Origin of the sequence: Pseudomonas sp. W4I3 (assembly GCF_030816195.1) — a bacterium.
Classification (GTDB): domain Bacteria; phylum Pseudomonadota; class Gammaproteobacteria; order Pseudomonadales; family Pseudomonadaceae; genus Aquipseudomonas.
In genome coordinates, this window is record NZ_JAUSXS010000001.1 from 2,762,078 (window position 1) to 2,873,885 (window position 111,808).

Sequence of the window (111,808 nt, forward strand, 5' to 3'; positions counted from 1 at the left end):
GCGAAGCGCGGGCAGCGAGGCAGACCTGAGTGTAGGTGAGTTGCAACATGGTATGGCTCCAAATGATGGGGGGAGCTTACTAGAGCTGCGCGGGTAGATTCAATCAGTAATTTCTATTGCGCCGAGGGACTTACGGCTATGGGGTGAGTATGGATATGCTGACCCCTCCAGCCACAAAGATTGCCAGGACGCGACCATGACTGCCTTGACCCTTGCTGCGGCGCAAAGCCTTTCCATTGCAGGCGATGTACCGGCCAATATCGCGCGGCATCGGGTGTTCATGCAGGCTGCGGCCGCACAGGGCGTGCAATTGCTGGTGTTTCCAGAGCTGTCACTGACCGGCTATGAGCCTGCGCTGGCAGCCGACTTGGCCATTGCCCCTGAATCGCCAGTGCTGACCCCGTTACGTGAGATGGCGCGCAAGCTGCGGTTGACGGCGGTGGTGGGTATGCCTGTGCGCTTGGCGCCAAAGGCGGACGTAATGATTGGCGCCTTGGTGCTCGGGGCTGACGGCTCATTGGCGGTCTACACCAAGCAGCATCTGCATCCGGGCGAAGAAGTTGCGTTTGCAGCGGGGCAGGGCGGTGCAGTGCTTGAATTAGGGAGTGATCGTATTGCGCTGGCCGTCTGCGCTGACTTTTCCCATGCCAGCCATCCGCGTCAAGCTGCGCTGGCAGGCGCCAATATCTACGCCGCCGGGGTATTGATCAGCGAGAGTGGCTACGCAACGGACAGCGCGTTGCTCCAGCAGTACGCGGTCGAGCATCAGCTTCTGGTATTGATGGCGAACCACGGTGGCCCTTCGGGTGGCTGGGTCTGTGCTGGCCGCAGCGCGATATGGGCCGACGATGGCCGTTTGCTTGTGGCGGTACCCGGCGTCGGCGAAGCGCTGGCGATTGCCCGTCGCGATGGCGAGCGCTGGGTTGGGCACGTGGTGACTGTGTAAATGACCTTTCACCTACGCGCTGCGACGGACCAGGACCTGCCATTTGCACGAACCCTGACCCACCGGGCGATGGACCGCTATTACGTGCAAAACCGCTTGCTGTGGTCCAACGACGGTTTCGATATGGCCTGGGCGAGTCGGGAAAACTGGCTCATTTGCCATGACGACGAAGTGGCCGGCTTTATCAGCCTGAGTCGTGACAGTCACGCGCTCTACATCCGCGAGCTGCACATGCTCGAGGCCTTCCGCGGGCTCGGCGCGGGCAGTTGGGTGCTGGAGCAGATGGCACTCAAGGCGCAAGCTCAGGGCCTGTTGCGTTTGACAGTGTTCAAGGCTAACCCGGCCAAAAGCCTTTATCAGCGCAGCGGGTTCAGCGTTGTCGGAGAAGAGGACGGGTTCTGGCGGATGGAGCGCGTCTGCCGCGGCTCAAGCTAAAACATGCACGGGGTCCTAATTAGCGCATACTGGCTCAGGAGCCGACTTCCTGATCGTTGCTCTGGCCATCCGCCTCCGCAAGGATGATCCCCTCTTTCATGCCCAGAAGGACCGCTACCTTATGGGCCTCCCCACGCCGTCCCTTTTTGCGCCCAGCGAGCACTTGATAGGTGGTTGCCGGATCGACGCCATGTTCACGGGCGAACGCTTGAACGGACTTTCCTTGGTGTTCCAGCCAGGCCTTGGCTTGTGCGGCAGTACGGATTCCGGGCATAGTTCAAAACCGTTCAATTTCGTTTAACGAAGAGATGAGTGTGTCACCTCTTGGGGTGTGCCAAATAGGATCATACATCCAAATGAGTGGAATCGGTTCGCGTTTAAGGCAAGAAAGAGAGCGACTTGGCCTGTCGCAAAAAGTTTTTGGTGAAATCGGAGGCGTTGAAGCAAACGCACAAGGCAAATATGAAAGCGGCGGGCGGGCACCCAAGGCCGACTACCTGTCTCGCGTGGCCGAGAGAGGCGTGGACATTCTGTACGTATTGACCGGGACTGCCACGCCGATTCAACTGGAGAATCTGAGCCAGCTTGAAGAGAAAGTGCTGGTTGACTACCGGGCGATGCTCAAGGAGGACCAGGACGCAATCCGCCGCCTGACCTCGACATTGGCCGAGCATTCCCTTTCTCACAACGGAAAAACCAAACCGCAGTCGCAGGATTCCTGACCTTCTGCCCAGCAAATCCGGCCGTCCGACGTCTGATGGCCGCGTGCCGAGCGCTCAAACTCCACATATATGACGCTTGCGGCTAGGTCTGCACCGAGGTTTTTTGCTAAGGTGTCCGGCAACCTATAAGACCATATCGCGAGGTGTCTGCTTGATTAGGGTGCTAGTAGTCGATGACCATGATCTCGTTCGTACAGGCATTACACGAATGCTGGCTGACATCGACGGCCTGCAAGTAGTCGGCCAGGCCGAGTCTGGGGAGGAGTCGCTGATCAAGGCCCGGGAGTTGAAGCCCGATGTGGTGTTGATGGACGTCAAGATGCCGGGGATCGGTGGCCTGGGCGCCACGACCAAATTATTGCGCAGCCATCCGGATATCAAGGTTGTGGTGGTGACGGTGTGCGAGGAAGATCCCTTTCCTACCCGTCTGCTGCAGGCGGGCGCCGCGGGTTACCTCACCAAAGGCGCCGGCCTGGCGGAAATGGTGCAAGCCATTCGCCTGGTATTTGCCGGCCAGCGCTATATCAGCCCGCAGATTGCCCAGCAGTTGGCCATCAAATCCTTCCAGCCCACCAGCGACTCGCCGTTTGACGCGCTGTCGGAGCGGGAAATCCAGATTGCCTTGATGATCGTGGGGTGCCAGAAGGTGCAGTCGATCTCCGACAAGCTGTGCCTGTCACCCAAGACCGTCAACACCTACCGCTATCGCATCTTCGAGAAGCTCGCCATCAGCAGTGATGTTGAATTGACCCTGCTCGCGGTGCGCCACGGCATGGTGGACGCCAGCGCCTGACATGACCACACCGTTCGATCCAAGTGCCTTTCTCTCGACCTGCAGCGGCCGCCCCGGCGTATACCGCATGTTCGACAGCGAGGCGCGCCTGCTTTACGTGGGCAAGGCCAAGAACCTGAAAAACCGTCTGGCGAGCTATTTTCGCAAGAGTGGTCTCGCGCCGAAAACCGCCGCCTTGGTCGCGCGTATCGCCCAGGTCGAAACCACCATTACCGCCAATGAAACGGAAGCGCTGCTGCTTGAGCAAACGCTGATCAAGGAATGGCGGCCCCCCTATAACATCCTGCTGCGTGACGATAAATCCTACCCTTACGTATTTTTATCGGACGGCGACTTCCCGCGGCTGAGCATTCACCGTGGCGCGAAGAAGCAAAAGGGCAAGTATTTCGGGCCTTACCCCAGCGCTGGCGCCATTCGTGAGAGCTTGAGCCTGCTGCAGAAGACGTTCTTTGTGCGTCAGTGTGAAGACAGCTTCTACAGGAACCGTACGCGGCCGTGCCTGCAGTACCAGATCAAGCGCTGCAAGGCCCCGTGCGTGGGCCTGGTCGAGCCGGCAGAGTACGCCGAGGATGTGCGCCACTCGGTGATGTTCCTTGAGGGGCGCAGCAACGCGCTGACCGATGAACTGTCCGGGGCCATGGAGCAGGCGGCCAGTACCCTGGATTTCGAGAAGGCTGCCGAACTGCGCGACCAGATATCGCTGCTGCGCCGCGTCCAGGACCAGCAAAGCATGGAAGGCGGCACCGGCGACGTCGATGTCATCGCGGCATTCGTCAACCCGGGTGGCGCCTGTGTGCACCTGATCAGCGTGCGTGGCGGGCGGGTGCTGGGCAGCAAGAACTTCTTCCCGCAGACCGGTATCGATGAGGACGTCTCTGAAGTGATGGCCGCGTTCCTCGGCCAATATTATGTGAGCAGCCCTGAGCGCGACCTGCCGTCGGAGCTTATCGTCAACGTGGTCCACGAGGACTTCCCGACCCTGATCGAGGCCATCCACGAACTGCGCGGCCGTGAGCTGGACATCAGCCACCGCGTCCGCGGTACCCGCGCCCGCTGGCAACAACTGGCCGTGACCAACGCCGAACAGGCCCTGGGCGCGCGGCTGGCCAATCGACAGCACGTTGCCGCGCGCTTTGAAGCCCTGGCCGAGGTCCTCAACCTGGACGAGCCGCCCCAGCGCCTGGAATGCTACGACATCAGCCACTCCAGCGGCGAAGCCACCGTGGCCTCCTGCGTGGTGTTCGGCCCTGAAGGCCCGATCAAGGCCGACTACCGGCGTTATAACATTGAAGGCGTGACTGCCGGCGATGACTACGCCGCCATGCACCAGGCCCTCACGCGGCGTTTCAGCAAATTGAAGGACGGGGAGGGCAAGCTGCCCGATATTCTGTTGGTGGACGGTGGCAAGGGTCAGTTGTCCATGGCCCGCGACGTGCTCAACGAACTGGCCGTGCCCGACCTGATCCTGCTTGGCGTGGCCAAGGGCGCCACGCGGAAGGCCGGGTTCGAGACGTTGTACTTGAATGATGCTGCCCACGAGTTCACCTTGAAGGGCGACTCGCCGGCACTGCACCTGATCCAGCAGATTCGCGACGAAGCCCACCGCTTCGCCATTACCGGCCACCGTGCACGACGTGGCAAAACCCGTCGAACCTCAACCCTGGAAGGGGTGGCAGGGGTCGGCCCGACGCGGCGTCGCGACTTGCTTAAACATTTTGGTGGCTTGCAGGAGCTCTCCCGTGCCAGCATTGACGAAATAGCCAAAGCACCCGGTATCAGTAAAAAGCTCGCTGAATTGATTTATGCCAATCTGCACAGCGAATAGAATGCCTTCTCACCTCGTAGCCAGTTGTGCCGATGAATATCCCTAATCTGATCACCGTTCTACGCGTCCTGCTTATCCCGATTTTTATCCTGCTGTTCTATTTGCCGTATGAATGGAGCTATGCCGCGTCCAGTTCAGTATTCGCCTTCGCCGCCGCCACCGACTGGCTCGACGGCTACCTGGCGCGACGCCTGGAGCAAAGCACTCCGTTCGGCGCGTTCCTCGACCCGGTGGCCGACAAACTCATGGTCGCCGTGGCCCTGGTGCTGTTGGTGCAGGAACACGGCAACCTGTGGCTGACTTTGCCGGCCGCCGTGATCATCGGTCGCGAGATCGTCGTCTCGGCTTTGCGCGAATGGATGGCCGAAATCGGCGCCCGCGCCCACGTCGCCGTGTCGAACATGGGCAAATGGAAAACCGCCGCGCAAATGCTCGCGCTGGTCATCCTGCTGGCCAACCCCTCGGACTTCTCGTTCTGGGTGCTCACCGGCTACGCTTTACTGCTCATCGCCGCGGGCCTGACGCTATGGTCCATGCTGCAATACCTGCGCGCCGCCTGGCCCCACTTGCGCACCACGGTGGAAAAGAAATAAAACTTTTTTGAATCAAGGGGTTGACGGGTGCCAAGGATTCTATAGAATGCGCATCACCAAGCGGGAATAGCTCAGTTGGTAGAGCACGACCTTGCCAAGGTCGGGGTCGCGAGTTCGAGTCTCGTTTCCCGCTCCAAATATAGATCTGCAAACATCCACTGGATTCTGGAGATCATCGAAATAGACGCTTAGGCGTCTTTTTTCGTTTCTGCGGAAAATCACTGGAGTCCAGGGTGATCTGGTACGTTTAAGTATCGTTTTAGGTACTGTCTAACGGACAGACTCTAATCTGCGTTGTTGCTGGATTCTCCCAGGTCGCCAGAAAGCATCGGCAGCTGACTCTCTAACAGAGAGCTCACCATGCCTCTCTCAAATATGGCAATTCGGCGCGCCCGACCTGCCGATAAAAACTACACCATCGGCGATTTCACGGCTTGTCCTGATTGGTGACGGCTGCTGGCAAAAACGATGGGTGTTCCGTTTTTACTGGGCTGGCTGGCAAACCAACATGTCCCTTGGCAACTACCCAGCGGTCAGCTTGAATCTACCGGCCATCCTCTGCGTCATTGAGCAGCGCCAAGCTTTCACCATGGCTGAAAATGCCGCATCTGGTTCAACCAACTTTTTCGTTATGCCCTGCTGAAAGTCGATGGTATGGAACTCAATCCTATGAAAACCGAACTGACGGAAGAAAAGTTGCGGCAGGCGCTGTTCGGCATGTCTGAGCCCGTTGTACCTGATGCAAAAGGAGGTGCCTGATGGCTCTGACAGATAGAGCGATCAAGCAAGCTGAATCGCTCCGGGTCCCGTAGACACCTCTTTGCCTTATTCGTGAGTCCAACAATAAGGGTTGTCAGTAGCGAATCATCACCGACTTCAGCTCCGTGTAATCATCGATGAAGGCACTGCCGAACTCCCGGCCTATCCCCGAGGACTTGTTGCCGCCAAAAGGCACCGCCGGGTCCAGCATCGTGTGCATGTTCACCCACACCGTGCCGGCCTCGATAGCGGGCACCATGCGCAAGGCTTTGCTGAGGTCGTTGGTCCACAGGCTGGCGCTCAAGCCGTAGGGTGTGTTGTTCATCAAGGTCAGCAGTTCTTCTTCGCTGTCGTACGGGAAGAACGTGGCAATAGGGCCGAAGGTCTCTTCGTTGAGCAGGGTGTCGTTGACGCTGTTGGCGAGGATGATCGTCGGCTCGACGTAACAGCCAGGACGGTCGATCAGGTTGCCACCGTGAATGATGGTGTTGTTTTCGGCGCGGGCCTTGGCGAAGAACTCGCCGAGTTTGAGTTGGTGCTGGCGGTTGGTGACCGGGCCGAATTCGGTTCGCTCATCCAGGGGCGAGCCGATGTTCAGGGTGCTCAGGCGCTTGGCCAGTTTGTCCATGACTGTTTCGATCTGCGAACGATGCACAAAGAAGCGTTCGGCCGCGGCGCAGATCTGCCCGGAATGCAAAAAGCCCGCTTCGATGATGCCGTTGACGGCCTTGTCCAGGTCCACGTCGCGCAGAAACCCGGCCGAGTTTTTTCCGCCAAGCTCAAGAGTGGTCCGGGTCAGCCCGGCGCCCATGGCGCTCCGGCCCACCGCAATCCCGGTCGGCACGGAGCCTGTGAACGACACCTTGTCGGTGCCGGGGTGTTCGATCAGGCCTTTACCTACGCTGCCGCCGCCGGTCAATACGTTCAACGCACCGGCGGGGAGGCCGGCGTCAATCGCCAGTTCGGCGATGCGCAGAATGGTCAGCGGCGTGAACTCACTGGGCTTGATGATGATGCTGCAACCGGTCACCAGTGCCGAAGCGAGTTTCCAGATGGCGATCATGGTCGAAAAATTCCACGGTACGATGCCAACCACCACCCCGACTGGCTCGCGCAGGGTGAACGCGGTGTAGCGCTCGCCGGCGAATGATGGCAGCGACGGAGTGATAGTCTGGCCGCTGATCTTGGTGGCCCAGCCGGCGTAGTAGCGCAGGAAGTGGGCGGCTTGGTCGACTTCGAAAGCACGGGAAATCTGGATGATCTTGCCCGACTGACAGGTTTCGATCTGTGCCAGTTCTTCGCGGTGTTGCTCCAGCAGGTCGGCCAGCTTGAGCAGTACGTTGCCGCGCACCGCCGGTGCGACCTGCGACCACTGCTTGAAGCCTCGGCTCGCCGACGCCACAGCCGCGTCAATGTCGGCCGGGTTGGCGTCGACGACGTCGGCGATGATTTGGCCGGTCGCCGGGTTGATCACCTCCAACCGGTGGTTGGAATGGCTCTCGACGTAGCCACCGTCAATGAACAACGTGTGGGCTCGACGCAGGAAGGTTTCAACTTGGGGCAGCAGTGGAGTATCGCTCATGGAATTTTCCTGGTGGCAGACTTTGAAAAGCCCGAGGTTAATCCCAGTGGCCGGAACGGGCTTGACTGTGGCTGCCGAGTGGCATGTCTGTGCCTGCCAACGCCTGCGCACGACGAATCAGCCTGAGCGGTTGAAAAGTACAATCTTGACTCTGGAAGGTGCATGTCCTGCCAGGAAGGCTCGCTCCATACTGGTCCTGCATTCGGCGCTACGCCTCGTTTTTTGGCAGTGCCCGGACATCCAATAATAAGCAGGGCCATCCATGAAAAAGCCAAACCCGCTCCTTGAAGACCTCAAGTCCATCCTGCCGACCATCGCTGCAAATGCCTTCGTGGCCGAGCAGGACCGCAAGGTGCCCGCCGAGAATATTGCGCTGCTCAAAAGCATCGGCATGCACCGTGTGTTTCAGCCGAAAGTGTTCGGCGGCATGGAATTGTCGCTGCCGCAGTTTGCCGACTGCATCGCGTTGCTCGCCGGGGCCTGCGCCAGCACGGCCTGGGCCATGAGCCTGTTGTGTACACATAGCCATCAATTGGCACTGTTCTCGGCCCAACTCCAGCAGGAGGTCTGGGGTACTGACCCGGATGCTACTGCGAGCAGCAGCATCGCGCCGTTCGGGCGCACCGAGGAAGCAGAGGGCGGCGTGTTGTTCAGCGGTGAAATGGGCTGGAGCAGCGGCTGTGATCACGCCGAGTGGGCCATCGTGGGTTTCCGCCGCAGCAATGCTCAGGGCCCCCAGGATTACTGCTTCGCGGTGCTGCCGCGCAGCGACTACCAGATTCGCGATGACTGGTTTGCCGCCGGCATGAAAGGCAGCGGCACCAAGACCTTGATCATCGACAAGGCCTGGGTGCCGGAGCACCGCATCCAGAAAGCCAAGGACATGATGGAAGGCAAGTCCGCAGGCTTCGGGCTGTACCCCGACAGCAAGATTTTCTATTCACCGTATCGGCCTTACTTTGCCAGTGGCTTTTCCACCGTCAGCCTGGGCGTCGCCGAGCGAATGCTCGCGGTGTTTCGCGAAAAAACCAAGACCCGCGTTCGCGCCTATACCGGGGCGGCGGTCGGTGCCGCGACCCCGGCGTTGATGCGCCTGGCCGAGTCGACTCACCAAGTTGCCGCCGCGCGCGCCTTCCTCGAAAAAACCTGGGACGAACACGCCCAACACAGTGAACAGCAGCGTTACCCAAGCCGCGAAACCCTGGCGTTCTGGCGCACCAACCAGGCCTACGCAACCAAAATGTGCATCCAGGCGGTGGACCGTCTGTTCGAAGCCGCCGGCGGCAATGCCTGGTTTGAGCACAACGAGATGCAGCGCTTGTTCCGCGACTCGCACATGACCGGCGCCCATGCCTATACCGACTACGACGTCTGTGCACAGATCCTCGGCCGCGAGTTGATGGGGCTGGAGCCCGATCCGAGCATGATCTGAACGCGCTTTTGAAAACAACAATCAGGGCTGCGCTTGACGCAACCCGGGAGTCTTGCATGTCTGAATCGACCTTCGACCCACGCGCCTTTCGCCGGGCCCTGGGCAACTTTGCCACGGGCGTAACCGTGGTCACCGCCGCCGACGCCTCCGGCCGCAAGGTGGGCGTTACCGCCAACAGCTTCAACTCGGTGTCCCTGGACCCACCGCTGGTGCTGTGGAGCATCGACAAACGCTCCAGCAGCCACGGGGTATTCGAGGAGGCCAGCCACTTCGCGGTCAACGTGCTGGCGGCGGACCAGATTGAGCTCTCGAACAATTTTGCCCGGCCCAATGACGACCGCTTCGCCGGGATCGCCTATGAACCGGGGGAGGGCGGGGCGCCGGTGTTCGCCGATTGTTCGGCACGTTTTCACTGTGAAAAATACATGCAGGTGGACGGCGGCGATCACTGGATCATGATCGGCAAGGTGGTGGCCTTCGACGATTTCGGTCGCTTGCCGCTGCTTTACCATCAGGGCGCCTACTCCATGGTCCTGCCCCATACGCGCATGACCAAGCGTGCCGAAAGCCAACCGCCGAGCAGCCACTTCCAGGGGCGCTTGAGCCATAACCTGTATTACCTGATGACCCAGGCGGTACGCGCCTACCAGTCCAGCTACCAGCCCCGGCAACTGTCCACCGGCCTGCGCACCAACGAGGCGCGGATGCTGATGGTGTTGGAGAGCGACGCCTGCCTCAGCGCCAGCGACTTGCTGCGGGAAGTGGCGATGCCGGTGCGGGAAATTGATGACGCCGTGGCCAACCTCAAGCGCAAGGGGCTGGTCGACGACGATGAACACGGCGTGCGCCTGACCGCTGCGGGTATTGAACAGACCGAGGATCTTTGGGCCATTGCCCGGGAACAGCAGGATAAGGTGTTCGCCGCGTTCAGCCAGGATCAGATCGAAACCTTCAAAACGGTGTTGAAGCAACTGATCAGCCACTGCTGATTGCTCAAAATCCGATGCCGGCAACCGGCATCGGATTTTTTTTGCGTCACGCTCAGCGGACTTCGGCCAACTTATCAATCAAGCGCAGCTGAAATGCCGCCAGCGCCGCTCTCGGTTGCTGCAACCGCACAAACTCCAGCATGGGGTCGCCGACTGAGTCCTGACACTCACCAATGCTTCAATGGTCGCCAACCCGCAAAACGGTACATAGGCTTCGCAATAGGCTGCACCCACCCGCCCACCGACAAGGTCAAGGCGTGCAACCCGGCGCTGTGCCAGAGGCTGAGTTCGTCGAAGAAAAATGCACTTTTCCGGCTCATCGTTTTTCCATTTTCTTGGGGTAAAGGGTCCGTCAGGCACTCGGGCGGCTGCTCAGCATCAACACGCTCGTACAGGCAATCACGCTCGGTTTGCGATCAGATCCGGGGGGTTCGACTCGATCAGAGAGGTGCAGATCTGCGAGCTGCTGCACTGCACCATGACCGAAGGCTGCCGGCACATCACCGTGGTCAACGGTGACGTGCAGGCCCCCCCCAGTCACATGCGGACGTTCAATCAGTTCCGTCGGACGGAGCTGCATTGCGCAGCTCCTGAAGCCGGTCAGAAGGGCACGGCCACGGTCAACTGGCTGTAGAGGTTGGTGCCGTTGCCACCCATCTGGTTACCGCCGGTGTCGGCATCCTTCTTGGGGTGGTAAATGCCCACCAGCGGGCTGATGATCAGGTGGCTGTTGACCGCCCATTCGGCGTACAGGTCCAGCTCCCGGGCGTCGAGGTTCAGCGCATCGTTTTTGCGCAGGGAATTGAAGTCGAAGTACAGCGCACCGACCGTCAGGTTCTGCAGGGGTGTCGCCTTGAGACCGACGTGATGGATGCCGGTATTGCTGTTGAACGGGCCGGCATAGTTGGAGGCGACTTCACCCTGGAACCAGGTGCCGTAGCCGGTGCTGAGCCCGGTGAACAGCGGGTCCCATTGTTGCGAGTAGCGCGTGTAGCGGTAGGTCACTTTTGGCGACCAACTGACATCGGCGAAGGTGTAGCCGGCCTCGGCGTACCAAGCTTTTTCCGGCCCCGCGTCCTTGTCTTGCCAGGCGTATTCGAAGGCGAAGCTGGCGTTGTCGACGCCGGCGCTGCCTTCACCGCGCAGGCTGTAAGTGTCCAGGCCCTCACGCTGTTTCTGGAAGTCGCTGGCCCACTGGTCGGTGACGTTCATGCCGTGGACCCAGGTCAAGCCCAGCGTGCCGGCGGCGGCCGTGTAGTCGAGGGTGCCCGCCGCCAGTTCGGTTTCAGCCTGGGCACGGTTGTCCGACTTGAGCCACAGCACCGAACCGTGCAGGCCCTCTTGCCCACCCAGGCGCAGCACCGCAGTGCGGTCGAAGGCGTGGCGCGCCGCCAAGTAATAGGCGCCGCCACGGTTCAGCGCGCCGTCAGCCGGACCTTTACCCAGGTTGGGGCCGTCGTCGTTGATCAGGAAACCCCGGCCGATCTTGACCACCTGGCGCCCGACGGAAAAATCCACACCGTCCTTGCCCAGCGCCGGGAACAGGTCGGCTGAGCGCCATCCCAGGTAGGCGTCTTCGATTTTGGTGGTACGTTCGCTGCCATCGGTGTTGCCCGCCGCGTCGCCGTCGCCCCAGGTGCCGGAGCTGACCCAATTGAGCGCGCCATACGCGGTGCCGTGTCCCGCCAGGCCCTGGTCGCCGCTCACCCCGTACTTGATGAACCCTTCGCGCCAAGTCGAGCCGCCCGCTGTGCCGTCGTAGTTGTGACGGCTGTTGAACAGGCCGTAGACCGCCAGGAAGTCCGCATTGAGGTGAGTGTCCTCGTCGGCATACAGCTCATAGGCCTGGGCCGATGAATGGCCGATCAATAGCGCGATACCCAGGCCGACGGCCAAGGACAGCGTGCGTGGTTTCAGTGTGTGCTCCATTGTTATATTCCCCAGCATGGTTAGGTCGAGGGCGCATTAAGATGACCGCAGGAGGGGGAAGTCTTTCACCTGCGTGCCACGCAATTGATCCTGCCCGCCAAGCCAAAGGCCTTGGCAGGCAGCAACAAAAGCCACGGCAGACATGGGCAAGACGATCAGCGTCTGGGAGGCGCACAGTGATTTTGCGCACGATGCCGTTTCGATCAAGGACTGGCTGGGGAGGGCTTTATCGCCGGCTCCTTGTACGGCTCGATGCATCCACTCAGAAATCCGCTTTCGAGGATCCGTACCATGTCGATCAATGACCGGCTCACACAGCATTTGAAACGGGGCAGCGTCGGATTTCCGACCGCGCTGGCCAGCACCATTGGCCTGATCATGGCCAGCCCGGTAATTCTCACCGCAACCATGGGCTTCGGTATCGGCGGCAGCGCCTTCGCGGTGGCCATGCTGATTGCGGTGGTGATGATGCTGGCCCAGGCGACCACCTTCGCCGAGGCCGCCTCGATCCTGCCGACCACCGGCTCGGTCTATGACTACATCAATTGCGGCATGGGCCGTTTTTTTGCGATCACCGGCACGTTGTCGGCGTACCTGATCGTGCATGTGTTCGCCGGCACCGCCGAGACGATTCTGTCCGGGGTCATGGCCCTGGTGAACTTCGAACACCTCAATACCCTGGCGGAGTCTGCCGGCGGTTCCTGGTTGCTGGGGGTGGGGTTCGTCGTAGTGTTCGGTATTCTCAATGCCTTTGGCGTCAGCGCCTTCGGCAGGGCCGAGATCATCCTGACCTTCGGCATGTGGACCACGCTGATGGTGTTCGGTGTGCTCGGCCTGATCGCCGCACCGGCAGTGCAACTGGAAGGCTGGTTCGGCGAGTCGCTGGTGGGCACCGACCTGATCACCATCCTGTCGCTGGTGGGCATGGCCATGTTCATGTTCGTCGGTTGCGAGTTCGTCACGCCGTTGGCCCCAGACCTGCGCAACTCGGCCAAGGTCATGCCCAAGGCCATGATTTTCGGCCTGTTGAGCGTGGCGACCTGCATGTTCATCTACGGCGCGGCGATGAAGCGCCAGGTGGAAAACGTGGTGCTGGATGCCGCCACCGGCGTGCACCTGCTCGACACGCCCATGGCAATCCCACGCTTTGCCCAGCAGGTCATGGGGGATATTGGCCCGCTATGGCTGGGGATCGGTTTCCTGTTCGCCGGTGCCGCCACTATCAATACGCTGATGGCAGGCGTGCCGAGGATTCTCTACGGCATGGCGGTGGACGGCGCGTTGCCCAAGGTCTTCACGTATTTGCACCCGCGCTTCAAGACGCCGCTGCTGTGCATCCTGGTGGCGATGCTGATTCCGTGTCTGTACGCCCTGTGGTTGGGCGGCAACACCGACAACATCATGCCCCTGGTGCTGGCGGCGGTGTGCGCGTGGAGTTTCTCTTATTTGCTGGTGACGCTGTCGGTGGTGATCCTGCGCATTCGTCGTCCGGATCTGCCACGGGCCTATCGCTCGCCGTTCTTTCCGTTGCCGCAGATTCTTTCCAGCGTCGGCATCTTGCTGGGCATGTGGTTCATTACCCCGCCGGGCATGAACCCAGCGGACATTTATGTGCCGTTCGGAGTAATGCTCGGGATCACGGCTTCATACGCGCTGTTCTGGACACTGATGGTACAGAAGGTCAATCCATTCAAGCCGGCTTCGGTAGAAGAAGTGCTGGCCAAGGAGTTTTCCCATGAGCCTGGCAACCCTCACAACCGTTATCTGGAACAGGCTGCAAAAGCTGTCTGAGCTGTTCAGCGCCCAACGGGCCCCAGCCGGTTACCGGCCCGGGGTCACGCTTGAGTACGTGCGGCGCAACCTCGGGCTGGCGAGTTTCACCTCGACGGGGCCAGCTCAGGCAACGTTTTGTCTGGAGGACATTTTCCTTCAGGTCGATGTTGCCGAGCGCACCGAAGCGCAATTGCTGATGCACCTGGTCATGACCGAATTCATGTTCACGGTGCCCGCCTCAGAGCAGGGCAGTGCGCGCTTTGAACTGCACCACAGCGGGTCGATTAGACGCTCGGGGCTGGCCTGCCGGCAACGGACAGGCGCTCCGGTTTTGCTGGCCAGGCTCCAGGCAGCCCTGAACGACGACCCCGGCCTGCATCAAGCGTTGATGGGGCTGGACTTCAAGCGCCTGCACCTCGATTTGAGCGGGCAGCAATGGCACGTACGGCTTGAACACATGGGCGGCAGCGAGGTGGTCAACCGCATGCCGGCGTTTCGGCGCTACATCCCCTTGAGCGGCGCGCAGCGTGCTGGGCTGTTGACGGTGCTGGCGGGTTTGCAGCGGGTATTGGGCGCGGTCTGAGTTGAGGAATTGGCATCAATAGTGCTTCTACAGCCGGTATCACGGACTTGTTGCGCGCATATAGATAACATGTTAACTATTAGCCAACAAAAACAAGAAACCATTGTGGAGATGCCATGAGCACCTATCAGTCTGCGCACTATGGGTTGGAAACCTGGACTCGGGATCTGCGAGCGGCCTGCGGCCATTTCGACACGGAACTGGCCTTCAACCGATCACTGTTCATCGGTGAGGTTTCCAAGCACTCCCGGGGCGGCCTGTCCCTGGCCAACCTGCGGACCAATGCCGGCCTGATCAAACGCGAGCGGCCCAATGCCGATCACGACATGGACCAGCATTGTTTCCTCGTCAGCCAGCGCAGCGGCTATTGTCAGATCACCCAGAACGGCCAGGTCATTCAATTGGCCCCCGGCGATATGTTGCTGATGGATTCCACAGGTTCGATCGAGATAAGCCCGTTTGGCCTTATCGAACATGCCTCTTTGTCACTTTCGCGCAATGAAGTCTGCAAGCAGCTGGGCAGCGCCTCGAAAACCTTCGGCAAGATCTCTTCGAGCAAGGCCTGTGGGCGCATGCTCCACGTGTTGATGGACCAGTTGTGCCGCGAGGGCCTGGAGGGGCAGGATTCGATTGAAGAGGCCGAGGCGCTGCAAGCGGCGTTTGTTTCCTTGCTCGGTTCCGCCTTTGAACTGCATGACGCCCCAGGCGACAGCAGCGCATCCTTGCAGGGCAGTAACCTGCGCAGTTATGTGCAGAAAGTCATCGACGAGTCCCTGACCCAACCCGGTCTTAGCCCGGTGGGTCTGGCCAGCCGCTTGAACATCTCGGTGCGGCATTTGTACCGTTTGTTTGAAGAGCAGGACGACAGCGTCTGTCGCTACATCCAGCGTGCGCGGCTCAAACGCAGCGCGGACGACCTAACCAACCCCTTTCTCAAGAGCGAGTCGATCACCTCGATTGCCTACAAGTGGGGCTTCACCGATTCCGCGCACTTCAGCCGCTCGTTCAAGAAGCAATTCGAGCTGTCGCCCAAGGATTTTCGTTCCACTCATCTGCAGCAAGCGGTCGGTGCGGCGTAGGGTATCCATCGATCAATGAAACCGCTCACGCTGTCGGCCCATAACATTTGCGCAGTCGCGGTCGAACACTTTGCCGCCCACGGCTACGACGCCTCGTCGCTGAACGAAATCGCGGTCGGGGCGGGTATGCGCAAGGCGTCGCTGTATGCGCATTTTGTCAGCAAGAACGCGCTGTTTCAGACGGTCTTCGAGATTGCTCTGGCCCATGAGCATCAGTACATCGCGCAGTGCTTCAAGGAAGAAGTCGCCCACACCGGCGTGCCAGGGCAATTACACCTTGAGCGGCTGAGCGGGCGCTATGAAGGATCGGCGCACCTGCGCTTCCTATTGCGCACGGCGTACTTTCCGCCGACGGAAATTCGCAGCGTCATTACCACAGGATTTGAGGGTTACCTGGCCTGCATTCGCCAAGACTTTCAGCGCGCCGCGCAAGGGCGGTACAGGACGTTACGACCTGAGGCGCTTGAAGTGTCCGGCGACGCCTACCTGGGCATCGTCGACAGCTTGCATGTGGAGCTGATCTATTCGACGCCCCAGGGTTACGTCAAACGGCTTGCGGCTTTGTCGCGGGTATTCAGTGATTCACTGTCGCTGCTTGAAGGAGCCGAGCGCTATTTAGCTGATACACCACGATCGACATGTGGGAGGGGGCTTGCCCGCGATAGCGGTGTACCAGTCGCTAAAAATGCTGACTGATACGCTGCCATCGGGGGCAAGCTCCCTACCACAGTTGACCCGGTTTACATCCCGACAGAACTCATTTCACCTCAGGCAACGTCGAGCCGCCGTCCACCACAATGGTCTGCCCGGTGATGTAGGTCGCCAGGTCGGAGGCCAGAAACAGCATTGCCCCGGCAATATCCTGAGCGGCGCCCAGCCGTCCCAGCGGCACGCGGCTGGCGATGTCGGCATTGACCTGGTTGTCGCCCAGGTTCTCCATGGCTGGCGTGGCAATCATCCCTGGCTCGACGCCGTTGACGCGCACCTGGTAAGTCGCCAGCTCCAGTGCAGCATTGCGGATAAAACCATTGACTCCGGCTTTGGACGCCGCGTAATGGCTGAGTCCCGCATAGGCGACCCGTGGCCCGGTGACCGATGAGGTGACCAGCACGCAGCCGCCACCCTGGCGTTGAAACATCGGCAAGGCGGCCTGGGTCAGCCAGAACAGGGCTGAGAGATTCACCGCCAGCGTGCGTTCCAGAATGGCCGGGGTGATCTGCACGAACGGTGTCAGCGGAAAGTAACCGGCGTTGTGCACCAGAATATCCAGGCGGCCCCCATCCTGCTCTATGTGCTTGATGCCTTCGAACACCGCAGTCGCGTCGGCCAGGTCGAGCGCGATGGCCTCGACTTGGCAGCCTCGCGCACGCAGGCCTTCGGCCAATGCCTGGGCTTGTGCCAGGCGCAGGTCTGCGATCATTACGCGGGCGCCACGCCAGGCGAATGCCTCGACGATGGCCTGGCCGATGCCCTGGGCGCCGCCGGTGACCAGCACGGTTTTGCCGCTGAAATCAAAGTCTTCAGGCATGTACACGCTCCATATGGACGTAAGCCAATGTGGGCACATCGACAATGCTCGAACCGCCATCGGCGACCACGCTGGCACCGGTGATGATCGAGGCATCCGGGCTGGCCAGAAAGCGGCACACCTTGGCGATTTCTTCGGCGCTGGCGGGGCGCCGCAACGGGACGTCGGCGCACACGCGGGCATAGGCTTGCTGCAGGGTGTCGCCATGGAAGCTCATCAGTGGCTGCATTTCCTCGTCGGCCATCGGCGTGGTAACCCACCCTGGGCACACCGCGTTCACCCGCACGCCGCGTGGGCCGTAATCGCGCGCCAGTGAACGGTTGAGCCCGAGCAACGCATGCTTGGCGGTGGTGTAGCCACACACGTCGGGGCCGGCGGCCAGCGAGGCAATGGAGCCGAGCAGTACGATATTGCCAGCGCTTTCGATCAGTAACGGCAGGCAGGCGCGAGCGCTGTAGAACGCGCTGTCCAGATTGCTGCGCAAGGCCGCCTCCCAGGTTTGTGGGCTGGTCTGGGTGGCGCTGCCCACGCCATGCCCGCCGGCGCAGGCCAGCAGCACATCGAGGCGGCCGTAGCGCTGACCAATCTGCGCAACGAAACCCTCCCAGGTGGCCGCGCAGGCCGCATCACCGACCAGCACCAGGCCGCCGGTGTCCCGCGCAACCTGCTCCAGCGGCTCGCGGCGACGGCCGATCAGCACCACGTTGGCCCCTTCGGCGGCGTACATCCGCGCGCAAGCGGCACCGATGCCCGTTCCGGCACCGGTGATGACAACGGTGCGTGGATCAGGCATCGGGATACTCCGTGCGGTTGAGCACTTGGCAGTAGGAGCTGACCGGAAAGTTCGACAGCTCATCGAAGGACGCACCGGCATAGCCGAAGATCTTGCCGTCGCTGCGGTGTTGTTGCAGGTCGATCAGGACCAGGCCCAGGGTGGGGATGATCTTTTCTCGCCAGACGAACAGGTACAGCTGATCGGCGATCTTGTAGTAGTGGCAGCGATCGGTATCGCACAGGCCTTGCTCCACGCCCTTGAGGCATTGCCAGGCATAGAACTGATCGTTCAGGTAGATATGCTCGTAGACTTCGCTGGGGCTGTAGCGATACAGATTGCGCAGGCCGGTCAGTTCCTGGGTGGGCGCGTGCGGGCATTGGCCGGCCTGCCAGTCTTGATCCAGGCTGCCGTGCAGGAAGTCCACTTCCACCGAAGTCAGGGCCTTGCCGGCCAGGGCGCGACTGTAGAGGCCTTGCTCGGTTTGTTCGCGGTCCGGCATGCGCCCGATCACGGCGGTGAACGACGACGTGGTGGTGTCCAGCACCAGGCTGATCGACCAGGCCTGGCCGGCTTCATGCTTGATGAAGTCCACCAGGTACAGGCCCGGGCGTACCGAGGTGGCGCGGTAGGCGGCCGAGCCGCTGGAGTGACCGTCGGCGGCGTGCCAGTGCAACTGCTCGGTGTCGAAGCGATGCTCGATCTGCCATCCGTTGGCGAAGTGCAGGGTGAAGGCCTTGCCGTTGAGGTCGGCGAGGTTGGGCAGGATAAACGCGTCGGGGGCAAAACCGTCGGCGAGGGCGCCTACGGTGATCCAGTCGGATGTAGTGGTCATTGCATGGCTCCGGTTGAGGGAATGGACACCCGGATCATGCGGTTGGCAACCTGGCTCGCCTATCAACCAAAGGGTTGAGGCAGCTTAAAGAAACAGCGCGGCGACCAGTTCGGTGCGGCTGCTCACACCGGTTTTGCGAAACAGGTGGATCAGGTGAGTCTTGATGGTGGGCAGGCCGACATCCAGCTCCAGGGCCAGTTGTTTGTTGCTCGCGCCCTGACGTAATAACCAGGCAATCTGGCGCTCTTTGGGCGTGAGACTGGCCAGTGCATCGTCGCAGGGCTGCATATTGGCCACAGCCATTTGCAGCAATGCCTGCAAGGCATTGAGCTGAGCCAGTTGGTCGATGGTGAATACCCCTTGCTCCGCCGTGCGCAGCAAGGAGATGGCCGCCTGGGGCTGGTCGGCACGATGGGCGACGATCTCCACCACATCGACCACGCCATAACGCTGCAGGAAGTCTTGATAGCGGCGGCTGTCACGCAGCGGCTGGCGGGCCATGGCGAAACCCAGCGGCACCACCGTCAGCCCGCTGGAGAGGCAATTGCGCGGTTGCAAGGGGTCGAATTGGCGGTAATTGTCCAGGTAGTCGCGGTGCATCTCACCGCTCATGCCTTGCAGCCTGAAGTCACGGGCTTGCAGTTGGCGGTCGACACAATAGAACGCTGCCTGGCTGGCGGGCACCAGATGAGTGAAAGCCTGCAGGCAATGGCCGGCGACTTCCTGAGCGGGGATGGCGTGCATGGTCAGTCACCTGCGCCGGAACAAACGCTGCCGGCCGAAGCCGGCAGAGAGGAGCGATCAGACTACCGCGAAATAGTGCTTCACAAAACTCTCGCTTACCACCTCCCACAGCACCGGTGTGTCCTTGGTCACGAACCAGCTGTCGCCGGCTTTGTAGCGGGTGCTCTGGCCAGTGCTTTCGTCGGTTAGCACCACTTCACCGGTGACCACCGTGGCGTGTTCGGCGAACGGGTAGACCATCCGGAACTTGCCTTGGGTGGTGCCGAAATAGGCGCTGCTGACGGCGTCGGTCGGTGCGCCGAAGGTCATTTTGCCGAAGGCTTTGACTTCACCTTCGAGGATCTCGGAGCCAAGGTCGGCAACGGTGCCCCACGCATCGAGGTCCGATAATTGGATGTCTTTCTTAAGGGGGGTAACGGGCATGGCAGTTCTCCTGTGAATGAAACAGCGGGACTCAACGGCGACCGTTGAAGTAGCCCGAAAGTTGATGAAGGCTTTTGCCGGCCGTGAGCAGCAGCGGGCGGATATGGTCCTTGCCCAGGATCTGCGCATGCTTGACCGCGCTGATCAGGTCGTAGCGCGACGAGCCTTCGCTCATGCCTTCGGCTAATACCTTGCAAATGATGTGGCTGGGCGTGACCCCGAAGCCCGCGTAGCCCTGCACATAAAAGGCATTCGGGCGCCCGCTGAGCGTGCCGATCTGCGGGAACAGGTTGGCGCCGGTCGCCATCGGTCCGCCCCACGCCAGGTCGATCTTCACGTCCTTGAGGTAGGGGAAAATCTTCAGCATCAGGTTGCGGTTCCAGGCTTTGAGGTCCAGCGGGATGTGCTCGACGAAAGGCGTGGCGGCACCGAACAGCAAGCGATTTTCGTTGGTGACCCGGTAGTAGTCGATCACCGGGCGAATATCGCTGTAGGCGCCGCGAATCGGGCTGATGCGGTTGATCATCTCGTCCGACAACGGTTCGGTCATCAACTGGAAGGCATAGGTATTGATGGTGGTCTTGTGCAGCTCCGGTTCCAGCTTGTTGAGAAAACTGTCGCAGGCCCACAGCAACTTGGAGGCTTTGACCGAGCCCCGGCCGGTGCGCACGGTGATGCGTTCGCCATAACTGACTTCCAGGGCCGGGCTGTGCTCAAAGATGCGCACACCGTGGCCGGCCAGGGCCTTCGCTTCGCCCAGCAGCAGGTTCAGCGAGTGCACGTGCCCGCCGCCCATGTGCAGCAGCGCGCTGGTATAGGCGTCGGAACCAATGATTTGCTTGACCTCGGACCCCGCCATAAAGCGGATTTCGTCCTTGGTGTTGATCGACTTGAAGTCCTTTTCCCAGGCGCGCAGGGTTTTTTCCTGGCGGGCGTTGAAGCCCATGTAGCCGTAGCCGTGGCAGAAGTCGGCATCGATCGAGTACTTGGCGATGCGATCCTTGATGATGCCCGCGCCCAGCTCGCTGATTTCAAAGATCTGGCGCAGGCCCTCATCGCCGACTTGTTGCTTGATCTTTTCCAGGTCATGGCCGATCCCCGCCATGATTTGCCCGCCGTTGCGGCCCGTGCCGCCGAAACCCAGGTAGCGCGCTTCGAGCACCACAATGTTGGTGATGCCTTTTTCGGCGAGTTCCAGTGCGGTGTTGATGCCGGAGAAACCGCCGCCAATCACCACCACATCGGCTTCCACGTCCTGTTCGAGGGTGGGGAAGCTGAGGTTGTATTTCTTGGTCGCCGAGTAGTAGGTAGGCGTTTCGATATTGATCATGGCGCAGCCTGGAAAAGTGAAGGGAAACTCACTGCAGAGCCGACAAGAAGCTCTGTGCCTGTTGGGGTGTATTAAGTGCCTTCCGAGCGGTAGGTGTCTTGATTCTGTGTGCCGCCGCTCTTGACCGTGGCTGCCAATAATCAACCCTGAATCCGGCCACGCGGTGAAGCCGCACACGGGGAACACGTGCCAATGCTAGAATGTTGTTAATCTGTTAACCAATTGCGACGCCGCCACCCATGTCCAAACCGCGCCAATCCCTGACCCTCACTTTGCTCCATGCGCGTGAAGCCGCCATGGGGTTTTTTCGTCCTTCGCTCAATCAACACGGGTTGACCGAGCAGCAATGGCGGGTCATTCGGATCTTGAGCCAGCACGATGAGCTTGAGATCAACCGCCTGGCCGAGCTGGCGTGCATCCTCAAGCCGAGCATGACCGGGGTGCTGGTGCGCATGGAAGCGGCGGGGATGGTTGAACGGCGCAAGGCGCAACAGGATCAACGCCGCGTGCTGGTGCGGCTGGCCGAGAAGGGGCAGGCCTGTTTCGACTCGATGAGCCAGAGCATGGAAGCCAATTACCAGCGCTTGCAGGCGGGGTTTGGCGAAGAGAAGTTGCAGACGTTGCTGACCTTGCTCAACGAGCTGAAAACCCTCAAGCGCTGAACCGAGGCCTGCTGCAATGCTGGTCAGTGTAGGAGCGAGCTTGCTCGCGAAGAACCTGAGAGCGCCGCCTCAAACCAGACACGCTGCGTTTTCGTTAACGATCTTCGCGAGCAAGCTCGCTCCTACAGTGAATCACTGTCGCTTAACTAACTGGCATTGGGGCAGGCTCCCTCTCTACAGATCACTTTTCGTTCGCACTACTTAATAGATAGCGCCGGCCGCGCTGGCAGGCGCCGGTGAATCCTTGAAGGCCGCCGCCAGGCTTTGCAGTCCGCGCATCAGCACGGTGGTGTCCACGCCCACCGCCACGAACGCCGCGCCCAGTTCGATGTAGCGCCGTGCCAGTGCCTGGTCGGCGCTGAGAATGCCGGCGGCTTTTCCGGCGTTGCGGATGCGCGCAATAGCGTCTTCGATTGCTGCCTGCACCTCAGGGTGGCCGGGGTTGCCGCGATGGCCCATCGACGCGCTCAGATCCGCCGGCCCGATAAACACCCCGTCGACGCCTTCCACCGCCGCAATCGCATCCAGGTTGGCCAGGCCCTCGCGGTTTTCGATCTGCACCAGCAGGCACATCTGCTCATCGGCGTGGTCAAGGTACCCGGCAATGCTGTTCCAGCGTGAAGCCCTGGCCAGCGCACTGCCGACACCACGCACGCCCTTGGGCGGATAGTGGACGGCTTTCACCAGCGCCCGCGCCTGTTCCGCGCTTTCGACCATGGGCACCAGCAAGGTCTGTACGCCAATGTCGAGCACTTGCTTGATCAACGCGTTATCGCCGATCACCGGGCGAATGACCGGATGGCTGGGGTAGGGCGCCACCGCCTGGAGCTGGCCGAGCATGCCGCGCAGGTCATTGGGCGCATGTTCGCCGTCGATCAGCAGCCAATCGAAACCGGCATTGGCGGCCAGTTCCGCGCAATAGGCATCGGCCAGGCCCAGCCACAGGCCGATCTGGGCTTCACCGCTGTGCAGGCGACGTTTGAAGGTGTTGATAGGCATGTCCATGAGCACTCTCCCGTTAAACGAATCGGCAGCCAATCGACCCCAACATGTCATAGTCGACATGGAAGGTATCGCCAGGGTTGGCCGCCACCGGGCGGGTGAAGGAGCCACCCAGAATGATTTGCCCGGGTTGGAGGGTGACGTCATAGGCGGCCAGTTTATTGGCGAGCCAGGCCACGCCCTTGGCCGGGTGATTGAGCACGGCGGCGGAGACACCGGACTCTTCGATCACGCCATTGCGGTAGAGCACCGCCGGCACCTTGCGCAAGTCGATCTCGGTAGGGCGCACGGCCCGCCCGCCCATCACCACGCCGGCGTTGGCGGCGTTGTCGGAGATGGTGTCGAACACCTTGCGGGTCGCCTTGGTGTGCGGGTCGACCTGCTGGATGCGCGCATCGATGATCTCCAGCGCCGGGATCACCCATTCGGTGGCGTCGAGCACATTGAACACTGTCACGTTCGGGCCTTTCAGCGGTTTGCCCAGGATAAATGCCAGCTCCACCTCGACGCGCGGCACGATAAAGCGCTCGAAGGGGATGTCGGTGCCTTCATCGAAGAACATATCGTCCAGCAACGCGCCGTAATCCGGCTCGGTGATGTTGGACGAGACCTGCATGGCCCGGGAGGTCAGGCCGATCTTGTGGCCGACCAGCTTGCGCCCGTCCTTGATTTTTTGCGCGACCCAGGCGCGCTGGATGGCATAGGCGTCCTCGAGGGTGATCGCCGGGTGATCGAGGGAAAACTGACGCACCTGCTCGCGTGAACGTTCGGCCTGGTCGAGGCGCGCGGCGGCTTGCAAAATGAGCGATTGATCAAGCATGGCAAGAGTCTCTTATTGAGGGTTGACGATGGCCGCTCGGGTGCGCAGCACCAGCAAGCCACCAAAAGCAATGAGCAGCGCCAGGACGTACAGGGCCAGGCTGGCGCTCTGGGTGGTGTCGCGCATCCAGCCGATCAGGTAGGGCGCGAAGAATGAGGCAATGCTGCCGAACGAACTGATCAGGGCAATCCCGGCGGCTTGGGTGCTGTTGGACAGGAACGCTGGGGGCAGTTGCCAGAACATCGGCAACGCCGCGCTGGCGCCCATGCCGGCGAGAATCAAACCGCCCAGCACCACGGCCGGGTTGGCGGGGGCGAGCCCGGCGATGGCAATGCCGGCGGCCGACATCAGCAAGGGCACGCACAGGTGCCAGCGGCGTTCTCGCTGGCGGTCGGATGAACGCCCACAGCCGATCATGAAAAAACACCCGGCCAGGTACGGCACCGCACTGAGCAAGCCGACCTTGCCGTCGCTGCCGATGCCGGCGCCGTGGATCAGCGTCGGCATCCAGAACGCCAAGGTGTTGACCGCCAGCATCACCGCGAAGTACACGGCCACCAGCAGCCACACCTGCAGGTTGCTGAGAATGGCGGAGAACGAGGTGATTGATTTTCGGTGTTCTTCCCGGTGCAGTTGCTCGCGCAGTTGTTGCTTCTGTTCCGGCGTCAGCCACTTGACCGTCTCGAAGCTGTCCGGCAAGCACTTGAGCACCACCAGCCCGAGCAGAATCACCGGGGCGCCTTCGATGACGAACATCCATTGCCAGCCGCGCAGGCCGCCCAGGTCGTGAAAGTGCTCAAGGATGCCGCCGGAAAGCGGACCGCCGATCACCCCGGCCATCGGCACCGCGATTGCAAACAAGGCGGTGACCTGCGCGCGGCGACCGGCCGGGTACCAGCGGTTCAGAAACACCAGGATGCCCGGGAAGAAACCGGCCTCGGCCACCCCCAGCAAAAAGCGCAACACGTAGAAGCCCATGGCGCTGTCGATCAGGAACATGCAGGTCGACAGCACGCCCCACACCCCCATCAGCGTGGCAATCCAACGCCTCGGGCCCACTCGGTCCAGGGCCATGTTGCTGGGCACGCCGAACAGCGCGTAGGCCACGAAGAACAGGCCGGCGCCGAAGCCATAGACGGTGTCGCTGAAGTTCAAGTCCGCGCTCATCTGCATCTTGGCGAAGCCGATGTTGATGCGGTCGAGATGGGCGAAGAGGTAGCACATCAGCAACAACGGCATCAGCCGCCAGGTGATGGTGCTGTGAGTGCGGTCGCGTGCGACCTGGCCGAGGTTGTCGGCGGTATTGGCTGTGCTCATGGTTTATACTTTTTGTCTGAGAGGCCGAGGGTGTGAACGGGCAGGGCGCTTTAACCGACCTGAGCCTTGAGGAACGCGTGCACGTTGTTCTGCTTGAAGTTGAGTTGCTCGTGCAGTTCGATCATTTCAAACGACAAGGCCAGCAGGCGCTGGGCCTGAAGCTCGGCGAAGTGCTGGGTGACGACCTCGAACAGGCGCTCGGCGACTTGCTGGCGTGTCGCCAAATCGCGCCCATGGCCGACCTTCAACGTCATATGCACGAAAGCGTAGTCATGCTTGCCGTCGGCCATGCGCCAGGTGTCCAGGCGCACGCCACGGCTGCGAATGCCGCCCAGGGGAAACACGCCGCTGTCGCCCAGGCTGGTGTGGACTTTTTCAAACAGGCCCGGCAGGTCCGCCTGCTGTTCAATGTTGTCGGTGTATTCAGCGATGAAGTGGGGCATGGGAGCCTCCTGCGTCGGTAGCTTTCCAGCGGCAAGCTTCAAGCTGCAAGGTGTATGCGATCGGCGTGCAGCTTGTAGCTCGAAGCTTTTGGCTGTGGTTATTCAAACTGGGAAAATAGCGTTGATCTGCCCGGTACCCGAGCTGCCGAAGGGCGCGGTGATGATCTCGGCCGGCTTGTCGTAGTCCGGCCCGCCGAGCAAACCGAGAAGCATGGCGGTGTCGTGCATCTTGCCCTCGCCAAAGCAATGCTCGGCGTAGTCCGGGAGCATGGCGCAGAACTCTTTCCAGCGGCCCTGGCGCCACATTTCCACCACATGCAGGTCGACCTGTTTGTCGAATTCGCGCGTCCAGTTATGGATATTGGCTTCGGCATTGCGGTCATCGGAGAAGCGGTGCGACAGCGACCCCGAGGCCAGCACCACAACTTTGCGGTCGCTCTTCTCGATGGCCCGGCGCACGGCGGCGCCGAAGGTGAAGCTGTCTTGCAGGCGATGCCAGGCACACCAGGCGGCAATCGACACCACGTTGAATTTCTGCTCGTCCGGGACGCCCATATGCATGTAGCGCATCGGTACCAGAGTGCCGTATTCCAGCTCCAGGCTCGGGATGTTGTGGGCCAGGGTGCGCACGTCGGCGGCGTTGGCCTCGGCGGCGATCAGCTCGCCCAGCTCCGGGCAGCCGGGGTATTCGTACGCCATGTTCTTGATGAAGTGCGGCAGTTCGTTACTGGTGTAGATACCTTTGAAGTGCTCGCCGCTGTTGACGTGATAGGCACTGTTGACCAGCCAGTGCACGTCGAATACCACGGCGGTATCGGCGCCCAGCTCGCGGGCGCGCCGACCGATTTCCTTGTGCCCGGCAATCGCCGCTTCGCGGCAGCCGTGGTGCTTGCCCGGCAATTCCGACAGGTACATCGAGGGAACGTGGCAGACCTTTGCTGCCAGAACTACTTCGCCCATGATCATTCTCCTGAGTATTGATTGTTGTGTAGGAGCGTTGTTATATCCGGGTTACACACCCCAGCGCGGGATGTGGTGACTGCCCATGGAAATGCACACGTTCTTGATCTCGGCGAACACCTCGAAGCTGTACTGGCCGCCTTCACGGCCGGTGCCGGAGCCCTTCACCCCGCCGAACGGCTGACGCAAGTCACGCACGTTCTGGCTGTTGATGAACACCATGCCCGCTTCGATGCCATAGGCCAGACGATGCGCCTTGCCGATGTCCTGGGTCCAGATGTAAGACGCCAGGCCGTACTCGGTGGCGTTAGCCAGTTGCAGGGCTTCGGCTTCGTCCTTGAACGGAATCAGGCACACCACGGGGCCGAAGATCTCTTCCTGGGCGATACGCATGTTGTTGTTTACGTCAGCGAACACTGTGGGCTGGATGAACTGGCCTTTGCTCAGATGCGCCGCCAGGTTGGCCGGGCGCTCCAGGCCACCGGCGAGGAGGGTGGCGCCTTCTTCGAGGCCGATCTTGATGTAGCCGGTGACCTTGTCGTAGTGGGCCTGGGTGATCATCGAGCCGACCTGGGTTTTCGGGTCTTGCGGGTCACCGACGATCAGGCGTTTGGTGCGCGCGGCGAACTCGGCGACGAACTGCGGGTACACGCTTTCCTGGATAAAGATCCGGCTGCCGGCGGTGCAGCGCTCGCCGTTGAGCGAGAAGATGGTGAACAGCGCGGCGTCGAGGGCACGTTCCAGGTCGGCGTCTTCGAAGATCAGCACCGGCGACTTGCCGCCCAGCTCCATGGAGTACTTTTTCAGCCCGGCGGTCTGCATGATTTTCTTGCCGGTGGCGGTGCCGCCGGTGAATGAAATCGCGCGTACATCGGGGTGGCGCACCAGGGCGTCACCGGCGGTCGCGCCATAACCCTGGATGACGTTGAGCACGCCTTTTGGAATGCCTGCCTCCACCGCCAGGCGCCCTAGTTCATTGGCGGTCAGCGGCGACAGTTCGGACATTTTCAGCACGGCGGTATTGCCCAGGGCCAGGCACGGTGCGGTCTTCCAGGTGGCCGTCATGAATGGCACGTTCCACGGCGAGACCAACGCGCAGACACCCACCGGCTGGTACAGGGTGTAGTTGAGCATCTGGTCATCGACCGGGTAGCTGTGGCCGTCCATGTGCGTGCACACTTCAGCGAAAAAGTCGAAGTTGTGCGAAGCCCGTGGGATCAACACGTTTTTGGTCTGGTGAATCGGCAGGCCGGTGTCGAGGGTTTCCAGTTCGGCCAGGTGCGGCACGTTCTGTTCGATCAGTTCACCCAGCTTGCGCATCAAGCGCGCTCGTTCCTTGGCCGGGGTGCCGGCCCATTTCGGGAAGGCTTCCTTGGCAGCGGCCACGGCTTGCGCGACTTCCTCGGCACCGCCGCTGGCTACTTCGCCGATGGCTTCGCCGGTGGCCGGGTTGTAGTTGACGAACACGTCTTTGCTTTCGACCTCACGGCCGTTGATCCAATGTTTGATCATGCTGCTCAAGCCTCTTTACGGGCGCTGAAGAACGCCGCTTCGCTGACAATTCGGTTAACCAGGCGGCCTACGCCTTCGACTTCCACAATCACTTCATCACCGGGCACTACGTCGGCCAGGCCTTCGGGCGTGCCGGTGGCGATCATGTCGCCGGGTTGCAAGGTCATGAAGCTGGACAGGTATTCGATCAGGTAGGGAATGTCGAAAATCATGTCCTTGGTGCTGCCTTCCTGGCGCAGCTCGCCGTTGATCCAAGTGCGCAGTTTCAGGTTGCCTGGGTCCGGCACGTCGGCTACATCGACGATCCACGGGCCGACAGGCGTGGTGGCGTCGCGGTTTTTCACGCGCAGGTTGGGCCGGTAGTAGTTTTCCAGGTAGTCGCGAATGGCGTAGTCGTTGCACACGGTGTAGCCCGCGAGGTAATCCAGAGCATCTTCGCGCTTGACGTTGCGCGCCGCCTTGCCGATGACGGCCACCAACTCGCACTCGTAGTGCATGTAGGCGACGTTATCCGGGCGCCAGGTCATCTGGTTGTGGCCGGTGTACGTGCCTACGGACTTGATGAAGGCCAGCGATTCGGTTGGCGGCTTGAAAGCCAGCTCAGCGGCGTGGTCGGCATAGTTCAGGCCGAGGGCGAACATGCTGCCGGTCGCCGGTGGCAGCCATTGCACCTGGTCTTCGGCCAGCAGGCGGCCGTCAGCCAGGCGTACGGCGTTTTCAGCTTCGACCTGTACCGAATGGACTTCACCTTCAAAGCGAATACGGGCGTGTTTCATGAGAGCTCCTCTGCCTTGATGTGATTGACCAGGCGGCCCAGGCCGCTGATCTCGACCTCCACGGTGTCGCCGGGCTGCACATCCACCCGGCCTTCGGGAGTGCCGGTGATCAGCACATCGCCTGCGTGCAGGGTCATGAATTCGCTGATCTCGGCGATCAGCAATGGAATGTTGCGCACGAAGTTGGCCGTGGTGTTTTGCTGGCGAATCTCGCCGTTGACGTACAGCGTGATCGCGAGATTGTGCGGGTTCGGGACCTGCGCTGCGGGTATCAGCTCGGGCCCGATGGCGCAGAAACCATCGCGGCACTTGGCTTTGACGGCGGGGCGGTAGTAGCTGTCTTCCGGTAGGCTGAACTCATTGACGAGGGTGTAGCCAGCCACGTAATCGAGGGCTTCGGTCGGGCTGACGCGGCTGGCGCTCTTGCCCATCACCACCCCCAATGCCGGCCCAGGTTGCAAGCGCTCGCCCTGGCCTGGATGCACCACTTCGGCGCCGTGCTGGTTGCGCGTGTTGGGCGTCTTGATAAACAGCACCGGTTTGACCGGCGGTTTCTGGTACGGCGGCTGTTCGAACTCGCCGAGGCGCTGCTTGAGCAGCCCCTGATAGTTCAGCGCGACACCGAAAACGGTGCCAGTCGCGACGTTATGCAAGGCGCGGCTCATGCTTTCTCCTGGCAGAGCCGTGGGGGCCCCGCATTTAGTTAATGTGTTAACAGTTATAATTAAGATGTTAACTATCGTCAAGCATGGCAGACTGTTTGCGCGGTGGTTGCGCCGCCCAGATCGGTGCAGGATGAGAGCGGCTGCACTGCAGCGATCACAATAAAAACGAGTAGCGTGCGATGAGCGACCGTCAACCCATCCCGAACATCAACATTGGTCAGGTGTACGACCAGCGCTACAGCGACGCCGAAGTCCACTACGACAAACTGGCGAACCTGGCGGATTTCTTTGGGCGCAACATGCCCGTTCACCGGCATGACCGGTTCTTCCAGGTTCACTACGTAAAAAGCGGCACCGTGCGCGTGTACCTGGACGACCAGCAATACGTCGAATCCGGGCCGATGTTCTTCCTCACGCCACCGACGGTCCCGCACTCGTTTGTGACCGAGGCCGACAGTGACGGACACGTGCTGACGGTGCGTCAGCAACTGGTGTGGCAACTGATCGAAGCCGACGCCAGCCTGGCACCGGCCGGTGCGCAATTGCCGGCCGCATGTGTCGCCCTGGCGCAGTTGGAGCCGCAATACGCGGGGGATATCCGCCGGTTGGATTATTTGTTCGAGGAACTGAGCGAAGAAGTGAAAGCCCAGCGTTCCGGGCGCAGTGCGGCCTTGGACAGCCTAACGCGGTTGATCATGATCAGCCTGTTGCGGCTGTGCTCCCACTCGTTGAAAGCCACGCCCGCCCGCCACGAAGACTTGAAAATCTTCCACCGCTTCAATGAGCTGATCGAAGTGCACTACCAGCAACACTGGCCGTTGTCGCGGTATGCCCAAGGTATAGGGGTGACTGAAGCACGGCTCAATGATGTGTGCCGACGCATTGCCGACCTGCCGTCCAAGCGCTTGATCCTGGAGCGCCTGATGCAGGAAGCCAAGCGCCTGCTGCTGTTTACCGGCAGCTCGGCCAACGAGATCTGCTATCAGTTGGGGTTCAAGGACCCGGCCTATTTCAGTCGTTTTTTCCAGCGTTACGCACAGCTCACTCCGGGGGAGTACCGCCAGCGCCAATCGGGGTTGCGTTGAGTCAGGCATAGGGGCTTCGCGCCTTGGTCTTGTTGATCTTGTAGGGATCATCATGCGCATCGCCGCAGTGCGACAGAATGGCTTTTACGCGGAACCGATTGTACTTTTCACAGCGCCGACGCCGCTTGCAGCCGCTGGCCGGCGACACTAAGCTGCCGACTCGCCCATTCAAGTGGTGCCGTCATGGCCAACCCCAGACCTTCGCTGACACTGACCCTGCTGCAAGCCCGTGAAGCCGCAATGGCTTTCTTCCGTCCGGCCCTGAACAAGCATGAACTGACCGAGCAACAGTGGCGGGTCATTCGGATCCTGCGCCAGCAGGGCGAACTCGAAAGCCATCAGCTCGCCCAGCAGGCCTGCATCCTCAAGCCGAGCATGACCGGTGTGTTGACGCGCCTTGAGCGCGACGGCCTCGTGCGCCGGCAGAAGTCCAGCCAGGATCAACGCCGGGTGTTCGTGTGCCTCACCGAGCGCGGCCAGCAATGCTTCGTCTCCATGAGCGAGGGCATGGAAAGCAGTTACCGGAAAATCGAAGAGCAGTTTGGCGCCGAGAAGATGGAGCAGTTGCTTGGCTTGCTCAACGAGCTGAAAAAAATCAAGCCTTGACCAGGCAAGAAATTAATTAACATGTAAATATTTTTGCCCGCGTTCGGACTGGAACTTGCGTGCTACAAGATCAATCTCCCGACGTGTGCAGCACCTCAATCCATAACGCACCTTTTCCCGACGCCGCTTCGCCGACACGTTTCAAGGCGCCGTTATGGCTAACGGCGTAAGTGCCGACTTTGTCGCTTTTCTCACCCGTCACCAGCAACCAGCGACCGTTGGGTGAAAACGCAATATTGCGTGGCTGCTGCTCTTGCACGGGATAGTTCGCAAGAAAGCTCAAGCCGCCTGTTGAAGGGTCAACCGCGAAGGCCGACACCGAGCTGGTGGTACGTTCGGTCATCAACAGTAGCTTGCCATCGGGCGAGATCCGCAGGTCGGCCGCCCAGATACGGGGTGTGGGGTCGTCCTTCAAGTCGTTGTTACGTGCATCACGCACTTCACCGTGAGCCAGTTTCAAACGCTCAGGAATACCGTTGGAAACGGCAATCTGAGTCAATGCGCCGGTGTTGGCATTGATTGAAAACGCGGTGACCGTGCCACTCATTTCACCCACCACATACAGGTACTTGCCGTCCGGGGAGAAGGCCAGGTGCCGAGGCCCGGTATTGTCCTGGACTTGGATGTAGCCGCTGCCGATGGGGGTCAGCGCGCCGGTGTCGGCATCAAGGCGATATTGCAGCACCCGGTCCACGCCAAGATTGCCCGCGTAGGCAAAACGGTTGCTCGGGTCGGTACGAATCGAATGGGCATGCAGGCCTGTTTTGTAGCTCAGGATGCTGGCGGAAGGCGTATAGGCCTTGTCGATGGCCTGAACGCTGAGGGTGTCGGCACCGTAGGATGCACCGAGCAGGTAGTGTCCTTTTCTGTCGGTAGACAGGTAAGCCATGCTTTCTGCCAGTGGCGCTTTGGATTGCAGCGTCAGATGCCCGCTTGTGGGGTCGATGCTGTATCCCAGAACCTGAAACGGTTTGACCCGCAAGGCGGCAAACAACACTTTACCGTCAGGGGTGATGGCCATAGGGTTGACTTGATCACCGGCGTTGACCTGTTCAATCAGACGCAGCGCGCCGGTGTCCTGATCAAGATGATACTGGGAAATCAGACCGTCTCCCGGGCTCGAGATATAGGCAAACGTGGCGGCGTTGGCTTGCAGGCTGAGGCCGTAGGTAACGGCAGCTACCAAAAGGAGAGGGGTTCGCACAGGTGATTCCTTATTTTTATGATTGTGGTCTGTCATCCTATGACTGCGCTGGATGGACATCAATCATTGTTTTGCTCAGCTCGGAACCTTACGCCGTGTATCAGGCACCGTGTTTGCCCGACTTTTTCCCCGTTTGTGGCCGTTCAACCCGTCCGATGTCATCGCGTCCCGGTGCTGAAACATTTCTAAATACACTCATTTAAGAATTGTTGTACGACGTCGTATCTACCGTGTTCGACTGCGCAGGTTCTCACAAAAAAAATAAACGGAGATACCCTCTATGACGAGCATTCGTTCCGTCGAAGGCCAGGTTGCGGCGCCCACGGACAATCGATTTGTCCGAATACTTAAACTGCTGGGCCCCGGAATTATTGCTGTACTGTCGTGGCTGGGCGCTGGTGACTTGATCACGTCCTCCGTGGCCGGTGCCAATTACGGTTACGCAATGATGTGGGTGCTGGCGGTCTCGCTGCTCTTGAGATACCTGATCGTAAACATCATCGCTCGCTTCCAGTTATGCAATAACCAAGGCATGACCATCCTGCAGGGCTATGCGCAACTCAACCCCTTTTTCGCCTGGTTCATGCTCGTTTACGCCCTGTTGATGGGGCACTTGATGAACGCCTACATGATCAAAGGGGCAGGTGAGTCGCTGGCGATGCTGTTTAAAAGCGACCAGCCATTGCTGTGTTCATTGGCGGTGGTGCTCGCGGTGTGGCTGCTGGTGGGGCGTAATATTTATTCGATGATCGAAGGGGTGATGAAGGTGCTGTTGGCGATCATGACCCTGGCCTTCATCGCCTTGGCCGTGATGTCCGGTCCCGATGTTGTCGGTATCGTCAAAGGCACCATCGGCTTTAGCATCCCGCCGGATGAAGGCGTGCATGGCGCGCTGCTGGTGGCGGTATCGGTTATCGGCGCGGTCGCAGGCTCCATCGCCAACTTCGTGCATCCGTATGTCATGCGTCAAAAAGGCTGGGTCGGGCCGCAGCACAAGCGGGTTCAACGCAACGATCTGCTGTTTGCAGTGTTCGTCGGGATCGTCATCAACCTGGCCATCTGGATCGTCGGCGCGGAAATCCTGCGACCCAATGGCATCGAGGTGAAGACCTTGGGCGATTTGGGCAAGGCGTTGGAAATTTTCTTCGGGCCGGTGGGTTGGTATGTGTTCTTCATCGGCGTATTCGCCACATTGTTTGCCAGCATTTCCGGCAAGACCACCGCGTTCCCGATGCTGATTACCGATGCCTTCCAACACGTTCGTCCTGAGCGGCGCGAAAAGTACGGCAAGGAGTTCCATCATGACCCGATGCACAAATGGTTCATGCTGTTCATCCTGGTGACGCCGTTGATCTGGTCGCTGCCAGGCATGCCGGATTTCGTGACCCTGACCATTGGTGTCAGCGCGTTGAACATTATTGGCTTGCCGGTCATTTCCCTGGGCCTGCTGATCATGTCCAACCAGAAGTCGCTGCTGGACAAGCAATACCGCAATAACCTGTTTGAAAACATCGCGCTGCTGTTTGCTACAGGCCTCGCGCTGTGGGTCGCCTTCCAGTTGGGCGTCGATCTGTTTACCTGACAACGAGCCACCGAGGGAGCGCAATGTGCCCTCGGTGGTCAATCCAGGTACCCGTCGCCACGGGGGCCGCGCTATGCCGGCATTGGGCCGCGCTCAAGATAAGTACCCAGTGCAATAAACGTCTTCACGGCTTTGAAACCCTCCAGGCGATGTAGCGCGCCTAGCATGCTTTCCAGTTCCGCGGAGTCTTCAGACTTTACGAAAGACCTAACACTGCGAGAGTACCCAAACGAGGTTATCGTCACTCATCCACTGCCAGCCTAGACTCCACGCACGTTCTTCACTCGACTATTGAGAGTCAAACCATGCGCTTACGAGATCTAGGCATTGCAATTGGCACAGGCAAACCAGGCCCATTCAACGCCATCACTGATGTGCCCGGTGTGCGTGTCGGCCATCACACCCTCAATGCCGAAAGCGCTGACGGATCGATGCATACCGGCGTGACCGTTATCGAGCCGCGTCCGGTAGCGGCGCATTTGGCCCCGTGTTTTGCCGGCGTTCACGTGCTCAACGGCAACGGTGACGCCACCGGCCTGGAATGGATTCGCGAAGCCGGTTTGCTGACCACGCCAATTGCCTACACCAACACCCACAGCGTCGGCGTGGTACGCGATGCGCTGGTGGCCGCCGAGCGGGAGATGGGTCGACAGCACACCTACTGGTGCATGCCGGTGGTGCTGGAAACCTACGACGGTATTTTGAGCGATATCTGGGATCAGCATGTTACGGCCGAGCATGTGCACGCCGCGCTGGCCGACGCGCGTAGCGGTCCGGTGCAGGAGGGTTGTGTGGGCGGCGGTAACGGCATGATCTGTCATGAGTTCAAGGGCGGAATTGGCACCTCCTCTCGGGTACTGAGCGCAGCAGAGGGCGGCTGGACCGTCGGCGCGCTGGTGCAGGCCAACTATGGCGTACGCAGCGCACTGCGCGTGGCGGGTTACCCGGTTGGCAGCGTCTTGCAAGAGACACCTTCGCCTTATGACGGCCCGGTTAACGTCGGTGTACCCGGCATGGGTTCCATCGTGATCACCATCGCCACCGACGCGCCCTTGCTGCCCCATCAGTGCACACGCCTGGCGCAGCGCGCGAGCATCGGCCTGGCGCGGGTGGGTGGCGGCACCGAGGACGACAGCGGCGACATATTCATCGCCTTCTCGGTGGGCAATACGGGCTTGCCGGTTGCCAACCTCGGTCAGCCTGGCCCGCCGACGACGGCATTGCAGATGATCAACAACGACTACATCTCCGCGTTATTCGGGGCCGCCGCGGACGCCGTCGAAGAGGCGATTCTCAACGCGTTGCTGGCCGCCAACGACCTGCAGGGCCGTGGCCGCCAAGCGCTGGCGCTCAAGCCCGAACAGTTGCTGGCGGCGATGGCGAAGGTGGGTTGGACGGCACCGGCTCACTCCTGCGCCTGAAGGAACAGCAGAAACAGTTCGGATTGGGATTTGATCCCCAGTTTGTTGTACAGGTGCCGACGATGCACTTTGACGGTTTCGGCAGAGATCGCCAACTTGCGCGCGATCTCTTTATTCGAACAGCCACTGAGCATCAACTGCGCCACCTCGGCTTCACGGGCCGATAGCGCCGAGCTGATCTGCAGCGTCGCAGACGGCAGGCGCTCTTGCCAGTCCGTCGCGGGCTGCGCGGGTGGCGTGCTGCTGGATGCCTGTTCGAACATGCAACGCTGGCGCATCAGGCCGGTCACCCAAGGCTGGATCAGCCGCAGCAGCGCAAGCTGCTCCTGGCTGAAGCGGCAGCGGCTGCCCAGCGACAGGCTCAAGGTGCGCTCGGGGTCGAGTTGCACATTGATATGAACCTCATCGGCGACCACGTTCAGGCGAAAGTAGCGCTGGAAATAATCGGTCTGCTCAAAGCATTCGGGTGCGACGTCGTCCAGTTGGAACAGTCCGCTTTTGGGCGATTCGCGATTGGCCAGGTAAAACGGATCGAGCAGGTAAAGCCCCTTGAGGTAGTCCTGGAACAGCGAATCGATGCCGCCTTCGTCGGCTGGCGATTCAGCCAGTACCTGTGGCCTGCCGGGATTGAAGATCAGCACCACCCAGCTGTCCACGGGCACATAGCGGCCGAGCAAACGCGTCATGGAGACCCAGAAGTGCGGCCGGTCCAACTGGTCGATCAGCCGGCCGACTGCGTCGTGCCAGGCCACGTCCTGCAAGGTCAGGTTGGTTTCACTACCCATTGCGGGGTACCCCATTGAAGTGATTTTTTCGCACTGCGCCGCGCCCCATACTCATTTGCACGCCCGAGTGGATTCGGGCCCCAACGTTGCCCAAGGACCTGCCATGAACATCGAACTCCTGCAGCTAGCCGGCCGCGATGGCGACACTGCTTATAACCTGGGACGCACCCTGGAGGCCATCGCCAACTGCAGCGCCGACACCGACCTGCTGGTATTCCCGGAAACCCATTTGATGGGCTTCGTCGGGGGTGAACAGTTGGCCAACGTCGCCGAGCCTCTGGACGGCCCGACGCTACAAGCCGTACAGCGAGCAGTGCGCCAGCGCGGTGTGTCGGTGGTCATCGGCCTGGTCGAAAGTGCCGCCGGCGTCTACCACAACACCTCGGTCTTGATCACACCCGACGGCATCGCTTTGCAGTATCGCAAAACTCATTTGTGGCCCTCCGAGCGCTCGGACATCACGCCTGGCGATCGTTTGGTCACCACGCTGTGGAAAGGCGTGCGTGTCGGCCTTCTGATCTGCTACGACATCGAGCTGCCGGAAACGGCACGCGCCCTTGCCCAGTTGGGTGCTGAACTGATCATTGTCACCAACGGCAACATGGATCCCTATGGCCCTGTGCATCGCACCGCGATCATGGCCAGGGCCCAGGAAAACCAGCTGTTCACCGTGATGGTCAATCGCGTGGGGCAGGGCGATGACGGCCTGGTATTTGCCGGCGGCAGTGCGGTGATCACGCCACTTGGCCAGGTGCTGTACGAAGCCGGGCGTGAAGAGGCACGGCACAAGGTCAGCCTGGATTTCGCGCAAATCAGGGCTGCCCGCAGCGACTATCACTACCTCAATGACCGTCGACTGTGGCTGCAAGGGGAGGTCGCCGAACACCCGGATGGTCGTCGCGAGCTGCTGATTGGCTAAGTACGTTTTTACCCTCCATAACAATAATCAGCCGATACGCAGGTGCCGGCCCAGGAGTTCGTGATGATCGCTATTCGATGCAAGCAATGGGGGCTGGCTGCCGTCTTCAGCGGCGCAGTGGCTTGCGCCCAGGCGGCGGAGCCCAAGGTCAATATCTATAACTGGTATGACTTCATTGCGCCCACCACGCTCAAGGCGTTCCAGGCGCAAACCGGCATTCAATCGGCCTACGACGTGTTCGATAACAGCGAGGTTATGCAGAGCAAACTCATGGCCGGGCGCAGCGGCTATGACGTTGTGGTCGCCACCGGCGACCTGCTGCCGAACCTGATCAAGTCCGGCGTGCTCAAGGAACTGGATCGCTCGCAACTGCCGAACCTGTCCCATCTCGACCCGGACATCCTGGCCAAGGTGCGCAACAACGACCCCGGTAATCGCTTCGCTGTGCCCTATTTGTGGGGCACCACCGGCATCGGCTATGACGTGGACAAGATCAAGACGATCCTCGGTAACGACGCGCCGCTAGATTCCTGGGATCTGATATTCAACGAAGACAACCTGGCCAAGCTTGGCGATTGCGGAGTGGCGATGCTGGATGCGCCGGGTGAGATTATACCGATCGCCTTGCATTACCTGGGCTTGCCTTATAACAGCCAGAACCCGGACGACTATGCCAAGGCCCAGGCGCTGTTGTTGAAACTGCGCCCGCATGTGCGCTACTTCGATTCATCGCGCTTTATCACCGATCTGGCGAACGGTGACATCTGCGCCGTCGTCGGCTGGGCAGGCGGTGTGATGGACGCACGCAAAGCGGCTGAGGCCGCCGGCAATGGCCGCCAGATTCAGTACAGCATTCCCAAGGAGGGCGCGCCGATCTGGGTGGAAAGCCTGGTACTGCTCAACGATGCACCCAACCCGGCACAGGGCCTGGCGTTCATCGACTACATGCTGCGCCCGGCGGTGATCGCCGAGTCGTCCAACTACCTCAGTTATGCCAACGCCAACAAGGATGCGACAAAACTGGTCGATGAAAAGGTGCGCGATAACCCCGGGGTTTATCCGTCGAAAGCCGTGCTGGATACGCTGTTTGCGCTGGAGCCGTTGCCCTTGAAACTGGAGCGCGTGCGTACGCGGGTGTGGAGCAAGGTCAAGAGTGGGACTTGATTGAACGGTGCCTATTCAGCGCGCCATGAACGCACGCAACTGGCCACATCCCTGTAGCCAGTTGCGCAGGTGGGTCAATGCGCGTTGTTCAAGAGCGCTCTCAAACAACGGCGCAATGGAGCGGCCTTACTTGAGCGTCACATCCAGCATCGGCGGAATGAACCCGTAGTCATATTCGGCGACCACGAATGTCTGCTGCCCTTTGATCTTGATGCCGACGGTCGGTGCCTCGGTGCCGCCGATGCGCATCTGTTTACCGTCTTCGCCGGCAGGTACGCTGTCGATGAAGGAGGTCACCAGGCCGTTGGGCATCACGCAGTGCGAGTAGGTCTGGAAGGGCTGGGAAGAGGGGTTGCCCAGCACCAGGCCAGAACCGTTCAGCGGCACGTAAGGGCCGAACAGCGAGTCCGCGACGAAACCGTAGACCCCGTCGGGCCCGGTGACGCCGTCGGCGTAGGTGAAGGTGTGGCTGATGGTGAACAGGTAATACTTGCCGTCCTGGAACACGAAGTGCGGGCGTTCGGTCTGGTCGTTGACGCCTACCGCGGTGAGCAGCGGCGGCAGCATTTCCCAGTCGTCGCCGTCTTCGTCACGGGCCACGGCGATGCCGACGCAGGCGGTCTGGTAGCGCGAGTTGCCGACGTCTTCATGACCCGGCGGCACGTCGCCGATTTCTGCTTTGCCCACCTTGTGCGAGCCGCGCTCGCCGGCCACGTTGCCCTCGAACAGCATGTACAGCTTGCCGTCTTTGGGGTCGCGGAACGGCCACGGATCGCGGAAGCCCCAGAAGGCGTTCTGCGCTTCGGTCTGGTACATCTTGCCGTCGGCCTCGAACAGCGGCTTGACCTTCTCGAAGCCCACCAGGCTGACGCCATGCTCGGTGGTCACCACGCGGCCACGCACCTTGACGATGGTCGCGCCGGGTGTGACGGCGGTGTAGTACAGGTCGATTTCACCTTGCTCGTTCAACAGGATCGGCGTGCCGGCCCATTCGCGCGCGGTCGGCGAAACGCCCTCAGCCATGACCCGGCCGCCGAGTTTCCAGTCCTTGCCGGTGCGGGAGAACCAGTAGTACATCTTTGCCCGACCGTGGCGGTCATTCCAGTCGCGGGTGATGTCGTAGTTACCGTTCTGATCGAGGTATTGCGGGTCGTTCGGGTGACGATCCGCGGTCAGGGTGAAGATCACCGACCAGCCGTCGACGGAGGTGATATTGCCGTCGAGGTCACGCAGCGGCATGGTGTCCCAGATAAACACTTTATCGCTCAGCACCGGGAAGTCGGCGCTGACCAGTGGCTGGGTCGTGGTGGGATCGTCCGCGTGCACTTTCAGCGCATCGGCGCGGGTCCACAGGCTGGGTTGATGGGGTGCTTTGCCAAATGTATCAGTGGTGCTTTTCATAGGGTAAACCTCGTCCATGAAGGTTGGTTGAATACTGTATTTATATACAGTTACTTCACTTTATAAGGGTCCTTCCCTCGGGTCAAGCAAAAAAATGCATTTATGCATAATCGAGGTTTTTGTCGAAGCTGATTCGTTTCACCAAGGGAGATAGCCCCAAGATCGTCACTGCGAATTGGGGCAGCTCGTCCATTAATTGGCCTGACGCACCTGCTCATGCCGATGCTGGTTGCACTGCCAGCGCCAGGCATCGGCCAGCATGCTTTCCAGTGAGTGACGCGCCTGCCAGCCCAGCTCTTCGAGTGATTTTCGCGGGTCGGCCCAGCAGCAGGCGATATCCCCTGGCCGGCGCGCTTCGAAGGTCATGGGTATGTGCACACCGGTGACTTTTTCGAAAGCCTTGATCACCTCCAGCACCGAATACCCACGCCCCGTTCCCAGGTTCCACACACTGATACCACGCCGCTCGCGCAGCGCTTCGAGCGCGCAGGTATGGCCCTGCGCCAAGTCGACGACATGGATGTAATCGCGAACGCCGGTGCCGTCCGGGGTCGGGTAGTCCCGGCCGTAAACCGACAATGCCTGACGTTCGCCGCTGGCAACTTGCAGCAAATAGGGCAGCAGATTATTCGGTGTACTGGTCGGCGCTTCGCCGAGCAAGCCGGAGGCGTGGGCGCCGATGGGGTTGAAGTAGCGCAGCAGGCCTATCGACCAGCGCGGGTCGGAGCCGGCCACGCTTTTCATCACGTTTTCACACATCAATTTGGACATGCCGTACGGGTTGGTCGGTTGCCCGGTGGTGCACGTCTCGCTGATGGGCATGCGCGTGCAGTCGCCGTACACGGTGGCCGATGAACTGAACACCAGGCGGAACACACCCGCCTGCGCCATGGCCTGGCAAAGCACCACGCTGCCGCCGACATTGGTGTCGTAATAGCGCAACGGCTCACGCACGCTTTCGCCGACGGCTTTCAATCCAGCGCAGTGCACCACCGCGTCGATCGGGTAGTCGCGCAACAGCGTGTCGAGCAAACGCCGGTTGCGCACATCGCCGTAGACAAATCCTGGTGGCCTGCCAGCCAGGGTGCTGATGCGCTCGATGGCCGAGCGCTCGCTGTTGCACAAGTTATCCAGGATCAACACGTCTTCGCCACGCCCCATCCATTGCACCGCGACATGCGCACCGATGTATCCCGCACCGCCCGTTATCAAAATCATGCGCCTGCCCTCAATCGTCCCGGCGTCTGCCTGACGCCCTGTTGCCAAGGTGGTCAGCCGTGGTGGCGGCTGACTGTTAAACCGGTAGGGGGTGTTTTTTGGCGGGAGTTCAAACCGGTTGACTGACTGGTATGTGCAGTTCATCGGCTTCGCAGAATCTTCTTCTGAACGCCCCGTGACGGCCACGCTTCCAACCTTCAAGAGCCGTACAGCCTGATTGAACGCTGTCGCGCACTTGCCGTATCGATCGGATATGGCCAAGGGGCTCGATGCTTGAGCCGTCATCTTTTCGCTTGATAAGGACGTTGATATGAACCTTGCAGAACAGCCTGAACAGTTTGCTGCGCTGAGTGCGCAACGCCTCATGGAATCCCCGACCCCGGCGCGGCCCACCCTGGTGTGCCTGTCCCATTTACGCTGGGGTTTCGTTTACCAGCGCCCGCAGCATGTGATGTCGCGCCTGGCGAAAGACTACGACGTGATCTTCTTCGAAGAACCAGTGGTGGCCGGTGACGAGCCGCCCCGGCTTGAGGCGTCGAGCCCGGCAGACGGTATTCAGGTGCTGGTGCCGCGCCTGCCCGAAGGCATGAGTGCCCAGGCGATCAACGAAGCGCAGCGCCAGTTGCTCGACGAGCGCCTGGCCCAGCGCTTGCCCGGCGATCTTCTGCTCTGGTATTTCACCCCGATGAGCCTGGCGTTCACCGACCATCTCCACGCGCAGGTCACGGTGTTCGACTGCATGGATGAGTTGTCCGCGTTCCTGGGCGCACCCGCTCAACTGGTGGACATGGAGCGGCTGCTGATGACCAAAGCTGATGTGGTATTTACCGGCGGAGTGAGCTTATGGGAGGTCAAGCAGCGCCAGCATGGCAATGCGCATCCGGTGCCCAGCAGCGTCGACATCGCGCATTTCGCCCAGGCACGTGACACCGTGGCCGAGCCTGCGGACCAGGCCGCGATTGCGCGGCCACGCCTGGGCTTTTTCGGGGTGATCGATGAACGCTTCGACATCGAATTGGTGGACGAGCTGGCGGCGCTGCGGCCGGACTGGCAGATCGTACTGGTGGGGCCGGTGGTCAAAATTGACCCGCAAACACTGCCACGTCGGCCCAATATCCATTACCTGGGGGCGCGGCAATACGCCGAACTGCCGGCGTACCTGAGCGGCTGGGACGTGGCGCTGATGCCTTTCGCGCTCAACGCGTCCACCCGCTTTATCAGCCCCACCAAGACGCCTGAATACCTGGCGGGCGGCTGCCCCGTGGTGTCCACGCCGATTCGCGATGTGGTCAACGGCTATGGCAGCAGTGGCGCTGTGTTCATCGCCGACACGCCGCAGGCCTTTGTCAGTGCCATCGAAGGCGCGCTGCACCTCAAAGGCACGCCCGACTTTCTGAAGCGTGTCGATGCCGCCCTCGAAGGCATGTCGTGGGACAACACCAGCCGTTTCATGAAGGAGCAGATCGAATGCCTCAGATAAATCTTGAAGCCGCCATGTCCGGACCGTCCTGCCAACCGGCGCGCACTACCTATGACTACCTGATCGTCGGTGCCGGGTTTGCCGGCAGCGTGATGGCCGAGCGCCTGGCCGAAGGGCTGGGCCGCCACGTGCTTTTGATCGACCGGCGCGCCCATGTGGCCGGCAACGCCTACGATCATTACGACGCAGCGGGGGTGCTGGTGCACCGCTACGGTCCGCACATTTTCCACACCAACGCCCAGCGCATTGTCGATTACCTGTCACGCTTCACCGAGTGGCGGCCCTACGAGCACCGTGTGCTGGCGAAGGTGGATGGGCAGTTGGTGCCGATTCCCATCAACCTCACCACGCTCAATACGCTGTATGGTCTGTCGATGACGCCTGAGCAAGCCGAAGTGTTCCTGGCCGAACGGGCCGAACCGGTGGCGACGATTCGCACGTCCGAAGACGTGGTGGTCAATCAGATCGGGCGAACGCTGTACGAGCAGTTTTTCCGTGGCTATACGCGCAAGCAATGGGGCCTGGATCCGTCCGAGCTGGACAAGTCGGTGACCTCGCGCATTCCCACCCGCACCCATGCCGACGATCGCTATTTCATCGACACCTTCCAGATGATGCCCCGCGACGGCTATACGCGCCTGTTCGAGCGGATGCTCGATCACCCGCGCATTGACGTGCTGCTCAACACCGACTTCAAGGCCGTGCGCGATGCCGTCAAGTTCAAGCACATCATCTATTGCGGGCCGATCGACGAGTACTTCGACTTCCAGCTGGGCCGCTTGCCCTATCGCTCGCTGCGCTTCGAACACCAGACCCTCGAACAGGAACGCTATCAACCAGTGGCAGTGGTCAACTTTCCCGACGAGCAGGTGCCCTATACCCGCATCACCGAGTACAAGCACCTGACTGGCCAGGAGCACCCGTGCACCAGCGTCAGTTACGAATTTCCCTGCGATGAAGGTGACCCTTATTACCCGGTGCCACGCCCCGAAAACGCCGAGTTGTACAAACGCTACAAGGCGCTGGCCCAGCAGACGCCAAATGTGACGTTCCTCGGCCGCCTGGGCACCTACAAGTATTACAACATGGACCAGGTCGTCGGCCAGGCGCTGGCGTTGTACCGCGATATCGAGGCCGCAAGCAGCGAAGTCGCCCTTGAAGCGGGGCTCGAAGCTCCATGAACGCACAAACACAGGGAGGGCCAAGCGCGCAGATCAGTCTGTTCGACAGCTTCGTGATGGCCGGTTACGAATGTTCCAGCCAGCGCCGTCAGGACGGCCAGCGCCTGGACCTGCTGGAAAGCACCGGCCACGCGCGTTGGGTGGACAAGGACTACCGGCAACTGGCGGGCCTGAACGTGCGCTGTGCCCGCGACGGTTTGCGCTGGCACCTGATCGAACGCAGCCCTGGCCGCTACGACTGGAGCAGCTTCCTGCCGATGCTCAGGGCCGCGCGTGAGCACTCGCTGCAAGTGATATGGGACCTGTGTCATTACGGCTATCCCGATGACCTGGACATCTGGCGCCCGTCATTCATCGATCGCTTCGCCCGCTTTGCCGGCGCGGTGGCGAAGCTGATGACCGATGAAGGCATCCAGCGGCCGTTCTACTCGCCGGTCAACGAAATATCGTTCTGGAGCTGGGCGGGGGGTGACGTCGGTTATTTCAACCCGAACGCACGCGGGCGAGGGCAGGAGCTCAAGCACCAGTTGGTGCGTGCCAGCATCGCGGCAATCGAGGCGATTCGCGAGCGTGCGCCCGCTGCGCGTTTCGTGCAGTGCGACCCGTTGATCCACGTGGTGTCAGCGTCGCGTCGCAGCGAAGAGATTGATCACGCCGAACGTTATCGGCTGGCTCAATTCGAAGCGTGGGACTTGTTGACCGGGCGGCAATGGCCGGGCCTGGGCGGGCAGGAGCATTACCTGGACATCATCGGCGCCAATTTCTACCCGCACAACCAATGGTATTTCCAGGGAGATCGCATCATGCGCGGGGCGCCTGATTACCGTCCGCTGGCCGGGATGCTCAAGGAGCTGCACCAGCGCTATCAGCGGCCTGTGCTGATTTCCGAAACCGGCGCCGAGGATCAAGCGCGTGTGCCCTGGTTGAGCTACGTCGTGGAGCAGGTACTGACAGCGCTCAAACGAGGGGTTCCGGTGCAGGGCATCTGCTGGTATCCCTTTCTCGACTACCCCGGCTGGGATGACGGCCGTTACTGCCCCACCGGGGTGTTCGGCTACCCGGACGGAGAGGGCGAGCGCGCGTCCTTTCATCCCTTGCATGTGCAACTTCAGGCGGTGCCCGAACGCGTGCGGGCGTGTTGGCGCGAGCTGGATCGGTTGCGATCGGCGAGGCAACGGCCATGATCCTGCGGCGCTTGCGCGATGAGCCGCTGCCGGCAACCGCCAGCGCGTTCTTATGGCGCTATGTCAGGGTGCGTCCGCTGCATTTCAGCGCCATGTTGTCGTTGGTGATCGGTGCGGCCTGCTGCGCGGTAGCGGTGCAGTACGGCATGAAGTTGCTGGTGGACGCGATGGCCGGCGATTCGCAGGCAGGCCAGGTGTGGCGCGCCTTCAGCCTGTTCATCGGGCTGATCGTGGTAGAAAACGTGCTGTGGCGGCTCGGTGGCTGGGTGGGCTGCTACACCGTGGTCGGAAGTTGCGCCGACCTGCGCGTGGACCTGTTCCACCACCTGACCGGGCACCCGATGCGCTATTTCAACCGACACTTTGCCGGCTCGCTGGCCAATCGGGTGTCGGCGGCGGCCACGGCTGCCAATACCGTCTACGGTGGCCTGGCCTGGCGCATCGTGCCGCCCTGCGTGGATTTTCTCGGTGCCGTCGTGGTGCTGTTTGCCGTGCGTGGTTCCATGGCGCTGGCCTTGATCGTGTGCGTGTTGCTGGTGGCGGCGTTGATCACCGTGGTCGGCGTGCGCGGCCGCCACCGGCATATCGCCTTCGCTTCACAGTCGGCGCGTGTCGGTGGCGAGATTGTGGATCAGGTGTCGAATGTCTGGACGATCAAGGCGTTTTCCGGCCGCGAACGCGAACGCCTCAGGCTCGAGCGCGAGATCGGCGTCGAGGCGGGGGCGCATCGGCGTAGCTGGATCTATCTGGAAAAGGCGCGCGTGCTGCATGACGTGTGCCTGTCCATCATGGCGGGGTCGATGCTGGGCTGGGCCATCCTGCTGTGGCGCCAGGGCCAGGTCACGGCGGGCGATGTGGTGATGGTCAGCGCGTTGACGTTTCGTATTCTCCATGGCTCGCGCGACCTGGCGCTTGCCCTGGTGGAGGCCACTCAACAGATGGGCGTCATCGCCGAAACCCTGGGGATCATCGCCCAGCCCCATGAACTCAGCGATGCGCCGCAAGAGCTGGCCCCCACCCGCGGCAGCATCCGCTTGCTCGACGTCAGCTATGCCCACCCCGGTGGGCGCTCGGTGTTCAGGCATTTTTTCCTGGAGATTCCGGCCGGCCAGAGCGTTGGTATTGTCGGCACCTCGGGCTCGGGCAAGTCCACGCTGCTGGGCTTGCTGCAGCGCCTGGATGACGTGCAAAGCGGCGTGATCCTGATCGACGATCGCGACATCCGCTCGGTCAGCCAGGACAGCTTGCGTCGGCAAATTGCCGTGGTGCCCCAGGAACCGGCGCTGTTCAATCGCAGCATTCTGGAAAACATCGGCTACGGCCAGCCCCACGCGACCGAGCAGCAGATCATTGAAGCGGCCCGCCGCGCCTTCTGCGACGAGTTCGTGCAGGCGCTGCCCGCGGGCTATCAGACGCTGGTGGGGGAGCGCGGCGTGACGCTTTCCGGCGGGCAGCGACAACGCCTGGGGCTGGCGCGGGCGTTCCTCAAGGCCGCGCCGGTTCTGATCCTCGACGAAGCGACGTCCGCGCTGGATTCGGATTCCGAAGCCGTCATCCAGCGCGCGCTCACCGACCTGATGCGTGGCAGAACGGTGCTTGCGGTGGCTCACCGACTGTCCACGGTTGCCCACTTCGACCGGGTGCTGGTGCTGGAGCATGGCGAGATCGTGCAAGACGGTTCCCCCGATGAACTGCGCCGCCGTCCCGGACGTTTCCGCACGCTCTGGCAGCGCCAGGCAATGCTGCGCTCTGATGCTGATGCAGCAGGCTGTGCCGTTGATCGGCCTGCGCCGTTTGCCGAACGAACTGCCGAGAATGGCCCCGGCTCGAACCGTACATAGCCCTGGAGGAGAGCCTCGAGAACGGCTGATCGATTTGGACGAATATTAAGGAGATTTTCCATGGTCGAGATTCAAACCTTTACCCGCCAGACACTGGACACGCTGTTGGCGCTGGCCGATCGCACCAACCTGAGTGTCTACATGCCCGTTCAGCAAACATTCCCCGAGCGCGCGCAAAATCCGATTCGCCTGAAGAACCTCATCAAAGACCTGGAAGCCAGCTTGGCGCAGCAGTCGCCCGAGGCCCAGACGCTGCTGGCGCCGTTCCATGACCTGGTGGCCGACACCGAGTTCTGGAACACCTGCCCACCCGCGCTGGCGATCTTCGGCGGCGCCGAGCACTTCATCGTGGTGGGGTTGCAGCAGCCGGTTCAAGAGATCGCCATGGTCAACCGTCACCCGTACCTGCGGCCGTTGCTGCGCCAGGCGCCGACCACCGAGCGCTACCAGGCGCTGTGCCTGACCCGCGACAGTGTGCAGGTGTTCGAGGGCACCGCGCAGGCGCTGCAAGAGGTTGAGCTGCCGCAGGCGGTTCCCACTTCCCAAACCCAGGCGCTTGGCGAGGAACTGACCCCGCGCAATCAGCAAGGCCACCCGGACGGCTTCAGCGGGGCAGGCGAGCGCGGCGACCCGATGATGCATGAGTCTGGCGGCGGCGGTAAGCAGGATGAAGTGAACCTGGACCGTGAACGCTTTTTCCGTGCCGTCGACAAGGCGATTACCGAGCATTGTTCGCGCGTCTGCCAATTACCCCTGGTGCTGGTGGCGCTGCCTGAGAACCAGGCCGTGTTCCGGGCGGTCAGCCACAACCCGTTCCTGGTGGCCGAGGGCGTACGCATCGATCCCGCCACGCTCTCGCCAACTCAATTGGCACACGCCTGCACGGAAGTACTGAGCCAGCGCCGCGACGACGCGTTGAATGCAGCGCTTGACCGTTTTGGTATCGCGGTGGGGCAACGGCTTAACGCGTCGCGGTTGCCGGACATTGAACGCGCGGCGCAGGAAGGCCGCGTGGCGTTGTTGCTGGTGGAAGCCGACGCTTATGCCGGGGTGGGGACACAGGTGGTACACGACCATGCGGTGAATGAGGATGCGGCACTGGACGAGCTGATCCTGGCCGTTATCCGCCAGGGCGGCGAGATCGTGGTGGTGCCCACCGAACGTTCGATGCCCTCCGACAGCCGCGCGGCCGCCGTATTGCGGTACTGAGCCAGCCACCGGCAGTTCGACTCGACAGGAGCGCAACGATGGAAAAAAGCCAAAAAGAGATGGAAATCCAGGCCTGGCACCTATTGCTCGAAGATGACAGCTACCGCCTGGACTGGCCCGACGACTTCTATCAGACGCTCATCAACCGTGCCGATGAGCTGGTGCTGCGTGAAATCATCAGCCTTGAGGAATGGCAGCGGCTCAAGGACGCGGCGGACGCGGTGCATGCACAAACGCTGCAGAACCTGGCGGCACTGCGACGTGACCGTGTCGACACCGTGGCCATCGACCTGTGCATCGAGGCTGGGCAGTCGACGACGACGTCGAAGTAGCCCGGCCGTCGGCCGTCCATCAAGGAACCTGATATGCGTGTGCATCATTTGAACTGCGGATGTATGTGCCCCCTGGGCGGGGCGTTGTTCGACGGCTACAGCCGTGGGTGGACGGCCTCGGTGGTATGCCATTGCCTGCTGATCGAGACGCACGCCAATGGCTTGATCCTGGTGGACACCGGGTTCGGCCAGCAGGATGTCGAACACCCTGAACGCCTGAGCCGTTTCTTCCGCACGTTCAACAACATCCAGCTGGAGCATCGTTTCACCGCACTCGAGCAACTGCGGCAGTTGGGGTTCAAGCCTGAGGACGTGCGTCACATAGTGCTGACGCACCTGGACTTCGATCACGCCGGCGGGCTGCAGGATTTTCCCAAGGCGCGCGTGCACGTCATGCATCAGGAACTCAATCACGCGACGTTGGCCAGCGACTGGATTGAACGACGGCGCTTCCTGCCCGCGCAATGGCGCGACGTTGCGGACTGGCAGCTGTATGCACCCCATGGCGATACCTGGTTCGGTTTCGATTCGGTGCGAGCAGTGGTCGGCGTCGAGCAGGAAGACATTCTGCTGGTGCCGCTTCGCGGGCATACAGCTGGCCACGCCGGTGTCGCTATTCGCACCGCCGAAGGCTGGACGCTTCATGCTGGCGATGCGTACTTTCACCATGACGAAGTTCACTTGCCCAAGCGCCGCTGTCCACCCGGTATGCGTTTCTACCAGAGCATGATGGACACCGATCGCCAGGCGCGTCTGCATAATCAACAGCGGTTGCGCCAGTTGGTCGCCGAGAGCGGCAAGACGGTGACGGTATTCTGCAGCCATGACGCACGCGAACTGAAACAAGCGCTGAGTGCTGGCATTAATGAGCATTAAAGTGTTTGGGCTATAACCGCGCCGCGAGGTAAGTAACGTAGCCGGCTATTAAGTTTAAGTGTGTGCGCGCAACAACAATACACGTCATTCTTAACGTAGAGAGCCCCGTTAACAAGACGTGCGGCAGGAAGTGTAACTTAGCGGTAGAAAGTCTGCACTTGATCAGCGGCGTTCGCACACCGATCGGCGAGTTCCTGGTATGGAGGGGCAGCGAGGCTGCCCCTCCCACGCATCACTCAAGAACCCGATTTGCGGCCGCCGCCGTGGCTGTGTTGACCGCCTTTACGGCCTGCTTCAGAGGCTTTTTCACGGTCATTGGCGAAGTTCCCGCCTGACGCTTGGCCACCTTTCTTGCCTGCTTCGGATGCTTTTTCGCGATCGTTGGCAAAGTTACCTGGGTTTTTATTACCTGTGGTCATGACAATTCTCCAGTCGCTCAGTTAGCGTTTCGTTAGTTGCCCGTTATGGCAACGGACACTTATTCCGATAGCGGCGCCATGAGAAATGTTTTATTGATTTTTATAAGCGGCGACGAGCGGTAGTTATTCACTAAAAGTTGTACAAAGGTGTGGTCATAACGCCGCTTCGTATAAGTTTTCACTCGCTGATTCGATAGCGGGTAAGTTCATTCGCACCATTCGTCTTTTTCGTCGCACTTGGAAAACAGCGACGGTTCCAACGAAGTTCCTATCCTGTACACGGGAGACTGCTGCGATGAACCATGACCCCACCAACACCCAGAACCAGCCACTCGACAATCCCAACGACGACGGTTGTGTGATCGGTACCGCCGGACGCGACGAAGACCCCAACGCAACCACCGACTGGAACCACCCCGATACCCATGCGGATGGTGCTGTGGCCACCCCCGTGCCGCCTAACGGCACACCTGAAATCGACGCCGTTCCCGATCTGGATGATGCGGCTGCTGACTGAGCCGCAAGTCCCAGCGGCGCCGTTTCGCTTGTCATGGGGCGGTTAACCGCTGGTCGTGATGGGCGAATTTTTTTTGAAATTTTTCAACCACCGTCCGCTTCACATAAAGGGTAGGCGCGCATTCCGAGATGCCGCCCCTTTTAAGAAAGCCTGAGGAGATTTGTTCATGTTTCTACATAACAAGCGACTTCAATACACCGTACGTGTCGCCGAGCCCAACCCAGGCCTGGCCAACCTTTTGCTTGAACAGTTTGGCGGCGCTCAAGGTGAGTTGGCGGCCGCGTCCCGCTACTTTACCCAAGCCTTGTCCGAGGACGATCCAGGGCGCAAAGACCTGTTGATGGACATCGCCACCGAGGAACTCAGTCACCTGGAAATCGTTGGCTCGATCATCGTGATGCTCAACAAGGGCGCCAAGGGGCGCATGGCCGAAGGCGTGGAGGAGGAGGGCGAGCTGTATCGCTCACTCAATGGCGCTGGCAATGACTCCCACATCACCAGCCTGCTGTACGGTGCCGGTGCGCCATTGATCAACTCTGCCGGGGTACCGTGGACTGCGGCCTACATCGACACCATCGGTGAGCCCACCGCGGACATGCGCTCCAACATTGCGGCCGAAGCGCGCGCCAAGATCGTCTATGAGCGGCTGATGAACGTCACCGACGATCCCGGTGTGAAGGATGCCCTCGGGTTTCTGATGACCCGGGAAATCGCGCATCAGATTTCCTTTGAAAAGGCGCTGCATTCGATTCAACCGAATTTCCCCCAAGGCAAGCTGCCGGGCAAACCGGAGTTCACCCAGGTGTACTACAACATGTCCCAGGGCGCGGGCAATATGCGGGGCCCTTGGAACCAGGGCGATGAATGGGAGTTTGTGGAGAACCCGCAACCTGCGGTCGACGGCGGCGATGGCATGGCCAGCGTGCAGTTGAGCCCTGACGACGAAGCGCTGCTGAGCGCGATGAAAATCCGCACGCTCTCCGACCCTACCAGCGACCCGACCACAGGCGCCGATCTGGGCGCGGGCCTTCAGCCCAAGCCTGATCTCTGATTCGCGGCAACCGCACGCCCACGGGCGTGCGGTTCTATTTATTGGCTTAAGAGGAGTAACGACATGGCGACCCCACAGGAAAACGTGCTCGACTGGCTACGTGATGCCCACGCGATGGAGCAACAGGCCGAAAAAATGCTCAAGGCGCAATCCGAGCGCCTCGAGCATTACCCGCAGCTCAAGGCACGCATCGACCAGCATATCCAGGAAACCCTTGGCCAGCAGGCGCTCATTGACGAATGCCTGACGCGCTTGGGCGGCAACGCCTCGACCCTGAAAGACATCGGCGGCAAGTTGATGGCGTTCGGGCAGGCGGTGGGTGGCTCATTGATGAGCGACGAGGTGATCAAGGGCGCGATGGCAGGCTACGTCTTCGAAAACATGGAGGTGGCCAGCTACACGGTGCTCATCGCGGCGGCGCAGGCGGCAGGCGATACCGAAACACAGGCGGCGTGCGAGAAGATCCTGCCCCAGGAAATCGCCATGGCCGAGTGGCTGCTCGAGCATTTGCCGCAGCTCACCCAGGCGTTTCTGGAGCGCTCTGCGGCCCCCGACACAGAGGCCAAGCGCTGATGCAGCGCGCGGCGCCGGACCGGCGCCGCATATGATTTAGCGCACGCTCGCACTCCGCTGCGTTTTCACGGTCAATGGAACACACGCCACTTATCTGGAGGTGAACCTTGGCAACCAAGAAGAAGCCCGTGGTCGGCAGTGATGAGTTGCCGGTGCTTTCTTCCGACCGCAAAGATCTGTTTTTTGCGGCGATGCAAACCAGCCACAGCGCGATGATCGTGACCGACCCTGCGCAGCCCGACAACCCGATCGTGTTCGCCAACCCGGCGTTCCTGACGTTGACCGGCTTCGAACACGACGAGGTGATCGGGCGCAATTGCAGGTTCCTGCAAGGGCCGGAAACGGACAACCGCACCCTGGAGCAGGTGCAGCGTGCGGTCGACCAACACCATGAGGTCTGTGTCGAAGTGCTTAATTACCGCAAGGACGGTTCGACCTTTTGGAACGAATTGTTCCTTTCTCCGTTGTTCAACGAGCGCGGCCAGTTGGTGTACTTCTTCGCCTCCCAGCTGGATGTGAGCCGGCGCCACGACGCGGAACTGCGCGTGCGCCGCGCACAAGACCTGGAGGCGTTGGGGCAGCTCACGGGTGGCATCGCCCATGACTTCAACAACCTGCTGCAGGTGATGGTCGGGTATCTGGAGCTGATCCAGCAGAGCGCCAAGCGCCCCGGCTGCGACCCGCAGCGCATCTTCAACAGTGCCAGTCGCGCCCGGGCGGCCGCTGAAAAAGCGCAAAACCTGACGCAGCAATTGCTGGCGTTCTCGCGCAAGCAGCGGCTCGACAGCCGGGTAATCAATCTGAACACCTTGCTCGGTCGCCCTGACCTCACGGGCGTGCTGCACAACGTCGACTTGCACGTGGAACTCGCCGAAGACCTGTGGAACTGCCGCATCGACCCTACCCAGGCGGAGTTGGCGGTGCGGCACCTACTGACCAATGCCCAGGACGCATTGGAAGGGCGTGCAGAGCCGACCGTGACGGTCAAAACCGCCAACGTCCAGGTGCCGGGCGAGGCCGGTGCCGAACGCGATGGCCTGGCTGAGGGCCGCTATGTCAGCATCTCGGTGTCTGACAATGGCAATGGCATCGATCCCGACCTTGAAGAAAAAGTCATGCAACCGTTCTTCACCACCAAGGAGGAGGGCAAGGGCTCGGGCCTGGGGCTGTCGATGGTGTATGGCTTCGTCAAGCAATCGGGCGGCACCGCCCGTATCCACTCCTACCCCGGGATCGGCACCACGATACGCCTGTATTTTCCGGCCGATGACAGCCAGCTTTGGGTCGAGCAAACACCTGCTGCCACCTCGCTGCAGGGCGACGAGAAGATCCTGATCGTGGAGGACCGGCCCGACGTGGCCGAGTTGGCTCAGGTAATCCTGTCCGACTACGGTTACCGGACCGATATCGCACACGACGCCGCCGAAGCGTTGCGCATGCTTGAGAGCAATAGGTATGACTTGGTGTTCAGCGACTTGATCATGCCGGGCACGATGAACGGCGCGGCGCTCGCCCGGGAGGTGACCCGCCTGTATCCGCAGATCAAGGTTCTGCTCACCACCGGCTACGCGAAAGATGCGCTGGCGCGCGCGGATATACCGGTGCATGAATTCGAGCTGATTCAAAAGCCTTATCAGTCCATCGACCTGCCGCGCAAAATCCGCGCGGTGCTCGACGCCGTACCGGCGCTGAAGTGACCGCCGACGCGCCTAACCGAGGACGGCCAGCGACAGGTTCAGAGCCAGCACCAGGATAATCGAGAAGCCAAACACCTTGCGCGCCCAGCTCCGCGGATCAGTCAGGCGCGCGGAGCTGTTGGCGAGCGTCATCCAGTAACCGCAGCAGCCGAGCATCACCGCAAAATACCAGGCGTTCATCTGTGCAATCGCGCCCAGCACCAGCGTGCTGGCCAGGAACGCCAGAATGTACGCTTGTATCTGCCGGTGGGCCTCGGGCAGGCTCAACAGCGGCAGGCGCGCTGCGCGAAAATCCTCGCGGCGCATCACGGTGATGGCGTGCGAGTGAGGCATCTGCCAACAGCAGAACACCACCACCAGCAGCAGCGCCGTGGCGTCGAACCTGCCGGTGACCGCGCAATAACCGATCACCGGCGGCATCGCCCCGGACAGGCTGCCGATCAGGGTCGCCCAGTGCGAGCGCCGCTTCAGCCAGACGGTATACACCCCCGCATAGATCACCAGCCCCAGCAGTGCCAGCAGGCAGGTCAGCGCATTGCTGGCGACCCACAGCAAACCGAAACCGGCGACCCCCAGGGCGATGGCGTAGCTTGCGGCCGTGGGCACTGCAATGGTTCGCAGTGCCAACGCACGGTGACAGGTTCGCACCATGCGTCGGTCGATGTCGCGGTCGACACAGTTGTTGATGACACAGCCGCAACCGATCACCAATGCAGTGCCGAGCAGGGCGGCCAGCAAGTGCGCAGGGTCCGCCAGATGGCCCCTGCCCGCGAGGAAGTAGCCCCCTAGCACCGAGGCGAGATTGCCGAAGATAATCCCGGGCTTGGTCAGCTGCAGCGCGGCATTGAACAGCCCGAGCCAGTGCTTCAGTGCGCCAGCATATTGTGGTGAATACTGCCCATGATCCATAGCGAAAGCCCTACCAGCAGAAGAATGATGACCGCCGAGAAAATCAGCGCAATCAGGTTCCAGCGTTGTTCCTCGGCGGTATCCAGGTGCAGGAAGAACTTCAAGTGGACCACGATCTGAATCGCGCCCAGTGCCACCACCAGCCAGGCGGTGGTGGTGCGCGGCAGTGACGGGAACATCACCATGGCGAAAGGGATCACGGTGAGCACTACCGACACCAGGAAGCCGACCAGATAGGAACGGCTGCTGCCATGGCTGCTGCCCGCGCTGCTGTGAACCGAACTTTGCTTGTACATGTCACACCACCCCCAACAGATAGATCACGGTAAAGACGCAGATCCACACCACGTCCAAAAAGTGCCAGAACAGGCTCAGGCAACTGAGCCGCGTGGCGTTGGTGCTGGTCAGGCCGCGTTGCTTTACCTGGACCATCAGCACCGCCATCCACACAAGGCCCGTCAACACGTGCGCGCCGTGGGTGCCGACCAGGGTGAAGAACGCGGTCAGGAAGGCACTGCGGTCCGGCCCGTAGCCTTCAGCGATCAAGTGATGGAATTCGTTGATCTCCATCGCGATAAACCCGGCACCCAGCACAAAGGTGAGCCCCAGCCAGCGCAGCACCTGGGACTGCTCGCCACGGTTCATCGCCAGCATCGCGTAGCCGTAGGTGATGCTGCTCAACAGCAGCAGCATGGTTTCAGCCAGCACATAAGGCAGTTCGAAGATATCCGCCGTGGAGGGGCCGCCCGCCACGCTGTCGCGCAGTACCGCATAGCCGGCGAACAGCGTCGCGAACAAAATGCAGTCGGTCATCAGGTAGATCCAGAACCCGAACAGGCTCAGGGAACCGGCGTCTTCATGCCCTTGTTCATGGGTGTGGGCGATGTCTTTTTCGATAACGATATTGGACATGGGTCAAGCCTCTGCCAGGTCTTTGAGACGGGCCGTTTCGATGCGCGCGACTTCCTCTGCGGGCACGAAATAATCGGTGTCTTCGTCGTAACTGCGCACCACGAACGCGACCACCGATGCCACCAGGCCGAATGCCGCCAACCACCAGATATGCCACACCAGCGCAAAGCTGCAGATCAGCGCGAACAGGCTGATGATCAGGCCCGAGGCGGTATTGCGCGGCATGTGGATGCTGCGATAGTCGGTGTGGCTCAAGGTGCTGACGCCGCGCTCCTTCATGCCCCAGTACGCGTCCAGGTCGTTGACCTTGGGTTGTTCGGCAAAGTTGTACAGCGGCGGCGGCGACGCGGTGGCCCATTCCAGGGTGCGTCCGTCCCATGGGTCACCGGTGAGGTCGCGATACTCATGACGGCGACGAATGCTGATAAACAGCTGCAGCGCCTGGGCGGTCACACCGCAGAGAATGATCGCCACGCCGACCAGTTCCAGCAGCAGCCAAGGGCGCCACTCAGGATTGTCGAAATGGTTGAGGCGCCGCGTCATGCCCATGAAGCCCAGCACGTACGACGGCATGAACGCGAAATAGAAGCCGATCAGCCAGCACCAGAATGCGATGCGCCCCAGCTTGTCGTTCAAGCGGAAGCCAAAGGCCTTGGGGAACCAGTAGGTCAGGCCGGCCATGTAGCCGAACACCGCGCCGCCGATGATCACGTTGTGAAAGTGCGCGATCAAAAACAGGCTGTTGTGCAGCATGAAGTCCGCGCCTGGCACGGCCAGCAAGACGCCGGTCATGCCGCCGATGCTGAAGGTCACGATAAAGCCCAGGGTCCACAGCATGGGGGTTTCGAAGCGCACCCGGCCACGGTACATGGTGAACAGCCAGGTAAAGATCTTCACCCCGGTCGGCACGGCGATGATCATCGTCATGATGCCAAAGAACGCGTTGACGTTGCCCCCCGAGCCCATGGTGAAGAAGTGGTGCAGCCACACGATGAACGAGAGCACGGTAATCGCGATCGTCGCCCACACCAGCGACACGTAACCGAACAGCCGCTTGCTGCTGAACGTGGCGGCAATTTCAGAAAATACCCCGAACGCTGGCAGGATCAGGATGTACACCTCCGGGTGCCCCCAGGCCCAGATCAGGTTGACGTACATCATCGGGTTGCCGCCGGCTTCGTTGGTAAAAAAATGCATGCCCAGGTAACGGTCCAGGGTCAGCATCAGCAGGGTGGCGGTCAGGATCGGAAACGACGCTAGGATCAGCACCGAGGTACACAGCGCGTTCCAAGTGAATACCGGCATCTTGAACAGGGTCATGCCTTCGGTGCGCATCTTCAGAATCGTGACGAAGAAATTCACCCCCGTCAGTAGCGTGCCGATCCCGGATATCTGCAATGACCAGATGTAGTAATCCACCCCCACGCCGGGACTGTACGCCAACCCGGATAACGGCGGGTAAGCGACCCAACCGGTTCGCGCAAACTCACCGATGCCCAGTGAGACGTTAACCAGCAGGGCACCGGCCACGAACAGCCAGAAGCTCAGCGCATTGAGAAACGGGTAGGCCACGTCACGCGCGCCGATCTGCAACGGCACCACCACGTTCATCAGGCCGACCACGAAGGGCATGGCCACGAAAAAAATCATGATCACGCCGTGGGCGGTGAAGATCTGATCGTAGTGTTCCGGCGGCAGATAACCCGGCCCGCCGCTGGCGGCCATGGCTTGCTGGGTACGCATCATGATCGCGTCGGAAAACCCACGCAGCAGCATTACCAGCGCGACGATGATGTACATGCAGCCGATTTTCTTGTGGTCCACCGAGGTGAACCAATCGCGCCACAGGTAGCCCCATTTGCGCTTCCAGGTGATGGACCCGACCATCGCTACACCGATCAGCCCGATGAAGGCCAAGGTGTACATCACAATGGGTTCAGTGGTTGGGATCGCGTCCCACGACAGTTTTCCGAACATTGTTACCGCTCCTCAGCCAGCAGACTTGGGTGTTGATCGGCGCCTTGTTGCGCGCCGCTCAATTGCGCACGTTTGGTTTTAGGGGCCTTGTTCATGCCTTCGTATTTATCGACGATGTCCAGGAACAGCCGCTCCTGCACCGCCGAGTAATAGGTGACCGGGTGCTTGATGGTGGGCTTGGCCAATTGTGCATAGCTGGTCTGGTCCAGCTGCGTTGCCGCGCCCTTGACCTTGGTGACCCAGGCCTGGAAATCGGCAGGGCTCAACGACAGCGTGGCGAAATGCATGTCGGAGAAGCCGGGGCCGTTGTAGTTGGCGGCAATGCCCCTGAACTCGCCGGTCTCGTTGGCGATCAGGTGCAGCTTGGTCTGCATGCCGGCCATGGCGTAGATCTGCCCACCCAGCGCGGGGATAAAGAATGAGGTCATGGCGGCATCGGAGGTGATGGTGAAACTCACCGGCGTGTGCACCGGCAGGGCCAGTTCGTTGACGCTGGCGATACCCAGGTCCGGGTAGATGAACAGCCACTTCCAATCGGTGGCCACCACCTGCACATTGATCGGCGGTGTATCCGAGTCGAGCGGGCGATAGGGGTCCAGGGCGTGGGTGGTTTCCCACGTCACCCAGCCCAGGGCGATGATGATCAGCAAGGGAACGCCCCACACCACCGCTTCGATTTTGTGGGAGCTGGCCCAGCGTGGCGAGTAACGCGCTTTCTTGTTGGTCGCCCGATAGCGGTAGGCGAACACGAACATCAGCACGATCACCGGCACCACCACCAGTAACATCAAACCCGTGGCGAGGATAATCAGGTCGCGTTCATCGGTTGCCACCTGGCCCTTGGGGTTGAACACCACCAAGTTGCAGCCGGTTAATAAGAAGATGCTGGCGAGAGATGCCAGGCCATAACCCATCGCTCGTTTCATGCCGTGCTCCTGTAGTGAAAACATCCGTTGTTGCGCTGCCGAACAACCGCGCCCGCGTTCGCAAGTTGGTTAAGCGAAACGTTGCCGTTGCGTTTGTTAATGCCTGGCGTACTCCCATTGATAAACGCCAGGCGATAAGGCATCGCCAGTAGATAAAACCTCGTCTACTGCCCGGTTTTATTGGCTTTCGTTGCTGTCTTGCGGGGCGCGTTTCAGCGCGCTCCCGAACAATTTGAATGAGCCCTCAGGGGTTGGTTTAACAAAATGTTACTCCGCCTGACGAACGGTTTAACAAGCGAAACGCTAAAGGGTTTTAGATAGGCGCATGATGAGTTCGTTGTGGAAAACACACGGAATCACTGCTAAAGAGTTCAGGTCTTAGTTGCAGGTCAACTTACTAATGGTCATGGAGAACAGCTATGTTCATTCGCGGCAATACCTTTAATGCCTGGGCTGCCCAGGCGCGGGACGAAGAGTGTTTTACCCAGGAAGTTGAAAACGGCTGTCATATTGAAGTCCGGGCCCGGGAACGGGACGACGCGGACATTGAAGTGCTGCTGTGCGTCTACACCGCAACGGGCCAGTGCGTGGTGGAACGCACCAAGCAGTTGCCGGGCGCGGAATGGACGGTGCACGACGCACTCAAGCGCGGTATCGACCAGGCGGAACGAATTGCCGGCGGCGAATCCGGTCGATTGCCCTGCGCCGACGCCCACGGCCACGACGAGGACTGACCGGCTGGCTGGCTGGAGGTTGACGAATGAATGAACTTTGGCGGCCCGGTGATTTTCCATTGTAGATAGCCCTGCCTCAGCCGGCCCGTGCCGGATGAACGCTGATCGCAACCTGCCGCTCAGAGCCGCCCATGACCGAATCCAGCCTTAGCCACGCCGAACCCTCCAAACCCTCCTTGCGCCGCGCCGTGACCGGCCCGATGTTGTTCCTGTTCATCCTGGGCGATGTGCTCGGCGCAGGCGTGTATGCGCTGGCCGGAACCATCGCCGGCCAGGTGGGCGGGGCGATCTGGGTGCCGTTGCTGGTGGCGTTGTTCTTCGCCATGCTCACGGCCGGCTCCTACGCTGAGCTGGTCACCAAGTACCCGCATGCCGGCGCCGCTTCGGTGTTCGCCGAGAAGGCGTTCAAGTCGCCGCTGATCTCGTTCCTGGTGGGCTATTGCATGCTCGCTGCCGCCGTGACCAGCGCCGCCGGATTGTCACTGGCGTTTGCCGGGGACTACCTCGCCGCGTTCATCGACGTATCGCCGCATTGGGCGGCGCTGGTGTTTTTGCTGGTGATTGCACTGCTCAATGCCCGCGGCATCAAGGAATCGCTGGGCGCCAATATGGTCATGACCTGCGTGGAACTGTCCGGGCTGTTGTTGGTGGTAGTGGCGGCGGCGTGGTGCTTGCAGTCCGGCGCAGCCAACCTGGCGCGGGCGTTCGAATTCAAGCCTGGCGTCAACCCCATGGTGGCGGTGCTGGGGGCTGCGTTGTTGGCGTTCTATTCGTTCGTCGGCTTTGAGACCTCAGCCAACCTGGCGGAAGAAATCCGCGGGGTGCGCAAGGTTTATCCGCGAGCATTGTTCGCCGCATTGGTCACGGCTGGCATTGTGTACATGGCGGTGGGAGTCGCTGCATCGGTAGTGTTGCCGATGGATAAGTTGACCTCCACGTCGGCGCCGTTGCTGGAAGTGGTGCGTGCGTCGGGCTTGAGTATTCCGCCTCAGCTATTTGCGTTCATTGCCTTGGTGGCGGTGGCCAATGGTGCGCTTTTGACGATGGTCATGGCGAGTCGGCTGGCTTATGGGATGGCGCGTATGGGGTTGTTGCCGCAGCCGCTGTCGCGCGTGCTGCCCAAGCGGCGCACACCCTGGGTGGCGATTGTGGCCAGTACCGCTGTGGCGATTGCGTTGACGTTGACGGGGACACTGGCGGCGTTGGCGGAGACGGTGGTGTTGTTGCTGCTGTTTGTTTTTTTGAGTACCAATGTGGCGGTGTTGGTGCTGCGGCGGGACAAGATTGAGCAGAGTCACTTTCGTGTGCCGAGTTGGGTGCCGGTGTTGGCGGTTGTTTCGTGTTTGATTCTGCTTAGTCAGCAGGGGGTGGATACGTGGTTGCGGGGTGGGGCGTTGGTGTCGGTGGGGGTGGTGTTGTATGGGTGTAATCGGATGGTGGCGCCGGCGGTGGAGGCTGGCTGATTTCGGGTACATATCCATTGCTGCGGTAACGGCGGCTTATGGTTCCGCTCTTACAGCGGGTCACTTTTGGAAGGACCCAAAAGTAACCAAAAAGTCCTCGCCCCACCACTCGGCACCTCGCCTAGGCTCGGTGTGCCCGAACGCGGTCTTGAATCCGTGGGCCGCCGCCATGCGCCATCCATGGCGCAGGGCGGCTAACCCGGCGTCCTGCCGGGTTACCCACGAATTCAAGCCCGCGTTCGGCCAGCGTGGTTTAACGGGGCGACCGAGATCAAAAGCAAAAGCGACTCGCTGCGCATCGTAGATAGGCAAGAACCAGCGCCGTACTGTGGCGAGGGAGCTTGCTCCCGCTGGGGCGCGTAGCGGCCCCGCTTTTTCAAGACTGCGACTGCTCCGCAGTCCAGCGGGAGCAAGCTCCCTCGCCACAAGTTATTGATTGGCCGAGCCACCGCGCACCCTCCACTGACCAGGTCGGCTCTAAGGCCGCCTCGCTTTGCTTTTGCTTTTGCTTTTGATCTTAAGCGCCCCGTCAAACCACGCTGGCCGGAAGCCGACAGTGATTTGGGGGGTAAACCGGCAGGACGCCGGTTTAGCCGCCCCGCGCCATGGATGGCGCGTGGCGGCGGCCCCCCAAATCACTGTCGGATTACGGGCACACCGAGCGTGAGCGAGGTGCCGAGTGGTGGGGCAAGAGCCCTTTGGTTACTTTGGGGCTTTTCCAAAGTGACCCGCTGTAAGAGCGGAACCATAAGCCGCCGTTACCCAAACAACGGATATTCACCCGCAACCAAAAGCCCCAAAACAGCTCAAGGCCTAAACACCGCCCGCAAACACTGATCCGTCTTCTCCTTGAACATAGCGTACCCCTGCGCCCCATCCTCCAGACTCATCGGATGAGTCAACAGATAAGCCGGATCCAACTCCCCCCTCTGAATATGCCCAAACAGCGTCGCCGCATACCGCTGCCCCGGCTGCTGCCCGGATTTCAACGTCAGCGCCTTGTTGACAATCGCCCCCATGGGAAACTTATCGAGCAGCCCCCCATACACCCCAACCACCGACACCGTGCCGCCTTTACGGCAAGCCCGTATCGCCTGCCTGAGCACGCTGCCGCGTTCGGTATGCAGCCTGAGCATCTGCTTGGCCTTGTCATACGCATAGTCGATCTCGGTGCCATGCGCCTCCATCCCCACGCAATCGATGCAACGGTCCGGCCCACGCCCGCCAGTCAGTTCCAGCAAGGCCTCGTGCACGTTGGTTTTCTCATAGTTGATCGCAATCGCCTTGCCGCGCTCTTGCGCCAGGCGCAGCCGGTCGGGGTAGCGGTCGATGGCGATGACCCGTTCGGCGCCGAGCAGATAGGCGCTGCAAATGGCCATCTGGCCGACCCCGCCGCAGCCCCACACCGCTACGGTGTCGCCTGGCTGGATATCGGCGTTGTCCGCGGCGAAGTAACCGGTAGGCGCCGCATCCGAAACGAACAGCGCCTGCTCGTCGCTGACGCCCTCGGGCACCTTGAACAGGTTGACGTCGGCAAACGGCACCCGAACGTAGGTGGCGTGGCTGCCGGGGTAACCGCCGAAGGCGTGGCTGTAGCCGAGGATGCCGCAGCACGGCTGGCCGTACAGGAGGTCCGTCGCCGAAGGGTTGGGGTTGGAGTTGTCGCAGCAGGAGAAGTCGCTGCGCTGGCAGGGTTCGCAGTTGCCGCAACCGATGATCGAAATGGTGACCACCTTGTCACCCTGGCGCAGGTCGGTGATGCCTTTGCCCACTTCGACGACTTCGCCCATGAATTCGTGGCCGATGATGTCGCCAGGCTTCATGGCCGGTACGTAGCCGCCGAGCAAATGCAGGTCGGAACCGCACACGGAGGACATTGTGACGCGGATGATTGCGTCACGTGGGTTGAGGATGGTCGGGTCGGGAACGTTGTCGACTTGCAATAAGTTCGGTGCTTGCCAGGTGAGTGCGCGCATCAGTGAGATCCCCCTTCAATGGCGACGCCGGTTTTGACGGTCGGGTGATCGCTGGTCACCTGGTCGTCGGCGGCGTGTACGTAAAAAAAGTCGTCGTCCTGTTCCGGTCTGAGGCGGTTGTTGCTGACCTCGCCGGTTTCCAGTTGCTGTTTCACCGCCTGCAGCGCATTGAGCAAGGCTTTGTCACTGAACAGGCTGATCGCCCGCGCCAGCCCATAGCCCAATTTGCCCATGGCCGGCTTGCATACCACCACGGCCTTGACTTGGGTGCCACGGTCGGCGGGGGCGGGGGACAGTGAGAGGGTAATGTCGTGGGCCCAGCGCGCATCGCCAGGGGTTTTCCAATGCAGCACTCCAGGCGCCTGCGTTTCGCTCTGGATCAGCGTGCACTGCACGCGCTTGCCGGCGGGAGCGCGCAGCGTCCAGCGCGTGACGTCCGGTGCCAGTTGCTCGACGCTGTCGACCCAACGCAGCAGCGGGCCGACCTGCTCGGGCCTGGCAAGGAAGGTAGATACCTCTTCAAGGGGCCGATTGATCGTAATGCTGCGCGTGATCGCTTCACTGATCGGCCAGTGATGCTCGCGGCTGAATTGCTCTTCGAAGGGTGTCGGCGTCAGCGCCTGCTTGAGCCGGCAATGGCCAGCGGTACCGCGAAATACGGCGTAGGCACCTGCGATGGTCTGCAATGCGCCGCCCAGTCCGCCTTTGCGCCAGCCGTGCAGCAGCAGGGCCGCGCCGGCCGTCACCGAAAGCGTGCGTTCAGCCTTGGTCAGCGTGCCACTTCGTTGGCCGTCTTGGGGGGTATGGTTCGCTATCAGCGGATGTTCAGTCATGTTTCCAGTCCTCCTACGGGTGTGTTTTCGGTAGAAAATTCGGCGCCGTTTGAGGTTCCACTGCATTTCACGATACGGGATGAAAGGTGTCCCTGGCGGGCGTCGATGATGGGCGCAACGGCTCAGGAATTGTTCAGAAGCCCTCTGGGCGGCATGCGCCGACGCGCAAAGTCGTCCCATCGCTCAGGCCTGCGCTGCTCACCACAGCGCATGCACACGTAGACCTCTGGATCCAGGCCCAGGTAATAGCCCTTGCGTATATAAGGGTGATCGCACGTATCTGGCCAAGAACACTGTCCAGTTCGAACACGCTGATTAGCCATATAAAGCTGCCAAGAAAAAAAGCCCGCACAAAGTACGGGCAAGACAGGAGTTTTTACCAAGAGCCTGGAGTGAACAGACTCAGTATTGAGAAACAAAAAACCTCGCAGCAGTTTATTTTTATTCCGCGAGTGCCGACGAATGGTCGTTCAACTAGCGAAACGAAAAACCTGTGCAAGCCGGATCAACTAGGCAGGAAAATATTCTGAACCTTCATTCTGATAAAACAACAAAAAATCAGAAGGAGCGTTTATGAAAAACATTTTATATATCATTGAGTACGACTACCACCGCGAGCCGAAGTCTTTCATTATAAGAGCGGAGGCGATGAATAATGCGGAGGCTTGGCACTGGGCATGTTGCGATGCGGGGATCGGTATAATTCCGAGGTCGCGTAATGAAAGGATTAAGCGAATAAGCAAACCGCTGGCCGAGCGTTACGGACTTGAGAATGTAAGGTGGCGTCCGTCTGGTAGTATTCCGTTTATTGCAAAGCCTTACGTACCGCCGCCGCCCGAATGAGGGCCTTTGCAACGAAAGGCCCTGATTCGGACACAGTATAAGCGGCCTTTAAGGTCTACTGTTTTCCTCGACGCTCCTGCAACTGATATAACTTCTGCACGCTGCGCTGAAGCGCAACGGTCATCAGCTCGGCCGCATACATTTCTTTGCACGAAGCGCAGAGCATTTCGGACGCTGTCGCCACCAGGAACTCAGGTTCGTCCGTGGTCGGTTCATAGGATTCCTTGCACTGAACGCAACGGCGGTTCGCTTGTAGATTTAGCACATCGGTTCCTCCCTGAATGAACTGCCACCATTCATTATCGGACGGATGTTTTCAACTATTAAAAGCGAAAATTTCAAACAAGCGATTAGTTGATATTTTAATGCCAGCATCGCGATCCAGCAGCACTGCGGATCACGTTCGGTCGAAGGTTTTCATCCTCCAGGGCATCGGCGATTGATGAACGGCGCTAGGAGTGAATGAAGCTGCTCACAAACTCCGCCTTGATCACCGGCAGCTCGATCGCGTGGATCAGGCCTGCGGCCAGCGCCTGGTGCGGGTCGAGAATGCGCGGCGCCGCAATCAGGTACTTTTCCGTTTCCAACGTTTCGTCGGCATCGACGGTGCGTTCGGCCACGATGCGTGCATACAGCTGCAGGTCATAATCGAGGCTCATCGCGTATTCGGACATGCGCGAATGGTCGACCGCGCCTTGCACATGCCAATGAAACGGATGGAACAGGAATTTGCTGTGGATACAGGCGGTGCGGCGCTCACCGGCGAGAAAGATGATGTTGCCCATCGACTCCACCGTGCCCAGGTTATGGGTATGCACCGGGATCGGCAGGGCTCGCAGGAAGTTGTACATGGTAAAGCCGTAGCTGCATTCACCGCCCATGGTTGCGATGTTCACCACCAGTCCCGAAGCATCCTGCTGCACGGCCAATGACGCTTTTTCGATCAGTTGGCTGCAGGTCGACGCGGTGACAGGGCCGGTAAAGTTAATAATGTGTAAAGGCATGGTGTCCCTCATCAATGAAAGCAGGGGAGCACGGCTCCCCTGCATCAAGCACATCAGCTGTTACGGCCACCACCGTGGCTGTTTTCGCCGCCTTTACGGCCCGCTTCAGAGGCTTTCTCGCGGTCATTGGCGAAGTTGCCGCCGCTGTTCTGGCCGCCTTTGCGACCGGCCTCGGCAGCGCGCTCGGGATCATTCTTGAAGTTCCCGCCGCTGTTCTGGCCACCTTTGCTGCCGGCTTCGGCCGCGCGCTCAGGGTCATTCTTGAAGTTACCGCCACTGTTTTGACCCCCCTTGCTACCAATCTCCTGGTAGAACTCTTTGTCATGGGAGGCAGACGTGGCTTCGCCACCTTTCTTACCGGCTTCGTTGACGCTCATTTGGCCTTTTTTGTCTTGAGTACTCATGTTCAGTTACCTCGTCGTTATGTCGGTTGTGCAACGTTCATTTCGATCTTGCAGGGAACTTACACTTCGCCGTGCGGGTGCACTGGCTATAAGTGTCTCTCGCACAATGGTGGACTTTGCCGCAAATCGATAGTTGCTTCGGCTAGTTCAGTACCGCGTCGGTGTTCGTAACACGTTGCGGTGTTTGAACGCATGCCGGTCACCGCTTCGGTTCGCACTTCCACTATCGGCCGGTGATGTAACTCACCACGCTGGTAATCAGTTGACGCTCGCATGATTAATGCCCTTGGTTATGACTTGCGTCCACCGCCATGACTGTTTTGGCCGCCTTTCTTTCCCGCTTCCGATGCTTTTTCGCGGTCGTTGGCAAAGTTGCCACCCGACGCCTGGCCACCTTTCTTTCCCGCCTCCGATGCTTTTTCGCGATCGTTAGCGAAGTTGCCAGGGTTTTTATTGCTCGTGGTCATAACAATACTCCAAGTCCAATTGTCGTTTCGCTAGTTGTCCATTTATGCAACGGACATCTACTCCGATAAGAGCAAGCGGCAAGATGTTTTGAAATTTTTAAAAAATGGCGATGAACGGCAAAAAACTTGTACAAGGCAGCGTTGCACTGCCGCTTCGTATAACTTTTTTAGTTGGATTCTGCGCTAGTTGATATTGAAATAGTGGCGCTGCAGGTTGAGTCTCAAACGTGCTGTTTGAACCTCTACCGGGGCGAGTCCTGACCTACTCTCGGTGTCGATCCCCGTTGCAGGCTCGTTATCAGGTGACGGTGTGGCTGTACACGCGGTTGCTGCAGGCCCGCCAGACTGCTTGTATGCTTGCGCCCCGGAACCGGTGGCCGCTGTGAGTACCGACGTTCGATTGATGGCTGGAATGGAATACCGGACTTCCTTAAGGTGCTGACGTGAAGCGTGATACCCGCCTTGTAATGCTGTTGCTGTTGGTGGTCGGCTGTTCCCTGACTTCGTTGACGATCTGGAAAGTCCTGGCTTCCCGCGAGCGTGCGCTGGCGGAAGTGGACGTGCACGGCTTGAACCTCACCCAGGCGCTCAATACCTACACCGAAGGGATCGTGCGCCAAAGCGCGCTACTGTTGCTGGGGCTGGTCGAGCGCCTGGAAACCGAAGGCAGCGGCCCGGTGCAGATCCAGCGCATCAGCGCGCTGATACGGCGCCAGCAGCCGCTGATGCCGCAACTCAGCGGCATCACCATCTATGACCAGCAAGGTCGCTGGCTGATGTCGTCCAATCGCGTGATTCCGGCGGGCGCCAACAGCAGTGCGCGTGCCTATTTCATCCATCATCGTGACGATCCGAGCGGCGAGCCGTTCATCGGTCCGCCGATTCAGAGCCACACCACTCAGGAATGGGTGGTGACCATCAGCCGGCGCTTCAATGACGCGGCCGGCAACTTTGCCGGGGTGGTGGCCGTGACGCTGGGGGTGGAAAACTTTCTGCGCGTGTTCGGCAAACTCGACGTCGGCCAGGACGGCGCGATCGGCTTGTCTTACACCGACGGCACCTTGCTGGTGCGCTATCCCTTTCGCGAGCAGGACATGGGTCGCAACTTTTCCAAGTCGCCGATCTATTCCCAATACCTGGTCGACCGCTCCGTCGGCACCGCCTCTTACACCTCCAGCCTGGATGGGGTAGAGCGGCTGTATGCCTTCCGCAAAAGCGAAAGCCTGCCACTGATCACCACCGTCGCCCTGGGCAAACACGAAGCGCTCGCTGCGTGGCGTATGGAGGCCGCGCTGTCGGCCGTGGCGGTGACCGGGCTGCTGGGGCTGACCGGTCTGATCGGCTGGTTTTTGATCCTCGATATCCGCCGGCGGACCTTGGCCGAGGAGGCGCTGCGCATCGCCCAGCAACAGCTGCTCGAGTCCAATCGACGGCTTGAGTTACTGGCAATGAAGGACGCGCTGACCGGCCTGGCCAACCGTCGCTGCTTCGATGAGACCCTGGCCCTGGAAGCGCGCCGGGCACAGCGCGATGGCACGACGCTGGCCTTGCTGATGGTCGATATCGACTACTTCAAGCGCTACAACGACGCCCTCGGCCACGTCGCCGGAGACGCCTGTCTGCAGCGCGTCAGCCGCATATTGGAGGCCTGTGTACGGCGCCCTTCGGACCTGGTGGCGCGGTATGGCGGGGAGGAAATAGCGGTAATCATGCCCGCCACCGACAGCGAAGGCGCTGCAGTGGTGGCGCAATTGATCCTTGATCGGCTGTTGCAGGAAAACATCCAGCATCCTGCCAGCCCGTTCGGGCGCGTGAGTGTGAGTATCGGGGTGGCGGCGGCAGCGGGTATCGAACTGGAGGCAGCGCTCGACTTGATCGAAGCTGCGGATAAAGCGCTTTATCACGCGAAGTCGGCAGGGCGTAATGGTGTTGCGCTGTGACTGCGCTATTGCGATCCAATGTGGGAGGGGGCTTGCTCCCGATAGCGGAGTGTCAGCTGAGCCTGAGCTGACTGACACACCGCTATCGGGAGCAAGCCCCCTCCCACAGGGTTAACCTCAATCGGCACACGCCAATGCCGGCCGACGACTGCCGACATTGCGCAAGCGCTCAACCGGCATGTCGACCATCGCCTCCTCACGCAGCGCTGTTTCCAGCGCCTCCAGATGCCGCGACAGGATCTTGACCGACCCGCTCGGGTTGGCTGGGTCGAACGGGATCTTGCCATTGGCGACCAATACCATCGCCAGTTCCCAAGCACGTTTGGAATGATTCATCACGCCACCTCCTGTTCAGGCCTGGCAACTGTTGTCTGCTTGGTCGCTACCCTCGAGACCGGCGCGGGGAAATGCGTGTTGAGCACACCCAAGTGATCAATCGCTTCACGGAACAACGCCTCAGCCTTACGCCGCAAGCGCAGGTATTGATCGAACATCTGGCTGTCAAAATCGGTGCGCTCCAACAGGTCGAACGCGCTCCGGCTGAGGGCGTTGGCCTGATCGAACAGCTTCTGGTTTTGCTCCATTGCCAGTTGGCGGCAGGCCATCCGTTTTGCGTAAGCGTCGAGGTCGTGCATGGCGTAAATCCTTCTTCTACGAGTTCCGGTAAAGGTGTGACCGGCCTGAAAAGCGGGAATATCAATTTGGTTGCCTTTGAAATATCGATCAATTCATCGATTCAGTTCCGGTCGAACAATCGTTTATTTAGATTGCGCAGCTGTGCGCCGAAAAAATCTGAACCCTGTGGCCGCCCGGCCAACCTAATGCTGCATAACCGGGAGGTGCACCATGCAAGTGACGTATTTCTGGATTGGCCTGATGATCATCCTGTTGTTGCTCGACCTGTGGGTCCTCAACAGCGTATGGCGTAGCGAGAACTCCTCAGGGAGCAAGGCGGGGTGGACCGCCGTGGTGGTCCTGCTGCCTTTCCTCGGCGCGGTGATATGGGCGGTGTATGGCCCCCGCGGCGTGACCAAGGGGCCGTCCTCGCCGGAGCACAGCAAGGGCTGACAGAGGGCAGGTTATGCGCGAGTCAGAGCCTGACGACCTGCACAGCCGCGACTATCCGGTACGTGAGGACATGCCTCAGCAACGCCGAATCTGGCGCTTCGAGCGACTGGGTTGGTATGCCCTGGTGATACTCATCGTACTGACCCTGGCGGGGCTGTTCTCCAAAGGCCCGCTGAGCACCACCGAGGTGCGCAGCGCCGATGGCCAGTTGCGCGTCGAATACCAGCGCTTCCTGCGCAATGGTTCCTCCGACGCGCTGGTGATCCATATGCACGGCGCCGCAGACACGCCTCTGGCGCTGGAAATCAACGGCGAGCTGCTGCAGGGCTTCAATGTGGAAATGCTCCAGCCCCAGCCGCTCAAGGCCAGTACGGCGGGCGAGGGCGTGAAGCTGTGGACACTCACTGACGATCTAGGGCGCGCCACGTTGCATCTGACCTTGCGCAGTGACGGCGTTGGCCGCTTCGACACCCAGGTGTCGCTGGCCAACGGTGCGACCGTGGACCTCTCGCAGTTCATTTATCCCTAGGGGGCAATCATGGACTCAGTCTTGCGCGCGGCCGCGATCTATCTGGTGTTGATGATCCTGTTCAAGGTCGCCGGCAGGCGCTCGCTGGCCGAACTCACCACCTTCGACCTGGTGCTGTTGATGGTGATCGGTGAGGCCACTCAGCAGGCGTTGCTGGGCGATGATTTCTCGTTGACCAATGCGGTGCTGGTGATCGTCACATTGATCGCCATCGACATCGGCCTGTCCTTGGTCAAGCAGCGCTCGCGCTGGTTTTCACGCTTGCTCGATGGCGGGCCGACCGTGGTAGTGGAGCAGGGCCGAGTGCTCCACGAACGCCTCAAGCGTGCACGCCTGGATGAAGACGACATACTGGAGGCGGCGCGGTCGGCCCAGGGGATTCTGGAGATCAAGCAGATCCGCTTCGCGATCCTCGAGCGCAACGGCAAGATCTCGGTCATCCCTTACGACTAATTAGCCTAGCGCCGCGAGCGGCACAGGCTTTCGATCAGGCTGATCAACGCATCGTGGGTCACAGGCTTGCTGACGTGGGTGCTGAAGCCCGAATCGGCGGTTTTCTTCTGGTCACTGCCGGCCCCGTAGCCCGTCAGCGCGATGGCGGGTACTTGCCTGAGGTGGCCGATCTTGCGCAGCTGTTGCATCAACTCATGGCCGTTCATTTTCGGCATGCCGATGTCCGAGATGATCAGGTCAAACGGCGTGTCGCCCGCTGCCTGCAGCGCCGCGACGGGATCATCGAACGCATTTACCTCGGCGCCTTCCATTTCCAGCAGCATATTCAACACCTCCAGCACATCCGCGGAGTCGTCGACCAGCAACACTTTCACGCCGTTCAGGCGCTCATCCGACGACGCTGCCGAATCGGGGGAAGACGGTCGATCCTGCTGTTCCGACAGCGGCAGCAATATCGAAAAGGTGCAGCCAAAGCCCAACCCTTTGGAGTAGACGCTGACCGTGCCACCGTGGGCTTCCACCAGTTGCCGGACCAGGGACAGGCCGATCCCCAGCCCTTCGCGTTGATGGGTCTGATGCTGGTTTTCCGCCTGCCCGAACAGATCGAAGATCTTCTCCAGGCTGTCTTCTGCGAGCCCGGCGCCACTGTCGATCACGTCCAGCCGCGCGTATCCCTCGGTACGGCTGACCATCAATTGCACACGACCGTCGCTCGGGGTGAATTTCAGCGCATTGTTGACCAGGTTCCAGATCACCTGTTCCAGGCGCGTAGGGTCGGCGTTGACGAACAAGGCTGCTGGAACCGTCGGCTTTTGCAGAGCCACGTGGCAATGATGGCCGTCGGCGAGCACCACCGCGTGAATGTCTTCAAGGGTACGAATCAGGTCAATCGGTCGTTTTTTCAGCTTGAGCTTGCCGGTGCGCACCCTGGCCACGTCCAGCAGGTCGTCGATGATGCGCGCCTGGCTTGAGACCGCCTCGCAGATGGTGTTCACCGCCTTCATGGCCGGGCTGGTGGCCTTGGTCGCCGGCAAACGCCGCAGCAATTCGGCATTGAGCTGGATCAGGTTCAACGGGTGCTTGAGTTCGTGGGACATCACCGCGAAGAACTCATCCTTGAGGTGGCTGTTGGTCTGGGTTTCCATCAAGCGCTGGCTCTGTTCATCCTGGGTGCGCTTGTGGCCGGTAAGGTCACGGGCGATCTTGACGTAGCCCTGCAGGCTGTTGCTGGTCAGTTGAGTGACTTCACCGCTGCAGTAGAAGCGGCTGCCATCCTTGCGCACGTGCCAGCGCTCGTCTTCGCCGCGCCCATGTTCACGGGCGGCGCGCAGTTCGTTTTCCGGAATCCCGGCGGTGCGGTCCTCTGGCGAGAAGATCAAGTCGTAATAGGCGCCCATTACCTCGTCTTTGGTGTAGCCAAAGATCAACTCGGCACCGGTATTCCAATCGGTGATCGCGCCGTGGTCATCCAGAATGATGATGGCAAAATCATGGGTGCTGTCAGCGACCAGGCGCATGCGCTCTTCACCCAGGCGCAATTCTTCTTCGGCCTGGCGCCGCTTGGTGATGTCGATAAAGGTCAGCACCGTGCCATCGATATGGTCTTCGCTGGAGCGGTAGGGCAGCAGGCGCGCGATGTACCAGCGGTCGTCCTTGCTGCTGATTTCGCGCTCGATCATGCTCAGCGACTCGAACACGTTGGTGGCGTCTTCGGTCATTTGCGGGTAGTCGAGGCGATGGGTGATGTCCATCAGCGAGCGCCCGGTGTCCACCGGCAGCATGCTGAAAATATCCGTCGCCCGTGGCGTGAACCAGCGAATGCGCATGTTGCGGTCGACGAAGACCGTGGCGATATCGGTGGAGGCGATCAGGTTGGTCAGGTAGTCATTGACCTTGTCGGTCTCTTCCACTTTGGTCTTGAGTTCAAAGTTGACCGTCAGCAGTTCCTCATTGATCGATTGCAGTTCTTCCTTGCTGGTTTCCAACTCTTCAGTAGCCGAGCGCAACTCTTCGTTGACCGCCTGCATTTCTTCGTTGGAGGCCTTGAGTTCTTCGCTGGAGACCTCGGCCTGCTCGATGGTGTCCTGCAGGTGCAGCTTGGTGCGTTGCAGCTCGCGCTCCAGGTTGCTCATCATCTGATTTTCGGCATGGCCGATGGCAGTGTCTTCGGTGTGCTGCGGGTCGACTTCGCTCTCCTGGAAAATCACCAGCACATAATCGCTTTCGGTGGCATCGTCCTGATAGGGCAGGCCGGTGATATCCACCAGGTAATGTGCGTTGTCGCGCTCGATCCGCACTTTGCGCGACGTCACGGAAAGCCCCGATTGCTGGACTTGGAACAGCGTCGTACGAATGTCCAGGCGCAGGTCGGGGTGCACCAGGGCCAGCAGGTTGCGCGTCATTTCCCCGGCCACATGGCGCAGGAAGCGGCCTGCGCCTTCGCTCATGTGCAGGATATCGGCCTGCATGTCCACGATCACGCTCGGCGGCGCGGCTCTCTCCAGCGCGCGCAGGTGGATATCGGCAAACGACACCTTGTTGGGGATCTTGGCCTGTATGGGGGCGGTCGCGATATTGGGGCGCATATAGCCGCCACGCGGCATGGTCGGGGCGCGCCGCATCGCGGCAGAGCCTGCGCGCACGCGGAAAATCCGGTTGCGCTTGTCCACCGGTACGAACAGGTCCAGGCAGCCGTCGGCAGATTCCGAGGAGCCCAGGAACAGGTAGCCGCCAGGGCGTAGCGCAAAATGGAACATCTGCAGGATGTCGCGCTGCACTTCGCGGTCCAGGTAGATCAACAGGTTGCGGCACACGATCAGGTCAATCTGCGAGAACGGTGGGTCGCTCAGCAGGCTGTGCTTGGCAAACAGCACCTTTTCACGAATCTCCTTGCGCACCCGATAGTGCTGGTTCTTTTCCTTGGCGAAGTACTGCCGCAGGCGCGACGGCGGCACATCGGTAATGATCGCCTCCGGGTACACCCCGTTACGCCCGTGGTTGATCGCACGCTCGTCGATGTCGGTGGCGAACACCTGCATTTTGGCGTCACTGGCGTCCAGCGCCAGTTGTTCGGCGACCAGCATCGCCAGGCTGTAGGCTTCCTCGCCGGTGGAACAACCGGCCGACCAGATACGCACTTCTTCGCGCTTGGGGACGGTGTCTTCCAGTGACTTGACCAGGTTGGGGATCACATCGCGTTCGAGGGCTTCGAAGGCCTCGCGGTCGCGGAAGAAATTGGTCACGCCGATCAGCATGTCACCGAGCAGCGCCTTGGTTTCTTCGGGGTGGCCCTGAAGGTATTCGTAGTAGCTGGCCAGGTCCGGTTGGGCGGTGACCTGCAGGCGCCGCTCGATGCGGCGCAGCACCGTGGCCCGCTTGTAGTGCTTGAAGTCGTGGCCGGTGTTGAGGCGCAGTTGAATCAGGATGTCCAGCAGCAGCTGTTCGGCGACGGCCGCGTCACGCTCGGTGCCGGGCGGTGGTGGTCTTGATCTCGGGGTCATTGGCGGTGGGCAGGATGATGGATTGGGCGTTGCGCCACAGCTCCAGCAGCTTTTGCGGCATCTCCACCACGGGCAGCACCAGGTCGACCATCTGGGTTTCGATGGCGGCCAGTGGCATGCCATCGTATTCCGCGTCTTCCGGCGATTGCACCAGGGTGATGCCGCCTTGTTCCTTGATCCGCGAAACGCCGACTGCGCCGTCCGAACCGGTGCCCGACAGCACCAGGCAAAACGCACGTTCTTTGTGGGTGTCTGCCAGGTCGCGAAAGAACAGGTCGATGGCGATATGCGAGCCGCCTTCGCGCACCGATGGCGATACGGACAAATAGCCATCATTCATCAACAAGTGTTGCGCCGGCGAAATCACGTACACCCGGTTCTTTTCGATGGGCGTCGTTTCGCTGACTTGTATGACTGGCAGACGCGTCGATTCCTGAATGATTTTATCCGCCACGCTTTGATGGTCGGGGGACAGGTGCAGGATCACCACAAAGGCCATGCCGCAGTCTTGGGGCATGTGTTCGAAAAACGCCTTCACCGCCTGCAACCCGCCCGCTGACGCGCCAATGCCCACCACTGGAAAATTCAAGGTGCTGGGGATCAGGTCCTTGCGTTGCGGAACATTGGGCGACCGCGGGGGGGCAGACTTCATAATTACCAACCTTGGTTAACTGCGCAGGGCATGAATTTGGAACGGGGCGAGGAATAAGCCAATAGCGGAATATAGCTGAAAAGCGACCTGTAACAGAACGCTTCGACACTACTCGATACTCCAACGGGCGCTCACCCTAAGGTTGAGGGGGTGTGCCTCGTAAAGGTTTATTCAATCGGACGAGTGGCGAAAATCCGCTGGCACGGTCATCCGATTTTCTGAAAATTGCTCTGAACTATCGTGCTCGGCCGACCCTCGCAACACTAACCACACACAGGAGGGAATCCGATGACTCACTACCCAAAACCACCCTTCAAGCCACAGCAGCAGCCCGTGCCTGGGGACCAGCGCAAGATGGAGCCGATGCCCGATTGCGGTGAGCAAAGCTACAAGGGCTCTGGCCGAATGGCCAACAAGATTGCGCTCATCACCGGTGCCGACAGCGGCATTGGGCGTGCGGTGGCGATTGCGTTTGCCCGCGAAGGTGCGGACGTTGCCGTGTCGTACCTGGACGAGCACGAGGACGCGAAGGAGACCGCGCGCTGGGTCGAGGCGGCGGGGCGTCAATGCTTGTTGTTGCCCGGCGACCTGGGCGACGCAGCGCAGTGCACGGCCATCGTCAACGACACTGTCAAGCAGTTCGGGCGTATCGATGTACTGGTCAATAACGCTGCGTTCCAGATGACCTACCAATCGCTGGAAGACATTCCCGATGAGGACTGGGTCAAGACCTTCAACGTCAACATCACCGCAATGTTCCGCATCTGCAAGGCGGCGCTGCCGCACATGGCCGAGGGCAGTTCGATCATCAACACCTCTTCGGTCAATTCCGACATGCCCAATCCGTCGCTGTTGCCGTATGCGGCCACCAAGGGCGCAATTGCCAACTTCACCGCCGGGCTGGCGCAGATGCTGGGTGAGCGCGGGATCCGCGTGAACAGCGTGGCGCCGGGGCCAATCTGGACGCCGTTGATTGTCTCGACGATGACGGAGGAGATGGTGGAGAACTTCGGTGGCAACACGCCGCTGGGGCGGCCCGGCCAGCCGGTGGAAGTGGCGCCCATTTATGTGCTGCTGGCGTCGGATGAAGGCAGTTATATTTCTGGCGAACGCTATGGCGTGACGGGCGGCAAACCGATCCTTTAAACCCACCAATGCCCCCGGTTGCCGGGGGCATATCTGACTGCCAATGTAGGAGCGAGCATGCTCGCGAAAAACCTCCAGGCGCCGCGTTCATTCTGGCGAAGCGCGGGAGGCCTGAGTCTTTCGCGAGCAAGCTCGCTCCTACAGTGAAAGATTCAGTCTTTTCTGGCGCGATGAATGCGCATCCACTCTCGATAAGCCGCAGTGCGTTGGGCATCGGCGAGTTTCTTCGCCTCGGTGAAGCGCGCCCAGGTCATGGCGTCGCCGCTGTAATGTTCGATGATTTTGTAAGCCTGGGCATCCAATCGATCCGCTTCGTAGAACATCTGGTTGTTCTGCGCGACCTCGTCGTCCCACACCTGCCTGCTTATGTAGTCCAGCACCTGACTGTTCATTGTGTAATGCCCTCTGCCCACTGAATCGCTGCCGCGCCGCACCAGCTCACGTCCGTAATGCCATATTTCTCAGCCATCGGCTTGGAGACCCGCTTTAGGTTGTTTTGCCCGAACCTGGGGATGACCGCCACGCCGGCATCACAACTGGCCCAGTGCCATGCTTCAGCATTGTTCATGCGCGCCGCACGCACGATGAACGACCTGGGCTTGCCGTGAAGCTGATATTTGATGGTGAATAACTCGTTGTTTTTCATGAGGCCTCCCTATGCTCATGAAGTACAGATAATTGACGTCAAAAATAATTCAAAGAAATTGTCAGACAATGGATAAGGTGCACGTGAATTTAATCGTCCACCGTGAAGGTGACCCAGCTTGGCCCTTCAGCCGGGCGCTCCAGTGCCACTATCACGCCACTGACGGAGGTGCCGTCGGGTAAGTTGACGGTGACAAAGTTGGGGTTGCCGGGCCATTGCAGTGGGGTGTCAACATCCAGGCGAACGATGGTTGGCTTGCCGCTGCTGGTCATGTTTATGTCGACGTTTTCGTTCAGGCATTCATCCGCTTCGGTGCCCAGATGGCGCGAAGCCGTGATGACGCTGGCAGCGCCTTGATGGTTGTAAGGCATGATGGAACTCCTTGTGGGAGGGGCGGCTGATGCGCCCCGGTTCTTGTGTGGCAAGCGCCGGCAAATGATCGTTCAATCCAAATGACCGGCTGCTGCTGTCAGTGCTGGTGGGCTGCCTGGGTGGGGTCTTCGATCTGGATGATGTTGCCCTGGCGCCAGGCGTCTGCGCCGGGTGCGATGGGCGGCGCGGCGATATCGGCACGCGCCTGCTTTTCCTTGGCGCTGTCAATACCCAGCCGCTGGTCCCGCTCGGCGACCATCTTCGGGTCAGCCTGGCCGTCGGCGGTGAACCCCATCATCAGTTGCGGCACGCCCAACGGCAGGCGCTTGTTGAGGTCGGTGTGCCAGGTGTGCCAGGTCTTGCCGTAGGTGTGCACCAGTTTTTCCATCAAGGCGTGTTCGGCCACCTGCGGAATACCGGGCGCTACCAGCTGCCCCGATTTCACTTCATGCACATGGCTGTGCCAAAGGGCCTTCTCCGGCGCGGGCAGGCTGTTGAACAGCTGCTCGCTGATGATGTATTCCACGCCCATCAACTTGGCATCCTTGCGGTTGCCGTCGTAGATCACGCACTGGATCACTTCCTCGTTGAGAATCGCGCAGTAGTGATGGGCTTCCATCTGCACGTCGGGATGGCCGTTGTAGAAGTGGAAACCATCGAGGTAGGCATTCAGCGCATCGATGGGCGGGCGCGATTGCAGCAGGGCGGCACCGGCGTCGAGGGTTCGGGTGGTGGCTGATTTGGCGTCACCGGGGGCGACGACATTGGAGGCCGAATCATTGCCGGCGCAGGCGCTCAGCGAGGCAACGCAAAGCGCCAGGCACAGTGGCTGCAGGGCAGGTTGCAGGCGGGTGATAGTCATTGGGGCATCCCTCCATGGGCGGTTGTTGAACCCATCTAGAAAGCCTGTCGAAGTCGGTGTTCAAACGGATTTATGCGCGCGCGCCACGCGCAAGATTTGTTGAACATCCGTTCGACGTGTCGGGTCATTTTTCTATAAGTCTTCAACAGCGCGAATGGAGAGACCCCGGATGCAGCCCCAGCCAAACGATGCTCGACCTGACCACAGCGCCGCGACCGAAGCGGACGCTATTGCCTCATTGCTTGCCCAACTGTTGCTCGCCCGTGGCCCTGGCGGCCAGGAGGATGAAGTGCGCGCCATTTGTCTGGAGCGCCTGCGCCCGCTGTGCGACGAGACCTGGGTAGACCCTGCCGGCAATGTGGTTGGCCTGGTCAAAGGCGCGCAGGATGAGCGCGAGCCGCGGCGGGCGGTGAGGGTCATGGCGCACATGGATGAGGTCGCCATGGTGGTCAAGCATGTCGATACCGACGGTACGTTGCGGGTCACCGCGCTGGGCGGCGCCAACCCGGTGAACTTCGGCATGTGCCCGGTGGACATATTGGGCGATCACCAGACCATTCCCGGTGTGCTGTCGTTTGGCTCGATGCATGCGACCGGCAATGCGCCCCAGGGCGCCGATGTGCAGTCAGGAAACGTGCACTGGAACGACGTGCACGTGATTACCCGTTGCTCGGTCGACACGCTGCGTGAGCACGGTGTACGCCCCGGCAGCCGCGTTGTGCTGAGCCGCCACTGGCGTGCGCCGTTTCGGGTAGGCGATGCGATTGCCGCGCACTTTCTGGATGATCGCGCGCCCATCGCCGCAGCACTCCACAGCGTGCAATGCCTGGATCAGCGCCGCGAGGAACTGGCGTGCGATGTGTACTTTGTCTTCACCACCCTGGAAGAAGAAAGCAACGCCGGTGCGATGTATGCGGCGCAGACCCTGCCGGGCGATACCACCATCGCGCTGGAAGTTGGCCCGGTAATGAGCGAGTACGGCACTCGTCTGGGCGTCGACCCCATCATCAACACGGGTGACCTCAAAGGCTATTACACACGTTGCGTGGTAACCGACCTGGCGGCCGCCGCACAACGCTGCGGTTATACGGCTCAATATGCATTGCTGGTGGACTTTGCCTCGGATGCCAGCGCCGTCATGAGCAATGGCACCTCGGCACGCGGCGGTTGCCTGGCGATCCCAACGGAAAATACCCACGGCTACGAGGTGATTGTGGACGGCGCGATCCAGGCGTGTGCGCTGACATTGGCCGACTACCTTGCAACGTTTTGAACACGGGAGAGCGTCACCATGGACATAGCCGCTTCAACCATCGACTACCTGAAACAACACGAACTCACCCTCACCAGCGCCGAGTCATGTACGGCAGGCAGCATCATCACGCTGCTGTCCCAGGTGCCGGGCGGCGGGTCGTGTATCGAGAGTGGGTATGTCGTGTACTCGCCGCAGGCCAAACAGCGCCTGCTGGGGGTACGCGCCTATACGATTGAAACCTTCAACCTCACCAGTTGTGAAGTCGCGCGCGAGATGGCCGAAGGCGCGATACGTGACAGCTCGGCGCAGGTCGCCGTCGCTACCACCGGCCTGCTGGGCCCGGACGATATGGACGGCATTCCGGCCGGGACCATTTGTTTTGCCTGGGCCTATCGCATCGGCCACAGGTTGAGCCTTTTCAGCCGCAAGGAACGCTTCATGGGTTCCCGTGAGCAGGTGCAACAGGCTGCCGCGCTGCATGCCTTGAAGTGGCTGGCGCCTTTTCACCAGCGGGCATTGGCCGGTGAGCGGGGTTAGCCGCCCGATGCTCCAGGCTGGAGGGCGATTTTCAACAGCAACTCATCGGAGCCAAACGCCTGAGCATCAACCAGGTCGCCGTGATACGTGCGGGTTGGTGCCTTGATCGTAATGCTATGGGCCTTGGTCAATTCTTTCGGCCATGGCCACAGGATGCGCAGCGACAGGCCCTCGCCGGATTCGGTGATCTGGGCCGTGCATTCATGGGACAGCGGGTTCACGCCCAGCAGCGTGTCTTGAAGGTAGTCGATGGTGCAGTGTTGCAAGGGTGTCGCAGTGGAATCGGGCATGGGCAGCCTCGTTGTGTTTTTTCAACCGCATTGCCCCACCGACGTGAGGCGGGAGGTTTTTCGGGAAACCACCATGTCTTCCAGGATTTCCCGCACGAGCCGGTTGATACCTGACTCGCCGTGGTACCGGGCACGGTTGATATTGGCGATGGTGAACTGATTGGCGTCGGGCGCGAGCACAGTGACGGACAAGCTGTTGTCGGGACTGATCGTGCAGGTGACACGGCAATTGCGCAGCCGCTGTGCAAGAGCGTGCTCGATTTGCGCTTTGGTCAACGTGTCCATGGGGTCACCGAATAACAGGCCTGAGCGGATCAAGGTTAGCCCAAATATCCTGTGCGTAAATGCTAGCCAGTTAATGGCAAACCATTCGTCAGCGTTACGGCGTGTGCAGGGAACGTTTGCCTCCGGCCATTGGCCACATGCAGCACAGGCTTCGAATAGATTGAAAGGTGATCTCATGAAAAACTTTTATAAGTGCTTGGGTCTTTGCAGTGTGTTCCTGCTGCACGGCTGTTTCGACAGTTCCGACAACACCACCAAGGACAACACCAGTGGCAGCAAGTCCTCGGTGCAGATGCAGGAAGGCAAGGCCGACGAGAGCAAGTAGGCCCAACTGACCAAATGTGGGAGGGGGCTTGCTCCCGATAGCGGTGTGTCAGTAAATGCATGTGTAACTGACACACCTCCATCGGGGGCAAGCCCCCGCCCACATGTGCTCTACCTATATCGAGGAGACCGTGCTCCGGCTTCGGACTCAGCGCATGTGCAAGATGATCGGACTGCTGCTGGCCGGGTCGGTATGCCCGCGCAGTTTGCTTACCGCTTGGGCGTCGACCGCGCCGCCCTGGTTGCCCCAGGTGCTGCGCATGTAGGTCAGCACTTGAGCGATCTCCTGGTCGGACAGTTGCTCGCGGAACGCCGGCATGCGGTAGGCATCCGGCAGGCCGGCGGCCACCACGCGTTGCGAGCCGTTGAGGGTGATGTTGATCGCCGAGGCGCTTTCCTTGGCCAGGGCAGAGGTGGCGCCGGCCAGCGGCGGCATCCAGTCTGGCTGGCCCTTGCCGTCCAGACCATGGCAGGAGGCGCAGCGCGTCGCGTAGGTGTGGGCGCCGGGGACGTCCTGCCGCGCATTGGCGGCCACGTCCTGATACTGCCAGGGTGTGCCGTCGCGCTGCGGGTCGCCGGGCAGGGATTTGAGGTAGCGGGCGATGGCGGCCAGGTCATCGTCAGCCATGAACTGTGTGGAGTTGTTGAACGCTTCGGTCATCGAACCGTAGACCACCGCATGCTGGTTGCGCCCGGTCTTGAGGAACTGCACGATCTGCGCCTCGCTCCAGCGGCCCAGGCCGGTGTTGGGGTCTTGGCGCAGGCTGGGCGCATACCAGCCATCGAGCAGCGCACCGGCCAGGAACGGCGCGCCGGACTGGTCCAGGGCCTTCTCATTGAAGGCCAGGCCGCGCGGCGTATGGCAGCTGCCGCAGTGACCAGGGCCCTGGACGATGTAGGCGCCACGGTTCCACAGCGCGTCCTGGCTGGGGTTGGCCGCGTAGGCGGCGGTGGGCGCGAACACGCCGTTCCACAGGGCGATGGGCCAACGCAGGTTGAGCGGCCAGGGAATGTCGCTGGGAATGTTCGGTTCGCTGGCTGGCTGCACGCCTTTCATGAAGAACGCATAGAGCGCTTTTATGTCGTCATCGCTGAGCTTGACGTAAGACGGGTAGGGCATGGCCGGGTACAACCGGCGTCCGCCCGGCGCCACGCCGTGGCGTACGGCACGGTCGAAGTCGGCCAGGCTGTAGTTGCCCACACCATGCTCACGGTCGGGGGTGATGTTGGTGGCGTGAATCGCCCCCAGCGGCGTGGCCATTTCCAGGCCACCGGCAAACGGCGCTTTGCCCGGCAGGCTGTGGCAGGCCACGCAGTCGCTCAGACGCGCGACATACTCTCCGCGGCTGACCAGTGCCGGGTCGAAACTGGCGGTTTTTTCTGCGGCGAAGGGTGAGGCGGGCTCGCGGGTGACGTACCAGGCCAACAGGCCTGCGACGACCAGGCAGGGCAGCGCCAGCCAGCCTGCGGTTCTTGCGAATCGGCGGTTGTTCATGGGCGTTCCCTGTGGGTTAACTGAAGGTGTAGCGGCTCAACGGCAAGCTGCGGATGCGCTGGCCGGTCAACTGTGCCACCGCGTTGGCCACTGCTGGCGCCACGGCGGGCAACGGTGGTTCGCCGATACCGCCCATCTTTTCGCCGCTCTCGACGATCTTCACGTGTACCCGCGCCATCCGCGACGGCGGCAGGATCGGGTAAAGGTCGTAGTTGCGCGCACGTGGCTTACCGTCCACGTAGACCGCTTCCTCCAGCAAGGTTTGCGACAAGCCCAGGGCCACGGCACCGTTGACCTGGGCTTCAATGATCGCCGGGTTGACGATGCTGCCCGGGTCGATGGCCTGCCAGATGTCGTGCACCTTGACCTGGCCATTGTCGATCGACACTTCGGCGATCACCGCCGCGTGGGAGCCAAACGGCGAGGCCATGGCCAGACCACGCGCGCGTCGGCTGCCGTCTTCAGCGGTAAATGGCCCGCGCTTCCAGCCGCCGGACAGCTCACCCACCGCTTGCAGCAGGGTGGTCAGCCGCGCGTTGTCGCGCAACAGGTGCAGGCGCAGTTCGTACGGGTCGTGGCCGCCTTTGTCCGCCAGTTCATCCAGAAACGCTTCGTAGAAGAAGTCGTTCAGCGAATTGCCCACCGAACGCCAGTAACCGAGCATGGCCGGGCCTTTGACGTAGATCTGTGCGATGCGCTTGTTAGGGATCGCATAACTTTTGCCCGACAGGCCTTCGAGGGCAGTGGGGTCGAGGGCGTCGCCCTGTTTGCCGGCAATCGCTTCGGTGGGACCTTCGGTGGCGCTTATCGCTTCGATGGCCACCGGCAGGCCTTTGTCGTCCAGCGCGGCGCGGAACTTGACCACCGCGACCGGGCGCAGCACGTCGCGCACGAACTCTTCCTCACGGCTCCAGATCAGCTTGACCGGGCGCCCGACGGCCTTGGCCAAGGCGATCGCCTGCGGATACGGATTGGCCGAGTCATACAGGAAATGCCGACCGAAGAAACCGCCCAGCAGCGGAGAGTGCAGGGTGATTTGCTCGACGGCCAGGCCGGTGCGCTTGGCGATGTCGGCGCGGAACATATCCGGCGCCTGGTTCGGCAGCCACACCTCCAGGGTGCCGTCGGGGTTGTAGCGCGCCAGCGCCGAAGGCGGCTCCAGCTGGGCGTGGTTGAGGTATTGGTTGTGGTAGGTGGCGTCGACGCGGGTTTTGGCGCTGGCCAAGGTGGCGGCTACGTCACCCTCGTTTTCGTCGTCGCGGGCCGGGCCTTGCTGGGCGGCGAGAAAGTCGCGGTATTTGTCGCTGGAAAAGTCCGCTGGCATCGTGCGCACGCTGGAGTCGGCGGCGGCTTCGAGCCATTCCACCTGAATCGCTTCAACGGCGCGCTTGGCGTGCCACCAGCGTTCGGCAACCACCGCCACGGCGCCGGGCAGGGTATGAACCGAATGCACGCCTTTCATGGCCTCGACCTGGGCCTGGTTGCGCAAGCTGCCCACCGTCATGCCCAGGCGCGGCGCGTGCTGCACGGCGGCGTGGAGCATGCCGTCGACTTTAAGGTCGATGCTGTACTGCGCCTTGCCGGTGGATTTGTCGTAGGCGTCCAGGCGTTTGACTGGCTTGCCGATCCAGCGGAACTGGCTCGGGTCGCGCAGGGTGATAGTGGCCGGGTCGGGCACCGGCATGTCCAGGGCGCGAGCGGCCAACTCGCCGTAACCCAGCGATCGGCCGGAGGCGGTGTGCACTACGCGGCCAGGCTGGGTGGTCAATTGCGTCACCGGCACACCGAGCTGTTCGGCGGCGGCCTGCATCAGCATGGCGCGGGCGAGGGCGCCGAGGCGCCGCATGGTCGGGTAGCTCATGCGCACCGACATACTGCCGCCGGTAATGCGCAAGCCATTTTCCATCACCACATAAGCTTCACCGGGCGGGGCGGCTTCGACCACGAACGTGGCGGGGTCGGCATCCAGCTCCTCGCCGATGATCTGCGCCATGGCCGTGTGCGTGCCCTGGCCGCCTTCCATGAAGGGGCTCAGCAGGCGCACGCTGCCGTCCGGACGAATTTCCAGAAACGCCGGCACCTGGGTCCCGCGCTCGGCGGCGGCGCCCGTGGCAGCCTGCACCCGGGACGTGCCCAGCGGCAGGCCGAAGCCGATCACCAGCGCACCCACGGCGGTACTCGCCAAAAAGCGCCGGCGCGACAGGTTGATCGGCTCGTCCAGGGTCACGCCGGGAAGGATTTCGGAAGTGTTCATCAAACGCGCTCCTTGCCGGCGGCCAGGTCATCCATGGCGGCATGGATGGCGTTGTAGGTGCCACAGCGGCACAGGTTGATCATCGCCGCGTTGATTTGATCTTTGGTCGGCGCAGGGGTGTGCTTGAGCAGCGCCGTGGCCGCCATCACCTGCCCGGACTGGCAGTAACCGCATTGCGCCACCTGGCGCTCGACCCAGGCCGCGACCACACGCTTGCCCACGTCATCGCTTTCGATGGCCTCGATGGTGGTGATCTCGCGACCAACCAGCGCCGCCACCGGCGTTACGCATGAGCGCACCACGTTGCCGTCCACCAGCACCGAACACGCGCCGCACTGGGCCAGGCCGCAGCCGTACTTGGTGCCGGTCAGGCCCAGGTCGTCGCGGATCACCCACAGCAACGGCGTGTCGGCGTCGGCATCGACCTGATAGGCCTGTTGGTTAATACGTAATTCCATGGCGGCTCACCTGCTGATCATCGGTTGGTGGTGCTGAGTTCTTATAGAGGGGTGCGACCGCAGGTCGCCCATCGTGGAACTCTAGCCCACCGCGCAAGGGCCATCTATGCAATAGCCCGCAAGTTCAGAGGATCAGGCAAGTAATCGACAGGATTGGGTCACTGTGAAGGGCGCAAGCCTTCGCCTGCCGCCGTGCGAATGCCTTCGAGCAGCATGGTGAACGCCGGGTTGTCGTTGTGCTCGCGCCAGATCAGGTGCAGTTCGCTCTGCGCGCCTTCGCCCAAGTCAATATCGTGAAACACCACATTTTTGAACACCACGCTGCTGGCGCAACGCGGCACCAGCGCCAGGCCCATGCCGGCGTTCACCAAAGCGAGGATGGTCAGGGACGAACCCAGCCACTGCACATACTGTGGGGCGACGCGTGCTGAGCGCAGCAGCCCGGTGAGCAATTCGTTGAACGGCGGGTAGGCCGAATGGGCGTACATCAGGAACGGTTGCGCGTCGAGGTCCTGCACGCTGACGGTCTCTGCCTGGGCCAGCCGATGACTGCTCGGAACCGCCAGCACGAACGGCTCGCGCACCAGGCATTCGGTCGCGTAGCCAGGCTCCAGCAGCGGTGCGCGGACGATGCCCAGGTCGATGCGCCGGGCGCGCAGGGCTTCGTATTGCTGGTAGGTGTTCATCTCGGACAGGTCGATCCTGACGTGAGGCTGTTTGAGCCGCGCCTCGGCAATCACCTTGGGCAAGAACTCATACACCGCACTGCCGACGAAGCTGATATTGACCGTACCGATATCGCCCTCGGCGAAGCGCCGCGCGGTCACCGCCGCTTGCTGGGCAAGCTCCAGCAGGTTCTGCGCCTCGACGAAAAAAGCCCGCCCGGCGGCGGTCAGGGCAACGCTGCGGGTGGTGCGGGTAAACAGCTCCACGCCCAAGTGATGCTCCAGCAACTGGATCTGCCGGCTGAGGGGTGGCTGAGTCATGTTCAGCCGTTCGGCCGCCCGCCGAAAATTCAATTCGGTGGCCACGGTGATGAAGCAGCGCAGTTGCGTCAGTTCGAACATTGATCCAAATCCCGTATCAATCGCATGCCAGGTTAGATTAGACGGGAACAATCCCTGGCGTCCATCATCGGCCTGTCCCTAAAAAAACAATGAATGGGAGTTGCCCGTGGATACCCTCCAGAACCTGCCAGACCCGAGCGCGCTTGCCCGCGCTGCTGCCAAGGTCAAGCGCCATGTGCTGCCGTTATTCGTGGTGATGTTCATCGTCAATTACATCGACCGCGTCAATATCGGCTTCGTGCGCAGCCACATGGAAACCGACCTGGGCATTGGTGCGGCGGCCTATGGCTTGGGCGCCGGGTTGTTCTTCATCGGTTATGCCATCTTTGAAGTACCGTCCAACCTGTTGCTGCAACGCTACGGCGCACGGGCGTGGTTGACACGCATCATGTTCACTTGGGGCGCGGCGGCGATGGGCATGGCGTTTGTGCAGGGGGAAACCAGCTTCTACGTGTTGCGCTTTATCCTCGGCGCCGCCGAAGCCGGCTTCTTTCCCGGCATCATTTATTACTTCACCCAGTGGCTACCGGCCAGCGAACGCGGCAAGGCCATGGCGGTGTTCCTCAGTGGTTCGGCGATTGCCTCGGTGATCTCCGGGCCGGTGTCGGGGGCGTTGCTTAACGTTAACGGGTTCAGCCTGCATGGCTGGCAATGGATGTTCCTGATCGAAGGCTTCGCCTCCATCGTGCTCTGCGGGTTCGTGTGGTTCTGGTTGCAGTCCCATCCCCATCAGGCCAAGTGGCTGAGTGACGCGGAAAAACACGCGCTGGTCAGTGCCATCGCGCTGGAGCAGCAGGCGCGCGAGGCGAGCCAGTGCGTGCGGCCGTCGGTGTTCAAATTGCTGGCCGACAAACAGATCGCCCTGTTCTGTTTTATCTACTTTTCCATCGCCCTGACCATCTACGGTGCCACCTTCTGGCTGCCGAGCATGATCAAGAAAATGGGCAACCTGGGCGACTTCCAGGTGGGCTTGTTCAACGCCATTCCGTGGTTGATTTCGATTGTCGCCATGTACGGTTTCGCCTCGCTGGCCAGCAAGTGGAAGCACCAGCAGGCCTGGGTGTCACTGATGCTGGTGATCGCCGCGTTCGGCATGTTCATGTCCACCACGGGCGGGCCGGTGTTTGCGTTCGTCGCCATCTGTTTTGCCGCGATTGGCTTCAAGGCCGCGTCGGCGCTGTTCTGGCCGATTCCCCAGGGTTACCTGGACGCGCGCATCGCGGCGGCGGTGATTGCCCTGATCAATTCGGTGGGCAATCTGGGCGGTTTCGTTGCGCCCACCACCTTCGGTTTGCTGGAGCAGACCACGGGCTCCATCGAGGGCGGCCTGTACGGCCTGGCAGCCACTTCGCTGGTGGCGGCGGTGCTGGTGTTTTTTGCCCGCACCGCGCCACGCAGCGGTAAACCGCCCACCTCAGCCACTGCGCCACACACTTTGCATGCCGATACACAGGGAGCCGTCTCTTGAAAATCATCCGTGTCACCGTCACCCCGATTGCCTTTCGCGACCCGCCGCTGCTGAACGCCAGCGGCATCCACGAGCCTTTCGCGCTGCGCTCGATCATCGAGATCGAAAGCGACACCGGCTACATCGGCCTCGGCGAGAGCTATGGCGACGCCCCGGCGCTGGCGATCCAGCAGCAGGTCCAGCAACAACTGATCGGCCTGGACCCTTTCGACCTCAATGGTCTGCGTGCAATCGTGAAGGCCACCGTGGCCGCGCATAAGCCGCTGAGCATTGCCGGTGCGGAACTGGCACCGGGCTCCCATGCCAGCAAAGCGGTGAGCAATGCCTATTCGGCGTTTGAAGTGGCGTTTCTCGATCTGCAGGCGCATGCGCTGAATGTGCCGCTGGTGGACCTGCTCGGCGGCGCGATTCGCGACCAGATCCCGTTCAGTGCCTACCTGTTTTTCAAGTACGCCCAGCACATCGATTCGCCCTACAAGCCCGACAGCTGGGGCGAAGCCCTCACCGAAGCGCAGATCGTCGCCCAGGCACGGCGCATGCTCGAAACCTACGGCTTCAAAAGCATCAAGCTCAAGGCCGGTGCCCTGGAGCCCGAGCATGAGGTGCGGTGCATCAAGGCGCTGAAAAAGGCGTTCCCGGGCGTGCCGTTGCGCATCGACCCGAACGGCAACTGGTCGATGCACACCTCGATTCGCATGGCCGAACTGCTCGGCGACGATCTGCAATATTACGAGGACCCGACACCGGGCCTGGACGGCATGGCCGAGCTGCACAAACGCACCGGCTTGCCTCTGGCGACCAATATGGTGGTCACCGACTTTGATGAGTTTCGCCGCAGTGTGGGGATGGGCAGCGTGCAGATCGTGCTCGCCGACCATCATTACTGGGGCGGCCTGCGCGACACCCAAGTGCTGGCGAAGATGTGCGACACCTTTGGCCTGGGCGTGTCGATGCACTCCAACTCACACTTGGGCATCAGCCTGATGGCCATGGCTCACGTAGCGGCGTCGGTGCCCAACCTCGACTATGCGTGCGACACCCATTACCCCTGGCAGGAGCCGGACGAAGAAGTGATCAAGGGCGGCAAGCTGCCTATCGTCGACGGCTGCGTGCGCATCACCCGCGCACCGGGGCTGGGCCTGGAGCTCGACCACGATCAGTTGGGCAAGCTGCATGATCAATACCTCAGTTGCGGTATCCGTCAACGCGATGACGTGAAACAGATGCAGCGCTATCAACCGGATTGGAAAACCGTCAAGCCACGTTTCTAAAAGCGGGTCGCTTCATTTGCCCGGTGGCGCATTAGCGTGGGTCACCGGGCTTTTTTTGCGCCACCTCAGCCGACGTATCGAAACCCTGCGGCCAACTGCGCCTTTAAAAAAGTCACCAGCGCACTCACCGACTTGGGCACATGGGGCGAATACGGGCGGATCAGGTAGATCTCATCGGCAAACGCGCCCTTGAGTGTCCAGCCCTTCAACACCTGCACCAGCTTGCCCTCGGCCAGCGCCGCGTGGGCGCTGAAGTCCGGCAGCAGCGCGACGCCCAGGTGGTTGAGCGCCGCGTCGCGCAGGGCTTCGCTGTTGTTGGTGGCGAAGCTGCCGGCGATGGGGACGGTCAGGCGCTCGATGTGTTTGCTGCCGCGCTCGAAGGTCCAGGCCGGCTGGTCGCCGCCGCGTGGGTAAAACAGACAGTTGTGGGCTGATAAGTCGCTCGGCTCGCGGGGTTCGCCTTGGCGCTGCAGGTAATCGCGGGTGGCGACCAGCACCGAAGCGGTGTCGCAGAGCTTCCAGGCCACGTGGGTCTCGGGAATCTGGAAACCATGGCGCACGGCCAGGTCGTAACCTTCGGCCGCCAGTGAACTCAAGGCGTCGGACACGTCCAGCTGGATCCGCACCTGCGGGTATTGCCGAAGAAACTGCGGCAGGTGCGGCACCAGCTGTTGCCGGGCGAACGCCACCGGGGCGGTCAGCCGGACCAGGCCACGGATTTCCCCGGCCGAGTCGCGCACCGATGAGAAGCTGCGGGCGATGTGTTCGTAGGCGCTGCGCACCTCACGGGTCAACGACAGCCCGGCGTCGGTCAGGCGTACGCTGCGCGTGGTGCGCGTCACCAGCCGGGTGCCGGTGGCCTTTTCCAGCTCGGAAATACGCTGGCTCACCGCCGACTTGCTCACACCAAGGCGCGCGGCGGCGGCGGTGTAGGTGCCTTGTTCTTCCAGCACCGACAGCCAATGGATGTGGGTCCACAGCCCTTCGATCTCAGCTTTGTCCATGGGGTATTGTTCGCCTGAGTGCACAATAAGTTCAGGATTCTGCTCTGGTTCGGAACAAAGCGAAAGCCTAAGGTGTGTGCCAACGCCAACCACCTGGATCGCCTGCCATGCCTAGCACCATCGAGCACTACATCAACGACCAGCGCGTGAGCCGCGATGATCGCTATCAGGACGTCTACAACCCGGCCACCGGCGAAGTCACCGCGCGCGTGGCCCTGGCCAGCCGCCAGACCGTAGCCGAAGCCGTCGCTGCCGCCCAGGCCGCCTTCGCCAGCTGGGCCGACACCCCGCCGATCCGCCGCGCCCGTGTGCTGTTCGAATACCTGCACCTGCTGCGTGAACGCAAGGACGACCTGGCGCGCATCATCGTCGCCGAACATGGCAAGGTGTTTACCGACGCCCAGGGCGAAGTCGACCGCGGCATCGATATCCTCGAATTCGCCTGCGGCATTCCCAACCTGCTCAAGGGCGAACATTCCGACCAGGTCTCCCGTGGCATGGACAACTGGACGATGCGCCAGCCGCTGGGCGTGGTGGCCGGCGTGACGCCGTTCAACTTCCCGGTGATGGTGCCGATGTGGATGTACCCGATCGCCATCGCGGCAGGTAATACCTTCATTCTCAAGCCCAGCCCCACCGACCCGAGCGCCTCGTTGTTCATGGCCGAGTTGCTGCGTGAAGCGGGCCTGCCCAAGGGCGTATTCAACGTGGTGCAGGGCGACAAGGAATCGGTGGACGCGCTGATCGAACACCCGGACGTCAAGGCCGTGAGCTTTGTCGGCTCCACGCCGATTGCCCAGTACATCTACGAGAGCGGCGCCCGTAACGGCAAGCGCGTACAAGGCCTGGGCGGCGCGAAAAACCATATGGTGGTGATGCCCGACGCGGACATCGAGCGCACCGTCGATGCCCTGATGGGCGCCGCCTACGGCAGTGCCGGCGAGCGCTGCATGGCGATCTCGGTGGCGGTGCTGGTGGGCGATGTGGGCGATAAAGTCATCGCCGCCTTGACCGAACGCGCCAAGCAACTGCGGATCACCGATGGCCGCGACCTCAAGGCCGAAATGGGCCCGATCGTGTCCCGCGCTGCCCTGGAGCGGATCAGCGGCTACATCGAGCAGGGCGTGCAAGCCGGTGCGCAATTGCTGCTCGACGGCCGCGACTACGTGCCGTCCGAGCCTGGCCTGGAAAACGGTTTCTGGCTCGGCGCCACCTTGTTCGACCACGTGACCCGGGACATGAGCATCTACCGCGAAGAAATCTTCGGCCCAGTGCTGGCCTGCGTACGCGTGGATGATTTCGCCGCCGCGGTGAAGCTGGTCAACGACCACGAGTTCGGCAACGGCGTCAGCTGCTTCACCCGCGACGGCAACATCGCCCGCGAGTTTGCGCGGCGCATCGAAGTGGGCATGGTCGGCATCAACGTACCGATCCCGGTACCGATGGCCTGGCATGGTTTTGGTGGCTGGAAGAAGAGCCTGTTCGGCGACATGCACGCCTATGGCACCGAAGGCGTGCGTTTCTACACCAAGCAGAAATCGATCATGCAGCGTTGGTCGGAGAGCATCGAGCAAGGCGCGGAGTTTGCGATGCCGGTGTCGAAGTAAGGGTTTATCTGCGCCACAAAACCTGATGTGGGAGGGGGCTTGCCCTAATGTCAGTCAGTTAAGCGAAAGGCCCCCTGTAGGAGCGAGCTTGCTCGCGAAAAACGTGTAGGCGACGCGTTCATTCTGGTTAAACGCGGTAGCCCTGAGTTCTTCGCGAGCAAGCTCGCTCCTACAATAAAGCCTTAACTGACCGGCATTAGGGCAAGCCCCCTCCCACATTTTTTGCGTGTTTGAGATCGTTCCCACGCGTGGGAACGATCGCCATCTACAGCCGCGGTCAGGCAGTGGTTCTTGTGCTGGTCAGGCACTCGATGGAGCGGTCTACCGTGGTCCTGGCAATTTCCAGCAAATGCCACACCGCCAGGATCTTCGCCCGCTCGGGATTTTGCAGCAGCTCGCCGCAGTCAAGTGCGATCGCTGACGCGCTGTCGAGCAAGCTGGCGGTGTAGAGAAGGGCGTCTTCGAAGCTCAGGTCTTCATTGACGCAGTGGAAGCCCTGGCTGGGCAGGTAGTGGTCGATGGCGCGGTTGAAGGCGGCGCGGTCTTTTGCGGGATCGAAGGGTGGGTCGGGTAGGGCTTTGTTCATGGTGTAACTCCTATTGAGCAAGAGAGCTACCGCCAACGCTGCTAAACGAGGGTGGCAGCTGTACGCGGGTTAGCAGACCGGTCAATAGGAAAACCAGCGCACCCGAAGGTGCCCCACGCACAGCCACCATAAAAGCAGAAGTGAACCGTGCGGCTATTGAAGCGGGCTGCTAAACCCGATCGCTGAAACTTAGCGACGGAGCGGAGACTAGCCACCGATTCCAACAGGCACAAGGCGGCAAGGATTGTCTAGGAAACGTCCTGCAATTAAAAGGGACACGCCTTGCTGGCCTTTTAAAAAACATGACCAAATGCCACTAATCCCCCTGTTGGAATGCAGACAAATGTGGGAGGGGCTTGCCCTAATGCCAGTCAGTTAAGCGAACGGGGCTCACTGTAGGAGCGAGCTTGCTCGCGAAAAACGTCCAGGCAACGCGTTCATTCTGAATAAACGCGGTGGCTCTGAGTTCTTCGCGAGCAGGCTCGCTCCTACAAAAATCCTTAACTGACTGGCATCAGGGCTTGCTCCCTCCCACAGGGCTATCGCCGACCCGCCCGCGTACTCACATCCACCCACACCGCCAGCACCAGAATGCTGCCCTTCACGATCATCTGCCAGTAACTGTCCACGTCCAGCATCGACATGCCGTTGTCCAGGCTGGTAATCACCAGCGCGCCCAATAACGCGCCGTACACCGTGCCCGAGCCGCCGCGCATCGAGGTGCCGCCGATAAAGCACGCGGCGATGGCGTCCAGTTCGCCCATGTTGCCCGCCGACGGTGAGCCGGCGGCCAGGCGTGCGGTGTTGACCAGGCCGGCGAGGGCGCACATCACGCCCATGATGCCGAAGATCCACAGCTTCACTGCCTGCACGTTGATGCCTGACAGCCGCGTGGCTTCCATATTGCTGCCCACCGCATACACGCGGCGGCCGAAGACGGTCTGGCTGGTGACGTAGCTGAACACGCCGAGCAGCACCAGCAGCAGCAACACCGGTACCGGGATGCCGTCGTAGCTGTTGAGGGTGGTGACAAACCCGGCCAGCACCGCGCCGATCAGCGCCACGCGCAGTACGTCGCGCACCAGAGAGTGTGCGGCCAGGCCATGCAGGGCGCGGTTGCGTCGTTGTTTCCAGGTGAGGAACAGGGTCAGCGCGAACAGCACCACGCCCAGCCCGATGCCCACGGTGTGCGGCAGGTACCCCTGGCCGACGTACACCAATGACGGCGACACCGGCGCAATGGTGGTGCCGCCGGTGATGCCCAGCAGGATGCCGCGAAATGCCAGCATGCCGCCCAGGCCGACGATGAACGAGGGTATGCGCAGGTAGGCGGTCATGTAGCCATTGGCCAAGCCGATCATCAGGCCGCACAGCGCTACCAGGCTCAGGTTGGCCAGCAGCGGGATGTGATAGACCACATCCAGGATCGCCGCCAGCCCGCCCAGCAATCCGAGCAGCGAACCCACCGACAAATCAATTTCGCCGCTGATGATCACCAGCACCATGCCGCACGCCAGGATCCCGGTGATGGACATCTGCCGCAGCAGGTTAGACAGGTTGCGCGGCGTGAGAAAGCCGCCCTCGGTCTGCCAGCTGAAAAACAGCCAGATGAACGCCACGGCGATCACCAAGGCAAGCATTTTGTAGCGGGTGAACAGCTGTTTGACCTGATTCATCTACGCGGTCTTCCGATCGTTATTGTTTTGGCTGAGCGCGGCGGCGAGCACCTGTTCCTGGGTGAGCCCCTGGTTGATGAAGTCGCCCCGCAACTGACCGTCGCCGATCACCAGCACGCGGTTGGACACGCCGAGCACTTCGGCGAGTTCCGACGAGACCATGATGATCGACACCCCTTCGGCCGCCAGCGCGCCCATCAGTTTGTAGATTTCATACTTGGCGCCCACATCCACCCCGCGGGTGGGCTCGTCCAGAATCAGCACCTTGGGCTTGGCCATCAGCATTTTCGCCAACACGGCTTTTTGCTGGTTGCCGCCGGACAGGCTGGTGATTGGCAGGAAGGGGCTGGCGGTCTTGAGGTGCATGCGGGCGATCTGCTGGTCGATGCTGCCCAGTTCGGCTTCGGCGTCGATGCGGGTCAGGTGGGCGTAGGTGTCGAGCACCGCCAGGGTGATGTTCTGGCCCACGCCCAGGTCGGGGATGATGCCCTGGCGCTTGCGGTCCTCGGGCACCATGCACAGCCCGGCGCGAATCGACTTGAGCGGCGTGCGCGTGTCGATCACTTGGCCCTCCAGCCACACCTCGCAGCTGTAGCGTCCGGGGTAGGCGCCGAACAGCGCCGACACCAACTCCGTGCGCCCGGCGCCCACCAGCCCTGCAATGCCGAGGATTTCACCGCGCCTGAGCACGAAGGACACATCGTCGACGCGTTTGCGCTTGGGGTTGTCGACGTCATAGCAGGTGACGTTGCGCGCTTCGAAGATCACCTCGCCCACCTCGTGAGGTTCGGTGGGGTAGAGGTTGCTCATTTCGCGGCCGACCATCTGCGTGATGATCCGTGGGATATCCATATCGGCCATGGCGGTGGTCGCGATGTGCTTGCCATCGCGAATCACCGCGATGGTGTCGCACACGGCGGCCACTTCATCGAGCTTGTGCGAGATATACACACAGGCCACGCCCTTGGCCTTGAGGTCGCGGATAATGTCGAGCAGCACCTCGATTTCCGAACGGGTCAGGGCCGAGGAGGGCTCGTCAAGGATCAGCAGACGCGCCTGTTTGTTGAGGGCCTTGGCGATTTCCACCAGTTGCTGGTAGCCGCCGCCGTACTGCGACACCGGCAGCGCGACGTTCATGTCCGGAACCTTGAGTTCGCGCATTAATGCCTCGGCGCGGTGCAGCATCGCCGGGTAGTTCATGCGCCCGCCGGGCAGGGTCAATTCGTGGCCCATGAAGATGTTCTCGGCTACCGACAGGTCGGGCACCAGGGTCAGTTCCTGGTGGATGATGACAATTCCGGCGGCCTCGGTTTCGCTGATCGACTGGGCCTTGAGCGGCTGCCCGTCCCAGAGAATTTCACCCTCCCAGGTGCCGTGCGGGTAGACCGCCGACAGCACCTTCATCAAGGTGGATTTGCCCGCACCGTTCTCACCGCACAGGCCGACGCATTCCCCCGGCCGTACCTTGATGTCGATGCCGTTGAGGGCGTTGACACCGCCAAAGGTTTTGACGATGCCGTTCATTTGCAGCAGGTAGTCGGCGGCCATCACGGTCATTGCCCGGCGATCTGCTCTTTGGTGTAGAAGCCGTCCTTCTCCAGCACGTCGATGTTGGCCTTGGTCAGCGGCGTCGGCGTGAGCAGGATGGTGTCGACCTGCTTGCTGCCATTGTCGTATTGCGAGCTGTAGGTAGGCTTTTCATTGCGTGCCAGTTGCACCGAGAGTTTGGCCGCCTCGGTGGCGATCAATTTGAGCGGCTTGTACACGGTCATGGTCTGGGTGCCGTCGATCACGCGCTTGATCGCTGCGAGGTCAGCATCCTGACCGGAAATCGGCACCTTGCCCGCCAGCTTCTGCGCGGCCAGGGCCTGGATCGCACCGCCGGCGGTGGCGTCGTTGGAGGCGACGATGGCATCGATCTTGTTGTCGTTGCGGGTCAGGGCGTTCTCGACAATGCTCAGGGCCTCGGTGGGGTTCCATTCCTTGACCCATTGCTGGCCGACGATCTTGATGTCGCCCTTGTCGATGGCCGGTTGCAGCACTTTCATCTGGCCTTCGCGCAGCACCTTGGCGTTGTTGTCGGTAGGCGCGCCGCCGAGCAGGAAGTAGTTGCCCTTGGGCACCGCCTGCAGCACGCCGTTGGCCTGCATTTCGCCGACTTTTTCGTTATCGAAGGAGATGTAGGCGTCGATGTCCGCGTTGAGGATCAGGCGGTCGTAAGACACGACCTTGATCCCGGCCTTCTTGGCTTCGGCGACCGCGTTGGTCAGCACCGTGGCGTTGAACGGCACGATAACGATCACGTCGACGCCACGGGAGATGAGGTTTTCGATCTGCGAGATTTGCTTCTGCTCGTTGGCGTCGGCCGACTGCACGAACACCTTGGCATCGAGCTTTTCCGCCGCTGCGACAAAGTAGTCGCGGTCTCGGGACCAGCGCTCCAGGCGCAGGTCGTCGATGGAGAAGCCGATTTTCGGATGCGCCGAATCGGCCATCACCGGCAGGGCGAGCAGGGCCAGGGCTGTGGCGAGCAGGGTACGTTTGAATGACTTCATGGTGGTGCGTCCTTTTATTGTTGTTGGAAAGACACAGGGTGGTGCGCCTAAAACTGTAGAGCGTCCTTGGGCGCTCTGTGCATAGATTTGTCGCGCAAATGTCACTGCCCTCTGTAGGAGCGAGGCGGGCGGCTAGCCCTTGCTCGCGAAAAACGTCAACGATAACGCGAGACACTGGGTTAACCCTGTCGTTCTTGCGTTCTTCGCGAGCAAGCTCGCTCCTACAGAGGGGCTTCAGGTGTAGATGAACCGGTTTACCACGCCTTCGAGCATCTCCTGCCGGCCACTCACGGCCTGCGGGTCGAGTTCGTTGGCAAACGCATGTTCGGCCAGCGACGCCAGGCTGAACTCACCGGCCAGCACCGCACGGCCCAGCGACTGGTCCCAACCGGCATAACGCTGGTCCTTGAACTGTTGCAGCTGGTCGTTCTGCACCATGGCGGCCGCGCGTTCCAAGGCCAGGGCCAGTACATCCATAGCGGCCACATGGCCGTGGAACAGGTCCACATCATCCAGGCTTTGGCGGCGCACCTTGGAATCGAAATTGTAGCCGCCGTTCTTGAACCCGCCGGCCTTGAGGATTTCATAGGTGGCCAGGGTCATTTCCTCGACGCTGTTGGGGAACTGGTCGGTGTCCCAGCCGTTCTGCGGGTCGCCACGGTTGGCGTCGATGCTGCCGAAAATGCCCAGGGACACGGCGGTGGCGATCTCATGATGAAAGCTGTGCCCGGCCAGGGTGGCGTGGTTGGCCTCGATGTTCACCTTGATCTCGTGTTCCAGGCCGTACTCATGCAGAAAGCCGAACACCGTGGCGCTGTCGTAATCGTACTGGTGCTTGGTCGGCTCCTGGGGCTTGGGTTCGATCAGCAGGTCGCCCTTGAAGCCGATCTTGTGCTTGTGCTCCACCACCATGCGCATGAACCGGCCGAGTTGTTCACGCTCGCGCTTGAGGTCGGTATTGAGCAGGGTTTCATAGCCCTCACGGCCACCCCACAGCACATAATTGGAGCCCTTGAGCCGCAGCGTGGCGTTCATCGCGCTGAACACCTGGGCGGCCGCGTAGGCGAACACTTCCGGGTCCGGGTTGCTTGCGGCACCGGCGGCGAAGCGCGGGTTGCTGAAGCAGTTGGCGGTGCCCCACAGCAGCTTGATGCCGGTTTGTTCCTGATGACGCTCCAGGTGATCGACCATTTGCGCAAAGTGGTTGCGGTATTCCTTGAGCGAACTGCCTTCGGGGGCCACATCGGTGTCGTGGAAACTGTAGTAATCGATGCCCAGCTTGGAGAAAAACTCAAACGCGGCCTCCGCCTTGCCGATGGCCAGCTCCATCGGATCACCGCTGCGCTGCCAGGGCCGCTTGAAAGTGCCCACGCCAAACATATCCGCCCCCGGCCACACAAAGGTGTGCCAATAACAGGCGGCCATGCGCAGGTGCTCACGCATGGGTTTGCCGAGGATCAGTTTGTTCGCATCGTAGTGACGAAAGGCGAGAGGGGCGTCGCTGGCAGGGCCTTCGAAGCGAACCTTCTCGACACCGGGGAAGTACGGCATGGCGTTTTCCTTATTGTTCTTGGCGGTGTCTGGATACTAGCAACAGCACCTGGGCTGCTGATTATGAAAATCACCAAGGGGTGGTGCGATTTTGTGCAGCGAGGGCTAGTCTGTCTCAACCGGCCACAGGACAAAAAAACAATGAAAACCCTACCGCCCGTTCACCGCATCGCCTTGCTGTTCAATGGCAGCAAAATCTACGACCGCGGCATCATCGCCGGCATCGGCAATTACCTGAGCAGCACCCGCGTGTCCTGGGATTTGTTTCTGGAGGAAGATTTCCTGTGCCGCCTGCGTGGCATCGAGCGCTGGCAGGGTGATGGCATCATTGCCGACTTTGATGACCCGCTGATCGGCGAGGCGCTGGCCGGGAGTCGGGTGCCGGTGGTGGCGGTGGGCGGCTCGTATGAGGACGTCAGCCAGTACCCGAAGGGGATTCCCTATGTGGCGACCGACAATCATGCGTTGATGAAATTGGCCTATGAGCACCTGATCGAGGCCGGGCTGACGCGGTTTGCCTGTTTCAGCCTGCCCCAGGCTCAGGCCAATCGCTGGGCCCAGGAGCGGGAGAAGGCCTTTCGCCAGTTGATGCAGCGCGACGGCCTGCACGTCGAGGTGTATCGCGGCCTGGGTACCAGCGCGCCGTTATGGGACAGCGCGGTGGAGCAGCAGATTGCCTGGCTGCACAGCCTGCCCAAGCCCATCGGCATTATCGCGGTGACCGATGCCCGCGCCCGTCAGCTGTTGCAAGCCTGCCTCACGGCGGGCATTGCGGTGCCCGAGGAAGTGGCGTTGATCGGCATCGACAACGACCCGCTGACCCGCACGCTGACGCGGGTGCCGCTCAGTTCGGTGATCCAGGGCACCGAGACCATGGGCCGTACCGCCGCCGCGCTGCTGCATCAGATGCTGCACGGCAAACCCTGCGCGGGCACGCAGATTCTGGTGCCGCCGGAAGCGATCAACGTGCAGGCCTCCAGCCTGCACCAGCCTTTGGGCAATCCCTATGTGATGCAGGCCTTGCTGTTCATTCGTCAATACGCCTGCCAGGGCATCAAGACCGCGCAGGTGGCGGCGTATGTCGGGGTGTCGCGCTCATCGCTGGAGTCGCACTTTCGCAAGGTGCGCGGGTGCAGCGTGCACGACGAGATCCTGCGCTTCAAGCTCGCCGCCGCCGCCAAGGGCCTGGAAAACCAGGCCTTGGCGATTGCCGACATTGCGCAGACCTGTGGCTTCAAATCGGCGCAATACCTGCACACGGTGTTTCGTCGCGAATACGGTTGCACACCAAGGCAGTACCAGCACGGCGCGGCTTAGAACACGGCCTTGACTTGCAAGCCCAGGATCAGCGCATTGTCGATGCTCTCCCCGGAAAACGCCCCCGGTTCGATGATGTACTGCATATCCGGCCTCAGCGTCAGCCAGGGCGTGGCCTGGTAGCCATAACTGAGTTCGATCAACTGCTCGGCGCTGTCCAGCCCAGGGTAGGGCCGGTCGGCATTGAACGCGGCAAGTTCCTGCACCTCGCGGCTGCGCGGGTTCGGCACGGCGCGGCCATAGCCCACGGCGACGCTGTCACGCGGGCGGCCTTCGAACGGTTTGTACAGCACCACGCCGGCCCCATACCACTTGCTGAACGGCGACGCCGCCTCGCTGGCCGCCGAATACTGGCCAAAGGCGTGCAGGCTGCGTCCCTGGGACGATGGCGAGGCCCACACGGCCTGGTCGATCAACAGGTAGTGGCCGCCGCGACCACTGACGTCCTTATCGCTGCCGATGCGTTTGACATCGGAGCTGTCGTAGTAGTAACCGAGCTTGTATTCACCCGGCAGGCTGCCGGCATGTTTGTAGATCAGCTCGATAGGCACCACGGTGCCGGTGGTGTGCTTGGGCCCCAGGTGCCAGGCGCGGCTGGCGTTGCCGTTGCTCGAAGGGTCGACATTGAACGCCGCCACGCGCAGTTGCCAGTTGGGTGAAAAATCGTATTTCACCCGTGCGCCCAAGTGCGCGTTCGGGTAGTTGGCCCAGCCGCTGCCGCCCGACATGTTCAGCGGGTGCCCGCAGAAGCCGGCGTTCATGAAGTTGCACAGAATGCCGCTGTCCAGGCCACCGAGGTCGTTGCCCATGGCCATGTAACCGAGCTTGAGGTTAAGCGCCGGGGTGAACAGCGTGCGCTCATAGCTCAGCTCGGTCAGGCGCGTATAGAGGCCGCCGTAGTTTTCCTGGATCGGCAGGCGGTTGCCCACCAGGTCGTCGGAGGCGCTGTTGCCACGCCGGTCGTTGATCGTCAGTTGGATGCGGTCGCCATGGTTCAAACCGTAGAGCTTGCCCAGGTCGAACTGCACACCCAGCTTGAGGTTTTGCGAATAGCGCGCCGAGCGGTGCTGGCCGCCGTGGGCGTTGTAGGCGGTCTCGCCGCTGTAGTCGCCGGTGAAGCGTACGCCTTGCTCATCGAGTTCGCGGCGCAGGCCACCCCAGTCGCCGGTCAGCGTGCTGTCGTCGGCCTGGGCGGGCAGGGCGGCGGCAAAGGCCAGGCCCAGCAGCAGGCGCCCAAGGGAGGTCGGAGAAGTAGGGTTCATGCGGGGATTTTCCAGACACAAAGCGCGGTGCGGGCGCACCGCGCGAACAGAGGGTGGTTACGGCAAGGCGTAGGCGATCACGTAGTCGCCACGGTCAGTGGACTGGCGCGCACCGCCGGCGGTGACGACGATGTACTGCTTGCCGGTTTTCGGTGACACGTAGGTCATCGGGCCGCCCTGGCTGCCCACGGGCAGGCGGGCTTTCCAGATTTCATCGCCGTTGCCGCTGTTGAAGGCGCGCAGGTAGAAGTCCTGGGTGCCGGCGATAAAGATCAGGCCACCCTGGGTCGACAGCGTACCGCCGAGCGTCGGCAGGCCCACCTTGATCGGCAGGTGCATGCGGATGCCCAGGGGGCCGGTGTCTTCAACGGTACCCACCGGGACTTGCCAGGCGACCTTTTGCGTCTTCATGTCGATGGCGGTCAAGGTGCCGAACGGCGGTGCCTGGCACGGAATGCCGGCCACCGACAGGAAGCGGTTCTTGTTCACCGCATACGGCGTGCCCTTGAGCGGCACGGCGCCCATGCCGGTGTTCAGCGCTTCGCCACCGGAGGCGGCCTGGGCCTTGTTCTGCGACGGCACCATCTGGATCCACAGGCCCAGGCGCATGTCGTTGACGAAGATGAAACCGTGCACCGGGTCGGTGGAAATACTGCCCCAGTTCATGCCGCCCAGTGAGCCCGGAAAGCTCAGGGATTTATCGGTGCCTGGCGCGGTGTACAGGCCGTCGTAGCGCATGCTTTTGAAGTCGATGCGGCACAGCAACTGGTCGTACGGCGTCGCGCCCCACATGTCCGATTCGGTCAGGGTCTGCGCGCCGATCTGCGGCATGCCCACCGATTTGGGTTGGGTCGGCGAGTAAGGCTCGTTGGGAATGTTCGCGGCTTTGACCGGCACTTCCTGCACGTCGGTCAACGGCTTGCCGGTGGCGCGGTCGAGCACATAGATCTGCCCGGCCTTGGTGCCGATCACCACGGCGGGTACTGCCTTGTCGCTGCCTGGCGGGGTGAAGTCGATCAGGCTGGGTTGCATCGGCAGGTCGAAGTCCCACAGGTCGTTGTGGACGGTCTGGTACACCCACTTCTCTGCGCCGGTGGAGGCGTCCAGTGCCAATACCGAAGCACCGTATTTATGATTGAGCGCGGTGCGCTCTACACCGTAGATGTCGGTGGACGAGCTGCCCATCGGCAGGAAAACCGTGTTCATCAGCGGGTCGTAGGACATCGGCGCCCAGCTGTTGGGGGTGCTGCGCACGTAGGTGCTGCCGGTGGCCGGGGCCTGTTTGTCTTGCGGGTTGCCCGGGTCGAAGGCCCAGCGCATCTGGCCGCTGATCACATCGAAACCACGGATCACGCCGCCGGGCATGTCGGTCTGGACGTTATCCGCAACGCGGCCGCCCACCACCACGGTGGTGCCGGCAATCAATGGCGCCGAAGACAATTGGTAGTAACTGTCCGGGACATTGCCGAGTCCGGCTTTGAGGTCTACCTGGCCGTGGTTGCCGAAGTCTTCGCAGAATTTACCGGTGTCGGCGTCCACGGCAATCAGGCGTGCATCGATGGTGTTGGTCAGCAGGCGACGCTGGCATTGCGCACCGGCGGCAACGCTGGCGGCGATGATCGGCGAACTGTTCGGCTGGGTCGGTTGGGCAATCGGCGCGCTGGCATCGAAATACGCCATGCCCCGGCAACGCTGCCATACCGCCGATTGGGCGTTGACCTCGTTTTTCCACAGTTCCTTGCCGGTGTCGGCGTCCAGCGCGATCAGGTTGTTGTGCGGGGTGCAGATGAACACTTTATTGCCGATCTGCAGGGGCGTCAGCTGGTCCTCGGCACCGTTGCCGTCGCTGATGGCGACGTCACCGGTGTGGTAGGTCCAGGCGACTTTGAGCTTGTCGATGTTGTCGCGATTGATCTGGTCCAGGGCGGCGAAGCGGCTGCCGCCTTCGGTGTTGCCGTAGTGTGCCCAGTCTTTCTGCGCATCGGCGGCGGCCACCGGGGTGATGCCAGGGCCGGCACCGGTCGGCGCTACGCTTGGGTGAGCTACGAACATATTGCCCGCCGCCACCGCAGCGCCCAGCGCCAGCACGGCGGCGACGCCATAGGCACCGCGCGCCGGTTTGCCAACCAGCAGCGGATAGACCAGCGCGACCACGATGCCGATCACCGCGAACATGAACAGTCGCGAGAACAGCGGCCAGTACACCAGCCCTACATCCGCGACCGCCCATACGGCCGTGCCGACCAGGAACGCGGCGAACAACCACGCACCCGCCGGCTTGCGCCGGGCAATCAGCAGCCCGGCAATGGCCATGACCACGCCACCCACCAGGAAGTACCAGGAACCTCCCAGGCTGACCAGTTTGGCGCCGCCGACGGCGAGCGCAAGGCCGAGCAGGGCGATGATCACGCCCAGGCCCAGGAGTAGGATTCTAGAGACGCCAGTGGCGCGCGATGCTCGTTTCATGTCGAAAGGACTCGAGTGAGAGAGGGCAAAGACGCGATTTTAGCAAGATAAGTAACTGGTTAGTACATTGTGCCGCGCAATAGACTGTTACGGATGCTGCGATGATGGGCCGGGGTCAAAGAAAGTAGGACGGGTAAGCCCTGATGCCGGTCAGTCAAGCGCAGAACCCTTGTGGGAGGGGGCTTGCTCCCGATAGCGGTGGGTCAACCGATATCAATGTTGGCTGGGCCGACGTCTTCGTGGGAAGGCTTTGTGTAGGAGCGAGCTTGTAGCGGTCCAGTTTTTTTGGACCACTCTGTAGGAGTATTAGGCCGCCAGCTTTTCAAAAATGGCTGGCGGCAGGTTGTTCGAGGCAGAGTGACAGCGTCGATGGTTATAATGAGCAATGAAGTCCATCACGTCCCGCTCTGCTTCGAAGTGAGTTGAGTAACCATTTTCAGGTGACCAATCGTGTTTTTGCGATCTGAAATAGCGCTCCACAACCGCATTGTCCCAACAGTTCCCGCGCCTACTCATGCTCTGCACGATCTGCTTTTCAGCCAAGTAGCTGACGAAGCGCTCAGCTGTGTATTGGCATCCCTGGTCCGAGTGAAACACCAGCTCGGGGGAAGGTCGACGCAGCCCCACAGCAAGTCGTAAAGCCTGCAATGAAAGCTCGGTATCAGCCGTCCTTGAAAATGCCCAACCAACGATTCTGCGCGAAAAAAGATCCATCACAATGGCTAGATACAACCAACTGCCACCGACACGGATATAGGTAATATCTCCCGCCCAGAACGTGTTGGGTTGTTCCGGATTAAAGCGTCGCTCCAGTACATTGGGCGCGATGTTGGACACTTTGGTGGCTCGCCGATAGTGCGCATACTGGGCCCGACGTCTCACCAGGCCCAAACTCTTCATCAAGCTGCGCATACGATGGCGCCCGACCACTACGCCCTGTGTTTTCAGGACTTTTGTAAACCCACGACTGCCCAGCGCTCCGCGATGCTCTCGGTGTAATAGCCGGATTTTCTTTTCCAGTTGGGGCTCAATTCTGCGCTCAGGTTTGGGCTGGCGCATCGCGTAATAGCTGCTGCGAGGCACGCCCAGCAAGCGGCATAGACGTCGCACCGACAGCTTTTTTGTGGCGCCCTCAATCATTTTCTTCGGCCAAACAGCACCTTTAGATGAGAGGGCAACTGCTTTTTTAGGACATCGTTCTCGGCTTCCAGCAACGCCAACCTGGCCTGCAGCGAATCAATGAGATCCTGATCCTGAGGACGCGTCGTTTGCGCTGCTCCTACCTGCTCCTTGCGCCATCGCGAAACCCAGCGTCGCAGCGCCGTCGGCCCCACACCCGTTTGCTCGCACGCCTTAGGTACTGAGTAGTTCAACTCAACGACCAGACGAATCGCTTCGGCTTTTTCTTCGGCTGTAACGATCCGAAATCCCATGACGCTTCCTTAGGTTGATACTCCTACATCATGGTCCATAAATATTGAGCCACAACAGCTTGCTCGCGAAAAACTCACAGACACCGCGTTGATTCAGAAAACACGCGTTATCGTTGACGTTTCGCGAGCAAGCTCGCTCCTACAGTGAGCACCTTTCGCTTTGTGGGCGACTGCAGACGGTCAACGAAACGCCGGCACCACCTGCTCGATAAACAGTGCCAGGGACTTCTTCTTCTCGGCATGGGGCAGGCTGTTGTCGCACCAGAAGCTGAACTCATCCACGCCCAGTTCCTGGTAGTACCGAATGCGCGGGATGATCTCTTGCGCGGTGCCGATCATCGCGGTTTTGCGCAGGCTTTCCAGTTCGAACTCTGGGCGTGCGGCAAACTTCTCTTCCGGGCTTGGCTCCAGGAAACCATTGACCGGCACGTTCTTGTTGCCGAACCAGGCATCGAAGGTACGATAGAATTTCGAGATCGCCTTGGCCCCGACTTCCCAGCCTTGCGGATCATCAGCGGCGTGCACGTGGGTGTGACGCAGCACCATCAATTGCGGGCGGGGCACGCCAGGGTTGTTGTCCAGGGCAGCCTGGAATTTGTTTTTAAGGTCCAGGACTTCTTCGTCGCCCTTCATCAACGGCGTGACCATCACGTTGCAGCCGTTTGCTACTGCGAAGTTGTGGGAGTCGGGGTCGCGGGCGGCGATCCACATCGGTGGGCTGGGCTGCTGGATCGGCTTGGGCACGCTGGTGGAGGTGGGGAATTTCCAGATATCGCCGTCGTGGGCGTAGTCGCCTTTCCACAGGGCGCGCACCACCGGCACCATTTCGCGCAGGGCTTGGCCGCCGCTCGAGGCGGGCATGCCGCCGGCCATGCGGTCGAATTCGACCTGGTACGCGCCACGGGCCAGGCCCACTTCCATGCGCCCATTGCTGATCACGTCGAGCAACGCGCATTCCCCCGCCACCCGCAGCGGATGCCAGAACGGCGCGATGATGGTGCCGGCGCCCAGATGGATAGTGGTGGTTCGGGCCGCGAGGTAAGCCAGCAGCGGCATTGGACTGGGCGATATGGTGTATTCCATCGCGTGGTGTTCGCCAATCCACACGGTGCTGAAACCACCGGCTTCGGCCATCAGGGTCAGTTCGGTCAAATCTTCGAACAACTGACGGTGGCTGACGCTTTCATCCCAGCGTTCCATGTGTACGAACAGCGAAAATTTCATGACGCTTACCTCGGATCTATTGTTATTTTCCGCAAAAAGCGGGTTCAGCGGGGTATCAAGCAGGCACCGGCAGGGTACCCATCTTGCCGTGGCAATACACCAGGGGCCCATTCGGCTGTGTCGGCACGATCAGGTTCTTGACCGAGCCAACCATGATTGCGTGGTCGCCGCCTTCGTACTCGCGCCACAACTCGCATTCAATGACCGCCGTGGCGTTGGCCAGGATCGGATTGCCCAATGCACTCAGGGTCCACTCGATGCCTTGGGCCTTGTCCTTGCCTTTGCGTGCAAAGGCATAGGCTTCGCTTTGCTGTCCGCCGGACAGCACATGGATGGCGAAGCGCTTGTTCTTGATCAGTACGGGGTAGGAGTCGGAGCTGTAGTTGGGGCAGAAAAGCACCAGGGCCGGGTCCATGGACAGCGAGCTGAACGCGCTGGCGGTGAGGCCGACGATTTGCCCGTCGTCGTCCAGCGTAGTAATCACGGTGACCCCGGAAGGAAACGAGCCCATCACTTGTTTGTAGATGGCGGCATCAATCATGGGATGGTCCTCTGCTATGAAGCGGTTTTTTTAAATTTATAGGTCTGATGGTATACCGTAATACAGGAGTTGCAAGAGCTTTTTTGGACAGGCGATATACGTGTCCTGAACCCGAAAAAGGCCTTGATTACGGGGATTTATCCCGTGATGGCGGTTTTTATCGGGGCGCTATTGCCGGATCAGAGGCGGGCTAAAACAGCGGATCAGTCTTGTTAAAATGTTGGAATACCATAATATGGTGTTCGTCTGAGGGGCGGCCATCGAGCGTCCTCCGGATGGCGTCAAACAACTATAAGATCAGACAAACGCGAGTTATTCCTATGCCTCAGATGTCCCGGCAAGACCCCCTGATCGAGCATCACACGGTCGATTACGTCCCCCTCGCAGAGCGCCACGGGAAGGCCCGCGACCTGTTCACATTGTGGTTCAGTACCAATATCGCGCCGCTGCCCATCGTCACCGGCGCAATGGTGGCCCAGGTGTTTCACCTCAACCTGATGTGGGGGCTGCTGGCGATCATCCTCGGGCATCTGCTCGGCGGTGTGGTGATCGCCCTTGCCTCGGCCCAGGGCCCGCGCATGGGCATCCCGCAGATGGTGCAGAGCCGCGGCCAGTTCGGGCGCTATGGCGCGCTGCTGATCGTGTTTTTCGCGGCGCTGATCTACATCGGCTTTTTCATTTCCAATATCGTGCTGGCCGGCAAATCCATCGTCGGCATCGTGCCCTCTGTCCCGGTGCCGGCGAGCATCCTGATCGGCGCCCTCAGCGCTACGGCCATTGGCGTGATCGGCTACCGCTTCATCCATACCTTGAACCGCATCGGCACGTGGGTGATGGGCAGCGCGTTGCTCGCCGGTTTTGTCTACATCTTTGCCCACGACCTGCCGCCGGACTTCTTCACCCGCGGCGGCTTCAACGCTGCCGGCTGGCTGGCCACGGTGTCGCTGGGGGTGATCTGGCAGATCAGCTTTTCGCCCTACACCAGTGACTATTCGCGTTATCTGCCGGCGGACATCGGCATCACCCGGCCGTTTATAGCCACCTACCTGGGCGCGACCCTGGGCACTATCCTGTCATTCGCCTTCGGCCTGGTGGCGGCACTGGCGACACCGGAAGGCACTGAAGCCATGGTCGCAGTCAAGCAAGCCACCGGCGCGCTGGGGCCGATCCTGATGGTGCTGTTTCTGCTCAATATCATTAGCCACAACGCACTGAACCTGTACGGGGCGGTGCTTTCGATCATCACCTCGATCCAGACCTTCGCCAGCCGCTGGACCCCCAGCATCAAGGTGCGCGTGATGCTCTCGAGCGTGATCCTCGCCAGTTGCTGCGTGGTGGCGCTGGGCGCTTCGGCGGACTTCATCGCGCAATTTATCGGGCTGATCCTCGCGCTGTTGCTGGTGCTGGTGCCGTGGGCCTCGATCAACCTGATCGATTTCTACATCATCAAACGCGGGGTGTACGACATCGCCTCGATCTTCCAGGCGGATGGCGGAGTGTATGGGCGGTTTAACCTGCATGCGATCGTGGCGTATTTCATCGGGATCATCGTGCAACTGCCGTTTGCCAATACGTCGTTGTATGTGGGGCCGTGGGCCAACCTGGTGGACGGCGCGGATCTATCGTGGCTGGTGGGGTTGGTGGTGACGTGTCCGTTGTATTACTGCCTGGCGACGCGCAAGCAGACGCAGAAGGTCCGAGCGGTGAAGCTGGGTTATTCGGACTGATCCTCACGTCAAATCAAATACCCGGCGCTTGCCGGGTATTTTTTTGTAGTCGGTTTTCCCTGGTGCCGTAGGCAACTTCTCTATTTCTCTCCACGCCTTCCGGCTGGTGTCCGGGCCGTATTCGCTTGCTTATATTTCCACGCCATCGCTATTGGACGCGGGATGCAGCGCATGGCGCAGGGTTATATCAACGACCATACAACTGACTACAGCAGCTTGAAGTCGCGCTTGATGGGGGGAGGCTTGAGCCGCCAGCGCTCCGACCATTTTGATGTGCTCAACCGCCACCTGCGCCATGGGCTGGTCACGCCGGGGCAATTGGTGATTATTCCCGATGCACACAGCGCGCACTGCTCCAGGGACGAGGCCTGGTTGATGCGCCATGCCGAGCAAGTGCGGCGCGACTTGGAACAGAACTCATCAGCCGGGGCCTCCGTGATCAATGACTATGACTTGCTGCAGAGCTTGCTGACCTATGGCTCGATTGGCGTCGGCAGCGCGACATCGGCATGGGCGCGACATTTGGATGAAATAGTGCATACGTTGGAGGAAATCGAGCGCTTGCATCAACGGATGAAAACGGGCGGGTTGAATCGCAATGCCTTCATTGGCCAACGGCAGATGCTGTTTGCATTGCTGGATACTCAACTGCGTGGCGCGGCCAGATTGGGTACGGGGTTGCGCAGTAATCAGTCGTTGAAGAAGGTCCTCGGGGTCTCCACCAAAAGCTATTTGCATAAGGGTGAGATTGCCGGGTATGCCCAGCGGATGGGGGCGATTGCGCAGGTGTCGAAGTGGCTGGGCAAGGGTACGTATGTGGGAATGGCGATGGACGTTGGCGCGGCGGGATTGGAGATCAAGGAGGCGTGTATGACGGGGAGGGAGGCGCAGTGTCGGCGGGCCAAGTATGTGGAGACGGGGCGGTTGGTGGGTAGCGTGGCGGGGGCTTCGATCGGGGGAGTCTATAGCGCGAAGGTTGGGCGGAGTGTTTGTAGGATAGCTTTCGCTATTGCCACTAAGGGACGCGCTGAGTTGGCCTGTGGAATTATCGGTGGCGCTGCGGGAGGGTATGCAGGAGGTTCTTTTTTGGGAGATGTCGGTGCTTTCCTGGGTGGAGAAATCCTAGAGGTCGATGGTGTTTTTTTATTTCAATCAGAGGGGGCTTAATAATGTCGCTCTTTCTTGTCTATAGCATCGTGCTGATGGCTGGGACGCACGTCCTTTTGGGGCTGATTCTATATGCCGAATATAGAAAGCTCGACGAGCTGGAAAGTTACTTCAGTGAGAACGAAAGAGTTCGTAGGCATAAACGTTTTTGGAAAAGAAACCAACGGATCGATAGGTTTCACCGTATGGGACTGATGGTTGATTTCCTGTCCGATTCAAAGCGCTTCGTGAAAGCTGGCCTCGTCACCGAGGGCGAGTTGGCGTCAGTTCCTTTAGCGCTCAGAAGATGGGCAGTGTGGCCCTATCGCAGCTGTCATATCTGGGCGGTTGCAACCGTCATCTGGGCCATTTGGTACAGGGCTTGAGGCGGCGCTCCGATGGCGGAACAGCCAGCTGCAAAAAACTCGCTGAAGGATATTCCGCTATCGGGAGCCAGCCGCTGCCACATGAAGCCTTCCAGGGCAGGCTCAATGCGCCCCGGCCGCCTTGTTCAAATCACTCTCGGCCCACTCCGTATACACACACGCGTCCGCCGTGGCCCAGCGCACCCGCACCGGGTCGCCGGCCTTGAGCGGCATGCCCGCCGCAGAGAGCGCTTTGACCGTCATCGAAGTACCGCCGAGGGTCTTCACCGCGCAGGTCTGGCTCTCGCCCAGAAACAGCACCTCCCCGACAATCGCCGAGACTTCATTCCAGCCAGCCGCCAAAGGTTGTTCGGCGGCCTGTTCGACGCTCAGCGCCAGGGCCTTTTCCGGGCGTACCATCAGTAATACATCCTGCCCCGTGTGCAGCCCGGTGGTCAGGCGGATCGACAGCGACTGGCCTTCAAACGACGCTGCCGCATTGCCCTGAGCCTTGAGCTTGAGGAAGTTGGAATTGCCCAGAAACGAGGCGACGAACGCGTTCGGCGGGTTCTGGTACAGGTCGAAACCGCTGCCCAGGCCGACGATTTTGCCGTGGCTGAAAATCGCGATGCGCTGGGACAGGCGCATGGCTTCTTCCTGGTCGTGGGTCACGTAGACGATGGTGATGCCCAGGCGCCTGTGCAGCTGGCGCAGTTCGTCCTGCAGGTCTTCACGCAGTTTCTTGTCGAGGGCACCGAGGGGTTCGTCCATCAGCAGGATACGCGGCTCGTACACCAGCGCGCGGGCGATGGCCACTCGCTGTTGCTGGCCGCCGGAGAGTTGCGAGGGGCGGCGATGGGCGAACGGTTCCAGCTGTACCAGCTTGAGCATGGCGTCGACGCGTTTCTCACGTTCGGCGCTGGCCAGTTTGCGGATGGCCAGGGGGAAGGCGATGTTGTCGCGCACCGACAAGTGCGGAAACAGCGAGTAGCGTTGAAACACCATGCCGATGTCGCGCTTGTGCGGCGGCACGTTGACCAGGGATTGCCCACTCACCAGGATCTCGCCGCTGCTCGGCGTTTCAAAGCCGGCGAGCATCGACAGGGTGGTGCTCTTGCCCGAGCCGCTGGAGCCGAGGAAGGTGAGGAACTCGCCGTCCTGGATGTCCAGGGAGATGTTGTCCACGGCGGCAAAGTCGCCGTAGTACTTGTTCAGGTTGCGCAGGCTGACCAGTGGTTGGCCGGGGTTCTGCGCGACATCTTGGATTACTGCACTCATGTTCTGCTCCTCGGCGCCTAGGCGCGGGTTTCAGTGCGCCGACGAAGGGCGGCGGCAATCACCATGACCAGTACCGACAGCCCGATCAGCAACGTCGAGGCGACGGCGATCACAGGCGTCAGGTCCTGGCGCAGGGTGGTCCACATTTTGACGGGAAGGGTTTGCAGGGTCGGGCTGGCCATCATCACGCTGAGCACCACTTCGTCCCATGAGACAAGAAAGGCGAACAGCGCACCGGCCACCATCCCTGGGCGAATCGCCGGGAAGGTCACCTTGAACACCGCCTGCAGGCGCGAGGCGCCGCAGATCACTGCGGCGTCTTCAATCGACTGGTCGAACAGCTTCAGTGAGTTGATGATCGAGATGATGGTGAACGGCAGCGCGACAATCACGTGGCTGACCACGAAGGCGAACATCGTGCCGGTATAGCCGAGCTTGAGGAACAGCGCGTACACCGCCACGGCGATGATCACCAGCGGCACGATCATCGGCAGGGTGAACAGGCCGTAGAGCAGCTCGCGGCCGGGGAAGCGTCCGCGCACCAAGGCAAAGGCGGTCGGCAAACCCAGCGCCACCGCGAAGATCGTGGTCAGAACCGCGACCTTGAGGCTGGCGATCGCGGCGTTCATCCAATCCGCGTTGGAGAAGAACTGGCCGTACCATTTGAGCGTCCAGCCTGGCGGCGGAAACACCAGCCATTGCGACGAACCGAACGACAGCAGCACGATAAACACGATCGGCAAGAGCAGGAACAGGCCAATCAAGCCGGTGGTGGTGTAGAGGCCCAGGCGCATCCTGCGGCTCATGGCGTTGGGGGTCAGGAGCATGACGGCTTACCTCGCGTTGCTGGCGCCAACCGGGGATTCCGGCTGGAGCTTCAGGTAGAAGTAGAACAGCACCAGCGTGATGAAAATCAGCAACGCCGCACCGGCACTGGCCAGGCCCCAATTGAGGAACGATTGCACCTGCTGAATGATGAACTCGGGCAACATCATGTTCTGCGCACCACCGAGCAACGCCGGGGTGACGTAGTAACCGAGGGACATCACAAACACCATCAACCCGCCGGAGAACAACCCCGGCCGACACAGCGGCAGGAACACCCGGAAGAAGTTGGTCCATGGGCTGGCGCCACAGATGGAGCCGGCCTGCAGGATCATCGGGTCGATGGCCTGCATGGTCGCCTGCAGCGGCAACACGATGAACGGAATCATGATGTAGCTCATGCCGATCACCACGCCGGTGAGGTTATGCACCATCTCCAGCGGTTGATCGATGATGCCCATGGCCATCAATGCCTTGTTGATCACCCCGGACGCTTGCAGCAAGACCAGCCACGAATAGGTGCGGGCGAGCAAGCTGGTCCACATCGACAACAGCACGATGTTAAGGATCCAGCGGCCCCAGCCGCGCGGCACCAGGGTAATCGCCCAGGCCAGCGGAAAGCCCAGCAGCAGGCTGAACAGGGTCACCAGGCCAGCCACCGAAAAGGTATTGAGCAACACCCGCGCATACGCCGAGTTGGCAAACAGCTGTTCGTAGTTGCCCAGGCCCGGCACCGGCTCCAGCACGCCGCGCAGCAGCAGGCCGATCAGCGGCGCGAGAAAGAACAGGCCGAGGAACAGCAGCGCCGGTATCAGGTTGCTCGACCCGCGCCACCGCTGCACCAGGGTCGGCATCCCGGCCTTGGCGTCAACCGCACCAGAGGCGCCGAGCGCGCCCCCGGCCGGCGTGGTTGCCGTCATTTTCATTTGACTAGCCATTCATTCCACCGTGTCGCAATGGCCGGACCGTTCTTGGCCCAGTAGGCGAAATCGAGGGTGATCTGGTCCTTGGCGTAGGCCGTCGGCAGGTTGGGTGCGAGGACTGAATCCAGGCGCTGCACGCTGTCGATGTTCACCGGGGCGTAGGCGGTCAGGTTGGAAAAGTCCGCCTGGCCCTTGGCGCTGCTGGCATTGGCCAGGAACTTCATCGCAGCCGCTTTGTTTTTCGAGCCTTTGGGCACCACGAGAATGTCGGCCATCACCAGGTTCTGCTTCCAGCTCACGCCCACCGGTGCGCCGTCTTCCTGCAGGGCGTGAATGCGGCCGTTCCAGAACTGGCCCATGCTGACTTCGCCGGAGGCCAGCAGTTGCTGCGATTGCGCACCGCCGCCCCACCAGACGATGTCTTTTTTGATGGTGTCGAGTTTCTTGAAGGCGCGGTCCAGGTCCAGTGGGTAGAGCGTGTCGGCGGGTACGCCGTCGGCCAGCAGCGCCAGTTCCAGCACGCCAGGGCTAGGCCATTTGTAGAGGGCACGTTTGCCGGGGTAGGTCTTGGTGTCGAACAAGGCGCTCCAGTCCTGCGGTTTGCCGGCGCCGAGCTTGCCTTCGTTGTAGCCGAGCACGAAGGAAAAGAAGAACGAGCCGACGCCATGGTCGGAGACGAAGCGCGGGTCGATCTTGTCGCGCTGGATCACCGAGAAGTCGAGGGGTTCGAGCAAACCTTCGGCGGCGGCGCGCAGAGCGAAGTCGGCTTCGACATCCACCACGTCCCACTGCACGTTGCCGCTTTCGACCATGGCCTTGAGTTTGCCGTAGTCGGTGGGACCGTCCTGAACCACGGTGATGCCGCTGGCTTTGCTGAACGGGTCGGCCCACGCCTGCTTCTGTGCGTCCTGGGTGCTGCCACCCCAGCTGACGAAGTTGACACTTTCCGCCGCCAGCGCTGCCTGGCTGGCCACGCTCAACAATCCCGCGAACAGCGCCGCGGTTGCACCTTTGTTCAACACCATTTT

108 protein-coding genes, 1 tRNA gene and 2 pseudogenes are annotated in these 111,808 nt (G+C 61.0%); 50 read left to right on the forward strand and 61 right to left on the reverse strand.

The window, feature by feature from the left end; genetic code table 11:
* The first annotated feature begins 196 nt into the window (after positions 1-196).
* Positions 197-946 carry a carbon-nitrogen hydrolase family protein gene (locus QF045_RS12780; protein ID WP_306492497.1) on the forward strand — a complete coding sequence of 250 codons (750 nt, stop codon included), beginning with the start codon at positions 197-199 and terminating at the stop codon, positions 944-946.
* Entirely contained in the window at positions 947-1,381 is a 435-nt protein-coding gene (locus QF045_RS12785) for a GNAT family N-acetyltransferase (protein ID WP_306492498.1), read from the forward strand. It begins immediately after the preceding gene.
* A gap of 34 nt (positions 1,382-1,415) precedes the next feature.
* Here QF045_RS12785 and QF045_RS12790 read toward each other — a convergent pair whose 3' ends face one another.
* Positions 1,416-1,655 (reverse strand): DNA-binding protein, encoded by a 240-nt coding sequence (locus QF045_RS12790; RefSeq protein WP_306492499.1) that lies wholly within the window; start codon positions 1,653-1,655, stop codon positions 1,416-1,418.
* An 82-nt stretch (positions 1,656-1,737) separates the two neighbouring features.
* Between QF045_RS12790 and QF045_RS12795 the strand changes: the two genes are divergently transcribed.
* From QF045_RS12795 to QF045_RS12815, 5 genes are all read left to right on the forward strand, one after another.
* Positions 1,738-2,103 carry a helix-turn-helix domain-containing protein gene (locus tag QF045_RS12795; protein ID WP_306492500.1) on the forward strand — a complete coding sequence of 122 codons (366 nt, stop codon included), beginning with the start codon at positions 1,738-1,740 and terminating at the stop codon, positions 2,101-2,103.
* Positions 2,104-2,254: 151 nt separating this feature from the next.
* Positions 2,255-2,896 carry a UvrY/SirA/GacA family response regulator transcription factor gene (gene uvrY, locus QF045_RS12800; protein WP_017530522.1) on the forward strand — a complete coding sequence of 214 codons (642 nt, stop codon included), beginning with the start codon at positions 2,255-2,257 and terminating at the stop codon, positions 2,894-2,896.
* Between the two features lies 1 nt (position 2,897).
* Positions 2,898-4,721, forward strand: a complete 1,824-nt coding sequence (gene uvrC / locus QF045_RS12805; protein ID WP_306492501.1) for an excinuclease ABC subunit UvrC — start codon at positions 2,898-2,900, stop codon at positions 4,719-4,721.
* Between the two features lie 32 nt (positions 4,722-4,753).
* On the forward strand, positions 4,754-5,314 hold the full coding sequence (gene pgsA, locus QF045_RS12810) for a CDP-diacylglycerol--glycerol-3-phosphate 3-phosphatidyltransferase (protein ID WP_003232771.1): 561 nt from the start codon (positions 4,754-4,756) through the stop codon (positions 5,312-5,314).
* Positions 5,315-5,374: 60 nt separating this feature from the next.
* Positions 5,375-5,450: transfer RNA gene (locus QF045_RS12815), tRNA-Gly, on the forward strand.
* Between the two features lie 717 nt (positions 5,451-6,167).
* Here QF045_RS12815 and QF045_RS12820 read toward each other — a convergent pair.
* Positions 6,168-7,655: an aldehyde dehydrogenase family protein gene (locus QF045_RS12820; protein ID WP_306492502.1), complete on the reverse strand. Its 1,488-nt coding sequence runs from the start codon at positions 7,653-7,655 to the stop codon at positions 6,168-6,170.
* Between the two features lie 262 nt (positions 7,656-7,917).
* On the opposite strand from QF045_RS12820, the gene QF045_RS12825 reads away from it, so the two are divergent.
* Positions 7,918-9,087, forward strand: coding sequence for a p-hydroxyphenylacetate 3-hydroxylase oxygenase component (locus tag QF045_RS12825; RefSeq protein WP_306492503.1), 1,170 nt, complete (start codon positions 7,918-7,920; stop codon positions 9,085-9,087).
* A gap of 56 nt (positions 9,088-9,143) precedes the next feature.
* Positions 9,144-10,076, forward strand: coding sequence for a p-hydroxyphenylacetate 3-hydroxylase reductase component (locus tag QF045_RS12830; RefSeq protein WP_306492504.1), 933 nt, complete (start codon positions 9,144-9,146; stop codon positions 10,074-10,076).
* A gap of 215 nt (positions 10,077-10,291) precedes the next feature.
* Here the strand turns inward: QF045_RS12830 and QF045_RS12835 are convergent.
* Positions 10,292-10,396 (reverse strand): annotated as a pseudogene (locus QF045_RS12835) (hypothetical protein); the annotation flags it as partial.
* 280 nt (positions 10,397-10,676) lie between these two features.
* The gene (locus QF045_RS12840; RefSeq protein ID WP_306492505.1) at positions 10,677-12,005 is read right to left on the reverse strand and encodes a hypothetical protein; all 1,329 of its coding nucleotides are present in this window, start codon (positions 12,003-12,005) and stop codon (positions 10,677-10,679) included.
* A gap of 291 nt (positions 12,006-12,296) precedes the next feature.
* Here QF045_RS12840 and QF045_RS12845 point away from each other — a divergent pair, with 291 nt between their 5' ends.
* From QF045_RS12845 to QF045_RS12860, 4 genes are all read left to right on the forward strand, one after another.
* Positions 12,297-13,796, forward strand: coding sequence for an APC family permease (locus tag QF045_RS12845; protein ID WP_306492506.1), 1,500 nt, complete (start codon positions 12,297-12,299; stop codon positions 13,794-13,796).
* Entirely contained in the window at positions 13,741-14,361 is a 621-nt protein-coding gene (locus tag QF045_RS12850) for a DUF3156 family protein (protein ID WP_306492507.1), read from the forward strand. The genes QF045_RS12845 and QF045_RS12850 overlap by 56 nt, the downstream gene beginning before the upstream one ends.
* 116 nt (positions 14,362-14,477) lie before the next feature.
* Positions 14,478-15,440: a transcriptional regulator FeaR gene (gene feaR, locus QF045_RS12855; RefSeq protein ID WP_306492508.1), complete on the forward strand. Its 963-nt coding sequence runs from the start codon at positions 14,478-14,480 to the stop codon at positions 15,438-15,440.
* 15 nt (positions 15,441-15,455) lie between these two features.
* Complete coding sequence (locus QF045_RS12860; RefSeq protein ID WP_306492509.1) at positions 15,456-16,136, forward strand: TetR/AcrR family transcriptional regulator; 681 nt, start codon at positions 15,456-15,458, stop codon at positions 16,134-16,136.
* A 61-nt stretch (positions 16,137-16,197) separates the two neighbouring features.
* Here the strand turns inward: QF045_RS12860 and QF045_RS12865 are convergent, their stop codons facing one another.
* From QF045_RS12865 to QF045_RS12890, 6 genes are all read right to left on the reverse strand, one after another.
* Positions 16,198-16,968 (reverse strand): SDR family oxidoreductase, encoded by a 771-nt coding sequence (locus tag QF045_RS12865; protein WP_306492510.1) that lies wholly within the window; start codon positions 16,966-16,968, stop codon positions 16,198-16,200.
* A complete protein-coding gene (locus QF045_RS12870; RefSeq protein ID WP_306492511.1) occupies positions 16,961-17,761 on the reverse strand; it encodes an SDR family NAD(P)-dependent oxidoreductase in 801 nt (266 codons plus the stop codon). The genes QF045_RS12865 and QF045_RS12870 overlap by 8 nt, the downstream gene beginning before the upstream one ends.
* Positions 17,754-18,575, reverse strand: coding sequence for a molybdenum cofactor biosynthesis F family protein (locus tag QF045_RS12875; protein ID WP_306492512.1), 822 nt, complete (start codon positions 18,573-18,575; stop codon positions 17,754-17,756). Before QF045_RS12875 ends, QF045_RS12870 begins: the two co-directional genes overlap by 8 nt.
* An 84-nt stretch (positions 18,576-18,659) precedes the next feature.
* Entirely contained in the window at positions 18,660-19,319 is a 660-nt protein-coding gene (locus QF045_RS12880) for a LuxR C-terminal-related transcriptional regulator (protein ID WP_306492513.1), read from the reverse strand.
* 57 nt (positions 19,320-19,376) lie between these two features.
* Positions 19,377-19,742 (reverse strand): cupin domain-containing protein, encoded by a 366-nt coding sequence (locus tag QF045_RS12885; protein WP_306492514.1) that lies wholly within the window; start codon positions 19,740-19,742, stop codon positions 19,377-19,379.
* A 31-nt stretch (positions 19,743-19,773) separates the two neighbouring features.
* Positions 19,774-21,072: an FAD-binding oxidoreductase gene (locus tag QF045_RS12890; RefSeq protein ID WP_306492515.1), complete on the reverse strand. Its 1,299-nt coding sequence runs from the start codon at positions 21,070-21,072 to the stop codon at positions 19,774-19,776.
* Positions 21,073-21,311: 239 nt separating this feature from the next.
* Here QF045_RS12890 and hpaR (QF045_RS12895) point away from each other — a divergent pair, with 239 nt between their 5' ends.
* Complete coding sequence (hpaR, locus tag QF045_RS12895) at positions 21,312-21,734, forward strand: homoprotocatechuate degradation operon regulator HpaR (protein WP_306492516.1); 423 nt, start codon at positions 21,312-21,314, stop codon at positions 21,732-21,734.
* A gap of 201 nt (positions 21,735-21,935) precedes the next feature.
* Here the strand turns inward: hpaR (QF045_RS12895) and hpaI are convergent, their stop codons facing one another.
* From hpaI to QF045_RS12935, 8 genes are all read right to left on the reverse strand, one after another.
* Positions 21,936-22,739 carry a 4-hydroxy-2-oxoheptanedioate aldolase gene (hpaI, locus tag QF045_RS12900; protein ID WP_306492517.1) on the reverse strand — a complete coding sequence of 268 codons (804 nt, stop codon included), beginning with the start codon at positions 22,737-22,739 and terminating at the stop codon, positions 21,936-21,938.
* 13 nt (positions 22,740-22,752) lie between these two features.
* A complete protein-coding gene (hpaH, locus tag QF045_RS12905) occupies positions 22,753-23,556 on the reverse strand; it encodes a 2-oxo-hept-4-ene-1,7-dioate hydratase (RefSeq protein ID WP_306492518.1) in 804 nt (267 codons plus the stop codon).
* Positions 23,557-23,568: 12 nt separating this feature from the next.
* On the reverse strand, positions 23,569-24,873 hold the full coding sequence (locus QF045_RS12910; protein ID WP_306492519.1) for an MFS transporter: 1,305 nt from the start codon (positions 24,871-24,873) through the stop codon (positions 23,569-23,571).
* Positions 24,874-24,923: 50 nt separating this feature from the next.
* Positions 24,924-25,316 carry a 5-carboxymethyl-2-hydroxymuconate isomerase gene (locus tag QF045_RS12915; RefSeq protein WP_306492520.1) on the reverse strand — a complete coding sequence of 131 codons (393 nt, stop codon included), beginning with the start codon at positions 25,314-25,316 and terminating at the stop codon, positions 24,924-24,926.
* 102 nt (positions 25,317-25,418) lie between these two features.
* A complete protein-coding gene (gene hpaD / locus QF045_RS12920) occupies positions 25,419-26,276 on the reverse strand; it encodes a 3,4-dihydroxyphenylacetate 2,3-dioxygenase (RefSeq protein ID WP_306492521.1) in 858 nt (285 codons plus the stop codon).
* A gap of 51 nt (positions 26,277-26,327) precedes the next feature.
* Positions 26,328-27,788, reverse strand: coding sequence for a 5-carboxymethyl-2-hydroxymuconate semialdehyde dehydrogenase (gene hpaE, locus QF045_RS12925; RefSeq protein WP_306492522.1), 1,461 nt, complete (start codon positions 27,786-27,788; stop codon positions 26,328-26,330).
* Between the two features lie 5 nt (positions 27,789-27,793).
* Positions 27,794-28,564, reverse strand: a complete 771-nt coding sequence (locus tag QF045_RS12930; protein ID WP_306492523.1) for a fumarylacetoacetate hydrolase family protein — start codon at positions 28,562-28,564, stop codon at positions 27,794-27,796.
* A complete protein-coding gene (locus tag QF045_RS12935; RefSeq protein ID WP_306492524.1) occupies positions 28,561-29,229 on the reverse strand; it encodes a fumarylacetoacetate hydrolase family protein in 669 nt (222 codons plus the stop codon). The genes QF045_RS12930 and QF045_RS12935 overlap by 4 nt, the downstream gene beginning before the upstream one ends.
* A 179-nt stretch (positions 29,230-29,408) precedes the next feature.
* Between QF045_RS12935 and hpaA the strand changes: the two genes are divergently transcribed.
* Both hpaA and hpaR (QF045_RS12945) read left to right on the forward strand, forming a co-directional pair.
* Positions 29,409-30,314 (forward strand): 4-hydroxyphenylacetate catabolism regulatory protein HpaA, encoded by a 906-nt coding sequence (hpaA, locus tag QF045_RS12940; protein ID WP_131698843.1) that lies wholly within the window; start codon positions 29,409-29,411, stop codon positions 30,312-30,314.
* Positions 30,315-30,497: 183 nt separating this feature from the next.
* A complete protein-coding gene (hpaR, locus tag QF045_RS12945) occupies positions 30,498-30,920 on the forward strand; it encodes a homoprotocatechuate degradation operon regulator HpaR (RefSeq protein WP_306492525.1) in 423 nt (140 codons plus the stop codon).
* A 70-nt stretch (positions 30,921-30,990) separates the two neighbouring features.
* Here hpaR (QF045_RS12945) and QF045_RS12950 read toward each other — a convergent pair whose 3' ends face one another.
* On the reverse strand, positions 30,991-32,124 hold the full coding sequence (locus tag QF045_RS12950; RefSeq protein WP_373424439.1) for a lactonase family protein: 1,134 nt from the start codon (positions 32,122-32,124) through the stop codon (positions 30,991-30,993).
* A 280-nt stretch (positions 32,125-32,404) separates the two neighbouring features.
* Between QF045_RS12950 and QF045_RS12955 the strand changes: the two genes are divergently transcribed.
* Together QF045_RS12955 and QF045_RS12960 are read left to right on the forward strand one after the other, a co-directional pair.
* On the forward strand, positions 32,405-33,706 hold the full coding sequence (locus QF045_RS12955) for an Nramp family divalent metal transporter (RefSeq protein WP_306492526.1): 1,302 nt from the start codon (positions 32,405-32,407) through the stop codon (positions 33,704-33,706).
* Between the two features lie 305 nt (positions 33,707-34,011).
* Positions 34,012-35,127: a P1 family peptidase gene (locus QF045_RS12960; protein ID WP_306492527.1), complete on the forward strand. Its 1,116-nt coding sequence runs from the start codon at positions 34,012-34,014 to the stop codon at positions 35,125-35,127.
* Here QF045_RS12960 and QF045_RS12965 read toward each other — a convergent pair.
* Positions 35,112-35,912 (reverse strand): response regulator transcription factor, encoded by an 801-nt coding sequence (locus tag QF045_RS12965; RefSeq protein ID WP_306492528.1) that lies wholly within the window; start codon positions 35,910-35,912, stop codon positions 35,112-35,114. The genes QF045_RS12960 and QF045_RS12965 overlap by 16 nt on opposite strands.
* 103 nt (positions 35,913-36,015) lie before the next feature.
* Between QF045_RS12965 and QF045_RS12970 the strand changes: the two genes are divergently transcribed.
* Positions 36,016-36,831: a carbon-nitrogen hydrolase family protein gene (locus QF045_RS12970; protein ID WP_306492529.1), complete on the forward strand. Its 816-nt coding sequence runs from the start codon at positions 36,016-36,018 to the stop codon at positions 36,829-36,831.
* A gap of 63 nt (positions 36,832-36,894) precedes the next feature.
* Complete coding sequence (locus QF045_RS12975; RefSeq protein ID WP_306492530.1) at positions 36,895-37,995, forward strand: polyamine ABC transporter substrate-binding protein; 1,101 nt, start codon at positions 36,895-36,897, stop codon at positions 37,993-37,995.
* A gap of 126 nt (positions 37,996-38,121) precedes the next feature.
* Here QF045_RS12975 and QF045_RS12980 read toward each other — a convergent pair whose 3' ends face one another.
* Both QF045_RS12980 and galE read right to left on the reverse strand, forming a co-directional pair.
* Positions 38,122-39,396 carry a glycoside hydrolase family 68 protein gene (locus QF045_RS12980; RefSeq protein ID WP_306492531.1) on the reverse strand — a complete coding sequence of 425 codons (1,275 nt, stop codon included), beginning with the start codon at positions 39,394-39,396 and terminating at the stop codon, positions 38,122-38,124.
* A 192-nt stretch (positions 39,397-39,588) separates the two neighbouring features.
* Positions 39,589-40,614: a UDP-glucose 4-epimerase GalE gene (gene galE / locus QF045_RS12985; protein WP_306492532.1), complete on the reverse strand. Its 1,026-nt coding sequence runs from the start codon at positions 40,612-40,614 to the stop codon at positions 39,589-39,591.
* A gap of 364 nt (positions 40,615-40,978) precedes the next feature.
* Here galE and QF045_RS12990 point away from each other — a divergent pair, with 364 nt between their 5' ends.
* The 7 genes from QF045_RS12990 to QF045_RS13020 are packed head-to-tail and all read left to right on the forward strand — an operon-like array spanning position 40,979 to position 48,717.
* A complete protein-coding gene (locus QF045_RS12990) occupies positions 40,979-42,094 on the forward strand; it encodes a glycosyltransferase family 1 protein (protein WP_306494888.1) in 1,116 nt (371 codons plus the stop codon).
* Complete coding sequence (gene glf / locus QF045_RS12995; protein ID WP_373424440.1) at positions 42,082-43,275, forward strand: UDP-galactopyranose mutase; 1,194 nt, start codon at positions 42,082-42,084, stop codon at positions 43,273-43,275. Before QF045_RS12990 ends, glf begins: the two co-directional genes overlap by 13 nt.
* Positions 43,272-44,459, forward strand: a complete 1,188-nt coding sequence (locus tag QF045_RS13000) for a beta-glucosidase (protein ID WP_306492533.1) — start codon at positions 43,272-43,274, stop codon at positions 44,457-44,459. The genes glf and QF045_RS13000 overlap by 4 nt, the downstream gene beginning before the upstream one ends.
* Complete coding sequence (locus tag QF045_RS13005) at positions 44,456-46,300, forward strand: ABC transporter ATP-binding protein (RefSeq protein ID WP_306492534.1); 1,845 nt, start codon at positions 44,456-44,458, stop codon at positions 46,298-46,300. The genes QF045_RS13000 and QF045_RS13005 overlap by 4 nt, the downstream gene beginning before the upstream one ends.
* Before the next feature lie 60 nt (positions 46,301-46,360).
* The gene (locus QF045_RS13010; protein ID WP_306492535.1) at positions 46,361-47,509 is read left to right on the forward strand and encodes a hypothetical protein; all 1,149 of its coding nucleotides are present in this window, start codon (positions 46,361-46,363) and stop codon (positions 47,507-47,509) included.
* A 38-nt stretch (positions 47,510-47,547) separates the two neighbouring features.
* The gene (locus tag QF045_RS13015; RefSeq protein ID WP_306492536.1) at positions 47,548-47,841 is read left to right on the forward strand and encodes a hypothetical protein; all 294 of its coding nucleotides are present in this window, start codon (positions 47,548-47,550) and stop codon (positions 47,839-47,841) included.
* A 33-nt stretch (positions 47,842-47,874) separates the two neighbouring features.
* On the forward strand, positions 47,875-48,717 hold the full coding sequence (locus QF045_RS13020) for an MBL fold metallo-hydrolase (protein ID WP_306492537.1): 843 nt from the start codon (positions 47,875-47,877) through the stop codon (positions 48,715-48,717).
* Between the two features lie 236 nt (positions 48,718-48,953).
* Here the strand turns inward: QF045_RS13020 and QF045_RS13025 are convergent, their stop codons facing one another.
* On the reverse strand, positions 48,954-49,136 hold the full coding sequence (locus QF045_RS13025) for a general stress protein (protein WP_003190457.1): 183 nt from the start codon (positions 49,134-49,136) through the stop codon (positions 48,954-48,956).
* A 295-nt stretch (positions 49,137-49,431) separates the two neighbouring features.
* Between QF045_RS13025 and QF045_RS13030 the strand changes: the two genes are divergently transcribed.
* From QF045_RS13030 to QF045_RS13045, 4 genes are all read left to right on the forward strand, one after another.
* Positions 49,432-49,653 (forward strand): hypothetical protein, encoded by a 222-nt coding sequence (locus QF045_RS13030; RefSeq protein WP_306492538.1) that lies wholly within the window; start codon positions 49,432-49,434, stop codon positions 49,651-49,653.
* A gap of 166 nt (positions 49,654-49,819) precedes the next feature.
* A complete protein-coding gene (locus QF045_RS13035) occupies positions 49,820-50,704 on the forward strand; it encodes a manganese catalase family protein (RefSeq protein ID WP_306492539.1) in 885 nt (294 codons plus the stop codon).
* Between the two features lie 63 nt (positions 50,705-50,767).
* Positions 50,768-51,277: a ferritin-like domain-containing protein gene (locus QF045_RS13040; protein ID WP_306492540.1), complete on the forward strand. Its 510-nt coding sequence runs from the start codon at positions 50,768-50,770 to the stop codon at positions 51,275-51,277.
* Positions 51,278-51,384: 107 nt separating this feature from the next.
* Positions 51,385-52,974, forward strand: a complete 1,590-nt coding sequence (locus QF045_RS13045) for a histidine kinase famiy protein (RefSeq protein ID WP_306492541.1) — start codon at positions 51,385-51,387, stop codon at positions 52,972-52,974.
* A 12-nt stretch (positions 52,975-52,986) separates the two neighbouring features.
* Here the strand turns inward: QF045_RS13045 and cyoE are convergent, their stop codons facing one another.
* The 5 genes from cyoE to cyoA are packed head-to-tail and all read right to left on the reverse strand — an operon-like array spanning position 52,987 to position 57,698.
* Positions 52,987-53,883 (reverse strand): heme o synthase, encoded by an 897-nt coding sequence (gene cyoE / locus QF045_RS13050; protein ID WP_306492542.1) that lies wholly within the window; start codon positions 53,881-53,883, stop codon positions 52,987-52,989.
* Complete coding sequence (gene cyoD / locus QF045_RS13055) at positions 53,841-54,179, reverse strand: cytochrome o ubiquinol oxidase subunit IV (protein WP_124386119.1); 339 nt, start codon at positions 54,177-54,179, stop codon at positions 53,841-53,843. The genes cyoE and cyoD overlap by 43 nt, the downstream gene beginning before the upstream one ends.
* 1 nt (position 54,180) lies before the next feature.
* A complete protein-coding gene (locus QF045_RS13060; protein WP_306492543.1) occupies positions 54,181-54,795 on the reverse strand; it encodes a cytochrome o ubiquinol oxidase subunit III in 615 nt (204 codons plus the stop codon).
* A 3-nt stretch (positions 54,796-54,798) separates the two neighbouring features.
* Positions 54,799-56,772, reverse strand: coding sequence for a cytochrome o ubiquinol oxidase subunit I (gene cyoB, locus QF045_RS13065; RefSeq protein WP_306492544.1), 1,974 nt, complete (start codon positions 56,770-56,772; stop codon positions 54,799-54,801).
* Between the two features lie 2 nt (positions 56,773-56,774).
* Positions 56,775-57,698 (reverse strand): ubiquinol oxidase subunit II, encoded by a 924-nt coding sequence (gene cyoA / locus QF045_RS13070; protein WP_306492545.1) that lies wholly within the window; start codon positions 57,696-57,698, stop codon positions 56,775-56,777.
* Positions 57,699-58,117: 419 nt separating this feature from the next.
* On the opposite strand from cyoA, the gene QF045_RS13075 reads away from it, so the two are divergent.
* Positions 58,118-58,432 (forward strand): hypothetical protein, encoded by a 315-nt coding sequence (locus QF045_RS13075; protein ID WP_306492546.1) that lies wholly within the window; start codon positions 58,118-58,120, stop codon positions 58,430-58,432.
* A 131-nt stretch (positions 58,433-58,563) separates the two neighbouring features.
* Positions 58,564-59,895, forward strand: coding sequence for an APC family permease (locus tag QF045_RS13080; protein ID WP_306492547.1), 1,332 nt, complete (start codon positions 58,564-58,566; stop codon positions 59,893-59,895).
* 806 nt (positions 59,896-60,701) lie between these two features.
* On the opposite strand, the gene QF045_RS13085 is transcribed toward QF045_RS13080, so the two are convergent.
* Positions 60,702-61,871, reverse strand: a complete 1,170-nt coding sequence (locus QF045_RS13085; RefSeq protein ID WP_306492548.1) for a zinc-dependent alcohol dehydrogenase — start codon at positions 61,869-61,871, stop codon at positions 60,702-60,704.
* Positions 61,871-62,704, reverse strand: coding sequence for an SRPBCC family protein (locus QF045_RS13090; protein WP_306492549.1), 834 nt, complete (start codon positions 62,702-62,704; stop codon positions 61,871-61,873). The genes QF045_RS13085 and QF045_RS13090 overlap by 1 nt, the downstream gene beginning before the upstream one ends.
* Positions 62,705-62,790: 86 nt before the next feature.
* Between QF045_RS13090 and QF045_RS13095 the strand changes: the two genes are divergently transcribed.
* Entirely contained in the window at positions 62,791-63,234 is a 444-nt protein-coding gene (locus tag QF045_RS13095; protein WP_306492550.1) for a hypothetical protein, read from the forward strand.
* 43 nt (positions 63,235-63,277) lie between these two features.
* The gene (locus QF045_RS13100; protein WP_306492551.1) at positions 63,278-63,547 is read left to right on the forward strand and encodes a DUF6555 family protein; all 270 of its coding nucleotides are present in this window, start codon (positions 63,278-63,280) and stop codon (positions 63,545-63,547) included.
* A 452-nt stretch (positions 63,548-63,999) separates the two neighbouring features.
* Here QF045_RS13100 and QF045_RS13105 read toward each other — a convergent pair whose 3' ends face one another.
* The 3 genes from QF045_RS13105 to QF045_RS13115 form a co-directional block, all read right to left on the reverse strand.
* Positions 64,000-64,551, reverse strand: a complete 552-nt coding sequence (locus QF045_RS13105) for an ATP-dependent Clp protease proteolytic subunit (RefSeq protein WP_306492552.1) — start codon at positions 64,549-64,551, stop codon at positions 64,000-64,002.
* Positions 64,552-64,604: 53 nt separating this feature from the next.
* Complete coding sequence (locus tag QF045_RS13110) at positions 64,605-64,955, reverse strand: general stress protein (RefSeq protein ID WP_124386129.1); 351 nt, start codon at positions 64,953-64,955, stop codon at positions 64,605-64,607.
* 290 nt (positions 64,956-65,245) lie between these two features.
* Entirely contained in the window at positions 65,246-65,422 is a 177-nt protein-coding gene (locus tag QF045_RS13115) for a general stress protein (protein WP_306492553.1), read from the reverse strand.
* Between the two features lie 443 nt (positions 65,423-65,865).
* Here QF045_RS13115 and QF045_RS13120 point away from each other — a divergent pair, with 443 nt between their 5' ends.
* Positions 65,866-67,362 carry a sensor domain-containing diguanylate cyclase gene (locus tag QF045_RS13120; RefSeq protein ID WP_306492554.1) on the forward strand — a complete coding sequence of 499 codons (1,497 nt, stop codon included), beginning with the start codon at positions 65,866-65,868 and terminating at the stop codon, positions 67,360-67,362.
* A 117-nt stretch (positions 67,363-67,479) separates the two neighbouring features.
* Here QF045_RS13120 and QF045_RS13125 read toward each other — a convergent pair whose 3' ends face one another.
* On the reverse strand, positions 67,480-67,698 hold the full coding sequence (locus QF045_RS13125; RefSeq protein ID WP_306492555.1) for a hypothetical protein: 219 nt from the start codon (positions 67,696-67,698) through the stop codon (positions 67,480-67,482).
* The gene (locus QF045_RS13130; RefSeq protein WP_306492556.1) at positions 67,698-67,997 is read right to left on the reverse strand and encodes a hypothetical protein; all 300 of its coding nucleotides are present in this window, start codon (positions 67,995-67,997) and stop codon (positions 67,698-67,700) included. The genes QF045_RS13125 and QF045_RS13130 overlap by 1 nt, the downstream gene beginning before the upstream one ends.
* A gap of 211 nt (positions 67,998-68,208) precedes the next feature.
* Between QF045_RS13130 and QF045_RS13135 the strand changes: the two genes are divergently transcribed.
* From QF045_RS13135 to QF045_RS13145, 3 genes are read left to right on the forward strand one after another with little or no spacing between them, the layout of a single operon-like run.
* Entirely contained in the window at positions 68,209-68,430 is a 222-nt protein-coding gene (locus QF045_RS13135) for a PLD nuclease N-terminal domain-containing protein (protein ID WP_306492557.1), read from the forward strand.
* Positions 68,431-68,443: 13 nt separating this feature from the next.
* Positions 68,444-68,959 carry a hypothetical protein gene (locus tag QF045_RS13140; protein ID WP_306492558.1) on the forward strand — a complete coding sequence of 172 codons (516 nt, stop codon included), beginning with the start codon at positions 68,444-68,446 and terminating at the stop codon, positions 68,957-68,959.
* A 9-nt stretch (positions 68,960-68,968) separates the two neighbouring features.
* Positions 68,969-69,412 carry a DUF421 domain-containing protein gene (locus QF045_RS13145; RefSeq protein ID WP_306492559.1) on the forward strand — a complete coding sequence of 148 codons (444 nt, stop codon included), beginning with the start codon at positions 68,969-68,971 and terminating at the stop codon, positions 69,410-69,412.
* A 5-nt stretch (positions 69,413-69,417) separates the two neighbouring features.
* On the opposite strand, the pseudogene QF045_RS13150 reads toward QF045_RS13145, so the two are convergent.
* Positions 69,418-73,564, reverse strand: a pseudogene (locus QF045_RS13150) (CheR family methyltransferase).
* 288 nt (positions 73,565-73,852) lie between these two features.
* On the opposite strand from QF045_RS13150, the gene QF045_RS13155 reads away from it, so the two are divergent.
* Positions 73,853-74,710, forward strand: coding sequence for an SDR family oxidoreductase (locus tag QF045_RS13155; protein ID WP_306492560.1), 858 nt, complete (start codon positions 73,853-73,855; stop codon positions 74,708-74,710).
* Positions 74,711-74,862: 152 nt separating this feature from the next.
* Here QF045_RS13155 and QF045_RS13160 read toward each other — a convergent pair whose 3' ends face one another.
* The 4 genes from QF045_RS13160 to QF045_RS13175 all read right to left on the reverse strand — a co-directional run bounded on the left by QF045_RS13160 (position 74,863) and on the right by QF045_RS13175 (position 76,590).
* On the reverse strand, positions 74,863-75,102 hold the full coding sequence (locus tag QF045_RS13160; protein ID WP_306492561.1) for a hypothetical protein: 240 nt from the start codon (positions 75,100-75,102) through the stop codon (positions 74,863-74,865).
* The gene (locus tag QF045_RS13165; protein WP_306492562.1) at positions 75,099-75,356 is read right to left on the reverse strand and encodes a DUF6555 family protein; all 258 of its coding nucleotides are present in this window, start codon (positions 75,354-75,356) and stop codon (positions 75,099-75,101) included. The genes QF045_RS13160 and QF045_RS13165 overlap by 4 nt, the downstream gene beginning before the upstream one ends.
* A gap of 89 nt (positions 75,357-75,445) precedes the next feature.
* Positions 75,446-75,727 (reverse strand): hypothetical protein, encoded by a 282-nt coding sequence (locus QF045_RS13170; protein ID WP_306492563.1) that lies wholly within the window; start codon positions 75,725-75,727, stop codon positions 75,446-75,448.
* Between the two features lie 98 nt (positions 75,728-75,825).
* Complete coding sequence (locus QF045_RS13175) at positions 75,826-76,590, reverse strand: OBAP family protein (protein ID WP_306492564.1); 765 nt, start codon at positions 76,588-76,590, stop codon at positions 75,826-75,828.
* Between the two features lie 169 nt (positions 76,591-76,759).
* Here QF045_RS13175 and QF045_RS13180 point away from each other — a divergent pair, with 169 nt between their 5' ends.
* Together QF045_RS13180 and QF045_RS13185 are read left to right on the forward strand one after the other, a co-directional pair.
* The gene (locus tag QF045_RS13180) at positions 76,760-77,863 is read left to right on the forward strand and encodes a M42 family peptidase (RefSeq protein ID WP_306492565.1); all 1,104 of its coding nucleotides are present in this window, start codon (positions 76,760-76,762) and stop codon (positions 77,861-77,863) included.
* An 18-nt stretch (positions 77,864-77,881) separates the two neighbouring features.
* Entirely contained in the window at positions 77,882-78,382 is a 501-nt protein-coding gene (locus QF045_RS13185) for a CinA family protein (protein WP_306492566.1), read from the forward strand.
* Here the strand turns inward: QF045_RS13185 and QF045_RS13190 are convergent.
* Complete coding sequence (locus QF045_RS13190) at positions 78,379-78,672, reverse strand: hypothetical protein (RefSeq protein ID WP_306492567.1); 294 nt, start codon at positions 78,670-78,672, stop codon at positions 78,379-78,381. The two genes, QF045_RS13185 and QF045_RS13190, sit on opposite strands and share 4 nt — an antisense overlap.
* Positions 78,673-78,693: 21 nt before the next feature.
* Complete coding sequence (locus QF045_RS13195) at positions 78,694-78,957, reverse strand: hypothetical protein (protein WP_306492568.1); 264 nt, start codon at positions 78,955-78,957, stop codon at positions 78,694-78,696.
* 175 nt (positions 78,958-79,132) lie between these two features.
* Between QF045_RS13195 and QF045_RS13200 the strand changes: the two genes are divergently transcribed.
* Positions 79,133-79,282 carry a hypothetical protein gene (locus tag QF045_RS13200; RefSeq protein WP_306492569.1) on the forward strand — a complete coding sequence of 50 codons (150 nt, stop codon included), beginning with the start codon at positions 79,133-79,135 and terminating at the stop codon, positions 79,280-79,282.
* 147 nt (positions 79,283-79,429) lie between these two features.
* Here the strand turns inward: QF045_RS13200 and QF045_RS13205 are convergent, their stop codons facing one another.
* From QF045_RS13205 to QF045_RS13220, 4 genes are all read right to left on the reverse strand, one after another.
* Positions 79,430-80,776 carry a cytochrome c gene (locus QF045_RS13205; protein ID WP_306492570.1) on the reverse strand — a complete coding sequence of 449 codons (1,347 nt, stop codon included), beginning with the start codon at positions 80,774-80,776 and terminating at the stop codon, positions 79,430-79,432.
* A gap of 16 nt (positions 80,777-80,792) precedes the next feature.
* Entirely contained in the window at positions 80,793-83,030 is a 2,238-nt protein-coding gene (locus QF045_RS13210) for a molybdopterin cofactor-binding domain-containing protein (protein ID WP_306492571.1), read from the reverse strand.
* Positions 83,030-83,488 carry a (2Fe-2S)-binding protein gene (locus QF045_RS13215; RefSeq protein WP_306492572.1) on the reverse strand — a complete coding sequence of 153 codons (459 nt, stop codon included), beginning with the start codon at positions 83,486-83,488 and terminating at the stop codon, positions 83,030-83,032. The genes QF045_RS13210 and QF045_RS13215 overlap by 1 nt, the downstream gene beginning before the upstream one ends.
* A 158-nt stretch (positions 83,489-83,646) precedes the next feature.
* Positions 83,647-84,555, reverse strand: a complete 909-nt coding sequence (locus QF045_RS13220) for a LysR family transcriptional regulator (RefSeq protein ID WP_306492573.1) — start codon at positions 84,553-84,555, stop codon at positions 83,647-83,649.
* Between the two features lie 106 nt (positions 84,556-84,661).
* On the opposite strand from QF045_RS13220, the gene QF045_RS13225 reads away from it, so the two are divergent.
* Complete coding sequence (locus tag QF045_RS13225) at positions 84,662-86,023, forward strand: MFS transporter (RefSeq protein WP_306492574.1); 1,362 nt, start codon at positions 84,662-84,664, stop codon at positions 86,021-86,023.
* Complete coding sequence (locus tag QF045_RS13230) at positions 86,020-87,294, forward strand: glucarate dehydratase family protein (RefSeq protein WP_306492575.1); 1,275 nt, start codon at positions 86,020-86,022, stop codon at positions 87,292-87,294. The genes QF045_RS13225 and QF045_RS13230 overlap by 4 nt, the downstream gene beginning before the upstream one ends.
* A 65-nt stretch (positions 87,295-87,359) precedes the next feature.
* Here QF045_RS13230 and QF045_RS13235 read toward each other — a convergent pair whose 3' ends face one another.
* Positions 87,360-88,298, reverse strand: a complete 939-nt coding sequence (locus QF045_RS13235) for a LysR family transcriptional regulator (protein ID WP_306492576.1) — start codon at positions 88,296-88,298, stop codon at positions 87,360-87,362.
* Between the two features lie 107 nt (positions 88,299-88,405).
* Between QF045_RS13235 and QF045_RS13240 the strand changes: the two genes are divergently transcribed.
* Positions 88,406-89,905 carry a CoA-acylating methylmalonate-semialdehyde dehydrogenase gene (locus tag QF045_RS13240; RefSeq protein ID WP_306492577.1) on the forward strand — a complete coding sequence of 500 codons (1,500 nt, stop codon included), beginning with the start codon at positions 88,406-88,408 and terminating at the stop codon, positions 89,903-89,905.
* Positions 89,906-90,182: 277 nt separating this feature from the next.
* Here the strand turns inward: QF045_RS13240 and QF045_RS13245 are convergent, their stop codons facing one another.
* From QF045_RS13245 to xylA, 5 genes are all read right to left on the reverse strand, one after another.
* On the reverse strand, positions 90,183-90,491 hold the full coding sequence (locus tag QF045_RS13245; RefSeq protein WP_306492578.1) for a DUF6124 family protein: 309 nt from the start codon (positions 90,489-90,491) through the stop codon (positions 90,183-90,185).
* 539 nt (positions 90,492-91,030) lie between these two features.
* Positions 91,031-92,167 (reverse strand): sugar ABC transporter permease, encoded by a 1,137-nt coding sequence (locus QF045_RS13250; RefSeq protein ID WP_306492579.1) that lies wholly within the window; start codon positions 92,165-92,167, stop codon positions 91,031-91,033.
* Positions 92,168-93,724, reverse strand: coding sequence for a D-xylose ABC transporter ATP-binding protein (gene xylG, locus QF045_RS13255; RefSeq protein ID WP_306492580.1), 1,557 nt, complete (start codon positions 93,722-93,724; stop codon positions 92,168-92,170).
* On the reverse strand, positions 93,721-94,722 hold the full coding sequence (gene xylF, locus QF045_RS13260) for a D-xylose ABC transporter substrate-binding protein (protein WP_306492581.1): 1,002 nt from the start codon (positions 94,720-94,722) through the stop codon (positions 93,721-93,723). The genes xylG and xylF overlap by 4 nt, the downstream gene beginning before the upstream one ends.
* A 234-nt stretch (positions 94,723-94,956) precedes the next feature.
* The gene (gene xylA / locus QF045_RS13265) at positions 94,957-96,273 is read right to left on the reverse strand and encodes a xylose isomerase (RefSeq protein ID WP_124386161.1); all 1,317 of its coding nucleotides are present in this window, start codon (positions 96,271-96,273) and stop codon (positions 94,957-94,959) included.
* Between the two features lie 141 nt (positions 96,274-96,414).
* On the opposite strand from xylA, the gene QF045_RS13270 reads away from it, so the two are divergent.
* On the forward strand, positions 96,415-97,590 hold the full coding sequence (locus QF045_RS13270; protein WP_306492582.1) for a XylR family transcriptional regulator: 1,176 nt from the start codon (positions 96,415-96,417) through the stop codon (positions 97,588-97,590).
* On the opposite strand, the gene QF045_RS13275 is transcribed toward QF045_RS13270, so the two are convergent.
* The 5 genes from QF045_RS13275 to QF045_RS13295 form a co-directional block, all read right to left on the reverse strand.
* The gene (locus tag QF045_RS13275) at positions 97,587-98,852 is read right to left on the reverse strand and encodes a carbohydrate porin (RefSeq protein WP_306492583.1); all 1,266 of its coding nucleotides are present in this window, start codon (positions 98,850-98,852) and stop codon (positions 97,587-97,589) included. The genes QF045_RS13270 and QF045_RS13275 overlap by 4 nt on opposite strands.
* A 57-nt stretch (positions 98,853-98,909) precedes the next feature.
* Positions 98,910-101,318, reverse strand: coding sequence for a glucose/quinate/shikimate family membrane-bound PQQ-dependent dehydrogenase (locus tag QF045_RS13280; RefSeq protein ID WP_306492584.1), 2,409 nt, complete (start codon positions 101,316-101,318; stop codon positions 98,910-98,912).
* Positions 101,319-101,624: 306 nt separating this feature from the next.
* Positions 101,625-102,751 (reverse strand): IS3 family transposase gene (locus tag QF045_RS13285; RefSeq protein WP_306492585.1). Its coding sequence is split into 2 segments (ribosomal slippage): positions 101,625-102,499 and positions 102,499-102,751, totalling 1,128 coding nucleotides; the frame shifts between segments, so codons are not numbered across the junction.
* A gap of 180 nt (positions 102,752-102,931) precedes the next feature.
* A complete protein-coding gene (locus tag QF045_RS13290) occupies positions 102,932-103,975 on the reverse strand; it encodes an LLM class flavin-dependent oxidoreductase (protein WP_306492586.1) in 1,044 nt (347 codons plus the stop codon).
* Positions 103,976-104,030: 55 nt separating this feature from the next.
* The gene (locus QF045_RS13295; protein ID WP_306492587.1) at positions 104,031-104,516 is read right to left on the reverse strand and encodes a flavin reductase family protein; all 486 of its coding nucleotides are present in this window, start codon (positions 104,514-104,516) and stop codon (positions 104,031-104,033) included.
* Between the two features lie 320 nt (positions 104,517-104,836).
* Here QF045_RS13295 and QF045_RS13300 point away from each other — a divergent pair, with 320 nt between their 5' ends.
* The 3 genes from QF045_RS13300 (at position 104,837) to QF045_RS13310 (ending at position 107,775) form a co-directional block, all read left to right on the forward strand.
* Positions 104,837-106,243: a cytosine permease gene (locus tag QF045_RS13300; RefSeq protein WP_306492588.1), complete on the forward strand. Its 1,407-nt coding sequence runs from the start codon at positions 104,837-104,839 to the stop codon at positions 106,241-106,243.
* Positions 106,244-106,414: 171 nt separating this feature from the next.
* Positions 106,415-107,410 (forward strand): hypothetical protein, encoded by a 996-nt coding sequence (locus tag QF045_RS13305; protein WP_306492589.1) that lies wholly within the window; start codon positions 106,415-106,417, stop codon positions 107,408-107,410.
* Positions 107,411-107,412: 2 nt separating this feature from the next.
* A complete protein-coding gene (locus QF045_RS13310) occupies positions 107,413-107,775 on the forward strand; it encodes a hypothetical protein (protein WP_306492590.1) in 363 nt (120 codons plus the stop codon).
* A gap of 102 nt (positions 107,776-107,877) precedes the next feature.
* On the opposite strand, the gene QF045_RS13315 is transcribed toward QF045_RS13310, so the two are convergent.
* Genes QF045_RS13315 through QF045_RS13330 form a run of 4 tightly spaced genes read right to left on the reverse strand, consistent with a single transcriptional unit; the run spans position 107,878 to position 111,805 of the window.
* The gene (locus tag QF045_RS13315) at positions 107,878-109,032 is read right to left on the reverse strand and encodes an ABC transporter ATP-binding protein (protein WP_306492591.1); all 1,155 of its coding nucleotides are present in this window, start codon (positions 109,030-109,032) and stop codon (positions 107,878-107,880) included.
* A 17-nt stretch (positions 109,033-109,049) separates the two neighbouring features.
* Positions 109,050-109,859, reverse strand: a complete 810-nt coding sequence (locus tag QF045_RS13320; RefSeq protein ID WP_306492592.1) for an ABC transporter permease — start codon at positions 109,857-109,859, stop codon at positions 109,050-109,052.
* Positions 109,860-109,865: 6 nt separating this feature from the next.
* On the reverse strand, positions 109,866-110,795 hold the full coding sequence (locus QF045_RS13325; protein WP_306492593.1) for an ABC transporter permease: 930 nt from the start codon (positions 110,793-110,795) through the stop codon (positions 109,866-109,868).
* Positions 110,780-111,805 carry an ABC transporter substrate-binding protein gene (locus QF045_RS13330; RefSeq protein WP_306492594.1) on the reverse strand — a complete coding sequence of 342 codons (1,026 nt, stop codon included), beginning with the start codon at positions 111,803-111,805 and terminating at the stop codon, positions 110,780-110,782. The genes QF045_RS13325 and QF045_RS13330 overlap by 16 nt, the downstream gene beginning before the upstream one ends.
* Positions 111,806-111,808: the final 3 nt, after the last annotated feature.

Excerpts from the sequence above, each read along its gene's own strand:
- QF045_RS12780 (WP_306492497.1), top strand. The coding sequence starts at position 197 with ATGACTGCCTTGACCCTTGCTGCGGCGCAAAGCCTTTCCATTGCAGGC.
- QF045_RS12785 (WP_306492498.1), top strand. The coding sequence starts at position 947 with ATGACCTTTCACCTACGCGCTGCGACGGACCAGGACCTGCCATTTGCA.
- QF045_RS12790 (WP_306492499.1), bottom strand. The coding sequence starts at position 1,655 with ATGCCCGGAATCCGTACTGCCGCACAAGCCAAGGCCTGGCTGGAACAC.
- QF045_RS12795 (WP_306492500.1), top strand. The coding sequence starts at position 1,738 with ATGAGTGGAATCGGTTCGCGTTTAAGGCAAGAAAGAGAGCGACTTGGC.
- uvrC (WP_306492501.1), top strand. The coding sequence starts at position 2,898 with ATGACCACACCGTTCGATCCAAGTGCCTTTCTCTCGACCTGCAGCGGC.
- pgsA (WP_003232771.1), top strand. The coding sequence starts at position 4,754 with ATGAATATCCCTAATCTGATCACCGTTCTACGCGTCCTGCTTATCCCG.
- QF045_RS12820 (WP_306492502.1), bottom strand. The coding sequence starts at position 7,655 with ATGAGCGATACTCCACTGCTGCCCCAAGTTGAAACCTTCCTGCGTCGA.
- QF045_RS12825 (WP_306492503.1), top strand. The coding sequence starts at position 7,918 with ATGAAAAAGCCAAACCCGCTCCTTGAAGACCTCAAGTCCATCCTGCCG.
- QF045_RS12830 (WP_306492504.1), top strand. The coding sequence starts at position 9,144 with ATGTCTGAATCGACCTTCGACCCACGCGCCTTTCGCCGGGCCCTGGGC.
- QF045_RS12840 (WP_306492505.1), bottom strand. The coding sequence starts at position 12,005 with ATGGAGCACACACTGAAACCACGCACGCTGTCCTTGGCCGTCGGCCTG.
- QF045_RS12845 (WP_306492506.1), top strand. The coding sequence starts at position 12,297 with ATGTCGATCAATGACCGGCTCACACAGCATTTGAAACGGGGCAGCGTC.
- QF045_RS12850 (WP_306492507.1), top strand. The coding sequence starts at position 13,741 with ATGAGCCTGGCAACCCTCACAACCGTTATCTGGAACAGGCTGCAAAAG.
- feaR (WP_306492508.1), top strand. The coding sequence starts at position 14,478 with ATGAGCACCTATCAGTCTGCGCACTATGGGTTGGAAACCTGGACTCGG.
- QF045_RS12860 (WP_306492509.1), top strand. The coding sequence starts at position 15,456 with ATGAAACCGCTCACGCTGTCGGCCCATAACATTTGCGCAGTCGCGGTC.
- QF045_RS12865 (WP_306492510.1), bottom strand. The coding sequence starts at position 16,968 with ATGCCTGAAGACTTTGATTTCAGCGGCAAAACCGTGCTGGTCACCGGC.
- QF045_RS12870 (WP_306492511.1), bottom strand. The coding sequence starts at position 17,761 with ATGCCTGATCCACGCACCGTTGTCATCACCGGTGCCGGAACGGGCATC.
- QF045_RS12875 (WP_306492512.1), bottom strand. The coding sequence starts at position 18,575 with ATGACCACTACATCCGACTGGATCACCGTAGGCGCCCTCGCCGACGGT.
- QF045_RS12880 (WP_306492513.1), bottom strand. The coding sequence starts at position 19,319 with ATGCACGCCATCCCCGCTCAGGAAGTCGCCGGCCATTGCCTGCAGGCT.
- QF045_RS12885 (WP_306492514.1), bottom strand. The coding sequence starts at position 19,742 with ATGCCCGTTACCCCCCTTAAGAAAGACATCCAATTATCGGACCTCGAT.
- QF045_RS12890 (WP_306492515.1), bottom strand. The coding sequence starts at position 21,072 with ATGATCAATATCGAAACGCCTACCTACTACTCGGCGACCAAGAAATAC.
- hpaR (WP_306492516.1), top strand. The coding sequence starts at position 21,312 with ATGTCCAAACCGCGCCAATCCCTGACCCTCACTTTGCTCCATGCGCGT.
- hpaI (WP_306492517.1), bottom strand. The coding sequence starts at position 22,739 with ATGGACATGCCTATCAACACCTTCAAACGTCGCCTGCACAGCGGTGAA.
- hpaH (WP_306492518.1), bottom strand. The coding sequence starts at position 23,556 with ATGCTTGATCAATCGCTCATTTTGCAAGCCGCCGCGCGCCTCGACCAG.
- QF045_RS12910 (WP_306492519.1), bottom strand. The coding sequence starts at position 24,873 with ATGAGCACAGCCAATACCGCCGACAACCTCGGCCAGGTCGCACGCGAC.
- QF045_RS12915 (WP_306492520.1), bottom strand. The coding sequence starts at position 25,316 with ATGCCCCACTTCATCGCTGAATACACCGACAACATTGAACAGCAGGCG.
- hpaD (WP_306492521.1), bottom strand. The coding sequence starts at position 26,276 with ATGGGCGAAGTAGTTCTGGCAGCAAAGGTCTGCCACGTTCCCTCGATG.
- hpaE (WP_306492522.1), bottom strand. The coding sequence starts at position 27,788 with ATGATCAAACATTGGATCAACGGCCGTGAGGTCGAAAGCAAAGACGTG.
- QF045_RS12930 (WP_306492523.1), bottom strand. The coding sequence starts at position 28,564 with ATGAAACACGCCCGTATTCGCTTTGAAGGTGAAGTCCATTCGGTACAG.
- QF045_RS12935 (WP_306492524.1), bottom strand. The coding sequence starts at position 29,229 with ATGAGCCGCGCCTTGCATAACGTCGCGACTGGCACCGTTTTCGGTGTC.
- hpaA (WP_131698843.1), top strand. The coding sequence starts at position 29,409 with ATGAGCGACCGTCAACCCATCCCGAACATCAACATTGGTCAGGTGTAC.
- hpaR (WP_306492525.1), top strand. The coding sequence starts at position 30,498 with ATGGCCAACCCCAGACCTTCGCTGACACTGACCCTGCTGCAAGCCCGT.
- QF045_RS12955 (WP_306492526.1), top strand. The coding sequence starts at position 32,405 with ATGACGAGCATTCGTTCCGTCGAAGGCCAGGTTGCGGCGCCCACGGAC.
- QF045_RS12960 (WP_306492527.1), top strand. The coding sequence starts at position 34,012 with ATGCGCTTACGAGATCTAGGCATTGCAATTGGCACAGGCAAACCAGGC.
- QF045_RS12965 (WP_306492528.1), bottom strand. The coding sequence starts at position 35,912 with ATGGGTAGTGAAACCAACCTGACCTTGCAGGACGTGGCCTGGCACGAC.
- QF045_RS12970 (WP_306492529.1), top strand. The coding sequence starts at position 36,016 with ATGAACATCGAACTCCTGCAGCTAGCCGGCCGCGATGGCGACACTGCT.
- QF045_RS12975 (WP_306492530.1), top strand. The coding sequence starts at position 36,895 with ATGATCGCTATTCGATGCAAGCAATGGGGGCTGGCTGCCGTCTTCAGC.
- QF045_RS12980 (WP_306492531.1), bottom strand. The coding sequence starts at position 39,396 with ATGAAAAGCACCACTGATACATTTGGCAAAGCACCCCATCAACCCAGC.
- galE (WP_306492532.1), bottom strand. The coding sequence starts at position 40,614 with ATGATTTTGATAACGGGCGGTGCGGGATACATCGGTGCGCATGTCGCG.
- QF045_RS12990 (WP_306494888.1), top strand. The coding sequence starts at position 40,979 with ATGGAATCCCCGACCCCGGCGCGGCCCACCCTGGTGTGCCTGTCCCAT.
- glf (WP_373424440.1), top strand. The coding sequence starts at position 42,082 with ATGCCTCAGATAAATCTTGAAGCCGCCATGTCCGGACCGTCCTGCCAA.
- QF045_RS13000 (WP_306492533.1), top strand. The coding sequence starts at position 43,272 with ATGAACGCACAAACACAGGGAGGGCCAAGCGCGCAGATCAGTCTGTTC.
- QF045_RS13005 (WP_306492534.1), top strand. The coding sequence starts at position 44,456 with ATGATCCTGCGGCGCTTGCGCGATGAGCCGCTGCCGGCAACCGCCAGC.
- QF045_RS13010 (WP_306492535.1), top strand. The coding sequence starts at position 46,361 with ATGGTCGAGATTCAAACCTTTACCCGCCAGACACTGGACACGCTGTTG.
- QF045_RS13015 (WP_306492536.1), top strand. The coding sequence starts at position 47,548 with ATGGAAAAAAGCCAAAAAGAGATGGAAATCCAGGCCTGGCACCTATTG.
- QF045_RS13020 (WP_306492537.1), top strand. The coding sequence starts at position 47,875 with ATGCGTGTGCATCATTTGAACTGCGGATGTATGTGCCCCCTGGGCGGG.
- QF045_RS13025 (WP_003190457.1), bottom strand. The coding sequence starts at position 49,136 with ATGACCACAGGTAATAAAAACCCAGGTAACTTTGCCAACGATCGCGAA.
- QF045_RS13030 (WP_306492538.1), top strand. The coding sequence starts at position 49,432 with ATGAACCATGACCCCACCAACACCCAGAACCAGCCACTCGACAATCCC.
- QF045_RS13035 (WP_306492539.1), top strand. The coding sequence starts at position 49,820 with ATGTTTCTACATAACAAGCGACTTCAATACACCGTACGTGTCGCCGAG.
- QF045_RS13040 (WP_306492540.1), top strand. The coding sequence starts at position 50,768 with ATGGCGACCCCACAGGAAAACGTGCTCGACTGGCTACGTGATGCCCAC.
- cyoE (WP_306492542.1), bottom strand. The coding sequence starts at position 53,883 with ATGGATCATGGGCAGTATTCACCACAATATGCTGGCGCACTGAAGCAC.
- cyoD (WP_124386119.1), bottom strand. The coding sequence starts at position 54,179 with ATGTACAAGCAAAGTTCGGTTCACAGCAGCGCGGGCAGCAGCCATGGC.
- QF045_RS13060 (WP_306492543.1), bottom strand. The coding sequence starts at position 54,795 with ATGTCCAATATCGTTATCGAAAAAGACATCGCCCACACCCATGAACAA.
- cyoB (WP_306492544.1), bottom strand. The coding sequence starts at position 56,772 with ATGTTCGGAAAACTGTCGTGGGACGCGATCCCAACCACTGAACCCATT.
- cyoA (WP_306492545.1), bottom strand. The coding sequence starts at position 57,698 with ATGAAACGAGCGATGGGTTATGGCCTGGCATCTCTCGCCAGCATCTTC.
- QF045_RS13075 (WP_306492546.1), top strand. The coding sequence starts at position 58,118 with ATGTTCATTCGCGGCAATACCTTTAATGCCTGGGCTGCCCAGGCGCGG.
- QF045_RS13080 (WP_306492547.1), top strand. The coding sequence starts at position 58,564 with ATGACCGAATCCAGCCTTAGCCACGCCGAACCCTCCAAACCCTCCTTG.
- QF045_RS13085 (WP_306492548.1), bottom strand. The coding sequence starts at position 61,871 with ATGCGCGCACTCACCTGGCAAGCACCGAACTTATTGCAAGTCGACAAC.
- QF045_RS13090 (WP_306492549.1), bottom strand. The coding sequence starts at position 62,704 with ATGACTGAACATCCGCTGATAGCGAACCATACCCCCCAAGACGGCCAA.
- QF045_RS13100 (WP_306492551.1), top strand. The coding sequence starts at position 63,278 with ATGAAAAACATTTTATATATCATTGAGTACGACTACCACCGCGAGCCG.
- QF045_RS13105 (WP_306492552.1), bottom strand. The coding sequence starts at position 64,551 with ATGCCTTTACACATTATTAACTTTACCGGCCCTGTCACCGCGTCGACC.
- QF045_RS13110 (WP_124386129.1), bottom strand. The coding sequence starts at position 64,955 with ATGAGTACTCAAGACAAAAAAGGCCAAATGAGCGTCAACGAAGCCGGT.
- QF045_RS13115 (WP_306492553.1), bottom strand. The coding sequence starts at position 65,422 with ATGACCACGAGCAATAAAAACCCTGGCAACTTCGCTAACGATCGCGAA.
- QF045_RS13125 (WP_306492555.1), bottom strand. The coding sequence starts at position 67,698 with ATGAATCATTCCAAACGTGCTTGGGAACTGGCGATGGTATTGGTCGCC.
- QF045_RS13130 (WP_306492556.1), bottom strand. The coding sequence starts at position 67,997 with ATGCACGACCTCGACGCTTACGCAAAACGGATGGCCTGCCGCCAACTG.
- QF045_RS13135 (WP_306492557.1), top strand. The coding sequence starts at position 68,209 with ATGCAAGTGACGTATTTCTGGATTGGCCTGATGATCATCCTGTTGTTG.
- QF045_RS13140 (WP_306492558.1), top strand. The coding sequence starts at position 68,444 with ATGCGCGAGTCAGAGCCTGACGACCTGCACAGCCGCGACTATCCGGTA.
- QF045_RS13145 (WP_306492559.1), top strand. The coding sequence starts at position 68,969 with ATGGACTCAGTCTTGCGCGCGGCCGCGATCTATCTGGTGTTGATGATC.
- QF045_RS13155 (WP_306492560.1), top strand. The coding sequence starts at position 73,853 with ATGACTCACTACCCAAAACCACCCTTCAAGCCACAGCAGCAGCCCGTG.
- QF045_RS13160 (WP_306492561.1), bottom strand. The coding sequence starts at position 75,102 with ATGAACAGTCAGGTGCTGGACTACATAAGCAGGCAGGTGTGGGACGAC.
- QF045_RS13165 (WP_306492562.1), bottom strand. The coding sequence starts at position 75,356 with ATGAAAAACAACGAGTTATTCACCATCAAATATCAGCTTCACGGCAAG.
- QF045_RS13170 (WP_306492563.1), bottom strand. The coding sequence starts at position 75,727 with ATGCCTTACAACCATCAAGGCGCTGCCAGCGTCATCACGGCTTCGCGC.
- QF045_RS13175 (WP_306492564.1), bottom strand. The coding sequence starts at position 76,590 with ATGACTATCACCCGCCTGCAACCTGCCCTGCAGCCACTGTGCCTGGCG.
- QF045_RS13180 (WP_306492565.1), top strand. The coding sequence starts at position 76,760 with ATGCAGCCCCAGCCAAACGATGCTCGACCTGACCACAGCGCCGCGACC.
- QF045_RS13185 (WP_306492566.1), top strand. The coding sequence starts at position 77,882 with ATGGACATAGCCGCTTCAACCATCGACTACCTGAAACAACACGAACTC.
- QF045_RS13190 (WP_306492567.1), bottom strand. The coding sequence starts at position 78,672 with ATGCCCGATTCCACTGCGACACCCTTGCAACACTGCACCATCGACTAC.
- QF045_RS13195 (WP_306492568.1), bottom strand. The coding sequence starts at position 78,957 with ATGGACACGTTGACCAAAGCGCAAATCGAGCACGCTCTTGCACAGCGG.
- QF045_RS13200 (WP_306492569.1), top strand. The coding sequence starts at position 79,133 with ATGAAAAACTTTTATAAGTGCTTGGGTCTTTGCAGTGTGTTCCTGCTG.
- QF045_RS13205 (WP_306492570.1), bottom strand. The coding sequence starts at position 80,776 with ATGAACAACCGCCGATTCGCAAGAACCGCAGGCTGGCTGGCGCTGCCC.
- QF045_RS13210 (WP_306492571.1), bottom strand. The coding sequence starts at position 83,030 with ATGAACACTTCCGAAATCCTTCCCGGCGTGACCCTGGACGAGCCGATC.
- QF045_RS13215 (WP_306492572.1), bottom strand. The coding sequence starts at position 83,488 with ATGGAATTACGTATTAACCAACAGGCCTATCAGGTCGATGCCGACGCC.
- QF045_RS13220 (WP_306492573.1), bottom strand. The coding sequence starts at position 84,555 with ATGTTCGAACTGACGCAACTGCGCTGCTTCATCACCGTGGCCACCGAA.
- QF045_RS13235 (WP_306492576.1), bottom strand. The coding sequence starts at position 88,298 with ATGGACAAAGCTGAGATCGAAGGGCTGTGGACCCACATCCATTGGCTG.
- QF045_RS13240 (WP_306492577.1), top strand. The coding sequence starts at position 88,406 with ATGCCTAGCACCATCGAGCACTACATCAACGACCAGCGCGTGAGCCGC.
- QF045_RS13245 (WP_306492578.1), bottom strand. The coding sequence starts at position 90,491 with ATGAACAAAGCCCTACCCGACCCACCCTTCGATCCCGCAAAAGACCGC.
- QF045_RS13250 (WP_306492579.1), bottom strand. The coding sequence starts at position 92,167 with ATGAATCAGGTCAAACAGCTGTTCACCCGCTACAAAATGCTTGCCTTG.
- xylG (WP_306492580.1), bottom strand. The coding sequence starts at position 93,724 with ATGACCGTGATGGCCGCCGACTACCTGCTGCAAATGAACGGCATCGTC.
- xylF (WP_306492581.1), bottom strand. The coding sequence starts at position 94,722 with ATGAAGTCATTCAAACGTACCCTGCTCGCCACAGCCCTGGCCCTGCTC.
- xylA (WP_124386161.1), bottom strand. The coding sequence starts at position 96,273 with ATGCCGTACTTCCCCGGTGTCGAGAAGGTTCGCTTCGAAGGCCCTGCC.
- QF045_RS13270 (WP_306492582.1), top strand. The coding sequence starts at position 96,415 with ATGAAAACCCTACCGCCCGTTCACCGCATCGCCTTGCTGTTCAATGGC.
- QF045_RS13275 (WP_306492583.1), bottom strand. The coding sequence starts at position 98,852 with ATGAACCCTACTTCTCCGACCTCCCTTGGGCGCCTGCTGCTGGGCCTG.
- QF045_RS13280 (WP_306492584.1), bottom strand. The coding sequence starts at position 101,318 with ATGAAACGAGCATCGCGCGCCACTGGCGTCTCTAGAATCCTACTCCTG.
- QF045_RS13290 (WP_306492586.1), bottom strand. The coding sequence starts at position 103,975 with ATGAAATTTTCGCTGTTCGTACACATGGAACGCTGGGATGAAAGCGTC.
- QF045_RS13295 (WP_306492587.1), bottom strand. The coding sequence starts at position 104,516 with ATGATTGATGCCGCCATCTACAAACAAGTGATGGGCTCGTTTCCTTCC.
- QF045_RS13300 (WP_306492588.1), top strand. The coding sequence starts at position 104,837 with ATGCCTCAGATGTCCCGGCAAGACCCCCTGATCGAGCATCACACGGTC.
- QF045_RS13305 (WP_306492589.1), top strand. The coding sequence starts at position 106,415 with ATGGCGCAGGGTTATATCAACGACCATACAACTGACTACAGCAGCTTG.
- QF045_RS13310 (WP_306492590.1), top strand. The coding sequence starts at position 107,413 with ATGTCGCTCTTTCTTGTCTATAGCATCGTGCTGATGGCTGGGACGCAC.
- QF045_RS13315 (WP_306492591.1), bottom strand. The coding sequence starts at position 109,032 with ATGAGTGCAGTAATCCAAGATGTCGCGCAGAACCCCGGCCAACCACTG.
- QF045_RS13320 (WP_306492592.1), bottom strand. The coding sequence starts at position 109,859 with ATGCTCCTGACCCCCAACGCCATGAGCCGCAGGATGCGCCTGGGCCTC.
- QF045_RS13325 (WP_306492593.1), bottom strand. The coding sequence starts at position 110,795 with ATGGCTAGTCAAATGAAAATGACGGCAACCACGCCGGCCGGGGGCGCG.
- QF045_RS13330 (WP_306492594.1), bottom strand. The coding sequence starts at position 111,805 with ATGGTGTTGAACAAAGGTGCAACCGCGGCGCTGTTCGCGGGATTGTTG.